We start from the raw sequence: 108,001 nt of genomic DNA, 5'->3' as shown, positions 1-108,001 counted from the left end.
GACTCGATAATTTAATTGCGATCTATTAGTTTCTAAATGAAAGATGATCTTAAACCATTTGCAAATGCAACATAGATAGAAATTCGTATAACTTACTGAATGCAAAGTGATTTACAAAATTAATAATCAAATTGTCTTTAGTGTTTCTTCTTTTAAAACAGTGGCTTATGTATGGTTAACTTTTTTATAACATTTCATTCCGAATGAGATCTAAATCAATCTTATGCAAATGAATGAGTTTTTTATTTGAAATGTCATATTTCTAGGTTAACTTAAAATAAAAGGCAGCAGAGGAATTGTTGCCAAAAGAATAAATTAACACGTCAGTTGGCGAAACATTTCGCCAGTGTCTTAATTCGCTTTTTTAATGCCGTTAAGAATGGAGTCTTCAATGAAGAAAGTCGCTTTGATCACTGGATCAAAAGGCGGAATTGGTTCTGCTATTTCCTCTCAATTAGTAAATGATGGTTATCGAGTAATTGCTACTTATTTTACAGGTAATTATGAGTGTGCTTTGGAATGGTTTAATGAAAAAGGGTTTACCAAAGATCAGGTACGCTTATTTGAATTAGATGTGACAAACACCACGCAGTGTGCTGAAAAACTGGCACTTTTGCTTGAGGAAGAAGGGACTATAGATGTTGTCATCAACAATGCAGGTATCACACGTGATGGCGTGTTTAAAAAGATGACTGCACAAGCTTGGAATGAAGTCATTAACACCAATCTAAATAGCTTGTTCAATGTGACTCAACCTTTGTTCGCGACTATGTGTGAAAAAGGTGGTGGTCGCATCATTAACATCTCTTCCGTTAATGGTTTGAAAGGACAGTTTGGACAAGCAAACTACTCAGCGGCTAAGGCTGGCATGATTGGTTTTTCAAAAGCTCTGGCATATGAAGGTGCTCGTTCTGGTGTGACTGTGAATGTTATCGCTCCGGGATACACCGGCACCCCAATGGTAGAGCAGATGAAACCGGAAGTGCTTGAATCTATCACCAACCAAATCCCAATGAAGCGTTTAGCAACGCCAGAAGAAATTGCAGCATCAGTAAGCTTCCTAGTGAGTGATGCCGGCGCATACATCACCGGTGAAACATTGTCGGTGAACGGCGGCCTATACATGAGCTAAGGAGTAGAGTGATGGAAAAAGTATTTATCGTTGCAGCAAAGCGTACGCCAATTGGTGCGTTTGGTGGAAGCTTAAAAAACACCTCAGCAGGAAATCTAGCTGCAGTAGCAATAAAAGGTGCGCTTGAGGCAGCTTCTTTGGCAGCAGATAAGGTCGATGAAGTTATTGTTGGTAACGTTGTTGCAGCCGGTCAAGGTATGGGTGTTGGACGCCAAGCTGCACTGTTTGCAGGTATCCCAGAGTCAGTCCCTGCATACGGCGTAAACATGGTATGCGGCAGTGGTATGAAAACCGTCATGGATGGCGTTTCGCATATTCGCAGCGGTGATGCAGAAGTCGTGGTGGCTGCCGGCGTTGAGGTCATGTCACAAATCCCATTCATCGTGCCTAGCAGTGTGCGAGATGGCAACAAAATGGGTCACATGGAGCTGAAAGATCTCCTTATCTCAGATGGCTTAACGGATGTTTACAACCAGTACCACATGGGAGTGACGGCTGAAAACGTTGCAAAAGAGGTAGGGTTGTCTCGCCAACAGCAAGACGAATACGCACTTTCGAGTCAGCAAAAAGCTGTCGCGGCTATCGAGGCAGGTAAATTCAAAGATGAAATTGTTCCTGTTGAAGTTAAGCAGCGTCGAGAAACGGTCGTGTTTGACACCGATGAATACCCGAAAGCCAATGCCACACTTGAAGGTTTGAGCAAGCTGCGCCCTGCGTTCGACCGAGAAGGTACAGTGACAGCAGGTAATGCATCGGGCATTAATGACGGTGCAAGTGCCATCATTTTGGCCTCAGAAACTGCAGTTCAAGCGCATGGTTTAACACCAATTGCCGAGGTAGTGAGCTACGCACAATCTGGTTTAGACCCTCAAATTATGGGGCTTGGTCCTGTTGAGTCAGTGAACAAGGCACTACAAAAAGCCGAGCTGAAAACCAGCGATATCGATGTTTATGAATTAAACGAAGCCTTTGCTGCTCAGGCATTAGGCGTGATTCATAAACTGGCTGAAACCAACCAAGTACCAGTAAGCTCGATTCAAGATAAAGCCAATTTTAATGGTGGTGCTATCGCATTGGGTCACCCACTTGGTGCATCAGGTAACCGAATTTTGGTTACGTTGGTTCATGAACTTCACAAACAAGACGGTCAGTACGGGGTTGCTTCACTTTGTGTGGGCGGCGGTATGGGCACGGCTGTGATTGTAAAAGCAGTTAAGTAGTTATTTAAACGGACATTTTTAATTCTTTCTCTAGGAGATAAACCATGTACACTGATTTCTTCAAAACTTTTAGCGATCAAACTGAAAAGAATCTAGAACCATACTTGAAGTTCAACAAGCTAGTAACAAAGAACGTAGAAGTGCTTACTGAGCTTCAACTGAACGCGATCCGTACTTACAGCGAAGTGGGTCTAAACCAAATGAAAGCAGCGTCAGAAATCAAAGACGTGACTTCTCTAACGGCTTTCAACAGCCAACAACTTACCGTTCTTACTAAACTTTCTCAGCAAATGATGGACGACAGCAACAAGCTGCAATCTATCGCAAAAGAGTTCAAAGAAGACGTTGAGAAAATGACTTCGGAAAACCTAAAGACTGTTACTCCAGCGTAATACGTCCGCTTGCGCCGCCCGCTTTTTGGGCGGCGTTGTTTTTTCCGAATATAGGAGTAAGACTATGTTTCAACACTTCTTTTCGGACTATCTTGTAAAGCTTCAGGAAACCAATCAACAGTGGTGGCATGATTTCGAAGTGAACAAGGCAGTCGTGAATTCTCCTTTGAACAAGGCCATGCAAGAAGTGAACTTTGAAGATACTGCTAAACTGTTCGAACAAGCGGCAAACCAACCCGCTGCAATTTTGAAGTTGCAAGCAGAGTGGTGGGAGCAGCAGCTTCAAATTTGGCAGAATGTGGCTCTCGCAGGTAATCAAACGCAACTTATCGAAGCAGAGAAGGGCGACAAGCGTTTCTCAAATGATGCTTGGCAGCAAGAGGCCATGTACAGCTTCATCAAGCAATCATATTTGTTGTTTAGTAAAACCTATCTAGACACGCTCGATTCCATCGAAGGTCTTGATGAGAAGACGAAAGAGCGTATTACCTTCTTCTCTCGTCAGGCTATCAACGCACTTTCTCCATCTAATTTCATCGCGACCAACCCAGAACTGCTTAAACTCACTCTTGAGCAAAATGGTGAAAACCTACTGACGGGTTTAGAGAAGTTAAAAGAAGATGTTGAGTCGAGTGCCGACATTCTCAAAGTACGCATGACCAACAACAATGCGTTTCGCGTTGGGGATGATGTTGCGACGACTGCGGGCGATGTTGTGTTCCAAAACGAATTGTTTGAGCTGATTCAGTACCGTCCCTTGACGGAAAAAGTGAATGCGACACCGCTATTAATCGTTCCACCGTTCATCAATAAGTACTACATCCTTGACCTAACGGCGAAAAACTCAATGGTTCGTTGGTTGTTAGAGCAAGGTCATAGCGTATTTATGATGTCTTGGCGCAATCCGGGTAAAGAACAAGCGCAGGTTGAGTTTGGGGACTACGTAACCGAAGGCGTAGCGAAAGCGGTTACTGCGATTGAAGATATTACTGGTCAAGAGCAAATCAACGCAGCTGGCTACTGTATCGGTGGTACGGTTCTCGCCAGTACCGTAGCTTACTATGCAGCGAAACGTATGAAGAAGCGTATTAAGTCTGCGACCTTCTTTACGACCTTGTTGGACTTCTCTCAGCCGGGGGAGGTTGGGGCATACATCAATGACACAATCATCAGTGCTATAGAAACGCAAAACAACGCCAAGGGTTACATGGATGGTCGCTCGTTAAGCGTGACATTCAGTCTGCTGCGTGAAAACAGTTTGTACTGGAACTATTACGTCGATAATTACCTCAAAGGTAATAGCCCTGTTGATTTTGACCTACTGTATTGGAACAGTGACAGCACTAATGTGAGCGCCGCTTGCCATAATTTCTTACTGCGAGAACTCTATTTGGAGAATAAACTGGTACAAGACAAGGGTGTAAAAATTGGCGGTGTTTGGATTGATCTCAACAAGATTAAGATCCCAAGTTATTTTGTATCGACCAAAGAAGACCATATTGCACTGTGGCAAGGAACGTATCGTGGTGCTCTGAATACAGGTGGTAATAAGACCTTTGTTTTAGGTGAGTCAGGGCATATTGCTGGTATCGTGAATCACCCAGCGAAAAACAAATATGGATATTGGTTGAACGACAATCTTGATGACTCGGCGGACGAATGGTTCAACAACGCGAATCATCAAGAAGGTTCTTGGTGGACGCATTGGCACCAATGGTTGATGCAGTTTAACCCGAAAGAGCAAGTTGAGCCTTTCCCAGTTGGTTCTGAGCAAAATCCGGTTATTGAAGATGCTCCTGGTCAGTATGTTCGACAAGTTCTGCCTATCAACGAGTCCTAGACTGCTCCTCGCAAGCAGTATTATTTGGCGATCTGAATGGTCGCCTTTTTTCTGTCTGAAGCTTTGCTTCGCAAGGAGCAAAGAATCATCACAACAAGCAAGTGTGAGAACCACCATAAGCCGTCAGAGAGTATTGGGTTTGGTGCTTTGGTTGGAAACGTAGAAAGAAAAAACGCCAAGCAAATGCTCGGCGTTTTCCGTCAACAAAATAGGCAAAAAAGTTGACTGGTTCGAGGTGAATTACACCTCTTTATCCTTACCTAGTGAGAGTAGCCATAGAGAGATTGCTGCTACTCCGACAAAGCCGGAAAGAATAATGACTGGCATTGCGCTGTATCCAAGGAAGTGCCAGATAAAGGATTCAAGATTACTCATTGTCTATGTTTCTCCTTATTGCCAGCCTTCAACACCGTGCATGTCAGGCAGTTTGTGTGCGATACCTTTATGACAGTCTACACAAGTTTTATCGCCTGAAGCCAGAGCGGTAGAGTGTTGAGCTGCCGCTCGTTTACCCTGCTGCGAGTAGTCCATGTAATCAAACTGGTGACAGTTACGACATTCAAGAGAATCATTCTTCTTCATACGCGCCCACTCACGTTCCGCTAAGTGTTCACGACGAGCTTGGAATTTCTCCGGCGTATCGATCGTCTTCGTTACGAAGTGAGCAAACAACTCTTTAGACGCTTGAACTTTACGAACGATCTTATCGGTCCATTCGTGTGGTACGTGACAATCAGAACAGATTGCACGAACACCAGAACGGTTCGAGTAGTGAATCGTTTCTTGAATTTCAGCGACGATAGGAGCGTGACAGCCAGAACAGAATTCTTCTGTGTTGGTCGCTTCCATACCTGTGTTGAATGCGCCCCAAAACAGAAGACCACCAGCGAAGCCAAGGAATAAAACCACACCAGCGGCAGCTTTACTCGGGCTCGACAGTCTCTTCCAAAACGCTTTAAGTATTTTCATAAGTAACCTCTTAGTACTCGCGTTTCAATTACTGAAGCGAATCGACTGCCTTAAACTCGTTTTCCACTAATGGTTTAGCATCCGTTTGTGGAACGTGACATTGCAAACAGAAGTAACGACGTGGTGACATGTCTGCTAGTACCGCGTCTTCACGGTTAACGTAGTGCGTTACACTGATCTTGGTAGCGCCTGCGTCTTTAGCATTTTTCCAGCTGTGACATGCTAGACATTTGTTTGCGTTCAAAGACACTTCGTAGTTACGGATGCTATGAGGGATCAGTGGCGGCTGATATACAAAGCTGTCTGCAACGATCTGGTCTTTGGGAAAGTCTTTAAAATCATCTGCAGGGCGAGTGTCTTCAAGTTGCGCAGTGCCGCGTAGCGAGTCTAGACCGCCTGTGCCACCTGGATTGTCCAGTTCCGCTTGTGCAACGCCTGTCAATAAAGCACCTACAGATAAAAGTGCGATAAGGTATTTTTTCATCATTTCATCTCCGCCTTATGGCTTAAATTCTTTTTAGGCCGCCGAGTCGACGGCCTTTGCATTCGTTATTTGACGGTTAAGCAATTTTCGTGATTTTGACTGGACACTTCTTAAAGTCTGTCTGTTTTGACAGAGGGTCAGTCGCATCAAGAATCAGCTTGTTAATCAAAATACGGGCATCAAAGAACGGTACGAATACCAAGCCTTCAGGTGGACGGTTACGACCACGGGTTTCAACACGAACGCGTACTTCGCCACGTTTGTTTGCAATCAGAACTTCTTCACCGCGACGTACATTACGTTTTTTCGCATCCGCAGGGTGCATGTAAACCACAGCGTCTGGTACAGCTTTGTAAAGCTCTGGTACACGACGAGTCATAGTACCTGTGTGCCAGTGCTCAAGAACACGACCTGTACATAGCCATAGGTCGAACTCTTCATTTGGTACTTCTGGTGGCGCTTCGTAAGGTGCAGAAATGATCTTCGCTTTACCATCAGCATTACCGTAGAAGTCCCAACCTGAACCTGCTTTAGCGTATGGGTCAGAACCTTCTTTAAAGCGCCATTGTGTTTCTTTGCCATCAACAACCGGCCAACGTAGACCACGTACAGTGTGGTAGACATCGTAAGGTGCTAAGTCGTGACCGTGACCGCGACCAAATGTTGCGTACTCTTCGAACAGACCTTTCTGAACGTAGTAGCCGAAGTGGTGCGAATCATCGTTTAGTTCACGAGCTTCTTCGATAGGGAACTGGTCAACTTGACCGTTCTTGAACAGCATGTCGTACATGGTTTTACCACGGTACTCTGGTGCTTTTGCAAGAAGCTCTTCTGGCCACACTTCTTCCATCTTGAAGCGTTTAGAGAATTCCATTACCTGCCAAAGGTCAGATTTTGCATCACCGATGGTCTCTACTTGTTGGTACCAAGCTTGTGTACGACGCTCTGCGTTACCGTAAGCGCCTTCTTTCTCGATCCACATTGCAGTAGGAAGGATAAGGTCAGCGGCTTGCGCTGTTGCTGTTGGGTATGGGTCAGACACAACAATGAAGTTTTCTGGATTACGGTAACCTGGAAGACGCTCTGTGTTGATGTTTGGACCAGCTTGCATGTTGTTGTTACATTGAACCCAATAACAGTTCAGAACGCCATCATGCAACATGCGGTCTTGCAGTACCGCGTGGAAACCTGGTTTCGGTGGGATGGTGCCTTCTGGCAGTTTCCAGATCTCTTCCGCGATTTTACGGTGTTTAGGGTTAGCAACCACCATGTCCGCAGGTAGACGGTGAGCAAACGTACCAACTTCACGAGCGGTACCACATGCTGATGGTTGACCCGTTAGTGAGAATGGACTGTTGCCCGGAGTAGCAATCTTACCAGTTAGTAGGTGGATGTTGTAAACCAAGTTGTTCATCCATACGCCACGAGTATGTTGGTTCATACCCATCGTCCATAGCGACATCACTTTCGTGTTTGGATCCGCGTACTGCTTAGCAAGCTCGATTAGTTTCTCTTTTTCTACGCCTGAGATTTCAGATGCTTTCTCTACGGTGTAAGGCGCGACAGTCTTCTTGTACTCTTCGAAAGAGATAGACGTCAGCTTGCCAGAGTTCGGATTCTTAGCGGCTTTTTGTAGCGGGTCATCGTCACGCAGACCGTAACCGATGTCAGTGTCTGTTTTGGTAAAGTTCGTGTGCTTGTTCACGAAGTCCCAGTTCACTGCATCGTTTTGAATGATGTAGTTTGCGATAAAGTTAGCAATCGCAAGGTCAGACTGAGGATTAAAAATGTAGCCGTGGTCTGCCAACTCAAATGAACGGTGGTAGTAAGTAGAAAGCACGTTCACTTTTACATGAGGATGGCTTAGGCGACGGTCAGTAATACGTGTCCACAGAACTGGGTGCATTTCTGCCATGTTTGAACCCCAAAGAACGAATGAGTCGGCGTTCTCGAAGTCGTCGTAACAACCCATTGGTTCATCGATACCAAATGCACGCATGAAGCCTACTACTGCAGATGCCATACAGTGACGCGCGTTCGGATCGATATTGTTTGAACGGAAGCCTGCTTTCATCATTTTGGCTGCGGCATAACCTTCCATTACTGTCCATTGACCAGAACCGAACATACCGATGCTTGTTGGACCTTTCTTCTCTAGAGAAGCTTTCCATTTCTCAGCCATGATATCGAAAGCGGTGTCCCAAGATACAGGAGCGAAGTCACCGTCTTTGCTGTATTTGCCATCTTTCATACGTAGAAGAGGCTGAGTCAGACGGTCTTGACCGTACATGATCTTAGAAAGGAAGTAGCCTTTGATACAGTTCAGACCTTTGTTTACCGGCGCTTCAGGGTCACCTTGAGTCGCCACGACTTTGCCGTTTTGAGTACCAACAAGAACAGAACAGCCTGTACCACAGAAACGACAAGGTGCTTTGTCCCATGTGATTTTAGTTTGGTCAGAGCTTGCAATCAGATTGGTTGCAGAAGCTGGTAGTGTAATACCTGCGACAGCAGCAGCTGATGCAGCCGCGTTTGCTTTCACAAACGCACGTCTTGTCATTTTCATACTTCACCCTCGATTTGGGAATGTTGTGTTCCAGTGTCTTCTTCTTCCGTTTCTTCAAGCCCAGTTTCGATTTGGTGATAAACCAATACTGTGCTCAAGACATTCGGTAAATTATTAATCGCATCGATAGTGTCGGTGATGAAACCTTGATTCTCAGTTTCTAGCACCACCACGATTTTGCCTTCTGGGCTGTCACCGTAGATTTCTGCGTTTTCGTACGCTTCAATCTGGGTTTTAACTTCAGCCAGATGTTCAGGCAGAACATGGACTACCAGACTCGAAATGTGCACTTCGTTTAGTGACATACATCTCTCTCGTTTTATCGCCTATCGCGCCGACCACTAACGGCTAGGCTGTTATATTGCTCACATTGATGGATGAAGTAGGGCACACTGAAACACAGGCGCCGCAGCCGTTACACTCATCAAGGTCTAAATTTGGTTGTGCTACTTTGCCAAGTTCTAACTTGAACTTAATCGCCATCGGGTCGCACATGTCCCCACAGCTTCGGCATTCGACATTTTGTTTTGCTAAACAGCTATCGGTGATGCTCGCTTTTGCCTGCCAAGGTTGCTCCGCTTCTGCTAAAAATAGTGGCTCTGGGCAAGCCTCGGCGCATTGGTAACAAAATGTGCATTCATCAATAGAAAAATCGACTGCAGGAAAACCGCCGTCGCTTTTGGTTATAATTTTGGTTTCACATGCCTCGATGCATTTGCCACAGCGAGTGCAGTCATCCGTGAATTGAGTTGGCTTTGCTAACCAAGGAAGACGTACCGAATTATCCGGTTGCGCTTTGCGTGCAAAAAGTCTTCGTCTAGAAAGGTCTACCACTTAGTCACCTCAAAAATTGAAACCCAAACTAAGCATAGCCCACAATTTCATTAATAAACTGTCATTTAAGTACACGAAATTGTAGTTTTTGACATATATGTATAAATACCTCTTAGGAGGTAATTAGGATGCAATATTGTTTTGGATCAATAAATTCCGGCGCAGGTGATCACATATTGATAAAGTTGAAAGATAATGCGCGTTGTATAAAGACAAACGTGGTTATCAAACGAGCGGAGTTCAGAGTTGTTTAAAAATGTGAAAAAGTCAGTAACACGCACTATTGCGTCTGCCATGATGTTGATTTTACTCCTATCGGTGGCGACGACTGGCTTTGCTATATTCACTCTTGCATCAAGCCTTAATGATGCGGAGGCGGTCAACGTAGCGGGTTCGATGCGAATGCAGAGTTATCGTTTAGCCCATGATATTCAAAGTGAATCTGTTGACTATTCTTCACATATTGACTTATTTGAGCAGTCAATTTACTCCCATTCAATGCTGGCACTACAGCATTGGTCAGTACCAGAAGATATTACAAAAGACTACTATCGGTTGATTCTGCGCTGGCACGAGCTGAAATCGGTACTAAAGAGCCAAGATAGAGACAAATATCTGATCTTAGTGGCTGGTTTTGTTCAACAAATTGATGCTTTTGTATTTAAACTGCAGAACTACTCAGAACAAAAACTGATCAACTTAGCGTGGATTGGTGGCTTGGGGCTTGGCGGCATACTGTGTGTCAGTATGTTTGTCGTGCACTTTGTGAGACTAGAAGTTGTCAGACCTTTACGCGCTCTTGTGTTTGCAAGTGAACAAATTCAGAATCGTTCGTTTAATGTGTCACTCAATGTATCGAGTGACAACGAAATGGGCATTTTGACCCGAACTTTCAATAGGATGGCGAACGATCTTGGTAAGCTATATCGAGGGTTGGAGCAAGCTGTCGACGAGAAAACACGTAAGCTACAACATGCTAACCAATCGCTGAGAGTGTTGTATGATTCGTCGAAAGAGCTGACGGCGTCACGTATCCATCAGGAGAATTTCCAAGCGATTTTACAACATATTGCAAGTTTGGAAGGAATTCGTGCAGTTAAGCTCGAAATTGATCAAATTGGGGAACCAAATTGGATACTCTCTGAGGGGGAAGAGTGCCGTCACGAATGTGATAGGGAATGCCACACGAAGATATTAACGCTGGACGGTGTTCACCTTGGGTATTTGCATTGGAAAGCGGGTTTGCCGTGTCCTAATGAGTCTCTTATTGATAACTTTGTTCAAATTTTATCTCGTGCGGTATATTACAACCGAGCGCAGAGACAAGCCGAGCAGCTGCTTTTGATGGAAGAACGTGCCACCATCGCTCGTGAGTTACACGATTCACTAGCCCAAGCATTGTCTTATTTGAAGATCCAAGTATCGCTACTCAAACGAAGTGTGAAGAATATTCCTAATGACAAAGCGATAGAGCAGACAAATCAAGTCATTGCTGAACTCGATACTGGGCTGTCAGCAGCGTATACCCAACTTCGTGAGCTTTTGACTACATTCCGCCTAACAATAAAAGAGGGTAGCTTTGGTCAAGCGCTTCAAGAAATGGTTTCGACGCTTGATGATCAAACTGCAGCGAAAATCTCGCTTGATAATGAGCTTTCTTCAACTGAATTAGATGCACACCAGCAGGTCCATCTACTACAGTTGATCAGAGAAGCGACAATAAATGCGATCAAACATGCTCAAGCGAACAATATTAAGATTCAATGTCTTGATTCTGATGGGAAAGTCACAGTGACTGTTACCGATGATGGTATAGGCTTTGAGCAGCAAGACGAAAAATTAAATCATTACGGTATGAGTATCATGCAAGAGCGAGCAGCCAGATTGCACGCTGAGTTGCAAATTGAAGCCGCAGCTAATAGCGGCTGTATCGTAAGACTAGAATTCCAACATAGTAAGGAAGTAAACATTGACAGTGTGTAAAGTAATGCTGGTGGATGATCACCCACTCATGAGACGTGGTATTCATCAGTTACTCAGTTTTGAGCCAGAATTTGAAGTCGTCGCAGAGGCAAGTAGCGGTGCGGATGCGGTTGCGAAAGCTCATGAACTTGAGCTGGATTTGGTACTTCTTGATCTGAATATGAAAGGCATGTCTGGTCTAGATACGCTAAAAGCTTTGCGTGCTGACGGTTGTGAAGCTCGCATTGTTATTCTCACCGTATCGGACAGTCCGGCAGACATCGAAGCTATCGTGCGTAGCGGCGCAGATGGTTACTTGTTAAAAGACACAGAGCCAGATGAATTGGTTGAACTGCTAAAACAAGCACACGAAGGGGACAAAGCCTACAGCCAAGCGGTAGCGAAATACCTAAATGAGCGTGAAGGTCAAGAAGACGTATTTGACTCATTGACTGACCGTGAAACGCAAATCCTCCAAGAGGTGGCGCGCGGTTTTCGCAACAAGCAGATTGCCGATCGCCTGTTTATCTCTGAATCGACCGTTAAAGTGCACATGAAGAGTTTGCTGAAAAAGTTGAAAGTACCTTCACGTACTGCAGCAACAGTGCTTTATCTAGAGCGATTCGGCGAAATTAAGTAACACTTTAGACGCCCATTCTAGAAACGCCAAATAGAAAAAACCGCCCAAACAAGGGCGGTTTATTATTGGTCTGGGCGAATGGAGTACAAATCACTATTGTGTTTGCCACACTCCAAATAGTAACGATGCGCCGCTTTCTTATCTTCCGCGACGACTCTCATACTGTGCATTTTCCCCTGTTCAAAGTAGCGAATTTCGTATTCTACACTCGTATCAAGTTGCTCAGCAGCAGCCATGCTACGCCTCCATAAACTATCCTGATGTTATTGAAGCAATTTATATGCCACTTTAAGGAACGCTATATCGTTCGAGTTTTGGCTAATAATTGCGCACTAACTCACTTTTTTGCGGATAGTTGTGATAAAAAAGTTAATTTCAAACTCTATATACTACTAGGGTGGCAATGTCACTTTGCCAGACTGACGTAAGTTTGCCGCAATAATAAGTGATTTAGATTGAGTATAGAACTTAATCAATGGAAAAGGGAATATGGATCGGTGATGAAATTAAAAAGTTTATCTAATAAAGCGGTTCGATATGGATGTATCTTGTTATCTATTTTGGCGCTTGCTGGTTGTGCAAAGAAGTTTTTATACAGCAATATTGATTGGGTAGTGATCGAATATTTAGATGACTATGTGTCTTTAGATGGTGAACAAGAAGCTCTGGTAGAGGAGCGAATCTTATTATTAGCCGATTGGCACAAGAAAGAAGAATTACCTTTATATATCGATCACTTAAAACAATTGGAGGCACTGAATAAAGACAGCATTACGTTGGAAGCATTGCAAGCGAATCGAGACCAAATGCGTGAACATTATCAACGTCTTGTTTCGAAAGCCGCTCCAGATTTGTTCTCGTTAAGTATGCAGCTCGATAATCAACAAGAAGTAGAGTTTATTGATAGTGTAAGAGAACGTTATAAGGAGAGAGATGAAAAATATGTAGGAAAAACGGAACAAGAACTGAGAGAAGTTGTCTTAGAGAATACAGAGGAGTGGATGGAAGAATGGTTGGGGAAATTATCTAGCCAACAAAAAGCGCGAGCCAAACAGCTTTCTCAACAAGTGATTATAAATAGTCCCTTATGGCGTGATTATCGATCTTCCATTATTCAAGAATTAGAATATCTTTTCGAAAATAAAACCAACAGCGTGGTTTACCAGCAGGTATTCATGCAGCTCTTATTTGAACCAGAAAGTTATTATAGTGATCAATTGACTAAGAATATTGATCAAAATATCGCACTAACGGATCAATTCACTCTAGATATAGCTCAATCCATGAGTGATAAACAATGGAAACACTTCCATGGCAAAATCCGAGAGTGGCGAGAACTTGCCGAAGACCTATTGAATTAAAACTCGATAAATCAAATTCTTAATGTGAGTGCTGTAGGAGTGCGCCAGCACTTTTTAATGAAAAACTGATTCAAAGCAAATTCTTATCGCCTCATGAGCGTAACATGGTTTGTCGAACCATGTTGGATAGGATCCTCGCATACCAAGCATCCCTGTGCGCGGCATCCTTCGCCCAAAACAATGAGAATAATTATGAAACATTTAGTTGAAAGATTTCTTCGCTACGTCACGTTCGATACTCAATCTAATCCCCACGAATCAGCTTGCCCAAGCAGCAGCGGGCAACTGGTGTTCGCTCAGCAACTTAAAAAAGAGATGATTGAGCTTGGCTTAAGCAATGTGACGTTAAGTGACAACGGCTACTTGATGGCAAAACTGCCATCTAACGTTGATTACGATGTACCTGCTATTGGCTTTATCGCGCATATGGACACTGCACCAGATGCCTCTGGTAAAAATGTAAATCCTCAGTTTATTGAGGACTATCAAGGTGGCGATATTGCACTTGGTTTGGGCGATGAAGTGTTATCACCAGTCCAATACCCAGATTTGCACGATCTTCATGGCCACAACCTGATCACGACTGATGGTACGACACTACTTGGTGCTGACAACAAAGCCGGTATTGCAGAAATTCTTTCCGCGGTTGCGATGCTGATTGAAAACCCTCAAATCCCACACGGTGATATTTGCATTGGTTTTACACCAGATGAAGAAATTGGTCGTGGTGCGGACTTGTTTGATGTTGAAAAGTTTGGTGCGAAATGGGCGTACACTATCGATGGTGGCCCTCAAGGCGAGCTAGAATACGAAAACTTTAATGCAACCAGTGCAGATGTCATTTTCCATGGCGTGAGTGTTCACCCTGGTACAGCAAAAGGCAAATTGGTTAATGCGATGAACTTGGCGGCAAAATTCCAAGTGCAAATGCCAGAAGATCAGACGCCAGAAACCACAGAAGGCTACGAAGGCTTCTTCCATCTTAAATCAGGTGAACTTGGTGTGGCTCGCAGTGAGCTAGGTTACATCATCCGTGACTTCGATCGTGAAGGTCTAGAAAGCCGTAAAGCCTTCATGCAGAAACTTGTCGATGATATGAACGCTGGGTTGAAGCATGGCTCTGTTGAGTTGAAGCTCACTGACAGCTACTACAACATGCGTGAAATGGTTGAACCATACCCGCACATTATCGACTTGGCGAAACAAGCGATGGAAGATTGTGATGTGGAACCTCTGATCAAACCAATTCGTGGCGGAACAGATGGCGCTCGTTTGTCATTTATGGGTTTACCGTGTCCAAACATCTTCACTGGCGGTTATAACTTCCACGGTATCCACGAGTTTATTTCAGTTGAGATGATGGAGAAATCGGTTCAAGTGATCGTTAAGATTGCTGAGCTAACGGCGAAGAAGCACGGTTAACATCATTTGCTGAGTAATCTCACCATTCAAATAAACAAAAGCCCAGACACGTGTCTGGGCTTTTTAATTTTGCTCGAGCGAAATGAATTCTGTACGTTTATTAGCCATCCAAGAGGTGGTTTAACGAACGCTTTTTTCTTCGATTTCACTAATTGGTAGCCAGTTCACTTCGACTCCGGCTTGGTCGAACATATCTTGGCTTACTTGAATCTTATCACCCCAACGAGATAAGAAATCTTCAGACTGTTCCGGGCAACTCACGCGAGCGATACCTGTCTGAATGATCTTTGCCGCACAGTTTGGGCAAGGGAAGTGCGTTACCCAGATATCACATCCATCTAAGTCGCGCTTTGAAAACAAAATCGCGTTCTCTTCTGCGTGCAGTGTTTTTAAGTATTTCAGTTCACGTTCATCCGTATCCACACTGTCAGAAACACCATGTGGGTAGCCGTTGAAGCCAACAGAAACAATGCGGTTTTGTTTTGTGATAACCGCACCTACCTGTGTCGATGGATCTTTACTCCAAGATGCCACCAGCTCAGCCATTTGGTAAAAACGTTTCTCCCATTTAGAAATCATACTCATCCTCTCGGTCGAAAGCTTTGAATTATCTGCATGATAACGCATTCTGTTTAAAAAAATAGTCAAAACATGTCTAGCGATCATGAAGATTCTATTTTCCTATGTAGACTTTGATTTCCAAGTGATGATGACGCCATATTCTCATTGCTTACTTCACATCAATTTTCAGCGTGATTCGTGTACATGATCGCAACAAATTTACCTGTTGATTACGATGTTTGCGAGTCGTTTCATCGGCTTACACTTTGATACACTTTCCCCGGTTTCTCTTGAAGTTTTCGGACAAAGCACCCTGTAAGGTTAGGGTATTGTCAAACGAATCCTGTTCTATAAAGACGGTATATACATGCAAAAGAAACCACTCGTCGCACTAATGGCGGCAACAGCTATCCTCGCGGGATGCGGAGAAGCAAACAATGCCCAGAAGGGGGCGCAAGCTCCTCTTGTTGTGACTCAAGATGTCACAATTATCGACTACCAACCGAGTAAGTCTTACATCGGTCGCATTGAAGCAGTAGAAGATACGAATATTACGGCACAAGTCTCCGGCTACCTTGAAGCTCGCCATTTTGACGAAGGTCAGATGGTAGAGAAAGGGCAGTTGTTGTACTCCATCGAGCCTTCTTCTTTTGAAGCGCAAGTGGCGAGTGCAAAAGCAGCGCTAGCTCAGGCAAAAGCGGCGCTTAAGAAAGCAGAGCTCGACCACCAACGTGGTAAAAACTTGTTGCCACGTGGCAGTATTTCCCAATCAGAGTTCGATGCGTTGACGGCGACGTTACTTGGCGCGCGAGCAGAGCTTGAAGCAGCAAACGCTCAGCTTAAGCTTGCGGAAGTAAACCTTTCTTACACTCAAATTCGTGCTCCATTTAGCGGTCGCATCAGTGACAGTAAAGTAAGTACTGGTGATCTGCTTTCACCATCTTCTGGCATTTTGACGACATTAGTTAGCTTAGACCCAGTGCATACCTCATTCAGCGTGAGTGAACGTGAACGTTTAAACCTTGGTATGGACGGTATTAAAGGCGACGGTAGTGCAGAGTCGAGTGGCGTTGAGGTTCAGCTTGAACTGGAAAACGGAGAGTACTTCGAACATCTAGGTCAATTGGACTTTTTAGGTAATCGGATTAATACGCAAACCGGTACGATCGCGATGCGCGCAGTGGTACCAAACCCTGAGCAAAAGCTACTTCCTGGCCAGCACATTAAAGTGAACCTTCGCGATAAGAATGCAAAAGACGTCATCGTGATTCCTCGTCGTGCAGTGCAAACGGACCTAGAAGGTGACTTTGCCATGGTGATGGCAGAAGGCAATGTTGCGGAGCGCCGTAACGTTGAACTTGGTGCGCAAGTAGAGCAGGGTATCATCATCAAAGAAGGTTTGAACAAGGACGACACTGTGATTACACAAGGTCTACAACGTGTACGCAACGGTGTAGAAGTGCGTATTCAATCACCTGCTGAACAGAAACAGTAGGAGGCGTCATGTTAAGTCGTTTCTTTATTCAAAGACCGAAATTCGCACTGGTTATTTCGATCATCTTGACGTTGGCAGGTGCCATCTCATTAGCGATCTTGCCTGTTGCTGAATATCCTAAAATCAGTCCACCATCGGTGAGCGTGACAGCATTTTATACGGGTGCAAGTGCTGAGGTTGTGGAGCAGGCGATAGCCGACCCAATAGAAACCTCCGTGAACGGCGTTGAAAACATGATTTACATGTCTTCAAAGAGTGCTAACGATGGTTCTTACAGCCTAAACGTCACCTTCGATGTGGGTACTGATCCAGACATGGCGCAGGTTAACGTGCAAAACCGTGTATCGCAGATTGAGTCAAAACTGCCTCAAGAAGTACGCATGGTAGGCGTAACGGTGAAAAAGCGTTCTCCTGACTTGTTGATGGTTTTGAACTTCTACTCACCTGACGGTAAGTACGATGACAAGTTCCTTATCAACTACATCAATCTGAACGTAAAAGACCAACTGGCGCGTGTTAAGGGCATCAGTGAAGTTAACGTTATCGGTGGTGGTGAATACGCGATGCGTGTTTGGTTAGATCCAGAAAAAATGGCTAACCTGAACCTCACAACAACTGATGTGTACTCGGCGTTGGCAGAGCAGAACGTACAGGTAGCGGCCGGTCGTATTGGTGCTGCGCCATACAACAACCCTCAAGAAGTTCAGTTTAACTTGGTGACCAAAGGTCGTCTTGAGAGCGTGAGCGAGTTTGAGGATGTAGTACTTCGTGCAAACCCAGATGGTTCTACTGTATACCTAAAAGACGTCGCTCGCGTTGAGCTTGGTAAGAAGTTCTATGATGGTAACGGTAAGTTCCGTGGTCAAGATGCTTCTATCGTCGCGTTGTCACTACAATCAGACGCAAACGCATTGGAAAGTGGGCAAGCGGTCATGGACTTGCTTGAACGTTTGAGCACGAATTTCCCTGAAGGCATGGCTTACGAAACCAGTTATGACACAACCGTGTTCGTTGCTGAGTCGATCAAGGGCGTAGTGAAAACGCTGATTGAAGCGATCTTGTTGGTAATTGCAGTTACTTACCTGTTCCTTGGTAGTGCGCGCGCAACCTTAATTCCTGTTGTTGCGATTCCAGTATCCCTTATCGGCACATTCGCTATCATGCAGGCGACGGGTTTTACCATCAACACGGTAACCCTATTCGGTTTGATCCTCGCCATCGGTATCGTGGTAGATGACGCGATTCTAGTTATCGAAAACGTCGATACCACTATGGCGAAAGACCCAACCATTTCACCACGCAAAGCCACTTTGCTGGCGATGAAAGAAGTAACGGGGCCAATCATTACCTCGACCTTGGTTCTATTGGCGGTATTCCTACCAGTAGCCATGCTTCCGGGGATTACCGGCATCATGTACCGTCAGTTCGCATTGACGATCTGTATCTCGGTAGTTATCTCGTCTATTAACGCATTAACGCTGTCTCCAGCACTATGTTCGCTGGTATTGAAGCAGGGTGGTGGTAACACGGCAAACTGGTTCCAAGCGTTCAACCGTGGTCTAGAGCGTGTAACAGCGCGCTACGGTCAGATCGCTGGCTTCTTGGTCAAGAAGTCTATGTTGCTGATTGCTTTCTTCTTCGTCGCGGTTGCCGCAGTAACTTTCTTCGCGAAAACAACGTCTACGGCGTTTGTACCTCAAGAAGATAAAGGCATTTTGTTGGTGAACGTGCAACTTCCGGACTCTGCGTCACTTTCTCGTACCGAAGAAGTGACCAATGAACTGATGAAGATGGTTGAGCAAGAACCGGGTGTTGATGGCGTGACGGTTGCGAATGGTTACTCATTCATGACGGGTGCCGCAGCATCAAATGGTGCGTCTCTGTTTATCAAACTGCATGATTGGGATACGCGTAACTCACTTGACGGTGAACATGCTGCTAACGCAATTGCAAACCGCATCAACGGTCGTGCTGCGATGGAACTGCCGCAAGCGATAGTATTTGCGATGGGACCTCCTGCCGTTCCGGGTATGGGCGCAGCCTCAGGCTTTGAATTTGTACTTGAGGACACGTTAGGTCGTAGCCGTACTGATTTGTCGATGGTAATGGGTGAAATGATTCAGGCGGCTAACCAAGCTCCAGAAATCGCATATACCTTCAGTACCTTCCGTGCAAATGTACCGCATTACTATGTCGATATTGACCGTGAGAAAGCACAACAGTTAGGTATTCCACTGTCGTCAATCTTCCAAACATTGCAAGGTAACCTTGGTTCGCTATACGTGAACGACTTCACCATGTTCGGTAAGAACTTCCGTGTGACCATGCAAGCAGACAGTGAACACCGCAGCAGTATGGAAGATCTTGAGCGTTTCCACGTTCGTTCTTCGAGCGGCGATATGGTGCCACTGAGTACATTAGTGAGCTACGAACAGGTGTTTGAGCCGGATGTTGCATGGCGTTATAACATGTACCGCAGTGCCATCATCCAAGGTCAACCTGCTCCGGGTTATTCAAGTGGTGACGCGATTGCAGCAATGGAACGTGTTGCGGCTGAAGTTCTGCCACAAGGTTACACCTACGAGTGGACGGGTATGGCGTATCAAGAAGTCTTGGCTGGTAACCAAGCGATTTACGCGTTCGCATTGGCATTGATCTTTATCTACTTGTTCATGGTGGCGCAGTACGAGAGTTGGAGTATTCCTTTAGCGATCATCCTAGTGGTGCCAGTGGCAACGTTGGGTTCCTTCCTCGCATTGAACTTAACCGGAACGCCACTCAACTTGTACGCTCAGATAGGTCTCGTCCTGCTCATAGCGCTCGCGGCGAAGAACGCAATCCTAATTGTGGAATTCGCCAAGCAAGAGCGTGAAGAAAAAGATGTGGATATCGACAGTGCAGCAGTACAAGGGGGTAAGCTTCGTTTCCGTGCTGTTAACATGACGTCTTGGTCGTTCATCTTGGGTATTTTCCCATTGATCTTCGCCGCTGGTGCGGGTCATGTGAGTCAGAACTCATTGGGTATTTCCCTAATTGGTGGTCTGCTGTGTGTGCTCCTAGCAGGTACTTTCCTGATTCCGGGCTTCTACGCTCTGGTACAGAGAAAACGTGAGAAGATCCACGGTGGTAATACCAAACTGGTTCCTTTAGATGATGAATAAGCACTAAGTAACTTTAAATAGAAAAGCCCGAAGCATGAGAGTGCTTCGGGCTTTTTGTTGGTACTCATTTAAACCGAGTAAGTGAACTTGGGCTACGCGCTGCGAGTTTTAAATTCCGCAACCGCTTCGTCCATGTCATGGGCTTGAGCAGAGACAGAGTCGACTTCATGCAGACACTCTTGTGCGGATTGCATGTTGTTTTCTGAAATCACGTTCAATTCAGTAATCGAGTCGCTCACCTGATTCATCACGATGCCTTGCTCTTCAATTGCTGATGCGATGCGTTCAGAGTTGCCTTGAATTGCATGCATGTCTGCAATGATTTGCTGAAGGCTTGAATCCAGCTTCTCCGATGCTTGTAGGGTTTGCTGACCCTGATCGTTACATTGGTCGATATCAGATACGACCATCGACATTTGTGACTGAATGTCTGATACCACGCGAGTGATCTCTTCTGTCGATTGATGAGTACGACTTGCGAGTGCGCGTACTTCATCCGCCACGACGGCAAAGCCACGACCTTGCTCGCCGGCACGTGCTGCTTCAATTGCTGCGTTTAGCGCGAGTAGGTTAGTTTGCTCTGCAATATCTTGGATGATGTTTACTGCACCGCCAATTTTCGCTACATGTTCGTTTAAAGAGCCAATTGATTGCTGGCTGTTCGAGAGAATACCAGTTAATTGACCGACATTTGTTACTGTGGTTTCAACAACGGTACGACCTTGCTCCGCATTGTTTGCAGCTTGGTGAACGCCTTCTACTGCCACAGAAGTACTTTCAGAGATTTCACCAATCGTGGCGACCATTTGCTGAACTGCTGTTGCCATTGATGAGGTATGGTCTGCCTGAGTGTGGAACTGTTCCATCACACCTTCTAGTTCGCGATGCATGTTGTCAGTACTTGCTGATAGCTGTGCTGACTTCTCTTGTGTGCCGTGAATCAGGTGCTCAAGCTTATCCAACAGATCGTTTAAGTGGTGGCTGATGTCCGCCAGTTCATCTTTACCTGCCAACTCTGAACGTAAACCCATGTTATTACTTTCACTGATGTTCTTTATGGTCGCAAGCAGGCTACTAACGCGTGCATTGATTGAGCGTGAGATTTGCGAAATCAGAGCTAAGATAATAATAAATACTACCGCAGTGATAACTTGTTTCACCATGGTGTTTTGACTATCACGTTCGGTCGCTGCATTACTCAACGCAGATGAGAAGGTCTTAAATTGTTCTTCAACTGTGTGTGATAGGGCACGAGTGTCACCCAGTAGACCTTTGTTGTACGCGACTCCAATCGTCTGTCTCTGCGTCGCAAGTTGGCGCGCATTTTCGATTAATGAAGGAACATACAAACCTTGCAACAGACCTTCGTCCATTTGTCCGGCTTTAACTCGTTGCGCGAACTTAGTCAGTGCCATTACTTGTTGGTGGTTTGCATTTTGCTCGGCTTCAGATAAAGCCTGTTCAAAGCTCGCTAATAGACCACTATTTGCATCGAGACCATAGCGTTCGTAAGCAGCAACTAATTTTTGAAATCCTTTTTGGTAAGCCAGTAAATCTTGCTTGAATTGATGACTAGAAGGAAGTTCATAAAGGTTGAGAATGCCAGCCAATTCTTGTTCGATACCCAAAAATTTGTCGACGTTAGCATTGAATTTATCGAGGTATTTGATGTTGCTGCGTAACAAGAAGTCTTTTTCATTACGGCGCAGGTTAAGGAGACGAATTTCGAGATCGCCAACCAATTTGATTGCATGGTTGAGCTCTTGGCTTTGGTTAGCGAAGTGTGACGAGGTACCCAATAGGGTCACAATGCCAAGAATGGCAATTACTCCTAGGGAGTAGAGCTTGTGCCTAATAGTCATATAGTTTGTCCTGAAGAATTGACTAAGTTAAGAAACCCAAAGAGGCTTCCAATGGCTAGCTCTGACGTTTGTTAGTACAGCACTTTCTGGCGTTGCTGTTTTTTTGTCGCTTGCTTGGTTTTGCTATCAAGTCTGCGACGTTGTGAAGCGCGAGTTGGTTTCGTTTTAATACGCTTCTTTTCCTGTCGGCTGGCAGATTGTATCAACGCTTGTAATCTATTTAGTGCGTCTTCTTTGTTCTGCTCTTGCGTCCGAAACTGCTGAGCTTTAATGATGATCACCCCTTCTTTTGAAATCCTACTATCCGAAAGGGCGAGGAGTCGCTCTTTATAGAATTCCGGCAGTGTGGAATGACGTACATCAAAGCGCAGATGTATTGCGGACGATACCTTATTAACGTTCTGCCCACCATTTCCTTGAGCCCGGATAGGCAATAATTGGACTTCCCAATCTTGAATTGTGACGGAGTTCGAAATTTTGAGCATGATTACTAAATGCCAATAAGGAATGTGACGATGGCTGATAAATTACCATCAGAGATGTACAAATAGAAGAATTGACATGAACACAATAGATTTAAGCCCCTATAAAGGGTTAATTTTCGATATGGACGGCACCTTGATTGATACGATGCCAGCGCACTTAGCTGCATGGCAAGCGACAGCAGACCGTTTCGAGTTCCCTTTTAATCAAGAGTGGTTGCATAGTTTAGGGGGCATGCCAAGCTTCAAAATTGTTGGCGAAGTGAATCGTCAACACGGTTTATCTCTCGACCCAAAAGTTGTTTCTCGTTTCAAAATGGACACGTTTGCAGAAATGGAACAACACGGTGAAATTATTTCATGCACGAATACGGTTTTGGACCAACATCTTGGTAATAAGAAGATTGCTGTTGGAACAGGCAGTCAACGTGATAGCGCACTGCGTCTGTTAGCAAAAGCGGGCATTCTGAAGAAGTTAAATGCTGTTGTTACGGCAACGGATGTAGAAAATCACAAACCTTTCCCAGATACGTTTCTTATGGCAGCCGAACAGCTTGGTTTGTCTGCACAAGAGTGTGTGGTGTTTGAAGATACCGAGTTAGGAAAAAAAGCCGCTCATGCCGCAGGAATGGATTGTGTGATGGTCGAGGGTAATGAGCTAGTATTTTATCCAAAATCTTAACTTAATAAGTTAATTGTCATTTAAAAGACCACGATATTATCGTGGTCTTTTTGTATAACCTCAGTGAATTTATATAATTCTCATAATGAGAATGTGAATATTTATTGTGAAATTAATCAAATTATCAATCTAATTATAAAGTATTAATAATCTACACTCGCTATAGTTATTTATTCCTTTTACTAAATTATTTTTACAGGAAAGGATCATGACACGCTCTCAAAATGTTTATGTAATTTCTTCTGACTCAGATTGGTCAGGGTTAGTTATTGCTGGTTTATCTCATTCTTTTAAAAACTACACTTTTTACACTGAGAAAACTGTCAATAATATATGGAATTTAAAAAATACTGATATTGTTATTTATGATCGCCTTACTTTAGGTAATCCATCATTGCACTTAATCTCACCACTTTCGCGTGGCGGCGCTTGGTTGCTTGCCAATGCGAGTAAGCAAGACTTAGAGGGAGTTCAAGGGCTTATATCTCTGGGTTGGGGTGGGTTACTAGAGAATGACTTTACCTTAGAACTGCTTCACAAATCCGTCCGAATGGTGGCTTCTGGTCAGTTATGGTTTAGTCGAGAAGCCATGTCTTCTTCATTAAAGAATATTGTGAGGGGACAAGTTCATAGTTCTTCATCTGCGGAAGTTCTAGGTGCTAAATACGAACTTTCTACTAAAGAACAGAAAGTATTTATGTATTTAGTTCAAGGTTATTCAAATAAAGAAATAGCAGGTCAACTGAGTGTAAGTTTAAGCACGGTAAAAACACATGTCTCCCATATATTATCTAAAACAGGAAAGCAAAGCCGTTCTCAGTTAGGATCTTTAATGGTTGAGTGATTTTTGATCTAGTTCAAATTAATTATTTGGTTGTCCTTTACTCATCCTTTTATGTGGTTCTTTTGGTCAGATGACCGATAGGAAAAAAGTTAATAAGGCGTACATTTAACTCGTCTACTTAATTCAACTTTTGGTCTATACCGCAGGAAAAAATGTAAAGGAGAACAATCATGAAACGTTTAGCAGGTTTTGCAGCAATGGCGTTGCTTGTATCGGCTGGTGCAGTTGCGAATCCATGGGTCGTTGGGTCTGACGAAGGTCGCGCAGACTTTTACGTTAAATTCAAAGGTGAAGTGCCTAAGCGTTGTGAAATGATGACTTACGGCAACTTGGATGTCATCAATTTCGACTTAACTAAGTCATCTGATACAAAAGAATTTGGCTTTAAGACGTGGTGCAACTCATACGGTACGAAAGGTATCGTCCAAGTTGACCCATTTGGTTTTACCAACAGCAATGAAGATGAAATTCCAATGGAGTACAGCTTCAATGGTGAAACTAAGCTAAAAGACAAAGGGATTGACACTACCGTTGCTCGTATCCATCAAGTGGTTGAAATTAGTAACAACCTAGATAAAACGATGACTGATGAGCACAAACTTTCAATTACCTCTAAACCTCAAGCTGGTGCGCGTTGGGGTGAATACAGCGGCGCGATGTATGTGACTCTATTCCACATGTAGGAAGGAATGCGCTGAGGGAGGTCCCGTCCATCCCTCAGCCATTATGTTGTATGAAAACACTTCGAATATTATTTCTCATCTTGATTTACATGCCAGCACAAGTGTTGGCTTTTGAGCTTTTCCCAATGGTGCAATTTCTTTCCGATTCAGGGAAAGAGACAACGGTATTTTTCAAGGTAACCAATACCTCTCTTGCACCTTTGCCTATCGAGGTGACTGGCGTTAAGCGATTAGTTGAATTCAACAACGAAGAGTCGCTTCTTGAAACCGATGACTTGATGATCTTTCCACCGCAAGTACTTATTCAGCCGGGGAAATCTCAGACCATTAAGGTGCAATACATTGGCGCACCCAAGGGTGTAGCAGAATCCTATCGTTTGATCGTGAGCCAATTGCCACTCAAAGCGGATGAAGTTGAGAAAGATGCCATACAAATGTTGTTCCGAATCGGAGCGCTTGTGTTTGTCTCTCCACAAGATGCGCAAGACCAATATTCCAGCGAAATCACTGTATCCAATGACAACAAGCCAAATCTGAAAATTAGCAATACAGGTTCAAGTGTTATTGAGTTAAACAAACACACTTACTCGGTTGATTGGCAAGGTCAAACGAAGCGTTGGGATTGGGATCAACTAGAGCCGGTTCTACCGATGCAATATCTCGTGCCAAACCAGAAAGTTCAGGTGAACGTCGAGTCACTTCTTGTGAACTAACGACACCCAGTTTTCATAACGTCGCTGACATACACGGAAGGTTACAATGTGGCGCGCATTCGTCGTATCGATCGCTGTCCTTATTTCTGGGGCTGTATGGGGAAGCTCTTACAGCCTCTCCTTACCCCTTGTGTATGAACAAAATCAGCTTGGCGAACTCCCTGTTGAAATAAACGGCATGGCTCTTGAGCGAGTGTCTGTCGATGCCCTCCAAGATTTGCTCGGAACGCGCGTGAGTCCGGAATGGTGGTCGCAGTTTTTTGGTTCAGAGCCGTCAACATTCGTTGATATCGAAACACTCGCTGAGCGAGGTATCGAGGTGACACTTAATACTGAATCCTTGTTTATTGACGTTCGGCTCTCGGCACAAATTCTTAGCGAACAAGACATTACTTTGTCGTCTGGCTATCCCGATTTTATTCCCTCTGAAAGTGGCTCGATAAACTGGTTAAACAGTTTTAGCTTCGCCTATAACAATTATTGGCAAGAGGATGTTGAGACTTGGGACACGTCGCTGGATTGGTTGTCACAAGGCAATATCGGTGGTGCCAGTGGTGTGAATTTTCTTTTAGCCAATTATCTTGAAGCGGATAACGAAACCACAAAGTTTTCTCGAGGTGAGTGGATTGCTTTCTATGATGATCCAAACTTACCGATGCGTGCTTCCACAGGGGATGTTATCAGCGGTGAATCCGGACATATTTATGGTATGTCCTTGGGTGGTTTTTCTATTGAAAGTCGATACGCTGACTTACAACCGGATCGTGAGACAAGCCCTGAGAGTAGCCAACAACTTGTTCTGCTCGAATCCGCTGAAGTGGAAGTTTATGTCAACGGTGAACGAATTTCTGGTGGGCGATTGGAGCCGGGACGTTACAACCTCAAGAATCTGATCTTAGATAACGGTGCTAACGATATTACGGTTGTCGTCAACTATGTTTCTGGTAAGCAAGACGTATTGCGCTTTACTCAATTTTACAACGCTAAGCTGTTGAAAAAAGGTCTGATTGATTACTCGTTTTCCGTTGGGCAGCCAATCATCTATGACAACCGTCAAGTAGAATACGAAGAGGAGTGGGTAGCGACAGGTTACTTAGAATATGGTGTCACTGACTGGTTAACCGCAGGTGCAAACGGCTTATATGCTCAAGATGGTTCGATATTTGGGGCTCTGACTACTTTCAAAAGCGGTGTAGGGAATGTGACTGCCCGTTATTCGCTAAGCTCTGCAAGTTCGGGAGAAGACGGTTGGATAGCTTCCCTTGATTATGAAAACAGCATTTTTGGAAGTGGGGAAAGCCAATCTCCCAACCTACGTTTTGCGATTGAAAAATCGGATGATTTTCAAAACAAACCTTGGAAAGAATCCCAAGAAGGCAACTCATATACACAATATCTCGCAAATTACTTTTGGCAGATAAACAGTAAATTTGATCTGACATTAACAGGACGCCTGACTCAGCTCCCTCCTGATGACGATGAGTTACGTGGTTCGGTCTTGCTAAATTGGCGACATGGTGGTTTTACGGTAGGGGTTGGCAGCGAATACGAAGAATCCGAGCGTTATAACGAACCGGATATGCGTTTCTTGTTTACCTTTGAATACAATTGGTATTCGGATGAGCATGGAAATCGTATAGGCCTCTCTTACAACAGTGAGAATGAACGGAGCCGAGCGTATTTTAGTAATGAAGGTTTGAACTACGTTGGTGACTATGGCGTAAGAATCGAAGCTGAGCAGGACGAATTTCGTGATACCCAACGAGCTCAATTGAGTTACACCGCAAATCGTTTTAGAGCAGAGTCCGAAGTAAGCCGTGATGTAGTGAGAAAAGAAGATACCGAGCAATACCAAGCTTCACTGCGCCTAGCGACTGCAGTTGGTATGGTTGACGGTGATTGGGGGTGGGGACGTGCGACCAGTGGTCCTTTTGTTGTGGCAGAAATGCACCCGACGTTGGGTGAAGCGACTGCGAACCTAGATGTAGACTCCCAAGGAAGACCAACCGCAATAGCGACAAAGCATCTTAATGGTCTTGTTTCGATCTCCCAGCCTTATGCTCGCTATGCGATGGATTATAACGTGATGGATTCTCCCGTTGGTTATGACTGGGGAGGTGGCAAACTTGAGCTAATGCCGGCGGCGGCCACCGGATATTTGTTGACGATAGGTTCCGATGCGTCATATACGGCGAGTGGTTATTTGAAGCGTCTTAGCGGTGAACCTATCGAGTACCGACAAGGGCGTGTGTTGGTTGATGATGAACAAATTGAGTTTTTTACCAACAAGCAAGGACGATTCTTCATTCAAGGTCTACGTCCTGGCATATATACACTTGAGCTTTATGGACTACAGACTAGCCCTGTCGTTATCTCGATTCCTGAGTCTGATACGAGCTTAATCGATTTAGGTGAAATCACAGTAATGCCGAACAATGACAAATAATTTAGCGCATTGTACTGGTAAAGGAAAAGGAGAATAGGATGAAAACAGTTAATCGCAGTGATGTCTTAACATTCGCAACCGTGCTATTTCTTACTGCTTTTGCTTCACCGTTGTTGGCGAATGATGCCAGCGAAGCGCTGTGTGAGGGGACATTTAGGGTAAGCATCAATGATACACCTTATAAACCTCATGTGACGCAACCTGATACCTTGTGGTTTCAAGGCAAAATAGAGTTAGATAGCCAACTAGTTAACTGTATGAGCGGCATTGTCATCAAGCCTTCAAATGGTTGGCAGCAGGTTGTTTCTGGCCCTCAAGGTAAGATCAATTCGACCGTCCTTAACACGCAAAGAAAAAGCCTAAATAGAACCCCTCAAGGAGACTTTTTACTACCAAGTCGTGGTAGTAAGCAGGTCGATTTTTGGGTGCAAGTGCCCGAAGGAAAAACCATGCAACCGGGCAATTATCGGGCAGATTTTGAATTTTCGTTACTTGGCAAGCAAGTTGAAGTTGGTGTGAGGAATGCAGGGCTCGACTACACGATAAAGCCATTCGTACGAGCACGCATAGAGGCAAATTCAAGTTCCAATGTGTCTGTTTCTGGGGCAAGAGTAACGGTGGATATGGGGAATTTAACCAAGCAAAACCGAAGGGATTTGGACATTGTCGTGGTGAGCAACGCTTCCGTAAAACTTGAGCTCGACTCGTTGAATCATGGGCACCTTGTCAATACTAGGAAACCGAGTCATAAAGTTCCGTACACCACATTTTTGCAAGGTCAGACTCTTGGGTTGGATAGTCCGGTGTTTTTAAATACTCACCGTGGGAACCAAACTCGCTTCAATATGGCTTTTGAAAATAAGGCAGTGCCAGGTGCTGCTGCAGGGTTATATGAAGATGAGATGACCATTAGTTTGATTGCCTACTGACTAACGTAAGTTGAGACGAATAAAAACGCCGCAATTGATGCGGCGTTTTTTTGTTCTTGCTGAGGATTATTGGATGTCCAATAGCTCCACATCAAAGATCAGTACACTTGCTGGTGGGATAGGGCCAGTACCGTTTTTACCGTAACCAAGTGTGCTTGGCACGAACAGGCGGATTTTCTCGCCCACAACCATGTATTGCAGACCTTCTTGCCAGCCTTTAATCACCTGATTTAGACCGAATGTGATCGGCTCACCACGTTCTACTGAACTATCGAAAACCGTACCATCGATAAGCGTGCCATGGTAGTGAACTTTCACTTTGCTAGTTGCAGTTGGATGAACGTCGCCCGTTCCTTTCTCAAGAACAAGGTATTGCAGACCACTCTCTGTGGTAATCACACCTTCTTTCTTGCTGTTTTCTAGCAGGAACTCTTGCCCTTTTGCAAAGTTTTCGTCTGCCGCTTTGTGGTTTGTCCAAGTACGGTAGATAAAGAATGCCGCTAGGACGAAAATAATAAGAGGAAACAGAAATTTAGACACAGTAGCTCCTTGTCTTATTTTGGTTGTTTTAGCAGGTAGTTGATAGTGTCAGCCATTGCTTCAACGGTCTCGTGGCCACCAGTGATTACTTGGTATTTACCATTTACGATGAAGGCAGGAACTGAGTTGATTTGACCACGAGTCGTGATCTCTTCTGCTTTAGTAATATATTCAAACAGTTTCGCTTGTTGTGCGTCGTCTAGCTGGTAAGGGCTTACTAGGTTACGAGACTCAAAAGCTTTCTCTACCGCAGCTTGGCGCTCATCGGCAGTTGCATCTGCACCCATTTGAACGGCAGCAAACAGTTCTTCCATAAACGCTTTGTCCGGAGTGCCGTTAACTTGCATTGCCGCTGTATAGAAAATGATCGCGCTGATTTGCGCACTTTCGTTAAAGGTAACGTGCATCTTCTCAACTTTCTGTTCTGTCAACGATTCAATTTGAGGAACGAACTGCTCCATCGTACGACAATGACCACAGGTGAGAGAAAACGCTTCAGTTACTGGTGCTAAGTTGTATTCAGCAAGAGAAACTGGCAGAACTTCGTATTGCTTGCCTTGTTGTGGCTGACTATTGCCGTTGTCACAAGCTGTTAGGGCAAAAACTGCGGCAAAAAGTGCAGCGCCTTTAGAAATGGTTTTGAACATGGGTAAGGCTCTAAATAGTAAAATTGGTGCTAGTTTATCGGTTAACGGTATCGACGAAAACCATTAATACGGCTTGTTACACTAAAGTGAGACAATCGAAGAAAGTTTAGACAAAACATGGCAATGACGTTGTGTTTAGTGCGCTCAGCTATTGAAAATTCGTGAAGTGAAACGCCATTAAGCGACAGTTTAGTTAACGAGATTTTCTTTGCTCTCTTATCTACCAAATAATGTTTGATAAAAATGAATGCCCAACTTAAATCGTTGGCATGAACTGTGCTTGTGTATTGAAGAAAATATGGTAATAGGCACTAAAGTTTGGGCGATTTAAGCCGACACAGTGAACAGGAATTCATTCTACGTTGGTAACGGTATGAAGCATTGGTTTTTAGTGGCATGCGGTCTATTAGCCGGGTGCACGAGTATTAATTCAGATATGGTTCCGGGCGGTAATATTCTCGATACTGCCCCGAGAACTAACTCAGAGCTAAGACATCCAGAGTGGGGTTACGCGAAATCTTACGTGTCAACTCCACGTTATGTTGCTCAGACTCCGAGTACAGCTGGAAAAAAGTCACAGGGCGTGACGTCACTGGAGATGTTTTTAAATAGACATCATATCGCCCATGAAACCATCAGTGGCGACCACCTTATGGTGCGTTTGAAAGAACAAGTGCATTTCCAAACGGGCTCTGCGAGATTATCATCGCAATCTCAAGACTGGATCCGCAATCTTGGACATTATCTTGCCGGGCGTACTGATGTTGATGTGGTGATAGACGGTCATACAGACAGTACAGGCGCAGAGAGTTTTAATGATTCGTTATCGGAAAAGCGTGCTCGTGAGGTAGAAAAGCAGCTACTTGCAACCAGCTTGCCTCGTCAAAGAGTGTTCTCTCGTGGCTTTGGCGAATATGTGCCGCAGTGCAGTAATACCACAGCAAGCGGTAAGGCATGTAATCGTCGAGTGGAACTGATGCTGATTGTCGATCAGTAAGCGCCCATATCATTGAATTGAGATAAAAGAAAAGAGGCACCGTATGGTGCCTCTTTTGCATCCGCCAATGTTCTTAGGGGGAACTAGGCAAATTCTTTTTCAATGTAAGCGACGATGTCTGAAGACTCGTAAAGCCATTGCGTCTCGCCATCTTTTTCAATACGCAGACAAGGTACTTTTACACGACCGCCACCTTGTTCAAGTGCTTCGCGATGTACTGGGTCGTTTTTCGCATCACGTAATTCAATGTTCACGGATTGACGTTTCATAGCACGTCGAACTTTTACGCAGAAAGGACAAGCTTCAAATTGGTACAGTGCGTAGTTTTTGGCTTTATCATCAACGCTTTTCTGTGCTTCTGCCGAACGTTTAACGCCACGGGGAGAGAATACTGCATTGAGAAGTAGAATGATTTTTCCCAAAATCCAACGGATAAACTTCATAATGATCCCTTGATGTTCAGTGGATGAGTGTCCTTGTATGTCATGCAACGAACTTACGTAACGAAGTCGTTGAGCGTAGAAAGCCGTTGCATGAAAGGGCGTAGTCTATCAGGTGTTTGGTTTTGACAAAACCATGTATTTTATGAGGAAAAAAGACGTTTTACCCAACCAAATAGCCCGCTTGCTTTTACTGGGTTAGCTTCTTTACCAAGATAGAAACTCTGCACTAAGTAGACACGTTCGAGTCAGTTATAATTTCACCAGATTTTGGCAAGTGGCGACAAACTGGCGGCAGACGTTAGAAAATATGACGAAGTAAACTATACGTTGTTGAGTGGGTTGAGCGTGATGGCATCAGTTAAGTGATCTGGCGCGAAATGCGCATAACGCATGGTCATTTTTATATCTGCATGCCCTAGTACATCTCGAAGTATTAGTATATTACCTCCGTTCATCATGAAATGACTGGCGAATGTATGGCGGAGTATGCGTGATGCTTGACCTTTAGGAATGCTAACTCCTAATTTGTTTTTTAGAATATAACAAAAAGGTGTATAGCACTCTTCAAATAATGGTCCAGAAGTGGGTTTGTTGGTCTCCTTATAGAGCTCTTCTGATATTGGAACTGTGCGGTTTTTCTTTGTTTTTGTTTTGGTGAACGTTACTTTGAACTGGGAAACCTGTGATCCTCTTAGTTGAGCAGCTTCATTCCAACGAGCTCCAGTAGAGAGGCAGAGTTTGATGATCTTAATCATGTCTGCGCGTTTGTGGTGTTCAGTATAAGTCAGTAACTTCACAATTTGCTCATGTGTGAGAAATGCCATCTCATGTTCTGATTCTTTAAATGGTTTCACATTTTCTATTGGGTTGGGTAATTTCCATTCTCCTAGTTCAATAAGTTTATTGAATACCGCTTTAAAACGACCGAGTTCGTAATTTACCGTATCTTTGGCTGAAAGAGGATAAATCTGTTTGGCTATTAGTACCGGCTGCTTTCTGTCTTGCTCTATTTGCATGGTTATTGTCTTTACATCCCACTGCAGCAGGTAGGGTCTACGCAGCATATGGTGGTGTTTACATTTTCGTGGCTATCTTATGGTCGTGGGTCGTAGATGGTATTCGTCCTAGCTTATGGGACATAGTCGGTATTTGTGTAGTGATGCTAGAAATGGCAATCATCATGTTTGCGCCAAGAGCTACATAACGAAGCGTTTAAACAGATTCGCAACGCTCGGCATTTTTGGTTTGATTCGACTTTAGTATTTACGGCACAATGGTTTAGGTAGATGGCATCGTTATTCACTACTTAACACGGTGTTATGTGAATAGGGAAAGGAGAACGAAGAATGATGGAATCCAATGTTTTTGAACGCACTAACAACGGAGAGCAGGAAATAAGCTCTCGGCTGTATAATTTTACGATTGGAGCGGTACTGTGTTGGGGCTTTTGGATTAATTGGTTAATGGTTGGGAATATCCCGGTAGAGTCAATTGCCGCTATTAATCCTTGGGTCTTTTTCATCGGCTATTTTGCGAGCTGCTTCTTTGGGGTTTACTTGTTCAGTAAATCTTCGAATCCATTGGTTAGTTTTGTTGGCTATAACTTTGTAGTTGTACCTTTTGGATTAATCATCAACTTGGTGGTATCACGCTATGACCCATCCTTGGTCTTAAGTGCGATTAAGGTTACAGGTCTAGTGACTGGCATGATGATGCTACTAGGAACAATTTTCCCTGCTTTTTTCCAAAGAATCGCTGGTGTATTAACTATTGCATTAGTTGTTGTACTTGTGGTTGAGCTCTTTCAAATATTTATCCTTGGGATCCACCAAGAATGGATAGACTGGGCTGTCGTTATCCTTTTTTGTGGTTATATCGGCTATGATTGGGGGCGAGCAAATCAAATTCCCAAAACAATGGACAATGCAGTAGATAGCGCAGCCGCTCTATACATGGATATCATTAATCTATTCTTGAGAATACTAAGAATTATGGGGCGCAAATAGAGTCCGCATAACAAATGGTTTAAGAGTGATTCGGCACTCGTGGCATTTTTACTATACGTTGGGTTTAGTGGGTAAGGTATATGCTGTGGCTTATGGATTGCGCTGCTCACATCTTCGAATGACGTTATGTGCTTTGCGGCATATATCACAAACTATGAAACAGATGAGAGTAAAATTCCTCGGAAAATACCTTACAAAATAGTTTTTTCATGAAGTTCAATAGGTTACTTTTCATCGCTTGTTGTTTTGTCTCCAGCTCAGCCATTGCTTCCACCAGTACCTTAGAGTGCATATATAAAAAGTATGCAGACCCAGAGGGCGTTAGACCAAAATCTGCAAAGGATTAGTGATGAAAAGTTTTAAATTAATTTGTGGGTTGCTTTTGTTTATTAGCATTGCAGCATGTTCGCCTTTTGAAGTATTTCAAGATATGGACAATAAAGAAGAGCAGTTTAATGAGTTAAGCCTCCAGAAGCTTGGTGCTAAGGCTGAGACTAGTTGGAATATCCAAAATGGACAATTAACTAGTATTACAGTTATTTACCGTGCTAACTCGTTAAATGATGTGACAGTAAGTAATCTAGGAAATGAAGTAGAATCAATGGTTAAGAGCATTTATGGCGACGGATCGTATGCGATAAGTATTGCAATTAACTTAGGTGATGAATAAATTTTTAACAACGTTGTTTATCATTAACAGAGGAAATGAAATGGATTGGTATTTGGCGGTCTTAAAGAAGTATGCAGTTTTTAATGGAAGGGCTAGACGAAAGGAATACTGGATGTTTTTTTTGTTTAATCTCATTTTTTCTTTTGTTTTAGGGTTTATTGATGGGATCTTAGGTACAGTATTTATCGGTACTATTTACGGGCTAGTTGTTTTAATTCCAGGTATAGCTGTGACGGTTCGTAGGTTGCACGATATCGGGCGAACAGGCTGGTGGGTGTTAATTGGATTAATCCCGTTAATTGGATTAATCGTGCTTATCGTATTTGCAGTAACTGACGGAAATAAAGGAAGTAATGAGTACGGGTCCAACCCGAAGGATCTGGCTGATACATTTGCCTAATAATTGGCTTAAGAGTGGTTCGCAACGCACGGCATTTTTGCTATGCGTTGCTCACACCCTAACAAGATGTATGTGCCTTCAGGTTAGAGCACATACTCGAAGTCATTCCAGTTGAAGTCGGCTTATTTGATACACTTGACGACATACAAAATCTAGTTCGACTCAAAGGAAGCTATGAAAGTCATTTCAAAGAATGACATCGATCAGTATATCGGTGTGGATATCGAGCCAACAGATTGGTTTGTTGTAAATCAAGACCAAATTAATCAATTTGCAGATTGTACCTTAGACCATCAATTTATCCATACGGATCCGGTTAAAGCACAAGGTACAGTGTTCAAGTCTACAATTGCGCACGGTTTATTATCTCTGTCTATGCTCCCATATTTTGCAGAGAGTTTTGGGTACCATTTGGAGGGGGCTAGACTCGCTCTCAATTATGGCTTTGATAAGGTGCGTTTTATCCACCCGGTAAAAGTAAATAGCCGCATTCGAGCTCATGCCAAATTGGTTGCTGTAGAAGAAAGGAACCCAGGACAGTATGTATTTAGTACAGAAGTGGTTATTGAAATTGAAGGTGAAACAAAACCTGCGTTGAGCGCTGTATGGTTAGCTATGCAGATCGTTCCTTAGTGGCAAGGTATTAAGAGTATAACAAACTGCTTGAGGGTAATTCGCAACGCGTGGCGTTACTGTGTGTTAGTTCTAATGGTATGCGGCGACTTCGGTATTGCGTTGCTCAGCCCTTCACAGGGAGTTAGGGCTATCCAGAGATTGGAGTAAAAGATTGAAGACAAATTATATCCTTATTGATTTTGAAAATGTGCAGCCTAAAAACTTATCCTTACTTGAAGGGCATCCTTTTAAGGTGATAGTTTTTGTTGGTGCAAATCAAACAAAGGTTCCTTTTGATGTTGCGACGGCTATGCAAAATTTAGGTTCTAGTGCCCAATACATCAAAATCGATGGAAATGGACCAAATGCTCTTGATTTCCACATTGCTTATTATATTGGCAGTATATCTGCCGTAGATAAGGATTGTTTCTTTCACATTGTTTCTAAAGATTCGGGTTTTGACCCATTAATCAAACACCTTAAGTCTAAAAAGGTGCTCGCTAATCGCGTCAAAGATGTTTCAGAGATACAAGTGTTGAAAATTTCAAATACTAAATCCGATTCAGAGAGAATAAGTGCAGTTACGGAGTACCTGATAAGCCGAGGTGTTTCTAAGCCGAGAGCAGTTAAAACTCTATCAAATTCAATTCGCCAGTTGTTTATGAAGCAGCTAGAAGAAAAAGAAGTAGACCATTTGGTAGAACTTTTAGTTGAGGCAAAAGTAGTTTCAGTCAATGGGACTAAAGTTAGTTACAATCTACCGAAATAGCCCTAACAATCTGTTTAAGAGTGATTCGCAACGCTTGGCATTTTTGCTATGCGTTGCGTTTAGTGCTTTAGGTGGTATGCGGCGACTTTTGTATTGCGTTGCCCACACCTTAACAGGGCGCTATGTGCAAGTTCAATGATAAGAGGTCGCGCACTTGAATTATGAATTCCCAGAGGAATTGGATTTTTTTGAAAGAGGCTTCGGTTGGTCTGAAGAGTACAGTCATGATGAAGGACAATTCTCATTTATAATGCAGTACGATAATGGAGATAGCTTAATCTTTACTCATTCACCATTTTGTAACTGTTCAGTGAGTGTGAAATTGGTTCAAGATGAAGTGGTTGTTTTTGACGTATTTAAAGAAAATGTTTCTTCGATTGCTTTCCAAGCATGGGGAGCAGAACAGGTTATAAGAGTTTATTTCTCCAAAGACACTGAAAATAATGACTTTCTTGTGTATTTTAACCCTAAACCAAGACTACGGTACTCCGAGCTTTGAGTTTGCACAAAACAATCTGTTCAAGAGGGATTCACAACGCGTGGCATTATTGCTACGCGTTGCGTTTTGTGTTTAAGGTTGCATGCGGGAGCTTCTGTATAGCGTGCTCATTCCTTAACGGGGTGTTATGTGGTGTATGAAAATGCATGAATATTGCAAATTAAAAAGCAGAATAAAAGACATCCTAATTGAGCGAGGATACAAAGAAGTAAAACCTGATACCTACATAGACTACTGTGGTTCAATGCACAGTATTTAGGCCTCAGGCAATTATAGGTTTATGATCCAGTGGGATGGTGAAGAAGGTTTCGGCTCGGTTGAATACTGGGAACATGATAGTTGGAAATTGTTAGAACCGATAGTTCCCGAAGGTTTCAAAGAAGCCTTTGACAGCAATCTTGAAGCTCTGTGTATTAGTGTTCAACGCCACCTTTGAGTCACCACATTACAAGGTGTTTAAGACGGATTCCCAACACTTTGCGTTTTCGGTTTGATTCATCTTTAGTGTCTACGGCACAATGCTTTAGGTCAGGTGTTAGCGTTGCTCACACCTTAACAGGGCGCTATGTACTTGAGGGGATATGAAAGTTTCTGAATTACAGGAAGTATTTCTGGCTGAGCTGGGCTCTCTTCTTCCTGAGTGGAAGTATGTTAATTCACAGCGCACTTTTAAGTTAAAGTCTGGTAACTTCAATTGGCATTTGCATATCAGTTGTATTAATCGTGCGTCAGGTTTTGATGCGACAGCTGATGTTGCGGTCGAATTTCTGGATAAAAAGAAGAAGTTGATAATTGTTGGGGCTGAGCTTGGAAACATAGAGGGTGCTGGGCAACGACGCTTTCCAGTGATTTCGTATGACGATGCTGTTGGTTCTGCTCGTAGATTGAAGCTCTGCTTCGATGCCGTTGGTTTACCTTTCCTTAATTTATATAGTGATCCAAAAGTAGTTCTATTGTCACTTAAAAAAGGTGGTAAAGATGCTATGTTAATCAGTCCTTTGCCAAATTTACACGACCAGCAAATTGAAATATTAAGTCAATATATTGAAGAGTGTACACAGCAAAGCGTTTAAGACATATTCGCAACGCTCGGCGACTTTGGTTTCAAGTGGCTTTTGTGTTTATGGCGCAATAATTCAGCTTAGGTGGTAAGCATTGCTCACTACTTAACGCAGCATTATATATCTCTATTACATGGAGTAATTAATTTGAGTTGGAATCTTACTATCTGGCGGTGGAGGTCAGATTTAGACACGATGGCTAAGCGGCGGAAGTTCAAAATGAGAACAATCGCAGCGGCGTTGCTAAATACTGGCTGCCACAATGCAGTAGATGAATGTGACTTCAGTGAGTTTCTAGAAGAAATAAATGACCTTTTCGGACTAGATGAGTTGGGTCGCCCATTTGTTCTTGAAAATTATAGAGACTACATCGTGTTTAATTATAGTTCAGATGTAAGGTTTACTCTTGTGCCTCAATTAGGGGCTATTGCGCAAAAACACGGTTTCAATGCTGTCGAGGGATAATACATAATAAAGCGTTTAAGATGGATTCCCAACGCTCGGCATTTTCGGTTTGATTCGGATTTAGTGTATGACGTACCATGGCTTAAGTGTGGTGGTCTGCGTTGTTCTCCACGTAACACGGCTAGCTTTCTCAAGGAGATTTTGTGGAACAGTTCGGTATTACTTATTTCGACTTAGCACTATTAATTCTATGTCCGATCGGCGGAGTAATGGGAAGTTTTGCATTTGCAATAATGGATTCTATTGATCCGTTGAATTCACCTAAAGATGAAGTAAGCTTGATCTTCGCATCTGCTCAATTGCAGGAAAAGCGAGGTGTTTGGCTTGGCTTACGCTGTACACTGGGTTTTATTTTAGGTGTAGTTGTATCACTATATTTTCTTGGTTCAATTCAACCTAACATTGCAACTGTAGCTAAGATTATGGCGTTATCAATTGTTGCCGGCTATGCGGCTCCTAAAGTATGGGCAGCACACGAAATTATAGTTGAAGCCAAGATTAAACAGTTAATGACCGAAAACGAGAAAAGCTAACAAATTGTTTATGAGCGATTCGCAACGCGTGGCATTTTGACTATGCGTTGGTTTAGGTGATTAAGGTGTTATGCGGCGGCATCGGTATAGCGTTGTTCACACCTTAATAGGGCGCTATGCGCTTAAGGTTATATGAAAGAACTATTAGAAAGAATTCAAACAGAGTTTGATGAATCAGAAGGTAATATTCGCATCGTTGATGCTGATTGGTATGCGGACGGTCTTAGGATTAGCCTTTCAGTCTTGATGCATAATGAGGCTGAACCTGAACTTTGGGAAGTGCAGTGTATTGGTGTCGTTGAAGAGTCTATATGCTCTGCTGAAGAAGAGTTACTCTCTATATCTAAGAACTCTCCTCTTTTAATTCCATACCAAGAAGTAGAAATTGACCTGTTTTTTTCGGGAAACTCATGCAGCCCAGAGTCACTTCTTGGTGTTCTTTTTAGCGCCTGTGTGGAGATAATGGGAAAAGCGGAATACTTAGTCCGGTTCTTGAATCAAAAGCCAACTGTAAATGGGATCGTGAAAACTAAATTTGGTACTTTAGGTCGCTTCCCCAAATCATTGGCTGACAAAATTACTCAAGAGCTAAGTGCACTGCCAATAAATATCAAGCCCATTGAGGCAGTTCCTCCAAAACATTGGACAGGATCAGAACTCATAAGTTACCCAAGCTTGTCTGTTTTTGAGTTAGGTAATTCTTACGTTATAGCAGAAAGCTTTGCCGCAGTACGTGCATAACAAAGCATTTAAGAGTGATTCCCAACGCTTGGTATTTTCACTTCATCGCTGGGTCTTTTGTTTAAGATGGGGGTTTGCTGCTGCATCGGTACTGCGTTGCTCTCACCTTAAAAAGGTGTTATACACCCAATCTTAAAGTGCACTGCAATTGTTGTCTTGCCAAACTTGCTCACGAGCTTTCATGCTTTCTATCATGTAGTTATTTTCTTCAAGTTTCTGGTTTGTTTGAGAAAAAAATTGTGTAACGGCTGTCTCTTGAACTTGGTGAAATAACTCTTCTCCTGCATCAAGGTTTTCTAAATCAGCAATAATAAGGCGCCAGTAATAAGATGTTTTCCTATTTGTTAGGTCGGCAGCTACCCAACAAAATGTGTCTTGCTTCAGCTCTCTAAGGTGTTCACGAGTTCCTGCAAGCGTGCTACAACTAAACAATAAAAAACATACAAGCATTAAGTTCTTCATTCGTGAACTTCCTGTTCTACCGAGGTTTTGTGGAAAACGGTGATGATAGCAGTGGGAATAATTGGGCACAAATAGTACTCGAATGATTATGTAGTATTAAATGAAAAATAAAATTTTGGATTTAGGTGTATAACAAACTGTTTAAGGTTGTATGTGGGAACTTCGGTATTACTTTGCTCACCCTTTAACAGGGGTGTATGTTTTTTATCGAAAAAGAACATGGAGGTTAATCGCTATGGGTAAGCAATTTTCAGAGTTATCCGATAAACATATTGAATTTATCGAACAGCAAAAAATCTATTTTGTAGCTACTGCTGCCGAGAGTGGCAGTGTGAATTTGTCCCCTAAAGGTGGAGATTCCTTACGGGTTATCAACCCAAAGCAAATAGTTTGGTTGAATCTTACCGGAAGTGGCAATGAGTCTGCATCACATGTCATTCAACATCCAAGAATGACTATCATGTTTTGTGCTTTTCAAGGCTCTCCTCTAATCCTTCGAGCCTATGGTAAGGCGACTGTTTTGCACTCTCAAGACGATAGTTGGGGTAAGTACGCATCGCTGTTCCCGGAGAGTGTTGCTGCTAGACAAATCTTTGTCTTGGATATCGATTTAGTACAGTCTTCCTGTGGAATGTCAGTTCCTTACTTTAGCTATGAGGGAGATCGCGAAGACTTGGCTAATTGGTCAGAAAAGCAAGGTAGAGAGGGTATAGAAAAATACTGGCTCAAAAAGAACCAAAAGAGTATAGATGGTTTTGAAACTGAAATTGTGAAAAGGACTGGCTTGGATACATAGTGATCTAACTACACCGTTTGATGCCACGCAGACATAATAAACAATTTAAGAGATATTCAGCGCGCTTGGCATTTCGGGCTTGAATGGAGTTTAGTGATTAGAGTGTTCAATTTGAGTGGCGTGGTAGCGCGCTTCACGCCTTATATACAAATAGAGGAAAACTATGTACAAGGCTGCTGATTTTGACTTGGATTCAAAAGAGTTTAGGTTTAAGAAAGACTCATATCCTTTGTCTAAGATAAATAATGCTAGGGTTAAAAAGTTAAGTCTTCTTGATAATCTAGGTCAAATGTTATTCTGGGTGTTTATTTTTTCTGGGGCACTTTGGTTAGGCATTCCAAGCTTTGAAGAGGCACCACAATGGCTAAAAGTTTTAGCTCTTAGTTTGACGGCTGTCGGTTTCATTTTTGCTCTTTTTCGTTGTTCAAGATATGCACTGCAAGTCGAGTTTCGCCACATAGATGAAACGGGCGTTCAATGGGTTAATGTCGCTAAATCATACTCAAAGTTAGATTGTGAGTTGTTTGAGCAACAAGTGCTGGCACTGAAGGAAAAGTTCGTATAAAAATCGTTCAACAATGCGTTGGCTCGTGTGGCATTTCTACTATGCGCTGGTTTTCCTCAAACCTTAAACAAGGCGTTATATGCCAGTAATCAAAAAATCGATAGCAGCGATGATTTCGTTTCTAAACGTGCTGAGCTCGTTGACTGGGGTCGTAAGGATTTTAGTAGGTACACTAGCCATTTGTTGAGTGAGAAGCACAAAGTCACCTTCATCAATATGGATTGTAGGACACAGATGGTTAGGGGCTTTTTTCTCTAGTAGCTCGATTGGAGTTAAAGGAATGACTAAGCGAGTATTCAGTGAATCTAGCAACTCGCTTTGGACATCAACAAAATATGGATAAGTGCTAGCGGTGCGCTTATCGTTGTTTTTATAAAGCGTAAATTGTGACATTAGAATACTCGGTATGAATCGGAAAATAGTCCGTGTTTTGCAGTTAAGTCGTTACAAGCTTCAATAGCTTCAGCATTTTGCTCTAACCATTCGGCTTTCAATTGCTGTTTTACTTCTTTTTCCAAAGCCTTTTCCATTGTGGCTGATAGGTTGATATTTAGGCGTTTAGCTTCGGCGAGTAACTCACTGTTTAGACTAAGGTTTGTCGCCTTTTTAGGTGCGTGTGTGTTATATGTGTTTCTCATGAATCAATCCTATGCGTATTAATGGTGCGCATTGAGTATAGGTGAAAGTTAGAGGTATAACAAATTGTTCAAGATTGATTCGCAATGCGTGGAACTTTCCAATATGTTGGGTTTAGTGTTTAAGGTGGTATGCAGTGGCTTCGGTATTGTTTTGCTCATACCTTAATTGGGAGTTGGGCGGCTATCGGCTATTCAGCCCATATTAAAATAAATAGGAAAGGTTATGGAACTTAGTAATCAGTTTGAGTATGCAGGCTTTTGGGTAAGATTTGGAGCGGCTTTAATCGATACAATTTTATTTCTTATGTTGACCATGCCACTACTATATTGGATATATGGTAATTACTACTTCGAGTCTGAGGGTTTTATCCTTGGTGGTTGGGACCTTTTACTTAATTGGGTGTTTCCATTCATAGCGACAGTGCTATTTTGGGTATATCGCTCAGCAACACCTGGTAAAATTGCGTTAAAGTTGAAAGTTGTGGATGCCAAAACGGGTGAAGCACTTTCAACGAGTAAGTCAATTATTAGGTATTTAGCATATTACGTTAGTACCATACCTTTGTGTTTAGGTTTTATCTGGGTAGCTTTCAACGGTAAAAAACAAGGTTGGCACGACCTGATAGCCAATACGGTTGTTATTCGACCTAAAGATCGTAGTGTCGAGGCTGTAGAGTTCGAAAAACGCACCTAACAAACTGTTTAAGAGTGATTCGCAACGCGTGGCACTCTAACAGTTAGTTTATTGCTTATAGCACAATGGGTTAGGTATGGTGTTAGCGTTGTTCACTCCTTAATTTAGCGGTTTGTACTTAGAGGAAAATCCGTCGTGATAAGAGAAATGGATATCTCAGATTACTCACAAGTGATCGGCTTATGGTCAACAACAGAAGCGATGTTGTTACGAGATGCAGATTCAAGGGAAAACATAGGTAAGTACCTAAAACGCAATCCTAACCTGAGCTTCGTTGCATTGGATGGTGACAATATTATTGGTGCTATTTTAGTTGGGACTGATGGTCGTCGAGGTTATGTTCAGCATCTGGCTGTTGATTCAACTTTCCGAGGCAAAGGCGTTGGTGCCAAGCTCATATCATCAGCAGTGGAAGCTCTATCAAAAGTAGGCATAGCCAAAACGCATCTATTCGTTGCAAATGAAAACATCAATGCGCAGTCTTTTTACGAAAGACTAGGCTGGATTTCTCGCGACGAAGTTCGGATGTTTTCTTTCAATTCTTCAAGCTGTGACAACATTTAGTGCGCATCTAACAAACTGTTTAATGGCGATTCGCAACACGTGGCATTTTCACTACTTTATGTGCAAAAATAAGAACTCATTAATATAACCAACAGTTAAGTAAGTGTGTGAAGTTATATGTAAAGCAAATGTTTAGTTGATCGTAACGTAACAAGCGGACAACAAAAGGGAACGCGGATATGAAGGTTGTCACGATGGTAGCTATGTTGTTGAGTATGGAGTTAAAACGCACACTGCCACCCGTTTCGACTTGTCAGCAGTCCCTGACAGCGTAGGAGACTAAATGGATAGAGCTGACAAGATCGCGGTAGGTTGTGTCGTAGGGACTGTCGTCGCGGCAATAATACTAAGCAGAGGCTATATTGTGGCTTTTTTACTTATAATCGCAGCGATATGCCTAGCCCTTATTTTTGTTTACAACGGTTACTATTTTGTACAAATAGCTACAGATTTAGTTGAAAGCCGCAAGCCCCCGAAAGATTGGAATGTGATACTCGGTTATTTTTTTGCATCAATCGTTTTTGGGGCATCAGCAATGATAGCAACGTTTGTTGCCATATCATTCATCGTCAATAGAACGTAATTAAAAGCCAGCTTAGACGCATTCTGTAGAATGCAGCGACAAGGACGCCAATGTGGTATAGGCGTGCAGTCCGAGTCGCGAATTTCGAAACTGACGCTGACTGCTTACAGCTCTAGTAAGGTAATCACTCCTACCTTGGTACTGAATACCATGTATGCACGCTGGCGACCAGTTTACTGAGCGTATGCTCGTCCATGGTGATTATTCAGGTCGGTGTGGTCGCCAGGCGCACAAAGAGCGAAGCGATATTGACAAAAAGATGTTGTTTAAATCTAAGTTAGATGACGCCTCGAACTTGTTTTGTAATCAGAAGTTCGTAGAGGTTTTTCTTGAGCATGGTTTGAGTGGCATCACTTTTACGGATGAACTCGCTGGGTCGCTTTAACAAGGATTGACCAAGACCGATAGGAGCATTTGAGTCTGATTTAGACCCGGTTATTGAAGGATTTGGGAATGCTTATGTGTGTCTGGGCTTTGGTTATCAAATAGAGGTTTCATTTACTATTTTGATGTTTAGTTACTGTGTTTATTGTTGTTTAACTTGTTGATTTTATTTGTGTTTGTTGTTTTTTATGAAGTTCGGCGGATAAACTTCATAATGATCCCTTGATGTTCAGTGGATGAGTGTCCTTGTATGTCATGCAACGAACTTACGTAACGAAGTCGTTGAGCGTAGAAAGCCGTTGCATGAAAGGGCGTAGTCTATCAGGTGTTTGGTTTTGACAAAACCATGTATTTTATGAGGAAAATAGACGTTTTACCCAACCCAATAGCCCGCTTGCTTTTACTGGGTTAGCTTCTTTACCAAGATAGAAACTCTGCATTAAATCGGTACGAAAAGCATCCAAATCCATGCGCTTAATCACTAACTCATGTTGTAGGATATTTTGCGTTTGCTCTGCATGGTCATGAGCAAGGCTAAAATCCATATTTAGATAGCCTTGGGTGTACAGCCATAAATGCGTCACCAGTACTAAGTCTTCGGCCGACTGATTGGTGAACTTTTCCGCGTGCTCTTCACCAAGCGTGTCGTTCAACACTTGCTGCATGTGGTGAGTGGAGGTGGCATGTTGTTCATACAGGGCGCTGGCTTCGATGTGAGATTTAGTCAAAAGCCCAAGCATATGCAGCGCAGGGGCTGTGTCAGGCTTGTTTTCACAGACTCTAATGAACAATGGGGCTTGTTCTTTTGTCCAACGTCGCCTTGCAGCCTTATGCTCATTAACGAAGGGAATGTTTTTGAACCCCATTTCTTGGATCAGTTCATTAAGAGGCGTCATTACTTTGTAATTCCTTCACCGTCACTTCGACGTGTTGTTCGTTAATATCAACGAAAATAGAGGTGCCGGTAATCATAACAGATAGGCTAGTGCCACGGTCAAGGTGTTGTGAAATCAAGTCGATAGCATCGTAGTCAAGGCTTGCAACATCCACTGGAAGCATGCCAAATTTGCCCGCCATCTTATCCCACCAAACGGAGGCTTTGGTGTTGTAGGTATAGACTTTTACTTTCTTAGCCAAACGGGTCGCTTTCTTGATGCGATCTGGTTCTGGTTCGCCAATCTCAATCCAGTGAGTGATAGATTGGTCGTCCTCTACACGCCACAAATCTGGTTCTTCTGTTGTAGATAGACCCTTAGTGAACTCAAGATCATCTTGTGCATTCAAGCAGTAGGCGAAAATACGAGCCAACATGCGCTGTGGCTTTTCAGAAGGGTGAAGGGCGATAGTAAGATTTTTTGAATCGTAGTAATCGTTGTTCATATCAGAGATTGCGATACGAAACTTGTAAATTGTTGGTTTTAGAGCCATAGGAAGTATCGATAAATGAAGGGCAAAAAAATAGCCAGCTAAAAGCTGGCTACCATATCAAAATCTTAAAGGATTAAACTAGAGTGATTTTCTCAGCTTGTGGACCTTTTTGACCTTGAGTGATTTCGAATTCTACTTTCTGACCTTCAACAAGCGTACGGAAGCCGTCACCTTGGATTGCAGAGAAGTGAGCGAAAACGTCAGGACCGTTTTCTTGTTGGATGAAACCGAAGCCTTTAGTTTCGTTGAACCACTTAACTGTACCAGTAGCTTTGTTAGACATGTCTATTTCCTAAATATCTAATTTTATGTAAATCTTCGCCTAATCGGCGCTTATAGCGTGGAAAAATAAATTGCTATTGCGTACCACAGGACGGGGGAGTTACGAGTAATCCAACGAAATGTGAAAACAAAGAACTTTCTTTCTAGCCGTGTTCGAGTCTAGGTTAATTACGGGTATAGTCAACATATATCGACCCATCAAGGGCAAATATTTGTATCTAGTCACTTTTTATACGGTGTATTTTTGATGAATTTTCAAATAAATGACGTTGTTGTGAAGTTTTTGGAGAATAAAATGAATTTTATTATACAAATTTGACTATTTTCCCTAATTATTGTCCAATCTGGTTCGACCATTAAGGAGGAAGTATGGTAAAGAACAAATCTAATCCTCAGCCAAATGAATTGAATCAAGATACCGAGTTTGGCAGAGGGGAAATCAAAGACAACGCACTTAAAGCTGTCGTCACTAGTCAACTGTTTAGAACGCGGGTTGTGAAAGCCAAAAAAGGCAAAGGCAGCTTCAATCGGAAAGCAAAACATAGAGGCAAAGAGCCCTATTCAAAGTTCTCACTAAAGTGGATTTTGAATAGGGCTTTTTTCTTATCTGAAGGTGATGGCGAGAGGGGGTTTTAGCGTTCTATTTTTGGAGAGTAAATTGAGTAAGCCGTGATTTGCCCCGCAACGATAGCAGAGAACATAAACAGCGCAGACAGACCAATACTTGGAATGGGTAAAATAGATTGTTCAAACACGGATTGGCTTGCGCTTACTAAGACGCGGCTACCCGGAACCAAAATGATGATGCCTTGAACAATGTAGATAGAGCCAGTCAGTTCCATCTTTTTCGCAATCCAAGTTCCGTATAATGTAATCAGAACTGTAGTTACCCAAGTCCCCACAACCCAGCCACTTTCGAAACCAAGATAAAAAGGTCCCCACATGCCCAGCATTGCAACGGGTAAGCCAAGCAGAATGTCGATAGGGCGAGCGTTAAAGATCACCCCAAGGCTGGCGGAAATTAAGAATAGTCCGCTAATGTGCATCCAAATCGGGATTTCATTGGTGTAGGCGATGGATTGCGCTTGTCCCCAAATGGCTTCACCGATATTGAGCCCCATGGTAATGCCAACAAACAACTTGATCAGCGTGAGAGCGCATTGCCCCAATAAACTGGTCCCTGATACCAAATCATTAAACGCGAGACATTCAAGGGAGTTAGCGATGGAGAGTCCGGGTACAAATAAGACAATCGTTGCGATACATAGCGCCCAAACAGGGATCGGCAGTCCAGTGCTGGACAGGTACGCAACAATAATACCTGTGAACAAAGCTGCAATGAACTCAACTGCAATTGCACGTCTCGCTCGGCAAACTTGCTGGCATCCCCAGACCATAAAACCAAGAATAAAAGCAAAGCCGACCGCTTCTAAAGTACTGCCGACCAGCATCAAGTACGCGGGTGGAATGCCCATATTCGCCAATGCAATAACCCATGAAGGATATCCAGCAGGCTCTGGGACGGGTTCGCTACTCGGTTGGTTGATTCGAATGATGGTGTTAGCTAGCAAACTTAAGTTGATTGAAGCTGGTTTCAAGCGCTTGAGTACCACTGCATTGTTATCATCTGGAAATTGATAATTGATCGCGGTTGGCGTGGCTTGAATCATCACATCCACGCCATGTTTTTGCGCGTAGTGCTGAGTGTATTTCTCTACTTTGTAAGGCGCACAGCCACTACGATGCAGCGTATCGCCAATTTCGACGATTTTGTTAATTCTATATTGAGAAGGCATGGCGAAAGCGAAAATTTCGGGTCACAAAAAAATTGCGCGTAAGTTAACAAAGTGATTCTTGTCGAGCGAATAATCATTAACTTTTTTGTGTGATTTTGTGGACTGTGTCAGGTGTTACTCATGTCGCTAAAAGGCTCAACCCAGAGAAACCCGGAGTTTCGAACTTTTATTCATATTAAATTCATAACAATTCGTGATGATTCTATAAAATAATCTAATGTAAAAGTGCCATTTTTCAGTGTAAAGGTACTAATTTAGATTCATATCAATAAGAGTTGCTACCTAAAGAAAGAACCTCTGCTATACCTTTAGTTCTATTTAAGTCTTAGATAGCCCTTTAGGGTAGGTTAGTGAGAAGTAGGTATGACCTTCATGCGTTATAGTACTAATGATTGGAAAAACACAATATTTGGCATGTTTCTGCTGCTTATTGTTGCGTTCCATTCCAGCGCAGTCTATGGGCACGAAACTAAGCAAGGTACCTTGGTTGTTGCTAATTCAAAAGCATGGAAACCCTTCTCATACCTTACGCCAGATGGTGAGCCTCAAGGCATCTTAATTGACTTCTGGCGCGAGTACTCCGTTCGAAATGATGTTCATGTGAAATTTCTTTTGCTTGACTGGGAAGAATCTTTACTAGCAGTAAAAGAGGGACGAGCAGATATTCATGCTGGATTGATATTTTCTGCAGAGCGCAGCCAGTATCTGAACTTTGGCACAGTGATTATGCCTATCGATACTCAACTTTATGTAAACAGTGACCTGCTAGGAATTGACGTGGAATCGGTGCTGAAAGGTGAATCGGCAATGGAAGTTGGTTTGGTGAAAGGAGGATACGAAGAGACTTTCGTTCGTAAACACTATCCGAACGCGGCAATACGGTTGTTTTCGAATAATGATGCGTTGCTAAAAGCGGTTACGAGTAAGCAAATTTTTCTGTTTGTAGCTGATACCCAGGTATCCAATTTCTACATGGCAACAACACCTGACTCGGTGACTTTCTTACCCGCATTGCATCTTTACAGCAAAGATTTAAGAATCGCGACGGGTGACGGCAGTGCAAAGTCGATTGAAGAGGTATCGAGGAATTTTGAGATAGTCATGGAGGCAAATAAGGACCGGATCCTCAGTCGTTGGATTCATGTTAAAACTGTCTATCCAGCGTATCTTGCTCCACTCGCTGTTTTTGCGCTGATTATTGCTGCCATGTTCCATATTTTTTCACTTAAGCGTACGGTTGCTTTGCGTACTCGGCAGCTTACTTTGGTGAACCAACAACTTTTTGAACTCACACTTACAGATCCTCTCACTAAACTTTATAACCGACGTCACTTGATAGAAAGGTTAGCGACGTTAAGTACAGTAAAAAGAAACCTGACCGTGATGGTGTTTGATATTGATGACTTTAAATCCATCAATGATCAATTTGGACATTTGGTTGGGGATCAAGCTATTGTTGCTGTCGCGAATACAGCAAGATCTGTCATCGATGAAAGAATGACTTTAGCGCGCATTGGTGGTGAAGAGTTTGCCTTAGTAACGGCTTCGCTCTCTGCTGAGGAAGCAGAAGCTCTTGCTCGTACAATTTGCACCCAAGTAAATTGCGCACCAGTGACCTTAGATGGACAAACGATTAGCGTGAGTATCAGTTTAGGGTGCGCGTATTATCCAAAATTTGATGAACAACCAAGCCTGCAAGATGCTGATCAACTTATGTACCATGGCAAGGCAAATGGGAAGAATTGCGCTGTATTCCAAATCATCAACAGAAATAAAGTGGAACCATTACTTCGTAAAGCCCAATAAAATTTTGAGCGAGCTCTCGCTGACCTTCATCCTCTCCTTGCTATACTGATTTGAACTCCCTGTTTTTATTGTCATTTATGACGCGAATAGTGTTGGATTTCAGTGTCGAGGACGGTTATGCGTACTGGTTTGTTATCTCTATTGTGTTGGTCCATTTCATTTACTGCTGTGGCTGAAAGTGCTTTTGATATCGTGCAAAAGTCAGATCAAGCAATGCGCGGCGATTCCAGTTATACCGAATCTACCATGGAGATCATCCGTCCTGATTGGACTCGGTCGATGACCATGAAGAGTTGGACCAAAGGGACGGATTTGTCTTTGGTGTTGGTCACGGCGCCAGCCAAAGATAAGGGCAGCGCTTCTCTAAAGCGACAAAGAGAAATGTGGAATTGGGTGCCGAGTATTGAACGCGTCATCAAAATTGCGCCATCTATGTTGAGCCAATCGTGGATGGGCTCAGACTTCACCAACGATGATTTGATCAACCAGTCTTCTATCGTGGTCGATTATCAACATGAATTAAAAGGCGAGGATACGTTTGATGGCGACAAGGTTTGGGTGATAGACGCCGTTGCAAAGCCAGATGCTCCTGTGGTTTGGAGCAAAGTAACGTTGTGGATTTCCAAATCGACCTACCTACAGCGAAAAGTAGAATTCTACGATGAGTTTGATGAACGAGTGAACGTTATGACGACTTATGATGTGAAAGAGCTCGGCGGGAGAAAATTAGCAACCAGAATGGAAATGCAGCCGCTTGATAAGCCAGAGAACAAAACCGTACTCATCACCCACCAAGCACAGTTTGATTTCGATATCGATGACAGTTTTTTCTCTCAGCAACAGATGAAATTGCTGCGCGACTAAGTTTGGATAAATGAACGGCTAAAAGAAGAAACGGATAATCAAACATCAACGGAAGGAAGCGAATCAATGCTTGTGAAACTGGCTTGGCGAAACCTCTGGCGACAAAAGCGCAGGACACTACTGACGGCGTCTGCGTTGGCATTGGTGTTGTTTCTTTCGCTTATTACGCGAGCGTTTCAAGAAGGCAGTTACACGTCCAATATCAAAAATGCCGCCAAGTTTTATACCGGGTTGATTCAACTGCAAAACCCCGAGTTTGGTGATTCTTCCAGCATTGATGATGTCTTGCCACAAACCGCTTCTTTCATTTCCGCGGCGAAAAACAATCCCAATATTGATGTGGTATTACCTCGGGTAGAATCTTTTGCTTTAGCCGCAAAAGATGAACGCTCGAAAGGCGTGATGGTACTAGGCGTTGAGCCTGAAGCTGAAGATCAGTACTCCAATATCAGTGACAAATTGATTGAGGGAAGCTACATCCAATCAGGGCAAAAATCAGTGCTAGTCGGTGGTGGTTTAGCCAATTATTTGCAACTCAAGGTTGGCGATGAATTGGTGCTTTACGGTGTCGGTTATAGGGGACAGACCGCGGCAGGTTTGTATCAAATCTCGGGCATTCTTCATTTTCCTTTGCAGCAGCTTGATTCTCAGTTGGTGTACATGCCGCTCGATACAGCGCAAAGCCTGTATTCATTGGATGACCAAGTCACCGCGTGGGTTTTAAATACGGAGAGTTTAAGAGCCTTACCCAATACCGTCGCACAGCTTAAAGCCGAGTATGGCAAAAATGTCGCCGTGAAAGATTGGAAAGAGTTGTCGCCAGAAATGGCACAGCAAATCGCCTTAGATAAAGCGGGTGGCATTTTCTTGATTTACATTCTCTACGGCATTGTTGGTTTTGGCTTGTTTGCGACTATCTTGATGACAACATTGGAACGCCAACGTGAGTTCGCTGTCATGTTGGCAACCGGAATGCTGCGCTCCAAACTCGTCCTTCTGCTCACGATAGAGTCTCTGTTTATGTCCGTCATTGGCATCATTATTGGGCTTATCGTGAGTGCTCCTGTGTTGGGGTATTTCTACTTTAATCCAATCGAAATTACCGGCGATGCTGCCAAGCTCATGCGCGAAAGTGGTTTTGAACCTATTGTGCCCGTCTCGCTCGACCCACATTTACTACTCAATCAAATCGTAGTCGTGCTGTTGATTCTTTTGTTGTGTTTGCTTTATCCAATGGTTCGCATGTTTCGAATGCCTATTGCAGCAGGGTTAAAAGGAGGTGCTCATGCTGGTTAAGTTGGCTTGGCGTAACTTGTGGCGCAACAAGTTGAGAACCTCAATTATGCTCGGAGCTATGGTATTTGGCTTGATGGGCGTGGTTGCCATGATGGGATTCATGAATGGCTTGGTCGATAGCATGATTAAGAACGCCATCTCTTGGCAAACCAGTCATTTGCAGATCCAGCAAAAGTCCTACTTGGTCAATCCTGAGCTAAAAGATGTGATTCCCGATGCGGAAAAGATAAGCAAAGTGTTGGCGAGTAACCGAGAAGTGAAAGCCATTTCTGAGCGATTTCTAGCAGATGGCATGATAGCGTCGGCGCGCAGCACGCGTGGTATTCGCATCAATGGCGTGAATATCGATCAAGAGCAAAACATCACGCCACTCTCACAACACATTGTCGACGGAGAATGGCTGAGCGAAGAGGGCAGAAACCCGATTTTGGTATCGAGCAAAATAGCCGAACGATTGAAGCTACGAGTCGGCTCCAAAGTCGTACTTACTCTATCTGATGTGAATGGGGAGGTTGCAGGTGCGGCATTTCGTGTTCGAGGTATATTCAAAACACCATCAACAGGGTTTGATGACGGGAATGTTTACGTCCGAAAAGCGGATCTTGAAAAGGTAGCGGGGCTGAGTGGCACGCACGAAATTGCGATACTCCTTACTTCTAATAACGATGCTGAGCTCAAGCAGTTACTGGCTTTCACTCACTCTATTTTGCCGCCGGAAAGTAAAGGCTTGCTCAGTGTGAGACCTTGGCAGGAGATCCAGCCTTTGCTCTCCACCATGATGAGCACGATGGATGTTTCCAACCAAGTGATGCTCGTGGTGTTTGTGCTGGCGATGACCCTTGGCATCATCAATATCATGCTGATGTCGGTGTTTGAACGCACACGAGAGTTCGGTGTGTTAATGGCTGTCGGCATGCAAAAACACAAGATACGCTTGTTGATTGTTTTTGAAACCTTGTTCCTCGGATTAAGCGGTTGTGCGCTTGGGTTGCTCGGGAGTGCAATTATGCTCAAGGTGCTGAGTATTACCGGATTGTCGCTGGCTGGTATGGCGGAAGGGCTAGGGGCTTATGGCGTGGATACCTTGCTTTATCCACGGGTATCAATAGCGGAATATCAAATGATCATTGTCGCAATTTTTGTTGCCAGCCTTATCGCCGCCCTGTATCCCGCACGACAAATTTTGAAGCATCGACCTGTGGATGCCATGGCGGAGAAAAGCTAATGACCATCAAACTACAAAACCTAACTAAGATTTACAACGCCGATGGTGACTACCCTGTGCACGCAGTGCAGTCGGTAGACTTGGAGATTAAGCAGGGTGAATTTGTTGCGATCATGGGACCATCTGGTTCGGGTAAAACGACGTTGCTGAACATGATTGGCGGTATTGATGCCCCAAGCTCTGGCAAAGTGGAAATCGACGGTTGCATGATTTCATCGATGTCAGAAAAAGAACTGATTGCCTATCGTCGCGATAATATAGGCTTCATCTTCCAAGACTACAGTTTGTTACCTGTGTTAACCGCGCTTGAGAATGTGGAATTCGTCATGCAGCTGCAAGGTAAAACCGAGCGAGAGTGCCGTGAACGTGCGACGTCCTTACTTGAGCAAGTGGGATTGGCGGAACAGATGAATAAGGTGCCAGGTAAGATGTCCGGCGGGCAGCAACAGCGTGTTGCGGTTGCTCGTGCCCTAGCGCCGAAGCCTCGTTTTGTCATGGCGGACGAACCCACTGCCAATCTAGACGCCAAAAGCACCGCGGAGCTGCTCGACATTATGGAGCAACTTAGCGAACAAGAGGGAACGACGTTTATCTTCTCGACCCATGATCCGCGGGTGATAAAACGTGCACACCGAATTATCGTATTTGAAGACGGTCGTTTGGCGCGTGATTTCAGCAATATCGATAATCGCGCAGAGAGGTCGCATGCATAGAGCTGTTTCTTATTTGTCTGCGACTTGCACTAAAGCTATCCGATTGGATACTTGCTTGCCCAGAACAAAAGTAAATGCAGTGTTTATTAAGGCGTTAAGTCTTTCATTGCTTAGTCTTCAGGCTGGTTATGCCTTGTCTGCTGTCCCCGGATTAGAGCCTCAAAAGTCATGGGATTTGGATGGCTACATCAAATACATGGCAACCTACAGTGTTCCTGATGGCACTGATAATACGTTCGATAACCTGATACACAATCGACTTAACTTTGAATACCGTTTTTCCTCTAGCTGGCGTGTGAATGTTGGGCTTAGAAATCGAGCTCTTTGGGGCGATTCTACCGACTTTCCTGGCTATGCCGATTTGGTCGCGTTGGACTCTGGTTACATGGATTTAAGCAAAAACTGGCATGAAGATGATGTGGTCATTAACAGTCAGCTTGATCGTCTATATCTCACTTGGCAGCAAGATGACTGGGGAGCGCAACTAGGGCGCTTTCGTATCAATTGGTCGATGAATACGATATGGAATCCAAACGATATCTACAATGCGTATTCGATTTACGATTTTGACTATGAAGAGCGAGCAGGCACGGATGCGGTCATGCTGAGCAGAAAATTAGGTTTTGCCGATGGGGTAGATTTGGTGTTTTCACCAGCTCGTCAGTCAGGACAAGACAGTGCCTCACTGCGTTACTTCGCCAATCAATCGGGATGGGATTATCAGTTTATTGCTGGGCGAGCTCGGATGGATTACGTACTCGGCGCTGGTTTTGCAACGGATGTGTTTGATGCGGGTTTTCGTGGAGAGCTCACGTGGTTTGATCCCATTGATCCAGAATTTGAGGGTGAACCGACCAAAAAGACCACGGTTGCCAGTTTTGAATCGGATTACAGCTTTGGCGGCAAACGCAGCTGGATGGGGCGTGCAGCGTGGTTATTTATCTCTGAACCTCAAGATGCATCAAACGCATTGGCGTATTTGAATCTTCCTCTTGATGCAAAAACGTTGAGCTTTACACGAAATACATGGTATGCCGATGTGAGCTTTGACTTAACGCCTTTAAACCGCGTCACGCTCTCAACCAGTTACTACGATGATCATTCCTATTTCCTTGGGATATCGAGTAACTACTCCCTCGCTAATGACTGGCAATTGCTCACGGTAATCCAAAGCTTTAACGGTAGCAATGGCAGCTTGTTTGGCGAAGTACCTGCGACTTTGTTGTTTGCTAATGTAAAGTACAGTTTTTAAATATATGTTTTAACAATGAATTTATCTAATGGTTAGTAAGTGAAACTCTTCTATCAACTCTGATGTAAATACGATACTGAATGTTGCTCCATAAATCCCAACCCGCTCACGCTTTGACAGTTGAGTGCAGGGTTGATATGAAATTAAATGCAATTTCTTGGTAAAGCTAAAAAGCCTTGTCTACACTCAACGTAAAACGAATGTTATTCGTTGGGTGGCATATTAATTGAGCCACGGAGAAAAGTAGCCAAAGAGCTACACCAGTAAAGTTGGCTGATAAGGACGGGGAAATGAACAACGAGTGTTTTGCTAGGTCCCGAGGTGTCACGGATGAGATGCCAATGAAAGAAACGTTTTCTGCAGGTAAAGATCCTTATGCACATTACCTAAAAGACATCGTGGGGATTGATTTACTCTCTCGAGAAGATGAACTGTATTATGCCAAACTCAATCGAGCGGGGGATAAAGAAGCGCGCGAGGTGATGATCGAATCTAATTTACGTTTAGTGGTGAAGATTGCCAAAAGCTACTTAAAACGTACTGGCAACAATTTCACGCTGCTTGATTTGATTGAAGAAGGCAACATTGGCTTGATCAAAGCCATCGACAAGTATGATCCTGAGCCGGGTTATCGTTTTTCAACTTACGCAGTGTGGTGGATTCGCGAAAACATTGAAGCGGCATTAATGAACAACGGTCGCACGGTGCGTTTACCTGCTCACGTATGTAAAGAGATAAATAGCCTTGCGTCGAAAAAGCACGATGCGAGCAAAACCATGAGCAAAGACATCTCCATTTCAGAGTTGTCCCATTGTTCAGGCGTAAAAGTAGAGCGTGTTGATGAGTTAGTCGCGTTGAGCGGCTTTATCGATGTTTCAACGACTGTTGACCTTAATCATGCACCATTTGTGCTCGAACAGTGTGAAAGCGAATACACAACAGATCCACAGCAAGATTGCGAAGACCATTGCTTTACTCAAGCACTGGAACACGTCGTTAACACATTGCCTGTGAAGTTGCAGCAAGTGCTGATTCATCGCTTCGGCTTATTTGAACATAACGTGAAAACATTAGCTGAAGTTGGGGACTTACTGAATGTCTCTAACGAACGCGTGAGACAAATGCAGAAAGAGGCAGTAGAGCGAATACAGAAACGTCTTCAGTTTGATGGATGGGTGTAATACCAGTTCAATAGCTTCTAAAAAGCCAGCGTCATTGCTGGCTTTTTTCTATCTGCGTGTTGCTCAGTTGGTCTTTGCTTGTTCTTCGGCAAAAAGCAGTAACTCAAGTTGTGCTTTTGCGGAGGGTTCCAGTGTCCAGATGCTCAACATGCGGTTAAGGGCTGCTCGATACACTCTGCTCTTGAGTAAGAAAGCTAGAGTACTCGTGTAGTTGTTCACCACTTGAGTTTGTGTTGCCACTAGCTCCGCTTTGTTTGCGATGTCGATTTGCTCGAGATTGAAATCAGGCAAAAATGCACACTCGTACCACACCTCGACAATCTCGCGGATTTCGAGTTCTTCTTCAGGCACATCAAAGTCCTGCAATGCGTGGTTTTCCGGTATCGCTGATAAATAAACCACATCCAATTTGTCAGCAACAAATGTATACATCTGAATCCTAAATACCTCTAAATCTCGGTCGAATCATCTCTCTGGTTTATATCTTTGTCAATTGTATCTGTCTGATTAAAGAGTTAATTGTGAATAAGCGCCACAGTATTAACTTAAGCTGTTTAAGTATTTGTCTGTTAAGCCAAAATATTTCAAGTTGCCGTCTGGCTCTAATACCAAGCTCATGTTAGAAGTGGCGATCAAGCCCGGATCATTGGTAGAGAACACCACGGTTTTGTTTAGCAATTTATCGGTGAACAAGCGGTTGAAGTACTGGGCATTTTCTTGCTCAGCGCCATTAAATGGCTCATCAATGATGATCAGTGATTGTTCACAGCTTCCAAGCCCCAGCGCGAGGCGCAATTTCTGTTGAATACCGTTAGGTAAATTCTTGCATTTATCTACGCTTAGCTGAGTGTTCAATCCTTCTGGTAACCATGCGTCGAGTTCGAAAAAGCTCACCATCTCTTGCATCTTTTCTGTAGGGATGAGTCCATTATGCAAGATGAAGTTAGTTTCCAAAGAGCCTTCAAAAATATGCAAATTAAATGGGATGTAGTTAATTGACGTTCGGTAGCGATAGCTGTTGAACTGTTTGATGTTGTAACCGTCTACCGACACTGCGCCTTGGTATCTATCCTCTAAACCCGCAAGAATGGAGATTAGCGTGGTTTTGCCGCAACCTGTTGGTCCACAAATCACCACTTTCGCCCCTGGGGCAATTTTAAACCCGAGATTGGTCAAGCCTGTTGCTGCGCCAGTGTAGCGATGGCTCACACCGCTGCCGACAATACTGCCTTGGAAGAGGCGAATAGGTGGGCTTTTCTCTAACGTTAGCTTGTCGTCATTCATTGCCATAAGGTTGTTGATTTGCGCAGAGGACGCCTTAATGGATTGGAATTTGGATATGGAGTTGTAGATACCCATTATCGGACCTAACGCCTTCCAGACTAAAATTACGGTTGCAAGCATGGCACCAGCGTCAGACGTGCCATCCATTACACCAATAACCGCGGTCACGATACTTGCGGTACCTATCACCTGAATCAAACTACCACCTGCGGCTTGAACCTTGCTGTTGGTCACCGAAACGTTTTCTGCATCGTTGGTGCTTTGCATGTGTGAAGCGCTGAAGCGAGATTGAATAACGCGTAGCAAAGGCAAGCCTTGGATGGTTTTGATGCCGCGAAGAATCTCATTCCATTGGTAAGAAACCATGGCGTTGGCGCGAGAGCTCTTCGACGTGGCTTGTGAGTAGATGTAACGAGAATAAACACAGAACACCAACATCAGAATCAAACCCGCCATGACGACCAATGCAGCGGTTCCTGACATGATGGCAATCGCGACAATGAACACGATAACAAACGGCATGTCGAAGTAGCTCAAGGTTGATTCTGCCGTTACTAATCGGCGGAATGTGTCGATGTCTTTTAAACGTGCCAACTGAGAAGACACGCCGGCGGTGGATGTCATCGCATACGGGAGCCATAGCAGCTTGGATATAACCGCTTGAGAAATGTGTACCGCCAAATCCTTACCTGACGTGGCAATGATGTTGACCCGCATCTTCTTGAAAAAGTATTCCGAGAACCCAACAATCACCGCAAACAAGGTGAGCCAATAGAGCGTGGCTTGCGAGCTAGACGTCAATGCGAAGTTGTACACACTCATGATAAAGAAGGGTTGGAGTGCGCCCAAGATACTGATCACGAAGCTGAGGATAATCAAGCTTTTGAGTTCATTGTTGTAGCGATAAAACGCGTATTTAATCCAGTTACTGCGGTCTTGAGATTCTGGTGGCGGCTCTCGGAACAAGCGCGAGTATTCGCTGATCGAGACCAACAAACATGGCTTTTTGCAGAGCGGGTATTCAATGGTGTTGTTATTGGTGTAATCAAACAGGATCAGTTTGCCGTCTTTGGTACCCAAGAAAATCGCAGTGAGGTTTTCTATCTCGATAAAACAAGGATGAGGGTGCCCCTCGATGTGCTCCAACGTTTTTAATTTGGTGACGTCACAACGGTAACCAAGGCGTTCAATGGTGGCGATAAAACTGTCGCTGTCTTTTGGTTTAGGGATAAAAGCGTCGCTGAGGATAGAAGGTGTGCCTTCCCATTCAAGCGCTATGAGGGTGTAAGCCAAACCACGAATCAAAGGTGACTGATTGTATCGCTCGTCATAACTGCGAGCCTCAAAGTCCAACAAGCGCTGAGGGACATTATTAAAATCAACCAAAATACTCATTGGTCACCTCCGGTAAGTTTGACGCGTTTGAGGCGATGATTGAGTTTGTCCATCTTGTTGCTGACGATGATGAGGATTTTGTCGTTGGCGCGATACGCAGTACTGGTCAAAACCAATCGAGCAAAGTCGTCGTCATAAACACAGTCGATGTCGTCGAAGATCAACACTCGTTTGTTTGCAAGCAAGGCACGCACTAACAACAAGGCATAAGCAACTTGGCGCGAGAATGGGTTGCGTAAATGTCCTTTAAGCTCGGTATAAAAACCAGCGGGAAGGGCATCGATTTGTGCTTTGATGTTCATAGTCTCGCAAAGCGCAAATGCGGTGTTGTTTAAGCTCGGGCGGAAACAAGTCAAGTTGTCGATGATGGTGCCTTCAACGAACGAACTGGTTTTGTCGACCATGAGCACGCTATTGCGCCAGACGTTGTAATTGACGTCATCAAGCGGTGTCTCGTTGATTTGGATATCGAGCTTGCTGTCGGTGTTTTGCCGCGTAATGCAATTGGCGAGGTGGGTTTTGCCTGCGCCGCTTTTCCCCGTCAGCAAGTAAGCCTGACCGCGTTCAAACTCGATGCGTTGCTTTTCCGAATACTTCACCGATATACGCTCGACTTCTGTCGTGTCATTTTGTTGTTCTACAGATGCAGCAAGTTCAAGCAGTTCGGCGATACGTTGAATATGAAGCTTGTTCAACTCCCAGCGGCTCACCGTGCGCATCACTTGTTGGTATGGGGCGAAGTAGCGGTTGGTAAGCATGATGATAGCTGCCATGATGCCTTGGCTAGATTGCATGTTGATAACTGCCGTTGCTAAAACTACCACCACACAAGCAATGGAGAGCTGTTGTATGAGCGACAAGATAAGGCTGAAGTTCGATTCGATCTGCTCGTATTTGATGTTCTCGACTTCACGCTCTTCCACCATTTGTGTCATCAAGCTCTCAACGCGATATTCCATATTGCGCGCTTTGATATCAAGGGGGCTAGAGATGATCTCGATGATTTTCGACGTGGTTAAGCCTTCGATGTCGGATTTGTTTTCTAGGCTGTTGATTTTTTGCTTAGACAGGCTCAGCGCGAACACCGCCAAAACGATGGAGGCAAGTAAGATGGTCACCCCAGCCCAGATGTTGATCAGACCGATAATCAGAATGGTCAGTATGCTGACTGCAAGGTTGATCAATGCCCGTACAGATTCTCCGCCAAAGAAGGATTTAATCTCTGGAATGGTGGCAATACGCTCTAGGTATTCACCGGGTTCTAGGCGACGAAACTTTGATATCTCAGCCAAACAGATGGATTGAAACACTTTGTTAGTTAAGTTGGTTTCAAACTGCTTCATGATCACCGACGAAATCTTCTCTTCCTGATTCTTTAGGTGATAGTCGAGGAAGATGGTGATCAAGATAATGGCAAACAGAAGAAACAGCGTGTCTTTGGCTTGGTTAGGTAAAACACGGTCAAAAATAATCAGTATCGAAAAGGGCAACACTAAACCAAACAGTGTTGAGATGACCGTTGAGAAAGTCAGATAACACTTGTCAGCAAAGTTAATCTTCTGGGAAAAATGCTCAGTTTGCATTGCGACCTCCTTTCTTAATCGATGGTTTGGAGAGAAGGTGTTTTGGAACTAAGTCTTGATTGCTTCTGCCTTCGATATCGCTCATCAACTGCATGATGCTTTCGATGGATTGCACCGACAGCATGCCTTTGATTTGCTCAAGATTGATCGATTCAATGATGTAGTCATAACGCGCGCTCTCGTAATCACGTAGTGCGCTAAACAGTTTACTTTCCGCTGCCAGTAAGTCGGTAATGGTTCGCGTACCAAGCTGGTAAGCGCGCTGAATGCCTTTGTAGGAAGCGTAGTTGGCTCGGATGATGTTCTCGTAACTGCTGATGGCACGGGAGAAGTCATTGATGTTGAGTACCGAGGTGTTAACGCTATTGCGCGTCGTGAACAAAGAATCTTGGTACAGTAGCTCGGTTCGCTCGATGGCAGTCGACGATTTTTGATAACCGTAGTAATCTGAACCGCCGGAGAAAATCGGCACATTCAAGTTCAAACCGACGCTGGTGGAGTTACTGTCCCCTGTTGCGGTGGGGTCGGTTCGGTCATAGTTGTTCGCATCGTCATAACGGTAACTGGCAGAGAGCGACACGGTCGGCACAAAGTTTGAACCGCTTTCTTTCAAGCCTCTTCGGCTGCGTTCTACGGTTTTCTTCGCAACCAGTAAGTCGTTATTGAGCTTCAAAGCTTGTTCAAGAATTGCGCGTTGCTCGGATTCGCTGATTTCCGCCAAGGGCACGCTTTCGTAGATGTCCTGCGATGGGGTGACTGGGTATTGAACTTGAATCTCTAAACCGTTCAAAATCACACGTCGATCTTTCTCTAAGGTTCTCAAGCGATTGGCAATGCCTTCTTTCTGAGCAATCACTTCATATAACTCGCTCGCCGCAGTGTTGCCAAGTTCCACGTTACGACGCATTTGGCGCTCACGTGTTTCAGACGATTTAAGCTCTACTTTGGTGGCTTTGATTTGCGCGTTGTTTTTCAGGTACTCGAAATATTGCGTCGCGATTTCAGAAATGGTGCTCTGGATTTTGTTCTCGTGCTTGATTTCTTCAATGTTGAAATCCAGCTTCGCGGTGCCGTATTTGAAGATGTCGCCAAGGTTAAACACCGATTGGGATAAAGACACGCTGTAGCTGTTTGAGTTGTAGCTAGAGCGCGTATCTGGTGTTCCCGTTAATATGGTCTCGTTTTCATTCCATGTAGTATCAGCGGCACCGTTTAAAGAAGGCAGGAACTTAGAACGGCTAATGTCGATGTTGTATTCGTTTTCTTCCACGCCTTTGTCACTAGCGCGCAGAGATAAATTGTTTTCCAAGCCGAGTTTGACCGCCTCAAGCAAGGTGGTCGCCATTGCCGAAGGAGCATTGCTCAATGTAAGCGCTGCCAATACGCAGCTAGTTAAGTTTCTGTACCGCCACATACTTGTTGATCACCTTGATGATTTCGTCGTTTTTATAAGGTTTGCTGATCACGTAATCCATTCCAGCTTCGATACAAGCTTGGTGTTCATTACTGCTGGTCAATGCTGTCGCGCCTATGATGGTGCAAGGGTTTTGTCCGCTCTCTTGTTCGTATTGTCGAATGCGTTTGGTTGCTTCAATACCGCCCATACCAGGCATGATGCAGTCCATAAAAATGATGTCCGAGCGCTGATTCATGAAGTGCTGAACAGCGTCTGCGCCATCGCCAACGGTGTCGGCTTCGTATTCTTGCTTGCTCAAAATACGTTTGAGTAGAATCTGTTGAACACGGTCATCCTCAACAATCAGGAATGAGCTGTTCTCCATCTGATCTTCTGAGGCTTCCGCTTCCATGATTGCTAAAAGATTGGGGATAAACTCATACGGAATCGCAGGAGAGTTCAGAATCTTGTCGACAAAGGTATGGCTCTCTTGCGCTTGCTGAGTGCTAGTGACCGAAAGCAGCAACTTGGTGTTCGGGTGATTGCGCAGTTGCGATTTCACCGTTTTGCTCAGTGAGGGCAGTTTGTTTGGCTCGAACGTGTCGGTCAGCATGATGGCATCGTATTCGCCAAAGGTTTTTGCAGCAGAGAAGAGCTCGTTCGGGGTTCGAATTGGTGTGATCTCTAATCCTAAGTTGACCAACATTTTGTTCATCACATCAATACGCAACTGAGAGTTGGCACACAGCAACAAACGTTTATTGTCGAAGCGAGTTTTTTCGGTGTGGAAGCTTTTGGCTTTCAAATCGAGCTGAATTTGAAAACGTTCCTGATTGCCCGATTGATACCAATGGCTCTCGTAATAACCATAATCTTTCAGTACGCTTTTCGCCAAATCGTCTTTGGTTGCAGTGTGCTGTTTATGGTCGCTCCAGTGTAGGGTATTGAGCTTGGCAAACGGCACATCCAGTGTGGTTAAGAAGTTTAGATTGATGGTCAGGCGAGTGTTTTCAATGTCTGACGCCGCGCCCGATTCAATAGTGACAAACAGTTTCTTATCGGCTTTGAGTTGGATGGCATTCGATAGCTGAAGGAACAACACCCAGAATAAGCTGGTGGACTGTCCTTCAACACGGTTTGGTAAGTTATCCGAGATAAAGCAGTCTAGCTCACCTTCATTTCGCTGCACTTTGGAGCTGATGTGAATCATCAATTCAGACAGCACATTCAGCAGTGAAAACTCTTTCGATTTGCTCTCGGTCCCTTGTGAAATGAGTCGGTTGTAGTTCTCTGCCAATTCAGACAGGGTATTGGCAGCCGAAGTTATATCTTGCGCCATCAAAACGCCGCTCTCATCGGTCTCTTGCACGAGATATTGCACGCCGCCGTTAATGGTGTTGGTGATGCCACGAATCTCGTAACCAATCAGAGCATAGAGCTGTTTGTAGAGATCGTTATTGCGTTTTTGCTCTTCGAGTTTGCTGAAAATCAGTTTTAAGTGAGAGTAGATCTGACGCTGCTTCGGATTGATGCTCACTTCATTCAGCAACTCTTCCAACCTTTGTAAATCCAGTTGTTTGAGCTCTTGATAAAGCCCATCGAATTCTTGGTCAATGTCGCGCTCATTCGAATTGGATTTTTTCAGTTTAAGGATTGCCACCAAGTTTGACAGGACGGCGATACCAACCAGCACGACAACGACCATAAACAACCAAATGAAGAACTCGTTTTTCTCTATCATTAGGTCGCTCGCATGGTTGTTAAACATGGTGCGATAGTTGTCGTCCATTTGTAGGTAGTTGTTGGTGAGCGAGAGATACAGTGCCAACACATCGTCACGTGTTTTTGAGCTGTCCGAGAAGCGATTAATCGCCAGTTCAAGCTGCGTATATTCGGTCGCGCCCACCAAGCTAAACTCGGTTTTGTTGAGTGATGCGAGAGACTTAAACTGATCAATTTCATTTTTCAGAACCTTAAAATCAAGCTCTGTTGTACTGCAATAACGTGCGGCTAAACAGCGTTGAAGCGTTTGGATATCCAGTTCGATGGTTTGGTTGAGTTGTTGAGCTTGAACCAATAGAGGCGCGTTTTGCACTTGCTCCACTGAATCCACTTTTTCCCAAGACAAATACAAATAGAAGGCGAGGGCAGCCAGCACCAAGCTGAAAGCAATGCTTAGGCGCATAACAGGAACGGAAATATTGTAGGAAGGCTTGTTACTCATCCATTACCTCTCATCGAACGCGTCTTCGATAGCCGACATAACTGGCTTCGCTGCGTATTCGATAACCCGACGTGACCCTGTTTTCACATCGGCGGTGAATTCCATGTAAGGGGACAGCTTGAATTGTGTGCCTCCGCGCTCTAGATAGTTTTGGCTGATCTGTATTTCAGCGAGGTAGAATTCAGCGTCCTCTTCTTCATAGGACGAACGGCTGATCGACGCGATTCGACCTTCCAAAAATCCGTACTTGGCAAAGTTGTAGGTGTCCATCTTCACTTTGACTGCCTGTCCGATTTCAACAAAGCCCATGTCTTTACGTGGAATCTTCGCTTCACCATGAAGGGAGTTATTGATCGGCGCAATGTCCGCGATACTTTCACCCGGTGGTATCACCGCAGAGCGAAAGTTGAAGTGCACTTTATCCACCACGCCATCAATAGGTGCGTAGACAACGAGGCGATCCACTTTGTCTGAGTGCTGAGGACGAAGAATGCGTTTCAGCTTAAGATCTTTCTTCGCTTGAATGATTTGTGCTTGGTATTCGGAGTTGCGGTTTTCCACCAAGTCTCGGTATTGCTTCTCTAGTTTGTCGAGTTGGAAACGTTCATTCATGACCGACTCATCGAGGTTTTCAATCTCACGCACCATGTTTGACTCTTGAACCTGCATATTCAGAACATCGACATAAGATGCCATTTCTTCTTTGTACAAGGTGTTCTTGATATTGAGCTGCTTGCGAATCAAAGAAAGCTGGCTCTCGGAGCTTTTGCGGCGCTTAAGCATAGAATCAATCAACGAGTTCTTGTGGTTGATGTCGTGAGTGATCAACTCTTCATTAGATCGGTTTTTGGAAAACTCTTGCTGCCAGGTATTCATATTTACCTGAACCAGTTCTGGATATTTTTCGATGTAGGCAGAGAAATCGGGCTCTACCATATCGCGCAGGCTTTCATAACGGAGTTTATCTAACTCGAGCTGAATGATTTCTGTGTTCACCGTATCGAGTTGAGTGTTTCTATCCAAAGAGCGAATGCGCGCAATAGGTTGACCTTCGTAAACCACTTCGCCTTTGCGCACTAACATTTCTTCGAGAATACCGCCTTCAAGGTGTTGCACTTTTTCTACGTCAGATTCCAGCAATAGCTCACCGCGCACCGACACCACAATGTCGATACGAGCTTGAGACGCCACGGCGATCGCCACCATTGAAAGCAAAAAGATAACCAGCAATGTTTTGTGTACGCTGGTCATCGCACTGGCTAGCACGATCGTATCGTCTGCGGTCACCTTCGAAGACTCGTTATTGGAAACGAGTGCTTTTCTGAGGTGGTGCTCGATCTGCTTGTTACTCATGATCCACCCCGGTTATTCATCATCTGCGCTGTCATCGATAGAGTTCTCGATATCTAACAGCTGGCTTATTTGTTTGTTCACGTTGTTGAGCTCAGTTTTGATGTCCTCAATCAATTCATTAGGTGCGGGAAAGTGGTGCTTACTTAAATGTTCTAGCTTTGCCATCTTGGGTGGTAAATCATCATCACAAAGCAGGACCAGAATGGTTTTCAGCTTTTTTGAGTAGCCGCTCAGCTCTTCAAAACGGTTTTGTTTATGCAGCATTTCGATGTTGATCGCCGCGCTGCTGAAATCCTTATAAAAATCTCCCAATAGCAATTGCAGCCCTTTGTGGCTGTTGTCGACTGAGCGCAACAGATTCGTCATGTTTATCATTGTTCCACCGCCCTAATTGCTTTAATGACAATAACTAAGGATCTTTAAATTGCGTTTTCAAATTTTTTTTACCTCTTTCTGGTTAAACAGCATGAGTATGAAAAAAGTTGGATAAAAAAGTTGGTTTTCCAGAATGGTGTCCTTTACTGCCTCTAAACACGATCAGTTAGCTAATGGCAACGGAGGCTGTAATGGCAGGTGACAACAACCAAAATAACCAAAACAAAGACCTAAATGACGCGGTAGAACAAACGGAAACCAATGACGCGGGTACGCCCTCCCAGCAGCAGAATCAGCAAAATCAACAGAATACGATTGCTTCGACCGTAGCGACGGGTGCTGAAAATACCGATGCAGCAGACGAAGCCAATCAGGCGATGGAAGACAACCCAAGTGGTGCCGGTACTGAGGAAGAAGCCTCGGCGTCCGGTGGTGCGGTACAAGAAGACACGCCAGAGAGTAGTGGTGGTTCGGATGCCGCTCAATCGAACGTGGTAGACAGCGTGGCATCAGACGGTGGGTCTGGTGAAGAAGCGGCTGGCAGCGGCGGTGCGGCTTCAGGTGCGGGTGCACAAGCTGTTGGTGGCGGCGATGCCTCTGGCTCTGAAGGTGGTACGGACGCAGAAGGCAATGAAGCACAAGGACAAGCTGTACAAACTTCGGCTGCGCCAAGTGCTTCTTCATCCGATTCTGAAGGTTCACAAGGTGGTGATAACCTAGATTCAGAAACCACAGAAGAAACTTTTGCGGTGGACGTTCAAGACACCAGTGAAGAGACCACGACGCAAGTAGAAGATGATTTCGACTCTGAAACCACGAGCGAAACGTTCCAAATTAAAGTCGAAGGTGAAAACGATGCGCCAGAGGTAGAACAAGATCTGGCTTACATCATGGATGAAGACGGCACCATTACCTTCACTCAAGAACAATTACTCGAATACGCAAGTGATGTTGATGGCGACGACCTTGTTGCGTCTAACGTCCAAGTAGGTGCGAATGCATCGGTTCAAGACAATGGTGACGGTACGTTCACCGTGGTTCCGGACGCTGATTTCAATGGTGAACTCGACTTAACGTTTGATATCAGTGATGGTCAAGAAACCGTTTCAAGTTCTATCGATTTAACCGTTCGTCCAATCAATGACGCACCAGTGCCTGAAGATAAAACTTTTGAGGTGGAAGAGGACGGAACTCTGATCTTCACCGATGCAGACCTGCTTACTGGCGCAACGGATATTGAAGGCGATAACCTCACCGTTGAAGGTGTGAGCTACGACGGTGGCGATGGCATCCTGACCGACAACGGTAATGGGACTTACACTTTTGCGCCAAATGAAAACTTCAATGGTGATGTAAACTTCAGCTTTGATGTGTCCGATGGCACAGATACGGTTTCTGCCAACATTGATGTAAGCGTCACACCAGTCGATGATGCGCCAGTATCAGGCAATCTTGCTTACTCGGTGGACGAAGATGGCTCGATTCGTTTGAGCCAAGAGCAGTTGCTGTCGCAAGCTTCTGATGTGGAAGGCGATGCACTGACGGCATCTAATCTTTCGGTAGATGGCAATGCGACGGTGACTCAAAATGACGATGGTAGCTTCACTATCACGCCGGACGCAGATTTCAATGGTGATATCGACATCAGCTTCGATATCTCAGATGGCACGAATACCGTTCAAGCAACCGCTGACCTAACGGTTAATCCAATCAACGATCTGCCTGTTCCTCAAGACCAACAATTCGGTGTGGAAGAGGACGGCACACTGCAATTTACCGATGCGGATCTGCTTGCAGGTGCTACCGACATTGAAGGCGATGACCTTTCTGTAACGGGAATCAGCTATGAAGGCACCGACGGCGTTCTAACTGACAATGGCGATGGCACGTATAGCTTTGCGCCAAATGAGAACTTCAACGGTGATGTAAACTTCAGCTTCGACGTATCTGATGGCACAGATACAGTTTCAGCGAATGTGGATGTGAGCGTTACGCCGGTGAATGATCCTCCGGTGGCTGGTTCAACGTCTTACACGGTTCACGAAGACAACTCTATTACCATTTCTGACGCGCAACTGTTGGCAAACTCTTCGGATTTAGAAGGGGATGTCTCGATAGATAGCGTGAGCTACTCTGGCAGCGATGGTGTGTTGCAAATCAATGGAGACGGTACGTACACCTTCTCTCCAAATGAAAACTTTAATGGTGAAGTTACGCTTGATGTCGTCGTCGCTGATGAAGAAGGCGCAACGGATGTCACCACTGCTGGCATTACAGTACTGGAAGTGAACGATCCACCAGTCGCTGGACCAACTTCTTACACCATTGATGAAGATTCAGTTCTGACGTTTAGTGAGTCGCAAGTGCTGTTGAATGCCTCTGATGTGGAAGGCGACGTAGAGCTTGTTGGCATTAGCTACGATGGTCCGGATGGCATTTTCACCGTTAACGATGATGGCACGTGCAGCTTCGCGCCAAACGAGAACTTTAACGGACAAGTTCAACTTGATGTGACCATTCGAGATGAAGATGGAGCAGAAGTTGATACCGTCATCAATGTGAATGTATTGCCAATCAATGATGCGCCAGTATCGGGTGATTTGGCTTATAGCGTTGATGAAGACGGTGCGATTACACTCAGCCAAGAGCAGCTTCTTTCTCAAGCGTCTGATATTGAGGGCGATGACCTGACTGCTAGCGATTTGACGGTGGATGGAAACGCAACCGTCACAGCGAACGATGATGGCAGCTTCACGATTACGCCAGATGCGGACTTTAATGGTGACATTGATATCCAATTCAACATTACAGATGGCACAGACACTATCCAAGCAACGGCGGATCTAACGGTTAATCCGGTTAATGATCTTCCTATTCCTCAAGACCAGCAGTTTAGTGTTGAAGAAGATGGCACGCTTCAGTTTACTGACGCAGACTTGCTTGCTGGCGCGACCGATATCGATGGCGATAACTTAACGGTTGATGGCATTAGCTACACAGGCAGCGATGGTGTGCTGACTGACCACGGTGATGGTACTTACACCTTTGCACCAAACGAAAACTTCAACGGTGATGTCAGCTTTAGCTTTGGTGTTTCTGACGGCACTGAGACCGTACCTGCCAATGTGGATGTGAGCGTCACTCCAGTGAACGATCCTCCGGTTGCGGGTTCAACGTCTTACACGGTTGATGAAGACAACGCGATTACCATTTCCGACGAGCAGCTTCTGGCTAACTCTTCGGATGTGGAAGGCGCAGTGTCCATCGATAGCGTGACCTATTCAGGCACTGATGGCGTATTCCAAGACAACGGTGACGGCACTTATACCTTCATGCCGAATGAGAACTTCAGCGGTGATATCAGCCTTGATGTGATTGTGGCGGATGAGCAAGGTGCGATTGACGAAACGACCGCAGGCATTACGGTCATTGAAGTGAATGACCCTCCAGTTGCCGGTCCAACGTCTTACACGGTTGATGAAGATTCAGTACTGACATTCAGTGAGTCACAAATTCTTGCCAACGCATCTGATATCGAGGGTGATGTAGAGCTTGTTGGCATCAGTTATGAAGGCTCGGATGGTATCTTTACCGTCAATGGCGATGGTACTTGCAGCTTTGCACCAAACGAGAACTTCAATGGTCAAGTTCAGTTGGATGTGACCATTCAAGATGAGAATGGAGCAACCGTTGATACGCACATCAATGTCGACGTATTGCCAATCAACGATCCACCAGTATCGGGCGATTTGGCTTACACCATCAACGAAGACAGCTCAATCACGCTAAGCCAAGAGCAGTTGCTTGCCAAAGCGGGCGATATTGATAGCGAGAACCTTGAAGCCATCAATCTATCGACAGATGACAACGCGACAATTCAATACAACGATGATGGCAGTTACACCATCACACCGGATGAAAACTACAACGGCGACCTAGATCTGACCTTCGATATCATTGATAACGATGGTGGCTCGGTACAAGTTGGTCTGGATATTACGGTTAATCCTGTGAATGACTTGCCACAAGCGCAAGATCAACAGTTCACGGTAGAAGAAGATGGCACCTTGCTGTTCACGGATGCAGACCTATTGGAAGGCGCATCGGATATTGATGGCGATGATCTGTCTATCGAAAACGTACTCTACACAGGTGCGGATGGTGTGCTTACCGACAATGGCGATGGCACTTACAGCTTCGCGCCGAATGAAAACTTCAACGGTGATGTTCAGTTCACATTCGATGTGTCTGACGGCACAGGTTCAACACCAGCATTCATTGATGTCAGCGTGACACCAGTGAACGATCCACCGGTTGCAGGTTCTACGTCCTACACGGTTCAAGAAGACGGTCAAATCACCATTAGTGACGAGCAGTTGTTAGCCAACTCTTCTGATGTGGAAGGCGATGTAGCCTTGGCGAATGTTAGCTACTCCGGTAACGACGGTAGCTTCGTGGATAATGGCGACGGCACATATACCTTCACGCCAAATGAGAACTTTGACGGTAACATTTCTCTCGACGTTACGGTTATTGACCAAGATGGTGCAACGGATACGACAACCGCAGGCATTGATGTTATCGCGGTAAACGACGCACCAGAAACGTCAGGCATTCAAGCTGAGGTGGATGAAGATAACGCCATTACCATCACGCAAGAACAGTTGCTTGCGAATGCGACAGACATTGAAGGTGATGACCTTGTTGCCAGCAATCTACAAACCAATGACCCAGATGCGACGATCGTAGCCAATGACGATGGTTCATTCACGATTACGCATACGGAAAACTTTAACGGTGAGTTGGACTTCACTTACAACATCAGCGATGGCGAAAATGATGTTCTGACCACGTTGGATCTGACCGTTAATCCTGTCAACGATGCGCCAGAAGCGGGTGACGAGATCTTTATTCAAGCAGAAGAAGACCAAACAGTGGGTGTTTCTCTGCGTGAAGAGCCTGCGTTACGTCTCGACCAAGCCCCTGAAAACGGCATCATTGAAGCAAATCTAAATGACGAATGGGTACAGCTAGAAGTCGGGCAGGAGGTTCCTGCAGACACGGAAGTGCGCTTCATTCCAAATGATGATGCATTGGCAAACGGTACGCATACAAGTCAAATTGGTACCTTTGACGACAACGCCAGCCTTGATGATTGGGGTACTGCTGTTGACCCTTACACACGTGAGTTTGTTGATGGTGATTTGAAAGTTACCGTTCAAAGTAATGATGACCCACTCGGTGCGTGGAATGGTAAAACACACATCGGTCACGGTATTGGCGATACTGACCGCCAAGGCTTGAGCGGTGATGAAAAACTGACTGTGACTGTTGAAGGTCAAGACATCAACGAAATCAGCTTCCACCTAGATGGTCTAGGCGGCTGGTTTATGGAAGAGTCTCGCCACTTTACCGAAGTCGAAATTCGCGCGTTTAACTCTGATGGTGACTTGATCGACTCGATGACTTACCACAAAGAAGATCGTGGTAGCTATGAGACGGATTACACCCTAACGGTGAACGAGCCAGTATCTTACTTTGAGCTAGGTACGATTCAAGGTAACGGTACTTACGTGGTTCAAAACATGACGGTTTCCCAAACTTGTCATGATGAAGCGGTGTTCACATCTATTGGCGTGGACGGCACGGAAATCACGGAAACGGTAGAACTGAATATCCGTGAAGGTGATAGTGAAATCGAACTGACTGCTGATCTGCCAAATGTGACCATTGATACCGAAGGTTCTACGCAGTTTGCCTCTGTGGTTATCACAGAAGAACAGCTTTTAGCACAAGCGAGTGATATCGATAGTGACGTTCTTGATATTCAAAACCTTGAGCTGGTGGGGGATAACGCGGAGCACGCTACGTTAACCGACAACGGCGATGGTACATGGACAGTCACACCAGATGAGAACTTCTACGGTGAGATTGAGCTTGGTTACCAAGTTACAGATGGTGAACTCACTGACGACAACATCATCAACATCAACTTCGAAGCAGTAAACGATGCGCCAATTGTTTCTGGTCCGATTGTGTTGTCGACTGATGAGGATGTGGGCATTACGTTTAGCGCGGACGATCTGCTTGCCAATGCAAGTGACGTGGAAGGCGATGCGCTGTCTATCTCTGATATCTCTTACAGCGGTGATAATGGTGAGCTTGTCGACAATGGCGACGGCACTTACACCTTTATGCCGAATGAAAACTTCAATGGTGAAGTCGACATCGATTACAAAGTCTTCGATGGCACCGATGAAGTCGATACCCATCTAGATCTGACCGTTATTCCGGTCAACGATGTGCCAGTTCCTGGTGCACCGCTGCATACTCAAATGCTAGAAAACGGCACCATCATCATCGAAGCAAAAGACCTGTTATCAGGTGCGACCGATGTGGATGGCGACATTCTGCATATCGAGAACCTGCTGCTTGTTGACCAGTCACAAGGTACGTTGACAGACAACGGCGACAACACCTTTACCTTCGAGCCAACTTCGAACTTCTACGGTGAAGTGAACCTGACCTTCGACATCAGCGATGGTCAAGCAAGCGCACCAAGCACTGCGAAGATCGATGTTGAGATCGTCAACGAAGGTCCAGAGGTCAGCGGTCCGGTTGATGCGGTCGTTGATGAAGATGGCTCAATTACCATCACTCAAGAAGACTTGTTGGCGAACGCGACGGACGTGGATGGTGACAACCTTGAAGCGGTGAACCTGTCGACCAACGATCCTAATGCAACCATCGTTGAGAACGCTGATGGTAGCTTCACGATTACACCGAGCGAAAACTTCTTTGGTGAAATCGAATTTACTTATGACGTAACTGACGCGATTGAAACTGTTGCTGCGGATCTGAACCTCACCGTTAACCCAGTGAACGACCTGCCAGATGTGCCTGATTTGTCCTTCACCACAGAAGATGGCGAAGCTATTACGATTACTGAAGCAGAGCTGCTGGCTCAAGCGACGGACATCGAAGGCGATGACTTATCTGTCGTGAACGTAACGAGTTTAAGCGACACGGTCCAAGTAACAGACAATGGCGATGGCACTTACACGTTAACGCCAGAGCAGGGCTTCTTTGGTAATGTTGACCTCACGTTTGATGTGAGCGATGGTACCGATGTGGTGGCGGCAAATATCGACTTGAAAGTTGAGTTCGTCAACGATGCACCAGAAGCAGCGCCAATCGTGGCAGACGTGGACGAGGATGGTTCTATTCTCGTGACACAAGAAATGCTGCTTGAAAATGCCAGCGATCAAGATGGTGATGACCTATACGCAACGGCACTAGAAACCAATGATCCTAACGCAACGATTGTAGACAACGGTGACGGTACCTACACCGTGACGCCATCTGAGAACTTTAATGGTGAAATTGCGTTTACCTATGAAGTGAACGACGGCGAACTAAGCACTTCAACTGATATGACACTGACGGTTAATCCCGTCAACGATATCCCAATTGTCGCACCAGCCATGTATAGCATCGAAGAAGATGGCAGTATCTTGTTTACAGAGGCGGACTTACTGAGTGGCGCAGTTGATGTTGAAGGCGATGACTTATCTGTTACTAGCATCAACTACTCGGGTGATGAAGGTACTGTAACAGACAACGGTGACGGTACGTTTAGCTTCGTACCAGAAGAGCACTTCAGTGGTGACTTGCAGTTCAGCTTTACGGTTTCTGACGGTACTGATGAAGTCGAGCAAGACATTAATGTTCACATTGAAGCCGTTGCAGATGCGCCTGATTTGGTCATTCGAGATGGTGATGGTGCCATCGTGGATGACGAAGCGATCATCGTTGATCCGGGTGGTGTTGTCGAGTTGAATATTGCTGCCGCCTTGGTTGACCAAGACTTGTCAGAAACGCTGACCGTGACCGTTGATGGTGTTCCAGAAGGATCCGTTGTTACTTACGACAACGAAGGTGTACTGAACGACCAAGATAACGGTATCACCAGTTACAGCGATACTGAAATCACGGTCACGTTTGAAGGTGAAACCGCGGGTTACCAAAACACAGCGGGTTACTACAAAGTCGATGAAGATGGCAACATCACGGGCGTTGAAGTGGTGTACGAAAATGCCTCTCAAGTTGGCGGAGGCGGTGATCTCATTCCGGGACAAGATCAGTTCAGCTTCCAAATCTCGGAAGGGGAAAGTTTCAACCTATTCTTGATTCCTAACGGTCACAACTTCAATGACTTTGCATCTATGCAAGATGGTCAGTACGAGTTCCGTGCAGCAGATGGCTCTCCCGCGAACATGGATACCGTTGACCCACAACTCGTGTTTGTTGGCGCTGATGGTTCTGAAACCGTGATTCAAAGCCAATTCGGTGATGCAGTCTTCCATGGTGGTTCAAGCTCAGAGCTCAACCAAGATGGTATTGAACATACCCGAACTACCGTGAACGAAGACGGTGAACTGGTTTACGGCTTTGAAGATCTCTACGGTGGCGGCGATGCCGATTACACCGACTTTAACTTCACTATTGATGTCGGTGAAGTAAACAGTCAAATCTACAGTGGTGAAGTGACCGTTGGTCCTGATGGTTCAGTTGCAATACCAACCACGGCGATTGATAAAGAAATTGAAATTCAACTGCCTGAAGACTTCTCAGAACAGCTTGAGATTCACGTGACAGCGACCGCAACAGAATTATCGAATGACGATTCTGAAACCGTGTCCCAAACCATCTACATTAACGCAACTGGGGCAACGATTGAGCATGCTCCAGAAGCGCTGCCGGTATCTGCTCAGGTCGAAGAAGATGGTTCTATTCTGATCACTCAAGACGACTTATTAGCGAATGCGAGTGACTTAGATGGAGACCAACTGACAGCACTGAATCTGGCAACTGATGATGAAAACATCACTATCACAGACAATGGCGACGGTACTTACACCTTAACGCCAGATGCGGACTTTAATGGGGATATCACCTTTACGTTCGATGTGTCGGACGGCGATGATGTTGTCTCGACCAACCTTGAGTTATTGGTATCACCAGTCAATGACGCACCAGAACCACAAGATCAAGCGTTCACCGTTGGTGAAGATGGTGTGCTGACCTTTACTGATGCGGATCTGCTAACAGGCGCTACCGACATTGAAGGGGATGACCTATCTGTTGAGGGCGTCACTTACACAGGCGCGGACGGTGTTCTTACTGACAATGGTGATGGCACCTACAGCTTCGCACCAAACGAGAACTTCAATGGCGACGTGAACTTCACTTTCGATGTTTCCGATGGCACGGATACCGTGACGGCAAATATCGATGTAACAGTGACGCCAGAGAACGATCCACCGGTTGCAGGCAGCACGGCTTACACCGTTCATGAAGACAATTCGATTACCATCAGTGACGAACAGCTATTAGCAAATTCATCGGATATTGAAGGCGATGTGTTGATTGATAGCGTGAGCTACAGCGGTAACGATGGTGTGTTAGAAATCAACGGTGATGGTACTTATACCTTCTCACCAAACGAGAACTTCAGTGGCGAGGTGAGCCTAGATGTTGTCGTTGTCGATGAAGAAGGTGCAACGGACTCTACCACTGCTGGCATTACTGTGATTGAGGTAAATGACCCACCAATCGCAGGTCCTACCGCATACACTATCGATGAAGACCAAGTTCTAACGTTTAGTGAATCGCAAGTGCTACTGAATGCTTCGGATGTTGAAGGGGATGTTGAGCTAGTAGGCATCAGCTACGACGGTCCAGATGGTATATTCTCAGTAAACGGTGATGGTACTTGTAGCTTTGCACCGAATGAAAACTTCAACGGTCAAGTGCAGTTGGATGTAACCATTCGCGATGAAGACGGCGCAGAGGTCGATACTTACATCACAGTCGATGTCTTACCAATCAATGATGCACCAGTTTCGGGTAATTTGGCGTACAGCGTCGACGAAGACAACTCAATCACGCTAAGCCAAGAGCAGCTTCTTGCTCAAGCATCGGATGTAGAAGGTGATGCGCTGAGTGCGTCTAACCTAGTGGTCGACGGTGATGCAACAGTTACGGCAAACGACGATGGTAGCTTCACTATCACGCCAGATGCGAACTTTAATGGCGACATTGATATCACGTTCGATATCAACGACGGCAGCGACACTATTGTTGCAACGGCGGACCTAACGGTTAACCCAGTTAATGACTTGCCGCAGCCGGAAGATCAAGCGTTCACCATTGGTGAAGATGGCGTGTTGACTTTCACTGACCAAGATCTGCTTGATGGTGCAACGGACATCGATGGTGATGACCTATCGGTAGAAGGTGTGAGCTACACTGGCGCAGATGGTGTCCTAACTGACAATGGTGATGGCACTTACAGCTTCGCTCCAAACGAAAACTTCAATGGCGACGTGAACTTTACCTTCGATGTTTCTGATGGCACGGATACCGTGACCGCGAATATCGATGTAAGCGTGATGCCAGAGAACGATCCACCGATAGCAGGCAGCACGTCTTACACGGTGCATGAAGACAATTCGATCACCATCAGTAACGAGCAGTTATTGGCTAACTCATCTGACGTCGAAGGCGAAGTCGCGATTGATAGTGTCAGCTACAGCGGCGCAGATGGCGTGTTCCAAGACAATGGTGACGGCACTTACACCTTCTCGCCAAACGAGAACTTCAATGGTGAAGTGAGCCTAGATGTTGTCGTGGTCGATGAAGACGGTGCGACGGATTCAACCACCGCAGGTATTACGGTACTTGAGGTGAACGATCCACCAATTGCCGGCGCAACTAGTTACTCAGTCAACGAAGACGAAGTCATCACCATTAGCTCTGAGCAGTTATTGGCGAATGCTTCTGATGTTGAAGGTGACGTCGAGATTGATAGCGTAAGCTACAGCGGCTCCGATGGTATCTTTACTGACAACGGCGACGGTACATTCAGCTTCGCACCAAACGAAAACTTTGATGGCGATGTTAGCCTAGATGTTGTGGTTGTTGATGAAGACGGTGCAACTGCGGCAACTAACGCAAACATCGATGTATTGCCAATCAACGATGCGCCAGTATCGGGCAGCTTGGCTTACAGTGTCGATGAAGACAATTCAATTACACTTAGCCAAGAGCAGCTTCTTGCTCAAGCATCGGATGTAGAAGGCGACGCGCTAACCGCGACTAACCTAGTGGTTGACGGTGATGCAACTGTCACGGCAAACGATGATGGCAGCTTCACCATTACGCCTGATGCGAACTTCAATGGTGACATTGATATCACGTTCGACATCAACGACGGCACCGACACTATTGTTGCAACGGCTGACCTAACGGTTAATCCAGTTAACGACCTACCACAACCAGAAGATCAAGCGTTCACCATTGGTGAAGATGGCGTCTTGCTCTTCACTGATGAGGACCTACTTGATGGCGCAACGGATATCGATGGCGATGACCTATCGGTTGAAGGCGTGTCTTACACAGGTGCTGACGGTGTCCTAGCTGACAATGGTGATGGCACTTACAGCTTCGCGCCAAACGAAAACTTCAATGGCGACGTGAACTTTACCTTCGATGTTTCTGATGGTACGGATACCGTGACCGCAAATATCGACGTAAGCGTGACGCCAGAGAACGATCCACCAGTGGCAGGCAGCACGTCTTACACGGTGCATGAAGATAATTCGATCACCATCAGTAACGAACAACTATTGGCTAACTCATCTGACGTAGAAGGCGAAGTAGCAATCGACAGCGTGAGCTACAGCGGCGCAGATGGCGTGTTCCAAGACAATGGTGATGGTACTTACACCTTCTCGCCAAACGAGAACTTCAATGGCGAAGTGAGCCTAGATGTTGTTGTGGTAGACGAAGACGGTGCTACGGATTCAACCACCGCAGGTATTACAGTACTTGAGGTAAACGATCCACCAATTGCCGGTGCAACTAGCTACTCAGTCAACGAAGACGAAGTCATCACCATCAGCTCTGAGCAGCTATTGGCGAACGCTTCTGATGTTGAAGGAGACGTCGCGATTGATAGCGTCAGCTACAGCGGCTCCGACGGTATCTTTACTGACAACGGCGACGGTACATTCAGCTTCGCACCAAACGAAAACTTCAACGGTGATGTTAGCCTAGATGTTGTGGTTGTTGATGAAGACGGTGCAACTGCGACAACCAATGCAAGCATCGATGTATTGCCAATCAATGATGCTCCGGTATCAGGTGATTTAGCTTACAGCGTGGATGAAGACGGCTCTATCACCCTCAGCCAAGAGCAGCTTCTTGCTCAAGCTGGCGACGTGGATGGTGATGACCTAACCGCATCCAACCTGACTGTTGACGGTAATGCGACCGTTGTTGCGAACGATGACGGCAGCTTCACTATCACACCGGATGCGGACTTCAATGGCGACATTGATCTGAGCTTCGACATTACGGACGGTGATGCAACCATTCAAGCGACTGCCGATCTGACTGTGAATCCAGTAAACGACCTACCAACGGTTGGTCAGCCACAGTTCGTCACGCAAGAAGACACCAGCTTCACCTTTACCGAAGAGCAACTGCTGCAAAATGCAGGTGATATCGATGGTGATAATCTAACGGTTGAAAACGTTGCTTCTGACAGTGGTACGTTAGTCGATAACGGTGACGGCACGTACACCTTCGCACCAAACGAAAACTTCGATGGCAACGTCAACGTGACGTTTGATGTCAACGATGGCACCGCAACGGTTCCAGCAGAAGCGAACATTGATGTTCAATCTGTGGTTGATATGCCAGAGTTGTCGATTGCTTCGGACTTGGTAATTGCCTCTGATAACTTCGAGTCTGGCTCGAACGGTTGGAACGCGAATACTGAAAGTTCACAAGGTTTCGAAACAGGCGACATGCTGGGTCGTATTGGTGGCACTGGCGGTGATGAAGCGGTCAGCAAAACTTACGATATCCCAAGCGATGTCAATGAAGTGAATATCTCGTTTAGCTTCTACGAAATCGATTCTTGGGATGGCGAGTCGTTCCAAATCTTTGTCGGCGGCGAACAGCTAACGACGTTAGAGAACTCAGCGTTCCGTACTCAAGATGGTACGACAACGCTTTACGACTCAGATGGTAATGAAGTGGGTGAAGTGATTCATGGAGCCTCTCAACGTGAAGGCTTCAGTGGTTGGAACGACCAAGCACACCAAGTGAACTTAACCGTTCCGGTGGAAGACGGTCAGCTTCAGTTAGGCTTTGGTTCTACGCTAAACCAAAGTATTCCTGACGAGTCATTCGGCATCGACAACATCGAAATCACGGTAGCGGACGCGGATTACCAAATCATTGGTACCGAAGATACACCAGTACCACTTGATATCGATGCAGCGTTAACCGATACCGATGGTTCAGAAAACCTCTCTATCTTGATTGAAGATGTGCCAGAAGGCAGCTCGCTATCAGCAGGTGTTGATAACGGGGACGGCACTTGGTCACTACAACCAGGCGAGCTAGAAGGGCTAGAGTTTATTCCTTCTGCAGACTTCAATGGCGATGTGACGCTAACCGTGAATGCAACCTCTACGGATGTGGATACAGGTACAACGGCGACCGCGACGCAAGATGTGACGATTCATATCTCGCCAACCAATGATGCACCAGAAGTGACGGGTGATATCAGCGCAGTCATTGCCGAAGACAACAGCATTACGCTAACTCAAGAGCAGTTACTTGAGCATGCCGTTGATATTGATGGTGACGACCTAAGCGCAATCAACCTGAGCACTAATGATGAAAATGCAACGGTTGAAATGAACGAGGATGGCAGCTTCACCATTACTCCGAGCGAGAACTTCTATGGTGACATTGAGTTTAGTTACGATGTCACGGATGGCGAAGAGGTGGTTGCGGCTGGTCTTGACCTAACCGTTACACCAGTCAATGACGCTCCAGAGCCACAAGATCAAGCGTTCACCGTGGGTGAGGACGGTATTCTTACCTTCACTGATGCGGACTTGTTAACAGGCGCGACGGATGTAGAAGGTGACAACCTAACAGTTGAAGGCGTGACTTACACAGGTGCAGACGGTGTCCTAACCGACAATGGTGATGGCTCATACAGCTTCGCACCGAATGAGAACTTCAATGGTGATGTGAACTTCACTTTCGATGTGTCAGACGGTACGGATACGACCTCTGCCAACATTGATGTGAGTGTGACGCCAGAGAACGATCCACCGGTGGCAGGCAGCACGTCTTACACAGTACATGAAGACAACTCGATCACCATCAGTGACGAGCAACTACTGGCTAATTCGTCGGATATTGAAGGCGACGTAGACATCAGTAGTGTGACTTACAGTGGCAACGATGGCGTCTTCCAAGACAATGGCGATGGTACGTACACCTTCTCTCCAAACGAGAACTTCAATGGCGAGGTCAGCCTAGACGTTGTAGTTGTCGATGAAGAGGGTGCGACAGACTCAACCACTGCGGGTATTACCGTTCTTGAGGTGAACGATCCACCAATCGCAGGTGCGACAAGTTACTCTGTCAATGAAGACGAAGTCATTATATTCACGGAAGAGCAACTGCTAGCGCAATCAAGTGACGTGGAAGGCGACGTGAGCCTAGAAAGCGTCTCTTACAGTGGTAGCGACGGCATTCTGACGGCGAATGACGATGGTACTTATAGCTTCGCGCCAAATGAAAACTTCAACGGTGGCGTAAGTCTAGACGTAGTAGTGGCTGATGAAGACGGTGCAACTGCGACAACCAACGCGAACATTGATGTATTGCCAGTCAACGATGCTCCTGTATCTGGCGACTTGGCTTACAGCGTCGATGAAGACGGTTCAATCACATTGAGTCAAGAGCAGTTACTGGCTCAAGCGGGTGACGTCGACAGCGATAATCTAGAAGCAGTGAACTTAACCGCGGTAGCCAATGCAACCGTTGTTGAGAACCAAGATGGTAGCTTTACGATTACGCCTGATGCGAACTTCAATGGCGATATCGACCTAAGCTTCGACTTGATTGATAACGATGGTGCGAGCGTGGAAGTGGGCGTTGACCTAACGGTGAACCCAATTAACGATGCGTCGCAATCAACGCCAGTGAACTTAGCTGGCACCGAAGATACCACCATTCTTATTACGCAGGACATGTTGCTTGCTAACGCGACAGACATCGACAACACCTACGACGAACTGTCTGCTGTCGACCTAGTGATTGATGAGCAATACGGTGACTTGCTAGACAACGGTGATGGCACTTGGTCATTCACTCCAGCTGAGAACTTTAACGGCGATGTGCCAATGTCGTTCGGCGTCAGCGATGGTGATTTAGTTACGCCGGTTGAAGGCAATCTAAACATCGAAGCGGTTAACGATGCACCGGAAGCGCCAACCATCCAGATGCAAGGCGAAGAAGATGTGGTCATGGTGATTGACCCTGCTTACATCGCTGATCAAGTTACGGATCTTGATGGTGACGAAATCAGCGTAGAAAGCATCACGGTTCGTGCGCCTGCAAACGCGACATTAACCCAGCAACCAGATGGTATGTACCACTTGGTAACCACTCAAGACTTCAATGGTTTGGTGGAACTGGGCTACACCGCGACGGATGGTGAAGAAGTGGTTGAAGGCTCGTTGAATGTGGATGTCATTCCAGTCAACGATGCTCCATTCAATGTGGGTAATGCCTTTATGGCAACCGACGAGGATGGCGCATTCACCTTCGACGCTGGCGACCTGATGAACTTGTTCGGCGACATTGACACTGAAAACCTAGTCGTATCACGCATTATCACCGCAGAAGGTGAAGATGGTGGTGAGGTAACAGACAACGGTGACGGTACTTGGACGTTCACACCGACTGGCGATTTTGCAGGGGTTTCTGACTTGCAAGTTGTGGTAAGTGACGGTGAGTTTGAAACAGTACTTGATGTACCAGTGTTTGTTCGCCCTGTTGCGGATGGCGCGGTCATCACAACCGACCATGATGGTCCGTTAGTCTTCGGTGAGGACGAAACGGGTCACCTAGGCTTGAATGTCGGTCTAATCGACGATTCAGAAACGCTAAGTAACCTAGTAATGACTGGTTTCCCTGTTGGCTTCGAAGTTACGGATGGTGTGAACACCATTACCATTACGGAACCGGGTCAATACATCGACTTGAACGAGTGGGATATCTCAGACCTGCAAATGACGCCTCCGGCTGACTTTAATGGCGAGTTCTTCGTAACCGTGACCGCAACAACGGTGGATTACGGTGACGAGCCAGAAGAGTTTGAAGATGGCATCGATTCAGGTGACTTCGAAACCCTAGCGGGTGAGCCAGTTATCCTAACCGCAGATGACCTAATCGGATTGGCAGAGAATGTGGACGCTGACGCGGGTGATGAAGTGAAATTCGTTCACCTAGCTGATCGCAGCCAAGGTGAGATTGTCGATAACGGTGATGGCACATGGACATTCAATCCAGCACCAGGCTTTACTGGTGAAGCGGATATCGCATACGTGATTGATAAAGACGGTGTGCTTCATGATGAGCAAACGGGTGTGGTCGTGAAAGAAGATGCGCCACAAGAGAATGCTTCTCCAGAAATCGACAGCATTTCTACCACAGAAATGGCAGCGGATGGCACTTTGTCGTTCACCAATGATGACATGCTATCGACCTTGAGCGATGCAGAAGGCGACAGCTTGAGCATTGAGTCAGTGAGCCTAATGGAAGGTCAAGGTGTGATAGAGACCGATAACCAAGGTAACTACCAATTCACACCAGCAGAAGGCTACACCGGAGATGTTCAAGTTGGCTTTATTGCAACTGACGGTGAAAACCGCATTGAGAGCTTCTTTAATGTCGACATCCAAGGCGAAGGTGAAACCACAACCAGCGAAGGCTATGCACTGGCTGATGATGGTTCACTAACACTAACGGAAGCACAGTTGATTGATGAGCTTGGCATTAGCCCTTCTGCAGAAGTGTTGGATGTCGCCGATGCAAACGATGCTGGTTTCTTCGCGAAATCAGGTGATGAAGAGTGGACGTACTGGCCGAACGATGACTTCGATGGCAATTTGGCTATGGATGTTCAGGTCAACGACAACGGTGAAGTATCGACTCAGAATCTGAGCATCCAAGTTGCGGACGATTCAGCGCAAAGCGACGAGCCACAAATCCAAACTGCTCAAGCATCATCAGAGCAGCAAGTCGGCGAAGCGCAACAGCCTGAAGAGCAAGCAGCAAACGGTGCAGACAGTGAAGAGGAGAGCACAGCTGATGTGACTGCAGCACCAGGCGATACCATTTCTATCTCGGTTCCAGATGAGGTCAGTGGTAACGAATCGGTGGATTATGCAGAAATGTCCGGTCTACCTGATGGCGCATCGGTAAGCAACGCGCTGGATAATGGCGATGGTAGCTTCACATTAAGTGGCAACCTGAACCAACCAGTATCGGTTGACCTACCAGAAGGTTACGAAGGTACGAGCGAAATCCAATTCCAAGGTTACGACGAATTGGGCAGCGCGGTAGAAGGTGCGAGTGGCACAGTTGAAGTTGAAGTCGATGATCAATACACCATGCAAGGTTCTGCTCAAGATCAGCAACCAGACATGGCGGGTATGGAATCTGGCGGCAGCGACTGGACAAGTGCGGGAGGTCAAGATCAAGGTGTTGACTTCACGGATGACTCTGGCAGCTTCGACTCGGATACTCAAACGGGTACTGACCAAGGCAACGATTTCGATCAAAGCTCAATGTAACTAGTCATAGACGAGGGCAGTGTCATTGCTGCCCAAACCAAAGCCATGCAGAGCCTACTTTGCATGGCTTTTTTGTTGGGCTTCTTTCTATGAGCTGTAGAAAAAAACTTGGAAATTGAAAAAAGTATTCTTAGTTAGTTTATACCCAAGTAACCTCGAGATGTTAGGTTCAGCGAGAATGGCTTGGTTTGTAGACGCGGCGGCGATTTAAAGGTCTAGTGGGTCTAAATCAAGAATCGACAACAAAGTATACAAACCAAGACAGCTCGCCCTTCGGGAGCGTGTCATTGACTCGGTTTCTGTGTCAAACAACTTGGAAAGAGCTGACTATTACGCTGCGTTGTTTTCCTTGACCCCGAATCAATGACAACGCTCTGAATCCTGCATCTTGAAGTCACTTGGGTATAAGAGTCATTTACAAGGAGGAGCGACATGTACCGTTATGTCAGTTCGCCAAAAGCATCGAAGTACATAGTGCCACCACCACAGCATCGTGAGTTGTCGAGTATCGATGTGCCGGAGTCGGAACTAGAGATGCGTGAAATTCTGAACAATTGGTTTGCCGATGGATTGGCGCCCATCATTCAGAATGAAGACAATTACATCTCTGCTAATGAGCAACAGCGCTTTGAGCAGCTCAGCCGTACGGTGGGCGTGCTACTGCGTAATAAAGATTACTACTTTGCCACCAAGCGGATTCTCTCGTTGTGGGAGCAAGACTGCTTAGAAACCACTTACGTTAATTATCTGATTTTACGTAGTGAGCGCATACCATACTTCGAATAAGTCCCATTTCTTGGCTTGAAATAGTGGTTTACATGGTTTTCTTAGTAACTTTTGATACCTGTATTTAACATTTTTGTAAACATCGTTATATTTAAGGCTCATCGTTGTCAGGAGTTTATGGATGAACCTTACGATATCAGGGAAGTTGCAGCTCAGTTTTGTGCTGCTAGCCGTACTTTTTATGGCATCAGCGGTATTCACGTATCGCAACGTCACCACCGTAGAGCAATACGCCTCTTCGTTACTTAAATCTGATCTGCCGACCGTCGACACCAGTCGCGGTATCCAACAGTCCGTTCAAGCGTCGCTGTCTTCTATTCGAGCCTACATGTTGCTAGGTGGCGATGAAGAGGCGAGCGCACGTCTGAGTGAGGACGTACGCAATATCATGGCATCTACAGACGAGTCGCTTCCAACGTTGCAGGCTTTGATTTCTGAACAGGATTTTCAAGCGATTCAAAGTCAGTGGGATGCAGTCAAAGTCTCTTTGAACAAGCTGATTGAACTTAGCCACAGTGATGAGAACTTACCCGCGCACAACCTCTTTATTAACGAAGCGGCACCCATTGCAGAAGTGGCACTTGATCAGCTTCAAAGCTTAATCAATGAAGAGTCAGGAAACCCATTTGGTGGAGACAGAAAACGTCTGTTTAAAGTCTACGCCGACAGCTATACCTCGCTCGCTAATGCTCTGTCCGCCTTGCGAGATTTCCTGTTGTACGGGCAGCAAGATCATCTGGACAAATACCACGACTTGATTAAGTACCACAATCAGTCTGTGGCGGAAATCGATAGCAAACTCGACAGGCTTACTGATAACGACCAATCATTGTGGTCACTGTTTAAAGAAATGCAGCAACTGTACTTTCCTTTAGCAGAGCAGGTGATTGCATTACGTCAGTCACCAGAATGGAACGAATCAAACTTGTTAATGGCGAACGAACTGTTGCCAGCAGCGGATGCACTAGACCAAAGTTTAGAAACGATCGTATTGGCTCAGCAAAGTCGTGCTGATCAAAGCGGACAGGGTATCAATCAGTCGATCAAGAACGTACTCACCACCATGCTGATTGCAGCGGCATTGGTTTTGTTTGCCGCAGTAGCGATTTCAAAATACATGGGCAATACCATTGGTCGCCGAGTGAAAAACTTATCGGAGCGAGCAAAGACGACCGCTTCAGGGGACGTTTCTCAGCCTCCGCTCACCGTTGTTGGGAAAGATGAATTGGCAGACCTTACCGATTCGATTAACCGCATGAACCAATCGTTAGCGAGCATCGTGGCAGGGGTGAGTGAAAAAGCGCACCAGGTGGATACCAGCATGGGGGCTTTGTTGGAATCGGCGCAAGTTACCTCATCGAATGTAGAACAGCAACAAACCAGCATTGTTGAAATGGGAAGCCAATTGGATGAAATCGCTTTAGCCGCGCGTAACACTCTAGATCAAGCCAATCAATCGGTGCAGAAGCTTTCTGATTCAAAAGGCGAGATTGAACAAGGTCGCGATGCTTTAGAGCAAAACAAAGTCACCATGGAAAGCTTGCATGGCAGCATTGAAACCGCGAGTACGCAAGTGACGCAGTTAAGCAAAGAGAGCGAAGCTATTGGTCGGGTTACTGAAGTGATTGAAGGCTTGGCAGAGCAAACCAACTTACTGGCATTGAATGCTGCGATAGAAGCAGCACGTGCAGGTGATCAAGGACGAGGCTTTGCAGTCGTGGCGGACGAAGTACGCATGTTAGCGACGCGCACTACTCAATCGACGACAGAAATCAACGGCATCATTAATGCGATTCAACGCTCGACCAATTCGGTGGTTGAGGAGATTGAACACAGTCAATCACTGGCGGAGCAGGGCGCTGAGCACATTGAAAAAGCGGTAACTCGTTTGCTCGTCACTACTGAAAAAATTGGTTCTTTGAATGAACAAATGGCAGAACTTGCGGCAGCGGCAGAGCAGCAATCGCATGCGACCAACTCGATCACTGGATTGATGTCCGGTATTACTCAATCAGTGGATGAGGTTTCGAATAACAGCCAACGGGCATCAGAGACATCATTGCAAGTAAAAGAGCAAGTTACCGAGCTGAATCAACAGATGGCAACTTTCAAAACGGCGTAGATAAGGTTTAGGTCTGTTCATCTACTTTTGCTCGTTAACCAAGTAGTAAAAAAGCCCCAATCCTTTTTACACAAAAAGGGTTGGGGCTTTTTGTTGGATGATACGCCGATATTCGTCTGCTTGCTCATTGGATTTGGCTATTTAAATCATAGCTAAAACCAAATTTTCTTCGCCGAGCCTGAGTCGTAATATGACTCCATCGGCAGCAAATACTGCAAAAGAATTTTTAAACTTTATACCAATCCCGGTAAGAGAATCGTTCGTTACTACGATTGGTATCATCCTTCTAGGAGCAAGATTATGAACAAACAAGTAAGCCTAATTGGTCTAGACAGCGAACAATCAGCACAACTAGCTCAACAACTAAATCAACTGCTAGCGCATTACCAAGTGTTGTACATGAACTCTCGCGGTTACCACTGGAACATTAAAGGTGCGCAATTCTTCGAACTGCACGTAAAATTTGAAGAGATCTACACTGATCTACAAACAAAAATCGATGAGCTTGCAGAGCGTATTCTAACTTTGGGTCATACGCCAGCGCACGCATTCAGCAACTACTTGGAAGCCAGTGAAATTAAAGAACATCAAAACGCGACTTCTGGTGAGGAGTGTGTACAAGGTCTGGTCCAAGGCTTTAGCGTTCTACTTCTAAAACAGCGTGAGATTCTACAAAACGCGGGTGAAGCAGATGACGAAGGTACAGCGGCATTGATGGGTGACTACATCCGTGAGCAAGAAAAATTAATGTGGATGCTTAACGCTTACCTACAAGGCTAAGCAGCGCATCACTCAAGCAATCCTTGGGAACGCATGAAACAATCGGGAATAAGTCATAAGGGGCACGTTGGTGCCCCTTTTTTTGTTTGCGTATTTTATATGTGTGCTTTATTTGCGTGGTAAGGATTCGAAACGGCTCAATAAATCACTGAGTTCATTAAGCGCCAACGAGGCTGAACCATTGAAGGTTTCTTGATTGCCGTGATGAACAAGGCAAGAGGGCATCTGCGCGTTATACGCTGCCTGCAAGTCGTAAAGGTAATCGCCGACATAAAGCACTTCATCAGGCATCAAACGCCACTCTTTCGCCAATACCTGCAGAGACACAGGGTCTGGCTTGGGCGGGAAACATTCACGAGTGATGACTCGTTCCACTGAGATTTGGTTGTGTTCTAGTTTGCGCTGCGTGGCGATTTGGCAGTTGCGCGTCACGATAGCGGTTTTGATTTCATTTTGATGCAAGTGGGCGAGCAATTCATGGCAGCCAATCATTGGAGCAGACTGCTCAGCATCAGAAATCTCGTAATCAAATATCACGTTGTGAGCGTGCTCTCGATGATGAGGATGCTCAAGTGCGTCGACAAAATCCAATAGATCTTCACTCTGCGGACAACCTAGCTGTTGTCGCAATTCGCCGAAGTTCATATCAGAACTCACCAAGGTGTTGTCTAAATCAAACACCACGGCTTTAATTTTATCGAGCTGTAAAGGGAATGGAATCATAATGACCTCGTACAACTTAACCGAACTATCGTTTTAAAAAACAAAAGGTTATTGTTAAGTTTAGATTCTTCTGCTTAGATTGTACGAAAATAATTCAACCATGTATCACAAAACAAGGACGCGCATGATCATTCCTAAACCATTACAAAAAGGCGACACCATCGGCTTTTTCTCGCCATCCTCCCCAGCCACGGTATTTGCACCAACGCGTTTTGAGCGTGCCAAAGCGTACGTGGAATCTCATGGTTACCAGCTAAAAGCAGGTAGCTTAACGGGCAAAACTGACCAATATCGCTCGGGTTCGATTCAAGAGCGAGTAGAAGAATTGAATGCGCTGATTCGCGATCCTGAAGTGCGCTGTATTATGTCGACCATTGGCGGTTACAACAGTAACTCATTGCTGCCTTACATCGACTACGAAGCGCTGAAGAAAGATCCCAAGATCATTGTTGGCTATTCGGATGTGACAGCTTTACTCATGGGCATTTACGCACAAACCGGCATCGTCACTTTCTATGGTCCTGCTTTGGTGGCGTCACTGGGTGAATTCCCGCCATTGGTGGACGAGACCTTCGCTTCGTTTGAATCGATAGTGAATACATTAGTCGGCTTGGAGCATCAATACACAATACCTCAAGGGTGGACAGATGAATGGATAGAGTGGGGCGAACAAGACCGCGCAAAACAGACCTTGCAAAACCAGTGGCACTTTAAAGGCGAAGGCAAAATTACCGGACGTTTGATTGGCGGCAACCTCAATACCATGACGGGCATCTGGGCAAGTGAGTTTATGCCGAGTATCGAACAAGGCGATATTTTGCTAGTGGAAGATTGTTTGCAGGGCATTGAAACGGTCGAACGCTCTTTTGCGCTGCTCAAGCTTTCTGGCGTGTTTGATAAAGTTGGTGCGGTTGTGCTCGGCAAGCACGAAAAGTTCAACGATAAAGGCACAGGACGAGCACCTATAGACGTGTTACTAGAAGTGCTTAACGGTCAACCACTGCCAATTTTGTATGACTTTGATAGCTGTCATACCCACCCAATGCTCACCGTTCCATTGGGCTCGACCATGACGCTCGATTTTGACAATGAAACGGTAGCAGTGAGTTTAAAGAGCTAGCTTTTTGAATAGTTCGTTAGAGAAAACTATTTCTCCTCAAGACGAAAGATTTTGCCGCTGTCGGTAGAAAAATAGATATAGCCATCGGGGCTGATGGTTATATCTCTTACTCGCTCACCAAGATTCTCCATCAATCTTTTTGATTCGGTAAGCTTGCCATTCTCAATAGAAACCACGTTGATGTGCGCCAGTTTCAATGCACCGGCGAGGATTTTTCCGTCCAACTCTGGGTATTTATCGCCACGGTACAAAATCATATTGCTAGGTGCGATAGAAGGGATGTATACCAACTTTGGATCTTCCATTCCCGGTAACGACTTAGCTTCCCCGACGTCCAACGGTCCCCAATATTCTTTACCATGAGAGACTTTAGCCCAGCCGTAGTTCGCGCCTTTCTTGATTAGGTTAATTTCATCGCCGCCGCGTGGTCCATGTTCAATCGACCACAGCTGTTTTGTTGCTTCGTCGTAAAACATACCTTGTGGGTTGCGGTGCCCGTAACTCCATATCTCAGGACGAGCTTCGGAAGATTTGAATGGGTTGTCTTGTGGAACCGAACCATCAAGGTTAAGGCGCAGAATACTGCCAGCATGGGTTTGAGTGTCTTGCCCATTATCACGTTCGCCACGGTCACCGATTGAGAAGTAAACTTTGTCGTCAATAAATGAAATTCGACTGCCGTAGTGACGCCCTGTGTCAGTGATGGCATCAGCAACAAAGAGATCTTTCCAGCCCACAAGCTGATTGTTTTGCAATTGCGCCGTCGCTAACGCCACCGTATTGCCTTTGCTCGTGCGCTTGCTGTAGGTAAAGAAGAGTTGCGGATTTTGCGTATCGGCATTCGGTGCGAGCGCGACATCCAATAAGCCAGCTTGCCCACTGGTATTCACATCGGGAACGTTAAACAGCTTTTGAGGTTTGCCTGTGGTGATATCCAGCAACGAAACCGTACCGTTCTTTTCATTGACGATTACGCGTTGGCTATCTAAGAACTCGATCCCCCAAGGGATCTGAAATCCATTCGCCACTTCGTTAGCGCGGTATTCGGCAGCGTTGGCAGAAAAGGATAAACAAGCGAGTAGGGCAGCAGCAATCGTTCTCATGGTTCCTTCCAATATGAATCGTATTAATGCTTAAAAGCTAACACTAAAAGAGAACGTTTTGCAGAGCATGGATTGTATAAGAATGTAAAAAATCCCCGATACGAGATCGGGGATTGAATTAAGGCTAGAGAATTGTTTATGTAGCGAGATTACATCGCTTCTTCGAAGATCTTAGAGATTTCTTCGTGAGTTGCTTGTTTAGGGTTAGTGAAACCACAAGCGTCTTTCAGTGCGTTGTCTGCTAGTGTTGGGATGTCTTCTAGTTTCGCACCAAGCTCTTTAATACCTGCTGGGATACCCACATCTTTCGCTAGAGTAACGATAGCGTCGATTGCTGCCGCTGCACCTGCTTCAGCAGACATGCCTTCTACGTTTACGCCCATTGCTTTCGCTACATCACGTAGACGCTCAGGACATACTTGCGCGTTGTAGCGCTGTACGTGAGGTAGAAGAATCGCGTTACAAACACCGTGTGGAAGGTCGTAGAAACCACCAAGTTGGTGTGCCATTGCGTGTACGTAACCTAGAGAAGCGTTGTTGAACGCCATACCCGCCATGAACTGTGCATATGCCATTTGTTCACGAGCTTCTAGATCTTCACCATTTTTCACTGCTGTGCGTAGGTACGCTTGGATAAGTTCAATCGCTTTGATTGCTACCGCATCAGTGATTGGTGTTGCAGCGATAGATACGTAAGCTTCAATCGCGTGAGTTAGCGCATCCATACCTGTTGCTGCAGTTAGCGAAGCAGGTTTAGCTAGCATTAGCTCTGGATCGTTTACAGAGATAAGCGGTGTTGTGTGCTTATCAACGATAGCCATCTTGATGTGACGCTCTTCGTCAGTGATGATGCAGAAACGCGTCATTTCAGATGCAGTACCCGCAGTCGTGTTGATTGCGATAAGTGGCATCATTGGTTTTGCAGATTGGTCTACGCCTTCGTAATCTGCGATTTTGCCGCCGTTAGAAGCAACAAGCGCGATACCTTTCGCACAGTCGTGTGGTGAACCGCCACCTAGAGAGATAACGAAGTCACATTCGTTATCTGTAAGAAGTGCCAAGCCGTCGTTAACGTTGCTGATAGTAGGGTTTGGTTGAGTGCCATCGAACACAACAGTTGCTACGTCGCGTTCTGTTAGTAGATCTTGAACCTGCTTTACTACACCGATTTGGTTAAGAATCTTATCCGTAACAATCAAACCTTTTTTAAAGCCTTGAGATTGGATGCTGTCTGCTGCGTCTTTCAGACAACCAGCGCCCATTAGGTTTACAGTAGGGATAAAAAATGCACTTGTCATATAACATTGCTCCGTCGTTATTTTTAATAATCTTTCTTAATCTGTCATTTACTCTTGCATACCCCGTTCTTGATTTAGATTGATCTAGGACAAGTTTAACCCCTTAGGGGTATCTTGAGGGCTGAAAGTGTGATGACAGTCTTGTTGCACAGTGAGATGGTGCAACACCTACTTAACGTAGCTGAAATATCTCATTTATCACGCAAACGATTGGCAAAAATAACAAGATTCGTACGGTTTATCTCTCAATTCGACTAAAGTATAAAAAATCCCCATTAATATGTAGTCTATCAATGGGGATTCGTATGGTGTGTTTTAAGCAAACGTTTTCGATTTAGGCGATTTTAACTAACTTATCTACTAGTTTTTCAATGCCTGATGCGGCTTGTGAGATATTCTCCGCTAACATATAAGCTGGTGTTGAAAGCACGTTGTGTTTTTCATCGAAATGGATTTCATCCACCTGACAATTGACATGCTCGCCCCCCATATGACCGAATGCTGCAGCAGTGGCTTCATCGTTACCAATGGTGCCTTTTACACCTTGATCGTAAATCATCGGGATAATAGTTGGTGCGATGCATAAATACCCTGCAGGTTTGCCCGCTTGAGCGAATGCACGACACGCTTGGGCAACGTGAGTATTAATCGAACACTCTGCGCCTGAAACGGCGAAGTCGGTTAAGTTTTTCGCAGCACCAAATCCACCAGGAAGCAGTAGGGCATCGTATTCATCAACGTTAAGTTTGGCGACATCGTCAATGTTACCGCGAGCGATACGAGCTGATTCGATCAATACGTTGCGTGTTTCATCCATTTCGTCACCAGTTAGGTGATTGATGACGTGGAGTTGGTCAATGTTAGGTGCAAAGCAGTGCCAAGTTGCACCTGCTTTCTCGATGGCGTAGAGCGCCAATACGGCTTCGTGGATCTCAGAGCCGTCGTAAACGCCTGAACCACTTAAAATGACTGCGACTTTTTTCATGATTGGATTCCTTTACTCTGAACGTTCCTTAGATTGTTCTTCACTATCTAGACCATGCGTTTCCGAATGTGTTTCAACGTTTTCACTTTCGTCCTCTTCCTCATAGTAGCGCACAACAAACGGTGTCAGCATGACACTCGAAGGCAGAAAATGTTTCATATCGACTCCAACCGCTTAATAGAGTGGTTTTTATACCGATTTTGGAAAAAGAGTACGTTGAAGCGGATCATTTTTGAGTTAAGCTGCAGTTTCCTTTGGCATTCATGAGCAGTAGGTCACATAGATAACATGCAATCCTATCAGTTTCGTTTCACCCTTTATGGTTGTATCGCCATTCTCTCTTGGAGCTGTTTGCTAGGCATCGCTAGATTGGTGACAGAAAGTTTAGGGCCCGTGGGCGGATCAGCCATGCTGTATTCTCTAAGCTCCATTTTTCTGTTGATTGTGGTTGGCATTCCAAAACTGTCGTATTTCTCACCCAAGTATTTAGTTCTGGGTGGAGCGATGTTTGTTTGCTACGAGATCTTCCTTGCGCTGGCATTGGGCTACTCCAATTCTCGTTCTCAGGCGATTGAAGTCTCGATCGTCAATTATCTATGGCCGGCACTAACCGTTTTGTTTGCGGTATTGGGCAGTAACAAAAAGCCGAACTGGTTACTGTACCCGGCAGTTATGTTGGCATTCATTGGTGTCGCGTGGACGGTCAGTGGTGATAGCGGTTTATCACCGACGCAGTTAGTGGCGAACATCAGTAGCAATCCGATTGTTTACTTCATGGCATTTGCAGGCGCAGTCATCTGGGCTGTGTATTGCAATCTGACTCAAAGACAACAATCGAAGCACAACGCGATTACTTTGTTTTTTATCGCGACAGCCATCTCTTTGTGGATCAAATACGCCTTTACTGATGAGCCGCCAATGGCATTCAGTTGGGAAGCGATGGGGTATTTAGTGGCGTCTGCGGCTTTAATGGCGGGTGGCTACGGATTGTGGAACATCGCGATTGTGGGCGGCAATATGGTGTTTCTCGCAACCTTGTCTTACTTTACGCCGATTTTTTCTGCTCTGTTTTCCTCTCTTATTCTAGGCGTCACTCTAAGCCACAGCTTCTGGCAAGGAGTCGTAATGGTAACGGTTGGTTCGCTGATGTGTTGGCTGGTCACCAAAGAGAAGCGCGAAGCGGCGGGATGAACGCTGGTATAGAAATATGTAGAGCACGCTTGAGTGTCTTTCAGGTTCAAATCAAAGCAAGAAAAAAGCTCCCGAGATTGGGAGCTTTTCTTTTGAGTTCTAATGATTCTTGGTGGCGCTCTAATATGCGACGTTCAATTGTAATTGAAGCTTGAATCTGTGCTTCGATAGTCGCTTAGTAAGCTGCTTACGAGTGTGTTCTAGCGTATCAAGCTCTAGCGTGTCGTCATCCACATGCACGTCCACATTTACTCGCAGTTCTTGACCAACTTTAGTTACGCCAGCCAGTTTCAATTGGTGTTCAGTCACTTTTTCAATCTCAAGAACGTCTTTACCAACGCTCTGACACAACTCTTTGCTTGGTGTCATCATTAACAGTTCGCGTAGGGCACCAACTAGCATATCAAATGGTACTTTAAGGAAGTAGAAGCCCATCAAGACCATCATCATAGGGTCTGCATAGACCGCATAGTGTGCGTATGGTGTTAGCGATACCAACCATGCAGCGATAAAACCAACCGTTACTGCCACGCTTAACAACGTATCCATTTGCCATTGTTTTTTCTCGGCTTCGATCAAACCTGATGAGAAACGACGACTTTTCTTCGCCATAAACCACCAAGCGTAACCACAACCAATCACGTTAACGACACCGAAGATGGTTGCGATGGAAGCGTCTACCTCACGACCGCCTGTCATCAACGCGGTTACCGCTGAAAATAATGAGAAAGAAACCACCACTAAAATAACAGCGGCTTTAATAGCGATAACGATAGGTTCAAGTACAGCTTTGCCGAAAGGAAAAATAGATTTTGATGGCTTGCTGATGTAGTAAGAAGCTGCCAGTGACAATAAAGTTAACAGCAGACTGACTAGAGAATAAACACCGTCAAAAACGATGACGATCGACCCAACAAGCAAGCCAAGTACCATCCCTCCAATTGCAAACCCAGATGCTAAAAGGGCTGAGAAGGTTAGGATACGGTTTTCGTTTTTGCTTGTCCTGTCACACATAAAAGATGCCTTAAATTATTACACCCTTACATTCTTCTCCTTAGGGCAAATTTAAGCAAATGAAAACTGTGTGACATTTAAACGATAAAATGTTGGTTTTGAATTATGCTTTTATTTTTCAATGACTTAGCATTAAATTCTGCTGTCAATATAATTGACGCTCACTGCAATATGTTTAGAAGTCGAATAAATACTCGCTTAACTTATCGGCCAACCAACTCATTGCAGGGTGTTCTGTTTGTCCATTTGGTACGAACATACAGTAGTCTTCTTGCGTCAAACCATAGGTGTGTTTGATCACCGCAAGTTTCTGATGTCTCAAGTAATGTCGGATCAATGGCTCTGGTAATACGCCCCATGCATCTTCTTCTAAAATAGTGTTCAGCATGTAGTCAAAACTGGAGAAGCCAATGTATCGAGTAGAAAAGGGTTGTAGCTCGGGGTTGTCTTTCTCATTCAAATACACCATCAAAGCTTGCATCTGGTTACGCAAATCTTCATCGGTGACGCGACGCATTTTGCTGAGTTGGTGATCGAAGCTACAGACCGACATCATACGAATTTTACCAAGTGGATTGTAAACGATGTGTGGGTCATCCACGCGCTCGTAATCAACACCAAATGCAAAATCGACCTGTTGAGTACTGACCAAATTAGCTAAGTCACCACTGGAAGCGAGAATCAGGTTGAATGTGGTGGATGGGAAGCGATTGTTTAGAGTATGAGATAGCTCTTGCCACAGTTCGTCTGGCAGCGAGTCGTCACGTGCCACCCAGACCTCAGCGTTGAAGCCGTCAGAAACTTGAGCGCAGGTCTTTTTGATTCGTTGTGCGGTTACGAGCAGGTTTTCGCAGTCTTTGAAGATGGCTTTCCCCGCTTCCGAGAGCGTTAGTTGATTGCCTGTGCGAGTGAATAGCTCGACGTCTAAGTCTTTCTCAAGCGCTTTAATTGCCATACTCAGCTTAGTACGATTGCAATCGAGTTGACGCGCAGCCTCCGATACGGAGCCATATTCGGCGATGGTACAAAAAGCTTCGACTTGAGTTAAGTTCATGATTAAAAAAGACCTAAACTAAAAAGATGAGAATCGATAACGTAGATGAATGAGCGTACTGACGCTTAGAAAGATTATCGAAAAAAACACGGATTCGCCAGATAAGTCTATGGTGTTTTGGCGTTTTTGCGGTAATCTATGGGGGTTACAAGAAGTGAACATGGAGGCCACGATGGCACAAGATTGGGACGGCTTAGCAAAGAATTGGGAATCTAACCCAGCAACAGATCAATTTGCTCAGTCGGTGTTTGCACAGTTACAACAGCTTACTCAGCTTGATGGCATTAAAGTATTGGATTTTGGATGTGGGACAGGGCAGTTAAGCCAACTATTGTCGCCATCCGCAAAAGAGATTGTGGCGCTGGATGCATCTGAAGCCATGATTGAAGAGCTTGATAAGAAAGAGTTAGAGAATGTAGAACCAGTTGTTGACGCATTGACGCGTGGTCTAGTCGCTCAGCACCCAGCATTCCGTGGTCAGTTTGACCTTGTCGTTGCTTCTTCAGTGTTGGCGTTCATCGAAGACTACGAAACGTCTCTAGAGATTGCTCACTCGTTACTCAACGCTGGCGGCCACTTCGTTCATTTTGATTGGATCGCAGATTCAGCAAAAGAAGGCTTCACGCTAGCGAAATCAGAAAACGCACTTATCAAAGCAGGCTTTACTGAGGTAGAAACGAAGAAGGTCTTCGAAATCACATCAGACGGTCACACAATGTCAGTATTAATGGGTGTAGGTCGCCGTTAATCCCCGACAAAGAACATAAGAAAAGCGAGCTATTTAGCTCGCTTTTTTGTTTCCTTCGATTCACTAGACAAAGGTGAGTTGTCGAATTTCTTCTAAAACGTCTGGATTCGCAATCGCACCTAAGTTCTCAACTTCCTTACCATTTATGACTTGTTTGACTGCAAGTTCTACCAACTTTCCTGAGCGTGTTTTAGGAATGTCGCTGATGGCGAAAATTTGGCTTGGAACGTGCCTTGGCGAGCAGGACGTCTTGAGGCGCAACTTAATCTCTGCTATTAACCTTTCATCTAAAGTGACACCAGAAGCGGTCTGCACAAACAGCCAAATTTGTTCGTTTCGCTCGATCTCTTTACCAACGGCAATGGAATCGACGATACCTTCTATGGCGTTTACCTGCTGATAAATCTCCGCTGTGCCGATGCGCACACCGCCAGGATTCAACAATGCATCGCTACGACCGTAGAAAACAAATCCACCTTTGGCGCTGCGTTCGACATCATCACCGTGATGCCAGATATCATCGAACTTGTCCCAGTAAGCGTTGTGGTAGCGTTCCCCGGTATCGTTCCAAAAGCCGACAGGGAAGTTAGGCATAGAGTTGGTGCAGACGAGCTCACCGCGCTGTCCATTCACGCTTTGACCTTGCGAGTCGAACACTTGAACATCAATACCCAAGCCAGCGTACTGGCATTCACCACGATAAACAGGCGAGATAGGGTTGCCTAATACAAAGCAGCCACAGATGTCTGTTCCGCCTGAAATAGAAGCCAAGTGCAAATCTTGCTTGACGTGTTGATAAACGTAATCAAACTGCTCTGGATAAAGCACTGAGCCCGTAGAGCACAAGGTTCTCAAAGCTGGGAGTGAGTAATCTTTGATAGGTGACAATCCGGCTTTTTCTATCGCTTCTAGATACTTGGCGGCAGTACCAAAGAGACTTACTTCTGCTCGCTGGGCTAAATCCCATAATACGTGAGGTGCTGGGTAAACCGGGCTACCATCGAAAATCACCAAGCACGCGCCACTTGCTAGAGCAGATACGTGCCAGTTCCACATCATCCAACCACAAGTTGTGTAATAAAAGACGCGATCTTGAGGCTGAATATCTGAATGAAGTTGATGCTCTTTAAGATGATTAAGAATCGTACCGCCAACAGAATGCACGATACACTTAGGCTTGCCAGTTGTGCCGGAGGAATAAAGCACAAACAGCGGGCTATTGAATTCCACGCGAGTGTAATGCAACGGAGCTGGGGAATACTGATTAATGATGTTTTGCCAATCGTGAGTACAAACATCGCATTCGAACACATGTGGTTTGAGGTAACCGATCTGACATATTTGTTTCAGTCCATCAAGAAGATCCGCGATGTGATGGTTCTTCTCCAACATATCGAAAGTTTTGCCGTTGAAGGTATAACCATCGCAGGTGAAGAGAACCTTTGGCTTCACTTGCCCGAAGCGCTCAATAACGCTTTCTACGCCAAAATCAGGGGAGGTGGACGTCCAAGTCGCGCCTAAGCTGGTGGTGGCTAGCATTGCAATAACGGTTTGTGGCATATGTGGTAAATAGCCTGCAACCACATCACCTTGCTTGATGCCACATTCGACTAACCATTGCTGAACGCTCGAGACCTCATCACAAAGCTGTTTCCATGTGTAAATCTGTTTGTCACCGCGCTCGTTTTCAAACCAAATTGCCAGCTCATCCGCTTGTTGCTCTGCCAAACTGAGCAGGTTCTCTGTGTAGTTAACTTGAGCTTGAGGGAACCACACGGCATCTCGATTTTGCATTGGTGATTGCCAACGGCTTTCACCTTGTGCTTTAACGGTATCGCCTTGCGTGCCAATTAGGTCGCAAAATTGCCAAACCTCTTTCCAGAAATGCTCATTATGCTCCAAAGACCATTGGTGCAAATCAGAGTAGTTTTTGAGCTCGAAACCCTGCCGATTAATGTGCTCGATAAACTGCGTGATATTGGCTTGCTCGATTCGATCTTCCGTCGGCTGCCAGACTTTGTTGCTCTCGCGCATAGCTCCCTCTATAACAAAGTTTTAACGTTTTCAGTGTGAGGTGAACCAGAAATAAAGTCAAACTCGTTGGAGAAACTAGCTCCTTATGTATATCAATGTGTTAGGTGTTAATGTAAAGAAAATGTTACACCCGAATTTTGAGTGGAAAATGGTCAGGGGATTGGAAGGACAAAAGAGTGTAGATAGGCTTAATGTAAATGATTTGTTAACGGAGATGTGCAATGACTCAGTATCATTCAAAACCCGTCGATCAGGATGGAAGGGTAGAATGGAGCCATGAAGAGGATGCCATTTGGCGCGACTTGGTCACAAGACAAATGAGCGTGATTCAAGACCGTGCATGTAGCGCTTATCTGCATGGACTCAAGCTACTCGATTTGCCTCATGACCGCGTGCCACAACTGCCCGAAATCAATCGTGTTTTGATGGAAACAACGGGCTGGCAAGTGGAGCCAGTACCTACGTTGATCGACTTTGATCGTTTCTTCAACTTGCTTGGCAATAAACGCTTCCCAGTCGCTACGTTTTTGAGAACGCGAGAAGAGTTTGATTACTTACAAGAGCCAGATTTCTTCCATGAGATTTTTGGTCATTGCGCCATGCTCACCAACCCGGATTTTGCCGCCTTTACTGAGCATTACGGACAGCTTGGACAAGCAGCGACACCAAAGCAGCGAGGGTACCTTGCGCGTCTATATTGGTTTACAGTCGAGTTCGGCTTGGTTCAAGAGGGTAACAAAACCAAGATCTACGGTGGCGGCATCCTTTCATCTCCGGGAGAAACCATCTATTCATTGGAAAGCGACATCGCGATTAGAGACGAGTTTGACCTGCAAACTGTGTTAAGAACCCCTTATCGCATCGATATCATGCAGCCGAAATACTACGTGATTGAAGATTTGTCCCAGCTTTTCCAAATTAGCCAACTGAATTTATTGAAACAAGCCGATCTAGCGATTGAAGCCGGATTGCTTCCACCACTTTTCGAACCAAAGGAACCTGCTCATGTTGAATGAACAAAAATGCGAAGCTTGTAGTATCGATGCCATTGCACTTAGTAAAGAGGAACAACAGTCTTTGCTGCTGCAATTATCTGATTGGCAGATCATTGAGAGAGATGAGATTCCTCAACTTGAGAAGGTCTACAAGTTTAAGAACTTCAAACAAGCGTGGGCGTTTAGCAACAAGATTGCCGAGCTTGCAGAAGATGAATTCCACCACCCATCTATCTTGCTGGAGTGGGGCAAAGTGACCATCACGTGGTGGAGCCACTCTATTAAAGGTCTGCATAAGAACGACTTTATCTGTGCTTCGAAGTGCGACGCATTGGCTATTGAAGAGTAAAGCCGAGTGATTAAAGAGAGATTCCGGACATCTCGTTCCTCGATTCCGGAATGACGTTGGTGATGGGGGTTACTCAGAACTGCAAAATGACGCATTCTAGGTTAGATTCCGTCATTCTCGAGAGCGACGAAGGAGCAAGTCGGGAATCTCACTCTCAAACAATGCTCACTGATTATAAACAAAGCGCCCGGACTTAAGTTCGGGCGCTTTGCTTTTAATTTTGTCGTCTTTAAGTGCGAGAATTAAAGCTCAATTCGAAACACAGACGTCGTGCCTGAAATTTCATTACCAACCGCGATAAAGTGTTGTCCGTTACGAGCAAAGTAATTGATTGACTCTGGCGCCAAATCACCTGCTTTTGGATTGTAAGTGTCGTTCGCGCATTCGCCATCTTCCACTTCTGTACAAACTGGTTGGCTGTAATCACGACGGTTTACGTAATGTAGGAACTGCGCTTGTTTCGGGTCTGTGATGTCATAAATCATGATGCCGCCTTGACGCTCCAAGCCGATGAACGCGTAATGACGACCATTGATTTGTGCTACTTCAATTGCCTCTGGCTCAATGCCTTTGTCGTCACTGCGGTCATCGCCACTGTCATTGCTATCGTTGGTGCTGTTGAAGTTCTTACCTTCATTCATTAATGCGATGGTTGCGAAATCGTCACCACTATCGAAAACCAACTCACCGTTTTCATCCCAAATAGAGAACGAACGTGCGCCAAAGGCTTGTACATTGTCTTGCGCAGAAAGCGTTTGTTCAGGCTTAATCACTTTTAGACGCGCGAGTTGCTTGTTATCTTTTAGCGCCTCTGCCAGCGGGTGATCTGCTGCGACTTTCAGCTTCTTACCGCGCACCTCATCAACATGGCTTAAACAGGTGCCTTGCTCAGAAGTATATTCATCTGTACCGAGGTAATCGTCTTCATCCCACTTGAAGCCGGCTTGGTCACATAGAGCTTGTGTTGTTTTGAAGCCATACTCACGACCGTCACCTTCGTTTGCAGAGAGGATGTAAGTTTTGCCATCTACCGAGTAGCTGTCGAGGGTATCTGGCATGTACAGACCAACCAGTTGAGGGTAGCTCTTAAAGTTGCCAATGATTTTGTCTTTGTTCGAAGCATCCAGTTTTGAATCAGACCAAGATTTCTCGCCCAGACCCACAATCTTCTCTACCGATTTGTTTTCTGGGTTTACGATTGCCATCGCGTTGTTTTCTTGCAGTGCAACGTAGATTTTTCCATTGTCAGCAAAGGTGAGGTATTCCGGTTCTAGATCTTGCGCCACCGTTGCATTTGGACCTGAGATTCGAACATCAGCAGGTAACTCAGACTTACGTGCACCATCAAACTCATTGAAACCAATCTGCGTGACTTCTGCTTGTTTTACGCCTTGGCTCAAGTTGATTAATGTGATGCTGCCTTCTGGATCGACACTGTAGTCACCATTTGGCTCACCTTCGTTTGCTGTCGCAATGTATCTGCCGTCTTTTGAGAAGCCGACCATGTCTGGCAGTGCGCCAGTAGGGAAGGTGGTGATCAGCGACAAATCATCCGAGCGGTACAAGCCAACAATGCCATTCGCCTGCTTATTGCTGTTTTCAATCGCTACAGCGACTAAACCATTAAAGACAGCAACGCTGTTTGCCGCACCAATTTCAACGCCTGTCGCTTCGCCCGCGCTGTTGAGGTCGATGAATGCGGTTTGCGTTGGTGCGCCGTTGTCATCCATAGAAAGTACATCGACACGCTTTGCTTGAGCGTTGACCACGTAAAGCTTGTCAGTACACGCATCATATTGAACGATTTCTGCTGCCGATGTATCGAATGGTGCGTCAGCGATAGACGTTCCCATAAAGGTCAAACCTTGGATGGATGTCTCTCCAGCAACAGGTGCTACTGGTGCTTTACATTGGGCCGCAAACGAAGAGAGAGAATCGTCAGGTTGAGATGAACATGCGATGGCAAGTGAAGATAATGCCAATACGCCTATTGCCTTAAATGGGGTGGTCATGATATTTCCTTATTAAGCAGATACAATGTTGCTCAATGCACCTAAGTTAGATATCTATTCATTCACTACAACAGTGGGGAATAGCGCATTGATTGAAGTGTTATGAGGGGCTGTTGATCTTTCGCGGTTAAATTTTGTTCGAGATAAAATCGTTTTAGGCGAGGCAAGGAGTGTGTCGCCTAGTCGTTCTAAGCAAATACTCCTTAACAAAGCATGAAACGATTTTAGCCGAACCCTCCGGGCAGCGTTTGTTGGTCATTTCTACCGCGTTATCGACTTCTCATGTAGGCTAGCTACATAGCAAAGTCTCTGCCTTGTATAAATGTCCAACAATTCGCTGCAAAAATCAGCTCGAAAGGTCAACAGCCCCTAAATAAGGCTCTGAATATATTTATGATTTATGACTCTTATATTGGCTTTTGATGAAACAAATGTGTCAGTTTTAATCTGAACGTATGTCGAACACTTAAGATGAAAAGACACTAGGAACTAGAAATAATGGAACTTAAAGAATTTTTGGATGCGCTAGCGGCATCACCTGAGACAGTAGAATTTGAAACGACAATGGCAGCCATTGAGGCAAACTACGCGTTTACGCCAGCGGCTTTTGTGAATGGTGAAACGCAGAATAATGCAGGTGAGAATAACGGCTCGTGCAAGATCTTCGCGTTTGGTCAATTGAATAACCTAAGCAAAGAAGCAACGTTGGCGTGTTTTGGTCGCTTCTACCGAGAAGACGTATTGGCACATCCAGAGAACAACGACCATCAAAACATTCGTAACTTTATGGTGACAGGCTGGGATGGCGTGAAGTTCGAATCCCAAGCGTTAGCGCAGAAATAGCGCGCTAAAAGTCTCGATTTCAATGACAAGCCAGTCAGCAAAGGACGACTAACTAGGCGACTGGCTTTTTCTCTAAACACTTACGACACAAACAAAGCTGTCCCGCTTCTGGCTTTGGTAAATCTCTGGTCTCAATATCAAAGCACCAACACGTCTCTTTCCCCGCAGCAATATCGCAGTGCGCGTTCGTGCCACACTCAGGACAAGAGTGGGTTGAATCATTTCCAACCAATTGCTCGATGATCGCGTCTCGTTGAGCATCAGACTTATCTTTCCACTGCACGATTTCTTCTATGGTTCGGTGGCAGCCAGAACAGATTCCGCCGTTATTTTTACAGGCTGCGCGGCAAGGTGACTTCATTATTTTTCTCGTTATGCTTTCCAGTAAGCGGCGTACTTTAACATGAAATTGTGCAGCGGGAAGCTCAATACTTGATTCAACAAAATAGCTATTGAGTGAATAAATACTGGTCAAATTTATATGGAATGATAAACTGTATATTCAAAGTTTGAGGAGTTGGTATGTTTAAGTCATTGGTTGAGCGCTTGTTTAAGGCGACGGTAGTTGTATCTCTGGGTTTCATCTTGAGTGGATGTGCTGGTGGCCCCGTCGTCAGTGCGACGAAATTCACCAGTTATAAAGATTTTCGTCCTGGTCCAGAGGGTGGGGTCGATCTCGTTTGGGCGAGAGCAGGCTTGCGCGATGCTGCTCGTTTGAAACAGAAAGTGGACGAATACGACAGCGTGGTAATTGATCGAGTGATGGTTGTGGTTCAAGAATCTGAGCTCGATGATGAAGAAATCAATGAATTGACGACATACATGGTCGATCAGCTAAAAGCGCGCATCTCACCCGTCAAAAAGATTGTCGACCAACCCGGTGAAACAACACTTCGCTTGAGCATTGCGGTAAGTAATGTGGAAACGCCGAATCCCGTTCTTGCTGTCACCTCAAGCATTCTGCCGGTTGGCTTGGGGATTTCTACCATCTCAAAAATAACGACAGGTGAGCACACCAATGTAGGCTCAGCGACGGTGGAGTTACTGGTGAGCGATTCTGAGAGTGATGCGCCTTTGTTCGCGGCGATTGATCGTCAAGCAGGAAACAAAGACTTCTCAACCATGATTGACTCTTTAGACGATGCTAAAGACGCAATTAACTGGTGGGTCGATCGCTTGGGTGTTACTCTTAGCCAAGATTTATCCCAACAGACTCCGTAGTATATGTTAGAAAAAGAAAACCTTATTAAACTCGCTCGAATGCAAATGCCGTTTGGCAAATACGCTGGGCGTGTTCTTATTGATCTTCCAGAAGAATACCTACTCTGGTTTGATAAAAAAGGTTTTCCGGAAGGGGAGTTAGGCGAACTGCTAAAGCTCTGCCTCGCACTTAAAATTGAAGGCTTGGACAGTGTTGTTAAGCCTTTAAAGCGCATGTAGCCTGCCAGAGAAACTCCCTATTTTTGATTTAAAGAATTACCATGAATTTTGATATTAATGCACTAAAACACCACCAACTGGTCGAAGATGGTCAACTAGAAGGGTGCTACCTTCATCAACCTGCAAAGGGCAGTCAGCAAGATGACAAAGCGGTTTTGGCAGAACGCCAAGCGTTGGAAAAGATGGGGTATAAGGTGATTCAGGTCCAAGCTAAAGGCGGAACCACAACGTTTGCTGAGGCAATGCAAGAGTTTGCGCAGAAGACGGGGCTCCAGTCCAAGTAATAAGCGAATGGAGCAGGGCTTTTTATGTCTGGCTTAATGGCTTAGTGGTTTTGATACTTTTTCGCGATCTAGAACGCACAAAAAAGCCCGTAGCATCACGCTTACGGGCTTTCTTAATTCGTTTTAACTAGGCTTTTTCAGGCGCTAGGCTTTTTTTTTCCTGTTGCATTTTCGCAAGGAAGTACACGTTAACACATGCAATAAAGCCGTTTGTTAGTACTACTGGCCATGAATCAATCATCAAACCGTAAGCTGTGAAAAGCGCACAACCGATAAAGTTAAGGATACGAAGCTTAACGATATCTTTCATAGTTAGTGAGATTGCAACCATGATTGAAGCCGCGTAGCCTAGAATCTCAACCATATTCATTTCCATTATTTGACCCTCTTAAATCTGCCGAATTCTGTCGGTACCACTTCTTCTCATCTTGAGATTAACGAGGAAGCTCCATGCCTCGAATGGTCTTGTTCGTTTTGATGGGTGAACTATAGCAATGGAAAAACCGTGATGAAAGCCTCAAATCAAGGTTAAGAGAAGGTTAGCGATTACGCAAACGTTTAGGAAAAAAATCATTGATAATTTTACTTATTATGTTGATTGATAATAACGATGTCACCAATAGATAAAACAAAGTTGAAGAAATAAGAATTATCGCATACTATTGCAAATGAGAATTATTTACAACTAAGTCGATATTATGCCAGTAGCCATCAGTTTCTTGTTTTCGTTTGCTCTAATGATGCGTACTAAACCTCATACATGGGGCGTGATTCTTCACGTTTTAACACATGTGTTGATGCTACTTCTTATCCCTTCTGACTATGTTGTCCAATACCTTATGGTGATGTTTTTCTCTTCTCCATTCCTTATTCGACTTGCAAAACGCTCCTCTTCTTATGACATCTTATTTGCCTTTTTACCGCTTCTTATCGGTACTGGTGGGATGATGTTTACCGCTTAAAATCTACTGGTTTCTACTTTTTACAATTAAGGTCTAAGCTTTAATTAATAGGCTTATGTTTTCATATGGTTATGTAATGTATTGCCATGGTGACAAATGCCATTGTTGTGATGAAACACAGATAACATGTCTAAAGCGTATTGAATGTTCAAAATTTGATTGTTTATTGAGTTGATTGTTAGTTAAATCAGCATTGTGAGCTAATGCGCATCACATTTCGATAAACTAAAATAATTTATAAAGGTCTTTCGTAAAGACGTTAGACAATGAGCGGGGGTCAGATGAGTACACAAACTGTGCCGCAGGAAGTAGTTGTTGATGCTGTCAAAGGTAGTGTTTACGCTTTAACCCCAGAAGGGAATGTTAGAGAAGTAAAAGTTGGGGATATTTTATTTCCTGATGAGGTGGTCATCACGGAAAATGGTGCTGCTCTGGAGGTTATTGCTGAGGGGGCACTTTATCTCGTTGATGAGAATTGTGTTGCTTGCATACCAACCTCAAGTCCTGAACAAGACTCTAGTGATGCGCTTGTCGTAGCGCCTGTTGATGGCAAGGTTAACGTTGACCCAACCGCAACTGGTGATGCTGAATTCGGTGAAGAAGATGTCGCTGCGATTCAACAAGCTATTTTAGAAGGCGCCGACCCAACGGCTATTCTTGAAGCTACTGCTGCTGGTCCTGGTGGTGGCGGTGCGGGATCGGCAAATGCGGGTTTTGTCACCATTGAATACAATAACCCTGAAATTCTTGCTTCGACCTTTTTTGAAACCTCCGCTCCAACAACCGACACTGAAACTGATGAAGATTTGGATGGCATTAATGTCACCATCTTTGCTGATGGCGGTCAAACGCTGTCTTCTCAAGTAACAGAAGGCTCTATTTCTCTCTCTACTTACCCTCAAACTATTTCTTCAACTGTGGTGGTTGGCGCCGCTGATCTCGCACTTGATACAGACTCCTTTGTACCTGAAGCCGCATCTCTTGCATCTTTACTGGCAGAGTTAAACGCGGATATCACCTCCGGTGGTGTTGCTGTTTCATTTGTCTATGATGAAAACCAAAATGCGATCATCGGTACTCAAGGTAGTAACGAAGTTCTTCGTATTGAAATTGATGCAACGTCGTTAGGTTTAGATGCAGAACTTGAAGTCACCACGACAATTAGCCAAGGTATTGATCATTTACCTTCGATAGCGGATGGACAAGTCTCCATCGCTGGCGACCAAATTAGCATTGCATTTGATATTACGGGTGCAGATGTAGGTGGTAACAGTATTCTAGCTCCAGTGGATTTTACAACCACTGTGATTGATGGTGATAACCCAAGTTCGCAAGACATCGCGTTTGAAAATGTTGAGTCTTCTTCAACACTTATTACAGGGAGCTTTGTCGATATTGGCAGTGATCAACTATCTTCTGTCTCTTTTAACCAAGAAGGCTTGAGCCAGTTTAATGGTTTGCTTAGTGACAACCAAGCAACAGAAGCAACACTATCCGATGACGGCAGCACCATTATTTTATCTATCGCCGGTTCTAACGAAACGGTTTTATCGATAAGCCTCAACACAGATGGTACGTATCAATTCGAGCAGTTCAAACCGCTAGAGCAGAGTAATGCCGACGATACCATTGTGCTTTCCCTGCCTACCACTATTGTTGATTTTGACCAGGACATCACTGCTAATACGTTCAGCCTGACCATTTCTGATGGCAACAATCCAGTTATCGAAAACGTGACAGGGCTATCTTTAGACGAAGCGGGCGTAGATCAAGGCTCTCAAGAAGGGGCTGTGATTACCAGTGGTGCTGGATCTATTACGACTTCTGTTGGCAGTGACATTGTCGACCATTATGAATTAGAACCGAGCGAATTTAATAACTCTGGAGAGCTGCAATCTCAAGGGCAAGTTGTTCAACTGGAACAAACCTCCGAGAGCAATGGCGTTCGTACTTATGAAGGGTATATCGAACTGGGTGGTAATCGCATCACGGTCTTTGATGTGACGGTTGACTCTCCGAATCTTGGTGAATACCAGTTTAATCTATATGAGCAGTTGGATCACACTGGCAGTAATAATGATTCTCTAACGTTTTCTTTGCCAGTCTATGCAGTGGACGCCGACGGAGACCGCTCATCTATTACCGCTGGCTCGAATACACCTGAAGCTGCTCAGATTGTCATTCAAGTCCAAGATGACACACCTACGATTGATGATGTAGTTGCCTTGTCAGTTGATGAAGATGATTTAGCGTCAATTGGTTCAGATGGCTCCGAACCAATTTCAGTTGGTGGTAACTTCACGACGACACAAGGCTCCGACCGAGTGGTGAGCTACCAGCTTGATGGATTTGCGACGCCAGTTGATGGTTTGAAATCACAAGGTGTCGACGTCGTTCTGAACGAGACTGCCAACCCTGATGGCAGCTTCACGTATGAAGCGACCGCTGGGACCAATGCGGTCTTTACGTTAACGGTCAACACCGATGGCAGTTATAACTTCACGCTACAAGGTCCAATTGACCACGCGCCAAACAGTGATGAATTGCTCCTCAGTTTCCCAGTTATAGCGACAGATTTTGATGGCGATACCTCGACGGCAACGATTCCTGTCACGATTGTAGACGACAAGCCAACGATTACTGATGTCGATGCCGTCTCTGTCGATGAAGATGATTTAGCAAGTATTGGCTCAGACCAAAGTAATCCGGTTTCTATCGATGGCAACTTCACTACAACACAAGGTTCTGATCGAGTGGTGAGTTACCAGCTCGATAATTCTGCAACGCCAGTCGATGGTTTGAAATCACAAGGCGTTGATGTGACGTTAGCGGAAACAGCGAACTCAGATGGTAGTTTCACTTATGAAGCGACAGCGGGTGCAAATGCGGTCTTTACGCTGACGGTAAACACCGATGGTAGCTACAACTTCACGCTGCAAGGTCCAATCGACCATGCTTCGAGCAGTGATGAGCTGATCCTCAATTTCCCAATCATTGCGACAGACTTCGATGGCGATGCCTCTACAGCAACAATTCCGGTTACCATCGTAGATGATCAGCCGACCATTGCCGACGTCGTTGCGCTTTCTGTCGATGAAGATGACCTAGCGAGTATCGGCTCAGACCAAAGCAATCCAATTTCCATTGATGGCAATTTCACGACGACACAAGGTTCTGACCGAGTAGTAAGTTATCAATTAGATAGCGCTGCAACG

Annotated in this window: 94 protein-coding genes and 2 pseudogenes; 57 read left to right on the top strand and 39 right to left on the bottom strand. The window is 45.0% G+C overall.

All coding sequences use genetic code 11. The annotated features are described in order from the left end of the window. Positions 1–391 precede the first annotated feature (391 nt). The 4 genes from OH463_RS22680 (at position 392) to phaC (ending at position 4,584) form a co-directional block, all read left to right on the top strand. Positions 392–1,132: an SDR family oxidoreductase gene (locus OH463_RS22680; protein WP_269992743.1), complete on the top strand. Its 741-nt coding sequence runs from the start codon at positions 392–394 to the stop codon at positions 1,130–1,132. A gap of 11 nt (positions 1,133–1,143) precedes the next feature. Further along, positions 1,144–2,352: an acetyl-CoA C-acetyltransferase gene (locus OH463_RS22675; protein WP_017188734.1), complete on the top strand. Its 1,209-nt coding sequence runs from the start codon at positions 1,144–1,146 to the stop codon at positions 2,350–2,352. 44 nt (positions 2,353–2,396) lie between these two features. Next, complete coding sequence (locus tag OH463_RS22670) at positions 2,397–2,744, top strand: phasin family protein (RefSeq protein WP_005453608.1); 348 nt, start codon at positions 2,397–2,399, stop codon at positions 2,742–2,744. A gap of 64 nt (positions 2,745–2,808) precedes the next feature. Beyond that, entirely contained in the window at positions 2,809–4,584 is a 1,776-nt protein-coding gene (gene phaC / locus OH463_RS22665; protein WP_017819305.1) for a class I poly(R)-hydroxyalkanoic acid synthase, read from the top strand. Positions 4,585–4,824: 240 nt separating this feature from the next. Here phaC and OH463_RS22660 read toward each other — a convergent pair whose 3' ends face one another. The 6 genes from OH463_RS22660 to napF all read right to left on the bottom strand — a co-directional run bounded on the left by OH463_RS22660 (position 4,825) and on the right by napF (position 9,437). Continuing rightward, positions 4,825–4,959 (bottom strand): TIGR02808 family protein, encoded by a 135-nt coding sequence (locus tag OH463_RS22660; RefSeq protein WP_005433365.1) that lies wholly within the window; start codon positions 4,957–4,959, stop codon positions 4,825–4,827. A 15-nt stretch (positions 4,960–4,974) separates the two neighbouring features. Then, positions 4,975–5,553 carry a NapC/NirT family cytochrome c gene (locus OH463_RS22655; protein WP_005453621.1) on the bottom strand — a complete coding sequence of 193 codons (579 nt, stop codon included), beginning with the start codon at positions 5,551–5,553 and terminating at the stop codon, positions 4,975–4,977. A 28-nt stretch (positions 5,554–5,581) separates the two neighbouring features. Continuing rightward, entirely contained in the window at positions 5,582–6,037 is a 456-nt protein-coding gene (locus OH463_RS22650; RefSeq protein WP_005453623.1) for a nitrate reductase cytochrome c-type subunit, read from the bottom strand. Positions 6,038–6,113: 76 nt separating this feature from the next. Next, positions 6,114–8,603 (bottom strand): periplasmic nitrate reductase subunit alpha, encoded by a 2,490-nt coding sequence (gene napA / locus OH463_RS22645; protein WP_005453626.1) that lies wholly within the window; start codon positions 8,601–8,603, stop codon positions 6,114–6,116. After that, positions 8,600–8,908: a chaperone NapD gene (locus OH463_RS22640; protein WP_005453631.1), complete on the bottom strand. Its 309-nt coding sequence runs from the start codon at positions 8,906–8,908 to the stop codon at positions 8,600–8,602. Before OH463_RS22640 ends, napA begins: the two co-directional genes overlap by 4 nt. A gap of 43 nt (positions 8,909–8,951) precedes the next feature. After that, the gene (gene napF, locus OH463_RS22635; protein ID WP_009701993.1) at positions 8,952–9,437 is read right to left on the bottom strand and encodes a ferredoxin-type protein NapF; all 486 of its coding nucleotides are present in this window, start codon (positions 9,435–9,437) and stop codon (positions 8,952–8,954) included. Between the two features lie 246 nt (positions 9,438–9,683). Between napF and narQ the strand changes: the two genes are divergently transcribed. Both narQ and OH463_RS22625 read left to right on the top strand, forming a co-directional pair. After that, a complete protein-coding gene (gene narQ, locus OH463_RS22630; protein WP_269992742.1) occupies positions 9,684–11,420 on the top strand; it encodes a nitrate/nitrite two-component system sensor histidine kinase NarQ in 1,737 nt (578 codons plus the stop codon). Next, positions 11,407–12,039: a response regulator gene (locus OH463_RS22625; protein ID WP_005453637.1), complete on the top strand. Its 633-nt coding sequence runs from the start codon at positions 11,407–11,409 to the stop codon at positions 12,037–12,039. The genes narQ and OH463_RS22625 overlap by 14 nt, the downstream gene beginning before the upstream one ends. A gap of 62 nt (positions 12,040–12,101) precedes the next feature. On the opposite strand, the gene OH463_RS22620 is transcribed toward OH463_RS22625, so the two are convergent. Next, on the bottom strand, positions 12,102–12,275 hold the full coding sequence (locus OH463_RS22620) for a hypothetical protein (protein WP_005453640.1): 174 nt from the start codon (positions 12,273–12,275) through the stop codon (positions 12,102–12,104). A gap of 264 nt (positions 12,276–12,539) precedes the next feature. Here OH463_RS22620 and OH463_RS22615 point away from each other — a divergent pair, with 264 nt between their 5' ends. Further along, complete coding sequence (locus tag OH463_RS22615) at positions 12,540–13,400, top strand: DUF6279 family lipoprotein (protein ID WP_029790038.1); 861 nt, start codon at positions 12,540–12,542, stop codon at positions 13,398–13,400. A gap of 192 nt (positions 13,401–13,592) precedes the next feature. Continuing rightward, the gene (gene pepT, locus OH463_RS22610; protein WP_005453643.1) at positions 13,593–14,822 is read left to right on the top strand and encodes a peptidase T; all 1,230 of its coding nucleotides are present in this window, start codon (positions 13,593–13,595) and stop codon (positions 14,820–14,822) included. A 120-nt stretch (positions 14,823–14,942) separates the two neighbouring features. On the opposite strand, the gene OH463_RS22605 is transcribed toward pepT, so the two are convergent. Continuing rightward, complete coding sequence (locus tag OH463_RS22605; protein ID WP_005453645.1) at positions 14,943–15,401, bottom strand: dCMP deaminase family protein; 459 nt, start codon at positions 15,399–15,401, stop codon at positions 14,943–14,945. A 349-nt stretch (positions 15,402–15,750) separates the two neighbouring features. Here OH463_RS22605 and vmeY point away from each other — a divergent pair, with 349 nt between their 5' ends. Together vmeY and vmeZ are read left to right on the top strand one after the other, a co-directional pair. Beyond that, positions 15,751–16,878 (top strand): multidrug efflux RND transporter periplasmic adaptor subunit VmeY, encoded by a 1,128-nt coding sequence (vmeY, locus tag OH463_RS22600; RefSeq protein WP_005453651.1) that lies wholly within the window; start codon positions 15,751–15,753, stop codon positions 16,876–16,878. Between the two features lie 8 nt (positions 16,879–16,886). Next, entirely contained in the window at positions 16,887–20,039 is a 3,153-nt protein-coding gene (vmeZ, locus tag OH463_RS22595) for a multidrug efflux RND transporter permease subunit VmeZ (RefSeq protein WP_005453652.1), read from the top strand. Positions 20,040–20,131: 92 nt separating this feature from the next. On the opposite strand, the gene OH463_RS22590 is transcribed toward vmeZ, so the two are convergent. Further along, positions 20,132–21,901 carry a methyl-accepting chemotaxis protein gene (locus OH463_RS22590; RefSeq protein WP_017819301.1) on the bottom strand — a complete coding sequence of 590 codons (1,770 nt, stop codon included), beginning with the start codon at positions 21,899–21,901 and terminating at the stop codon, positions 20,132–20,134. A 71-nt stretch (positions 21,902–21,972) separates the two neighbouring features. Continuing rightward, the gene (gene arfB / locus OH463_RS22585; protein ID WP_005453654.1) at positions 21,973–22,386 is read right to left on the bottom strand and encodes an alternative ribosome rescue aminoacyl-tRNA hydrolase ArfB; all 414 of its coding nucleotides are present in this window, start codon (positions 22,384–22,386) and stop codon (positions 21,973–21,975) included. A gap of 76 nt (positions 22,387–22,462) precedes the next feature. Between arfB and OH463_RS22580 the strand changes: the two genes are divergently transcribed. From OH463_RS22580 to OH463_RS22555, 6 genes are all read left to right on the top strand, one after another. Beyond that, positions 22,463–23,065: a beta-phosphoglucomutase family hydrolase gene (locus OH463_RS22580; protein ID WP_005453655.1), complete on the top strand. Its 603-nt coding sequence runs from the start codon at positions 22,463–22,465 to the stop codon at positions 23,063–23,065. A 208-nt stretch (positions 23,066–23,273) separates the two neighbouring features. Next, positions 23,274–23,909, top strand: a complete 636-nt coding sequence (locus OH463_RS22575; RefSeq protein ID WP_005453657.1) for a helix-turn-helix transcriptional regulator — start codon at positions 23,274–23,276, stop codon at positions 23,907–23,909. Between the two features lie 170 nt (positions 23,910–24,079). Then, the gene (locus OH463_RS22570; RefSeq protein WP_005453662.1) at positions 24,080–24,592 is read left to right on the top strand and encodes a hypothetical protein; all 513 of its coding nucleotides are present in this window, start codon (positions 24,080–24,082) and stop codon (positions 24,590–24,592) included. A gap of 50 nt (positions 24,593–24,642) precedes the next feature. Beyond that, positions 24,643–25,305 carry a fimbrial biogenesis chaperone gene (locus OH463_RS22565; RefSeq protein ID WP_050935871.1) on the top strand — a complete coding sequence of 221 codons (663 nt, stop codon included), beginning with the start codon at positions 24,643–24,645 and terminating at the stop codon, positions 25,303–25,305. Positions 25,306–25,351: 46 nt separating this feature from the next. Beyond that, positions 25,352–27,751: a fimbria/pilus outer membrane usher protein gene (locus OH463_RS22560; protein WP_269992737.1), complete on the top strand. Its 2,400-nt coding sequence runs from the start codon at positions 25,352–25,354 to the stop codon at positions 27,749–27,751. 38 nt (positions 27,752–27,789) lie between these two features. After that, the gene (locus OH463_RS22555) at positions 27,790–28,680 is read left to right on the top strand and encodes a hypothetical protein (RefSeq protein WP_269992735.1); all 891 of its coding nucleotides are present in this window, start codon (positions 27,790–27,792) and stop codon (positions 28,678–28,680) included. 66 nt (positions 28,681–28,746) lie between these two features. On the opposite strand, the gene OH463_RS22550 is transcribed toward OH463_RS22555, so the two are convergent. Both OH463_RS22550 and OH463_RS22545 read right to left on the bottom strand, forming a co-directional pair. After that, on the bottom strand, positions 28,747–29,220 hold the full coding sequence (locus tag OH463_RS22550) for an FKBP-type peptidyl-prolyl cis-trans isomerase (protein WP_005453668.1): 474 nt from the start codon (positions 29,218–29,220) through the stop codon (positions 28,747–28,749). A gap of 14 nt (positions 29,221–29,234) precedes the next feature. After that, positions 29,235–29,867: a thiol:disulfide interchange protein DsbA/DsbL gene (locus tag OH463_RS22545; protein ID WP_005453670.1), complete on the bottom strand. Its 633-nt coding sequence runs from the start codon at positions 29,865–29,867 to the stop codon at positions 29,235–29,237. A gap of 373 nt (positions 29,868–30,240) precedes the next feature. Here OH463_RS22545 and OH463_RS22540 point away from each other — a divergent pair, with 373 nt between their 5' ends. Next, positions 30,241–30,864 (top strand): OmpA family protein, encoded by a 624-nt coding sequence (locus tag OH463_RS22540; protein ID WP_017188748.1) that lies wholly within the window; start codon positions 30,241–30,243, stop codon positions 30,862–30,864. Positions 30,865–30,947: 83 nt separating this feature from the next. On the opposite strand, the gene OH463_RS22535 is transcribed toward OH463_RS22540, so the two are convergent. Both OH463_RS22535 and OH463_RS22530 read right to left on the bottom strand, forming a co-directional pair. Further along, complete coding sequence (locus OH463_RS22535) at positions 30,948–31,307, bottom strand: glutaredoxin family protein (RefSeq protein WP_017819296.1); 360 nt, start codon at positions 31,305–31,307, stop codon at positions 30,948–30,950. A 320-nt stretch (positions 31,308–31,627) separates the two neighbouring features. Next, a pseudogene (locus OH463_RS22530) lies at positions 31,628–32,251 on the bottom strand (phage integrase); the annotation flags it as partial. Here OH463_RS22530 and OH463_RS22525 point away from each other — a divergent pair. The 11 genes and pseudogenes from OH463_RS22525 to OH463_RS22455 all read left to right on the top strand — a co-directional run. Then, positions 32,245–32,511 (top strand): annotated as a pseudogene (locus OH463_RS22525) (YnfA family protein); the annotation flags it as partial. The pseudogenes OH463_RS22530 and OH463_RS22525 sit on opposite strands and share 7 nt — an antisense overlap. Positions 32,512–32,653: 142 nt before the next feature. After that, on the top strand, positions 32,654–33,313 hold the full coding sequence (locus tag OH463_RS22520; protein ID WP_050933277.1) for a Bax inhibitor-1 family protein: 660 nt from the start codon (positions 32,654–32,656) through the stop codon (positions 33,311–33,313). Positions 33,314–33,662: 349 nt separating this feature from the next. Continuing rightward, a complete protein-coding gene (locus OH463_RS22510; protein WP_269992733.1) occupies positions 33,663–33,983 on the top strand; it encodes a hypothetical protein in 321 nt (106 codons plus the stop codon). A gap of 40 nt (positions 33,984–34,023) precedes the next feature. Further along, positions 34,024–34,383, top strand: a complete 360-nt coding sequence (locus tag OH463_RS22505; protein ID WP_050934903.1) for a DUF805 domain-containing protein — start codon at positions 34,024–34,026, stop codon at positions 34,381–34,383. A 174-nt stretch (positions 34,384–34,557) separates the two neighbouring features. After that, positions 34,558–35,016 carry a MaoC family dehydratase gene (locus tag OH463_RS22500; RefSeq protein ID WP_050934902.1) on the top strand — a complete coding sequence of 153 codons (459 nt, stop codon included), beginning with the start codon at positions 34,558–34,560 and terminating at the stop codon, positions 35,014–35,016. A 154-nt stretch (positions 35,017–35,170) separates the two neighbouring features. Further along, a complete protein-coding gene (locus tag OH463_RS22490) occupies positions 35,171–35,767 on the top strand; it encodes a PIN domain-containing protein (RefSeq protein WP_050933640.1) in 597 nt (198 codons plus the stop codon). A 154-nt stretch (positions 35,768–35,921) separates the two neighbouring features. Continuing rightward, positions 35,922–36,266 carry a hypothetical protein gene (locus OH463_RS22480; RefSeq protein WP_050933641.1) on the top strand — a complete coding sequence of 115 codons (345 nt, stop codon included), beginning with the start codon at positions 35,922–35,924 and terminating at the stop codon, positions 36,264–36,266. 581 nt (positions 36,267–36,847) lie between these two features. Next, the gene (locus OH463_RS22470) at positions 36,848–37,339 is read left to right on the top strand and encodes a hypothetical protein (RefSeq protein ID WP_172581414.1); all 492 of its coding nucleotides are present in this window, start codon (positions 36,848–36,850) and stop codon (positions 37,337–37,339) included. A 207-nt stretch (positions 37,340–37,546) separates the two neighbouring features. Next, a complete protein-coding gene (locus tag OH463_RS22465) occupies positions 37,547–37,792 on the top strand; it encodes a hypothetical protein (RefSeq protein ID WP_139817842.1) in 246 nt (81 codons plus the stop codon). A gap of 143 nt (positions 37,793–37,935) precedes the next feature. Next, entirely contained in the window at positions 37,936–38,325 is a 390-nt protein-coding gene (locus OH463_RS22460; protein WP_101960213.1) for a hypothetical protein, read from the top strand. 132 nt (positions 38,326–38,457) lie between these two features. After that, on the top strand, positions 38,458–39,066 hold the full coding sequence (locus OH463_RS22455; RefSeq protein WP_269992720.1) for a hypothetical protein: 609 nt from the start codon (positions 38,458–38,460) through the stop codon (positions 39,064–39,066). Positions 39,067–39,198: 132 nt separating this feature from the next. On the opposite strand, the gene OH463_RS22450 is transcribed toward OH463_RS22455, so the two are convergent. Further along, a complete protein-coding gene (locus OH463_RS22450; RefSeq protein ID WP_050936908.1) occupies positions 39,199–39,528 on the bottom strand; it encodes a hypothetical protein in 330 nt (109 codons plus the stop codon). A gap of 235 nt (positions 39,529–39,763) precedes the next feature. On the opposite strand from OH463_RS22450, the gene OH463_RS22445 reads away from it, so the two are divergent. Together OH463_RS22445 and OH463_RS22440 are read left to right on the top strand one after the other, a co-directional pair. After that, positions 39,764–40,324 (top strand): pyridoxamine 5'-phosphate oxidase family protein, encoded by a 561-nt coding sequence (locus OH463_RS22445; RefSeq protein WP_050937192.1) that lies wholly within the window; start codon positions 39,764–39,766, stop codon positions 40,322–40,324. A gap of 163 nt (positions 40,325–40,487) precedes the next feature. Beyond that, positions 40,488–40,889, top strand: coding sequence for a hypothetical protein (locus OH463_RS22440; protein ID WP_050936518.1), 402 nt, complete (start codon positions 40,488–40,490; stop codon positions 40,887–40,889). Between the two features lie 75 nt (positions 40,890–40,964). On the opposite strand, the gene OH463_RS22435 is transcribed toward OH463_RS22440, so the two are convergent. Then, on the bottom strand, positions 40,965–41,282 hold the full coding sequence (locus OH463_RS22435) for a CcdB family protein (protein ID WP_050936517.1): 318 nt from the start codon (positions 41,280–41,282) through the stop codon (positions 40,965–40,967). Continuing rightward, a complete protein-coding gene (locus tag OH463_RS22430) occupies positions 41,282–41,527 on the bottom strand; it encodes a type II toxin-antitoxin system CcdA family antitoxin (protein WP_050933375.1) in 246 nt (81 codons plus the stop codon). Before OH463_RS22430 ends, OH463_RS22435 begins: the two co-directional genes overlap by 1 nt. 223 nt (positions 41,528–41,750) lie before the next feature. Here OH463_RS22430 and OH463_RS22420 point away from each other — a divergent pair, with 223 nt between their 5' ends. From OH463_RS22420 to OH463_RS22405, 4 genes are all read left to right on the top strand, one after another. Beyond that, positions 41,751–42,221, top strand: coding sequence for an RDD family protein (locus OH463_RS22420; protein WP_050935675.1), 471 nt, complete (start codon positions 41,751–41,753; stop codon positions 42,219–42,221). A gap of 147 nt (positions 42,222–42,368) precedes the next feature. Beyond that, positions 42,369–42,785: a GNAT family N-acetyltransferase gene (locus OH463_RS22415; RefSeq protein WP_050935299.1), complete on the top strand. Its 417-nt coding sequence runs from the start codon at positions 42,369–42,371 to the stop codon at positions 42,783–42,785. A gap of 283 nt (positions 42,786–43,068) precedes the next feature. After that, a complete protein-coding gene (locus OH463_RS22410; protein WP_050935923.1) occupies positions 43,069–43,368 on the top strand; it encodes a hypothetical protein in 300 nt (99 codons plus the stop codon). A 154-nt stretch (positions 43,369–43,522) separates the two neighbouring features. Next, positions 43,523–43,753, top strand: coding sequence for a hypothetical protein (locus OH463_RS22405; protein WP_172581415.1), 231 nt, complete (start codon positions 43,523–43,525; stop codon positions 43,751–43,753). A 352-nt stretch (positions 43,754–44,105) separates the two neighbouring features. Here OH463_RS22405 and OH463_RS22400 read toward each other — a convergent pair whose 3' ends face one another. The 3 genes from OH463_RS22400 to OH463_RS22390 form a co-directional block, all read right to left on the bottom strand. Continuing rightward, a complete protein-coding gene (locus OH463_RS22400) occupies positions 44,106–44,648 on the bottom strand; it encodes a hypothetical protein (RefSeq protein WP_050907326.1) in 543 nt (180 codons plus the stop codon). After that, positions 44,635–45,180 (bottom strand): YaeQ family protein, encoded by a 546-nt coding sequence (locus OH463_RS22395; protein WP_005453677.1) that lies wholly within the window; start codon positions 45,178–45,180, stop codon positions 44,635–44,637. The genes OH463_RS22400 and OH463_RS22395 overlap by 14 nt, the downstream gene beginning before the upstream one ends. A 73-nt stretch (positions 45,181–45,253) precedes the next feature. Further along, positions 45,254–45,463, bottom strand: coding sequence for a cold-shock protein (locus OH463_RS22390; protein ID WP_005433440.1), 210 nt, complete (start codon positions 45,461–45,463; stop codon positions 45,254–45,256). A 368-nt stretch (positions 45,464–45,831) separates the two neighbouring features. Between OH463_RS22390 and OH463_RS22385 the strand changes: the two genes are divergently transcribed. Next, positions 45,832–46,098: an alternative ribosome-rescue factor A gene (locus OH463_RS22385; protein ID WP_005453679.1), complete on the top strand. Its 267-nt coding sequence runs from the start codon at positions 45,832–45,834 to the stop codon at positions 46,096–46,098. Here OH463_RS22385 and OH463_RS22380 read toward each other — a convergent pair. Beyond that, positions 46,095–47,258 carry a threonine/serine exporter family protein gene (locus OH463_RS22380; protein ID WP_005453681.1) on the bottom strand — a complete coding sequence of 388 codons (1,164 nt, stop codon included), beginning with the start codon at positions 47,256–47,258 and terminating at the stop codon, positions 46,095–46,097. The genes OH463_RS22385 and OH463_RS22380 overlap by 4 nt on opposite strands. A gap of 363 nt (positions 47,259–47,621) precedes the next feature. Between OH463_RS22380 and OH463_RS22375 the strand changes: the two genes are divergently transcribed. The 7 genes from OH463_RS22375 (at position 47,622) to OH463_RS22345 (ending at position 55,595) form a co-directional block, all read left to right on the top strand. Beyond that, complete coding sequence (locus tag OH463_RS22375; protein WP_269992712.1) at positions 47,622–49,064, top strand: transporter substrate-binding domain-containing diguanylate cyclase; 1,443 nt, start codon at positions 47,622–47,624, stop codon at positions 49,062–49,064. A gap of 117 nt (positions 49,065–49,181) precedes the next feature. Further along, on the top strand, positions 49,182–49,928 hold the full coding sequence (locus OH463_RS22370; protein WP_269992710.1) for an outer membrane lipoprotein-sorting protein: 747 nt from the start codon (positions 49,182–49,184) through the stop codon (positions 49,926–49,928). A gap of 66 nt (positions 49,929–49,994) precedes the next feature. After that, complete coding sequence (locus tag OH463_RS22365; RefSeq protein ID WP_269992708.1) at positions 49,995–51,224, top strand: ABC transporter permease; 1,230 nt, start codon at positions 49,995–49,997, stop codon at positions 51,222–51,224. Beyond that, positions 51,214–52,449: an ABC transporter permease gene (locus OH463_RS22360; protein WP_269992706.1), complete on the top strand. Its 1,236-nt coding sequence runs from the start codon at positions 51,214–51,216 to the stop codon at positions 52,447–52,449. Before OH463_RS22365 ends, OH463_RS22360 begins: the two co-directional genes overlap by 11 nt. Beyond that, positions 52,449–53,162, top strand: a complete 714-nt coding sequence (locus OH463_RS22355) for an ABC transporter ATP-binding protein (protein ID WP_009699547.1) — start codon at positions 52,449–52,451, stop codon at positions 53,160–53,162. The genes OH463_RS22360 and OH463_RS22355 overlap by 1 nt, the downstream gene beginning before the upstream one ends. Further along, complete coding sequence (locus OH463_RS22350) at positions 53,155–54,414, top strand: hypothetical protein (protein ID WP_269992703.1); 1,260 nt, start codon at positions 53,155–53,157, stop codon at positions 54,412–54,414. Before OH463_RS22355 ends, OH463_RS22350 begins: the two co-directional genes overlap by 8 nt. Positions 54,415–54,704: 290 nt before the next feature. Next, positions 54,705–55,595: a sigma-70 family RNA polymerase sigma factor gene (locus OH463_RS22345; protein ID WP_104026728.1), complete on the top strand. Its 891-nt coding sequence runs from the start codon at positions 54,705–54,707 to the stop codon at positions 55,593–55,595. A gap of 63 nt (positions 55,596–55,658) precedes the next feature. On the opposite strand, the gene OH463_RS22340 is transcribed toward OH463_RS22345, so the two are convergent. The 7 genes from OH463_RS22340 to OH463_RS22310 form a co-directional block, all read right to left on the bottom strand. Then, positions 55,659–56,027 (bottom strand): hypothetical protein, encoded by a 369-nt coding sequence (locus tag OH463_RS22340; RefSeq protein ID WP_005453700.1) that lies wholly within the window; start codon positions 56,025–56,027, stop codon positions 55,659–55,661. Between the two features lie 108 nt (positions 56,028–56,135). After that, the gene (locus OH463_RS22335; RefSeq protein WP_269992700.1) at positions 56,136–58,274 is read right to left on the bottom strand and encodes an ATP-binding cassette domain-containing protein; all 2,139 of its coding nucleotides are present in this window, start codon (positions 58,272–58,274) and stop codon (positions 56,136–56,138) included. Next, complete coding sequence (locus tag OH463_RS22330; RefSeq protein ID WP_041053448.1) at positions 58,271–59,857, bottom strand: ATP-binding cassette domain-containing protein; 1,587 nt, start codon at positions 59,855–59,857, stop codon at positions 58,271–58,273. Before OH463_RS22330 ends, OH463_RS22335 begins: the two co-directional genes overlap by 4 nt. Next, positions 59,847–61,271, bottom strand: coding sequence for a TolC family protein (locus OH463_RS22325; RefSeq protein WP_017821589.1), 1,425 nt, complete (start codon positions 61,269–61,271; stop codon positions 59,847–59,849). Before OH463_RS22325 ends, OH463_RS22330 begins: the two co-directional genes overlap by 11 nt. Next, the gene (locus tag OH463_RS22320) at positions 61,246–63,477 is read right to left on the bottom strand and encodes an ATP-binding response regulator (protein WP_269992695.1); all 2,232 of its coding nucleotides are present in this window, start codon (positions 63,475–63,477) and stop codon (positions 61,246–61,248) included. Before OH463_RS22320 ends, OH463_RS22325 begins: the two co-directional genes overlap by 26 nt. Before the next feature lie 3 nt (positions 63,478–63,480). Further along, positions 63,481–64,830, bottom strand: coding sequence for an HlyD family type I secretion periplasmic adaptor subunit (locus OH463_RS22315; protein ID WP_039977085.1), 1,350 nt, complete (start codon positions 64,828–64,830; stop codon positions 63,481–63,483). Positions 64,831–64,842: 12 nt separating this feature from the next. Then, positions 64,843–65,196 carry a hypothetical protein gene (locus OH463_RS22310; RefSeq protein ID WP_029790234.1) on the bottom strand — a complete coding sequence of 118 codons (354 nt, stop codon included), beginning with the start codon at positions 65,194–65,196 and terminating at the stop codon, positions 64,843–64,845. A 200-nt stretch (positions 65,197–65,396) separates the two neighbouring features. Here OH463_RS22310 and OH463_RS22305 point away from each other — a divergent pair, with 200 nt between their 5' ends. From OH463_RS22305 to OH463_RS22290, 4 genes are all read left to right on the top strand, one after another. Continuing rightward, the gene (locus OH463_RS22305; protein WP_269992690.1) at positions 65,397–82,943 is read left to right on the top strand and encodes a tandem-95 repeat protein; all 17,547 of its coding nucleotides are present in this window, start codon (positions 65,397–65,399) and stop codon (positions 82,941–82,943) included. A gap of 432 nt (positions 82,944–83,375) precedes the next feature. After that, positions 83,376–83,729 (top strand): hypothetical protein, encoded by a 354-nt coding sequence (locus tag OH463_RS22300; RefSeq protein ID WP_005375589.1) that lies wholly within the window; start codon positions 83,376–83,378, stop codon positions 83,727–83,729. A 121-nt stretch (positions 83,730–83,850) separates the two neighbouring features. Continuing rightward, complete coding sequence (locus tag OH463_RS22295; RefSeq protein WP_269992687.1) at positions 83,851–85,851, top strand: HAMP domain-containing methyl-accepting chemotaxis protein; 2,001 nt, start codon at positions 83,851–83,853, stop codon at positions 85,849–85,851. Positions 85,852–86,151: 300 nt separating this feature from the next. Beyond that, on the top strand, positions 86,152–86,631 hold the full coding sequence (locus OH463_RS22290) for a Dps family protein (RefSeq protein ID WP_005388254.1): 480 nt from the start codon (positions 86,152–86,154) through the stop codon (positions 86,629–86,631). A gap of 108 nt (positions 86,632–86,739) precedes the next feature. On the opposite strand, the gene OH463_RS22285 is transcribed toward OH463_RS22290, so the two are convergent. Continuing rightward, positions 86,740–87,354, bottom strand: a complete 615-nt coding sequence (locus OH463_RS22285) for an HAD family hydrolase (protein WP_269992686.1) — start codon at positions 87,352–87,354, stop codon at positions 86,740–86,742. Between the two features lie 124 nt (positions 87,355–87,478). On the opposite strand from OH463_RS22285, the gene OH463_RS22280 reads away from it, so the two are divergent. Beyond that, positions 87,479–88,474: a S66 family peptidase gene (locus OH463_RS22280; RefSeq protein ID WP_269992685.1), complete on the top strand. Its 996-nt coding sequence runs from the start codon at positions 87,479–87,481 to the stop codon at positions 88,472–88,474. A 26-nt stretch (positions 88,475–88,500) separates the two neighbouring features. Here OH463_RS22280 and OH463_RS22275 read toward each other — a convergent pair whose 3' ends face one another. The 4 genes from OH463_RS22275 to OH463_RS22260 form a co-directional block, all read right to left on the bottom strand. Beyond that, positions 88,501–89,577: a PQQ-dependent sugar dehydrogenase gene (locus OH463_RS22275; RefSeq protein ID WP_269992684.1), complete on the bottom strand. Its 1,077-nt coding sequence runs from the start codon at positions 89,575–89,577 to the stop codon at positions 88,501–88,503. A 149-nt stretch (positions 89,578–89,726) separates the two neighbouring features. Continuing rightward, on the bottom strand, positions 89,727–90,875 hold the full coding sequence (gene yiaY / locus OH463_RS22270; RefSeq protein WP_005442614.1) for an L-threonine dehydrogenase: 1,149 nt from the start codon (positions 90,873–90,875) through the stop codon (positions 89,727–89,729). 334 nt (positions 90,876–91,209) lie between these two features. Beyond that, a complete protein-coding gene (elbB, locus tag OH463_RS22265; protein ID WP_005442612.1) occupies positions 91,210–91,860 on the bottom strand; it encodes an isoprenoid biosynthesis glyoxalase ElbB in 651 nt (216 codons plus the stop codon). Between the two features lie 12 nt (positions 91,861–91,872). Then, on the bottom strand, positions 91,873–92,019 hold the full coding sequence (locus OH463_RS22260; RefSeq protein ID WP_269992681.1) for a hypothetical protein: 147 nt from the start codon (positions 92,017–92,019) through the stop codon (positions 91,873–91,875). A 129-nt stretch (positions 92,020–92,148) separates the two neighbouring features. Between OH463_RS22260 and yddG the strand changes: the two genes are divergently transcribed. Continuing rightward, complete coding sequence (gene yddG / locus OH463_RS22255) at positions 92,149–93,051, top strand: aromatic amino acid DMT transporter YddG (RefSeq protein WP_017188875.1); 903 nt, start codon at positions 92,149–92,151, stop codon at positions 93,049–93,051. Between the two features lie 120 nt (positions 93,052–93,171). Here yddG and OH463_RS22250 read toward each other — a convergent pair whose 3' ends face one another. Further along, the gene (locus OH463_RS22250; protein WP_005453725.1) at positions 93,172–94,065 is read right to left on the bottom strand and encodes a cation diffusion facilitator family transporter; all 894 of its coding nucleotides are present in this window, start codon (positions 94,063–94,065) and stop codon (positions 93,172–93,174) included. Positions 94,066–94,240: 175 nt separating this feature from the next. Next, entirely contained in the window at positions 94,241–95,119 is an 879-nt protein-coding gene (locus OH463_RS22245; RefSeq protein WP_005453726.1) for a LysR family transcriptional regulator, read from the bottom strand. 49 nt (positions 95,120–95,168) lie between these two features. Between OH463_RS22245 and OH463_RS22240 the strand changes: the two genes are divergently transcribed. Then, the gene (locus OH463_RS22240) at positions 95,169–95,867 is read left to right on the top strand and encodes a class I SAM-dependent DNA methyltransferase (RefSeq protein ID WP_005453728.1); all 699 of its coding nucleotides are present in this window, start codon (positions 95,169–95,171) and stop codon (positions 95,865–95,867) included. Between the two features lie 63 nt (positions 95,868–95,930). Here the strand turns inward: OH463_RS22240 and OH463_RS22235 are convergent, their stop codons facing one another. Further along, entirely contained in the window at positions 95,931–97,901 is a 1,971-nt protein-coding gene (locus OH463_RS22235) for an acetoacetate--CoA ligase (protein ID WP_269992678.1), read from the bottom strand. A gap of 221 nt (positions 97,902–98,122) precedes the next feature. On the opposite strand from OH463_RS22235, the gene phhA reads away from it, so the two are divergent. After that, entirely contained in the window at positions 98,123–98,917 is a 795-nt protein-coding gene (gene phhA / locus OH463_RS22230; protein ID WP_269992676.1) for a phenylalanine 4-monooxygenase, read from the top strand. Continuing rightward, positions 98,907–99,245 (top strand): 4a-hydroxytetrahydrobiopterin dehydratase, encoded by a 339-nt coding sequence (locus tag OH463_RS22225; protein WP_005433587.1) that lies wholly within the window; start codon positions 98,907–98,909, stop codon positions 99,243–99,245. The genes phhA and OH463_RS22225 overlap by 11 nt, the downstream gene beginning before the upstream one ends. A gap of 242 nt (positions 99,246–99,487) precedes the next feature. Here OH463_RS22225 and OH463_RS22220 read toward each other — a convergent pair whose 3' ends face one another. Then, a complete protein-coding gene (locus OH463_RS22220) occupies positions 99,488–101,257 on the bottom strand; it encodes a choice-of-anchor I family protein (protein WP_269992673.1) in 1,770 nt (589 codons plus the stop codon). Between the two features lie 498 nt (positions 101,258–101,755). Here OH463_RS22220 and OH463_RS22215 point away from each other — a divergent pair, with 498 nt between their 5' ends. Then, entirely contained in the window at positions 101,756–102,100 is a 345-nt protein-coding gene (locus OH463_RS22215; protein ID WP_005442588.1) for a HopJ type III effector protein, read from the top strand. A 52-nt stretch (positions 102,101–102,152) separates the two neighbouring features. Here the strand turns inward: OH463_RS22215 and OH463_RS22210 are convergent, their stop codons facing one another. Beyond that, the gene (locus OH463_RS22210; protein ID WP_269992671.1) at positions 102,153–102,461 is read right to left on the bottom strand and encodes a cysteine-rich CWC family protein; all 309 of its coding nucleotides are present in this window, start codon (positions 102,459–102,461) and stop codon (positions 102,153–102,155) included. Positions 102,462–102,622: 161 nt separating this feature from the next. Here OH463_RS22210 and OH463_RS22205 point away from each other — a divergent pair, with 161 nt between their 5' ends. From OH463_RS22205 to OH463_RS22195, 3 genes are read left to right on the top strand one after another with little or no spacing between them, the layout of a single operon-like run. Next, positions 102,623–103,321, top strand: a complete 699-nt coding sequence (locus OH463_RS22205) for a DUF3313 domain-containing protein (RefSeq protein WP_269992669.1) — start codon at positions 102,623–102,625, stop codon at positions 103,319–103,321. 3 nt (positions 103,322–103,324) lie between these two features. Next, a complete protein-coding gene (locus tag OH463_RS22200; protein WP_005433583.1) occupies positions 103,325–103,540 on the top strand; it encodes a DUF3820 family protein in 216 nt (71 codons plus the stop codon). 41 nt (positions 103,541–103,581) lie between these two features. Beyond that, complete coding sequence (locus OH463_RS22195) at positions 103,582–103,824, top strand: hypothetical protein (protein ID WP_009696087.1); 243 nt, start codon at positions 103,582–103,584, stop codon at positions 103,822–103,824. Between the two features lie 127 nt (positions 103,825–103,951). Here the strand turns inward: OH463_RS22195 and OH463_RS22190 are convergent, their stop codons facing one another. Beyond that, a complete protein-coding gene (locus tag OH463_RS22190) occupies positions 103,952–104,200 on the bottom strand; it encodes a YgjV family protein (protein ID WP_009696088.1) in 249 nt (82 codons plus the stop codon). A 322-nt stretch (positions 104,201–104,522) separates the two neighbouring features. On the opposite strand from OH463_RS22190, the gene OH463_RS22185 reads away from it, so the two are divergent. Both OH463_RS22185 and OH463_RS22180 read left to right on the top strand, forming a co-directional pair. Then, complete coding sequence (locus OH463_RS22185) at positions 104,523–104,786, top strand: hypothetical protein (protein ID WP_005453751.1); 264 nt, start codon at positions 104,523–104,525, stop codon at positions 104,784–104,786. Between the two features lie 281 nt (positions 104,787–105,067). Next, on the top strand, positions 105,068–108,001 hold a 2,934-nt coding region (locus OH463_RS22180), incomplete at its 3' end, for a retention module-containing protein (RefSeq protein ID WP_269992666.1).

The sequence above is a fragment of the Vibrio sp. NFR genome, from assembly GCF_027587095.1.
Classification (GTDB): Bacteria; Pseudomonadota; Gammaproteobacteria; order Enterobacterales; family Vibrionaceae; genus Vibrio; species Vibrio harveyi.
Note: the sequence above shows the minus strand (reverse complement) of the source record. Positions and strands in the feature narration are given on the sequence as shown.

What these genes read in the sequence shown, in the direction of transcription:
- OH463_RS22680 (WP_269992743.1), top strand. Translation starts at nt 392, where the DNA reads ATGAAGAAAGTCGCTTTGATCACTGGATCAAAAGGCGGAATTGGTTCT.
- OH463_RS22675 (WP_017188734.1), top strand. Translation starts at nt 1,144, where the DNA reads ATGGAAAAAGTATTTATCGTTGCAGCAAAGCGTACGCCAATTGGTGCG.
- OH463_RS22670 (WP_005453608.1), top strand. Translation starts at nt 2,397, where the DNA reads ATGTACACTGATTTCTTCAAAACTTTTAGCGATCAAACTGAAAAGAAT.
- phaC (WP_017819305.1), top strand. Translation starts at nt 2,809, where the DNA reads ATGTTTCAACACTTCTTTTCGGACTATCTTGTAAAGCTTCAGGAAACC.
- OH463_RS22660 (WP_005433365.1), bottom strand. Translation starts at nt 4,959, where the DNA reads ATGAGTAATCTTGAATCCTTTATCTGGCACTTCCTTGGATACAGCGCA.
- OH463_RS22655 (WP_005453621.1), bottom strand. Translation starts at nt 5,553, where the DNA reads ATGAAAATACTTAAAGCGTTTTGGAAGAGACTGTCGAGCCCGAGTAAA.
- OH463_RS22650 (WP_005453623.1), bottom strand. Translation starts at nt 6,037, where the DNA reads ATGAAAAAATACCTTATCGCACTTTTATCTGTAGGTGCTTTATTGACA.
- napA (WP_005453626.1), bottom strand. Translation starts at nt 8,603, where the DNA reads ATGAAAATGACAAGACGTGCGTTTGTGAAAGCAAACGCGGCTGCATCA.
- OH463_RS22640 (WP_005453631.1), bottom strand. Translation starts at nt 8,908, where the DNA reads ATGTCACTAAACGAAGTGCACATTTCGAGTCTGGTAGTCCATGTTCTG.
- OH463_RS22620 (WP_005453640.1), bottom strand. Translation starts at nt 12,275, where the DNA reads ATGGCTGCTGCTGAGCAACTTGATACGAGTGTAGAATACGAAATTCGC.
- OH463_RS22615 (WP_029790038.1), top strand. Translation starts at nt 12,540, where the DNA reads ATGAAATTAAAAAGTTTATCTAATAAAGCGGTTCGATATGGATGTATC.
- pepT (WP_005453643.1), top strand. Translation starts at nt 13,593, where the DNA reads ATGAAACATTTAGTTGAAAGATTTCTTCGCTACGTCACGTTCGATACT.
- OH463_RS22605 (WP_005453645.1), bottom strand. Translation starts at nt 15,401, where the DNA reads ATGATTTCTAAATGGGAGAAACGTTTTTACCAAATGGCTGAGCTGGTG.
- vmeY (WP_005453651.1), top strand. Translation starts at nt 15,751, where the DNA reads ATGCAAAAGAAACCACTCGTCGCACTAATGGCGGCAACAGCTATCCTC.
- vmeZ (WP_005453652.1), top strand. Translation starts at nt 16,887, where the DNA reads ATGTTAAGTCGTTTCTTTATTCAAAGACCGAAATTCGCACTGGTTATT.
- OH463_RS22590 (WP_017819301.1), bottom strand. Translation starts at nt 21,901, where the DNA reads ATGACTATTAGGCACAAGCTCTACTCCCTAGGAGTAATTGCCATTCTT.
- arfB (WP_005453654.1), bottom strand. Translation starts at nt 22,386, where the DNA reads ATGCTCAAAATTTCGAACTCCGTCACAATTCAAGATTGGGAAGTCCAA.
- OH463_RS22580 (WP_005453655.1), top strand. Translation starts at nt 22,463, where the DNA reads ATGAACACAATAGATTTAAGCCCCTATAAAGGGTTAATTTTCGATATG.
- OH463_RS22575 (WP_005453657.1), top strand. Translation starts at nt 23,274, where the DNA reads ATGACACGCTCTCAAAATGTTTATGTAATTTCTTCTGACTCAGATTGG.
- OH463_RS22570 (WP_005453662.1), top strand. Translation starts at nt 24,080, where the DNA reads ATGAAACGTTTAGCAGGTTTTGCAGCAATGGCGTTGCTTGTATCGGCT.
- OH463_RS22565 (WP_050935871.1), top strand. Translation starts at nt 24,643, where the DNA reads ATGAAAACACTTCGAATATTATTTCTCATCTTGATTTACATGCCAGCA.
- OH463_RS22560 (WP_269992737.1), top strand. Translation starts at nt 25,352, where the DNA reads ATGTGGCGCGCATTCGTCGTATCGATCGCTGTCCTTATTTCTGGGGCT.
- OH463_RS22555 (WP_269992735.1), top strand. Translation starts at nt 27,790, where the DNA reads ATGAAAACAGTTAATCGCAGTGATGTCTTAACATTCGCAACCGTGCTA.
- OH463_RS22545 (WP_005453670.1), bottom strand. Translation starts at nt 29,867, where the DNA reads ATGTTCAAAACCATTTCTAAAGGCGCTGCACTTTTTGCCGCAGTTTTT.
- OH463_RS22540 (WP_017188748.1), top strand. Translation starts at nt 30,241, where the DNA reads ATGAAGCATTGGTTTTTAGTGGCATGCGGTCTATTAGCCGGGTGCACG.
- OH463_RS22535 (WP_017819296.1), bottom strand. Translation starts at nt 31,307, where the DNA reads ATGAAGTTTATCCGTTGGATTTTGGGAAAAATCATTCTACTTCTCAAT.
- OH463_RS22520 (WP_050933277.1), top strand. Translation starts at nt 32,654, where the DNA reads ATGATGGAATCCAATGTTTTTGAACGCACTAACAACGGAGAGCAGGAA.
- OH463_RS22510 (WP_269992733.1), top strand. Translation starts at nt 33,663, where the DNA reads ATGAAAAGTTTTAAATTAATTTGTGGGTTGCTTTTGTTTATTAGCATT.
- OH463_RS22505 (WP_050934903.1), top strand. Translation starts at nt 34,024, where the DNA reads ATGGATTGGTATTTGGCGGTCTTAAAGAAGTATGCAGTTTTTAATGGA.
- OH463_RS22500 (WP_050934902.1), top strand. Translation starts at nt 34,558, where the DNA reads ATGAAAGTCATTTCAAAGAATGACATCGATCAGTATATCGGTGTGGAT.
- OH463_RS22470 (WP_172581414.1), top strand. Translation starts at nt 36,848, where the DNA reads ATGAAAGTTTCTGAATTACAGGAAGTATTTCTGGCTGAGCTGGGCTCT.
- OH463_RS22465 (WP_139817842.1), top strand. Translation starts at nt 37,547, where the DNA reads ATGAGAACAATCGCAGCGGCGTTGCTAAATACTGGCTGCCACAATGCA.
- OH463_RS22455 (WP_269992720.1), top strand. Translation starts at nt 38,458, where the DNA reads ATGAAAGAACTATTAGAAAGAATTCAAACAGAGTTTGATGAATCAGAA.
- OH463_RS22450 (WP_050936908.1), bottom strand. Translation starts at nt 39,528, where the DNA reads ATGAAGAACTTAATGCTTGTATGTTTTTTATTGTTTAGTTGTAGCACG.
- OH463_RS22445 (WP_050937192.1), top strand. Translation starts at nt 39,764, where the DNA reads ATGGGTAAGCAATTTTCAGAGTTATCCGATAAACATATTGAATTTATC.
- OH463_RS22440 (WP_050936518.1), top strand. Translation starts at nt 40,488, where the DNA reads ATGTACAAGGCTGCTGATTTTGACTTGGATTCAAAAGAGTTTAGGTTT.
- OH463_RS22435 (WP_050936517.1), bottom strand. Translation starts at nt 41,282, where the DNA reads ATGTCACAATTTACGCTTTATAAAAACAACGATAAGCGCACCGCTAGC.
- OH463_RS22430 (WP_050933375.1), bottom strand. Translation starts at nt 41,527, where the DNA reads ATGAGAAACACATATAACACACACGCACCTAAAAAGGCGACAAACCTT.
- OH463_RS22420 (WP_050935675.1), top strand. Translation starts at nt 41,751, where the DNA reads ATGGAACTTAGTAATCAGTTTGAGTATGCAGGCTTTTGGGTAAGATTT.
- OH463_RS22415 (WP_050935299.1), top strand. Translation starts at nt 42,369, where the DNA reads ATGGATATCTCAGATTACTCACAAGTGATCGGCTTATGGTCAACAACA.
- OH463_RS22410 (WP_050935923.1), top strand. Translation starts at nt 43,069, where the DNA reads ATGGATAGAGCTGACAAGATCGCGGTAGGTTGTGTCGTAGGGACTGTC.
- OH463_RS22405 (WP_172581415.1), top strand. Translation starts at nt 43,523, where the DNA reads ATGCACGCTGGCGACCAGTTTACTGAGCGTATGCTCGTCCATGGTGAT.
- OH463_RS22400 (WP_050907326.1), bottom strand. Translation starts at nt 44,648, where the DNA reads ATGACGCCTCTTAATGAACTGATCCAAGAAATGGGGTTCAAAAACATT.
- OH463_RS22395 (WP_005453677.1), bottom strand. Translation starts at nt 45,180, where the DNA reads ATGGCTCTAAAACCAACAATTTACAAGTTTCGTATCGCAATCTCTGAT.
- OH463_RS22390 (WP_005433440.1), bottom strand. Translation starts at nt 45,463, where the DNA reads ATGTCTAACAAAGCTACTGGTACAGTTAAGTGGTTCAACGAAACTAAA.
- OH463_RS22385 (WP_005453679.1), top strand. Translation starts at nt 45,832, where the DNA reads ATGGTAAAGAACAAATCTAATCCTCAGCCAAATGAATTGAATCAAGAT.
- OH463_RS22380 (WP_005453681.1), bottom strand. Translation starts at nt 47,258, where the DNA reads ATGCCTTCTCAATATAGAATTAACAAAATCGTCGAAATTGGCGATACG.
- OH463_RS22375 (WP_269992712.1), top strand. Translation starts at nt 47,622, where the DNA reads ATGACCTTCATGCGTTATAGTACTAATGATTGGAAAAACACAATATTT.
- OH463_RS22370 (WP_269992710.1), top strand. Translation starts at nt 49,182, where the DNA reads ATGCGTACTGGTTTGTTATCTCTATTGTGTTGGTCCATTTCATTTACT.
- OH463_RS22365 (WP_269992708.1), top strand. Translation starts at nt 49,995, where the DNA reads ATGCTTGTGAAACTGGCTTGGCGAAACCTCTGGCGACAAAAGCGCAGG.
- OH463_RS22360 (WP_269992706.1), top strand. Translation starts at nt 51,214, where the DNA reads ATGCTGGTTAAGTTGGCTTGGCGTAACTTGTGGCGCAACAAGTTGAGA.
- OH463_RS22355 (WP_009699547.1), top strand. Translation starts at nt 52,449, where the DNA reads ATGACCATCAAACTACAAAACCTAACTAAGATTTACAACGCCGATGGT.
- OH463_RS22350 (WP_269992703.1), top strand. Translation starts at nt 53,155, where the DNA reads ATGCATAGAGCTGTTTCTTATTTGTCTGCGACTTGCACTAAAGCTATC.
- OH463_RS22345 (WP_104026728.1), top strand. Translation starts at nt 54,705, where the DNA reads ATGAACAACGAGTGTTTTGCTAGGTCCCGAGGTGTCACGGATGAGATG.
- OH463_RS22340 (WP_005453700.1), bottom strand. Translation starts at nt 56,027, where the DNA reads ATGTATACATTTGTTGCTGACAAATTGGATGTGGTTTATTTATCAGCG.
- OH463_RS22335 (WP_269992700.1), bottom strand. Translation starts at nt 58,274, where the DNA reads ATGAGTATTTTGGTTGATTTTAATAATGTCCCTCAGCGCTTGTTGGAC.
- OH463_RS22330 (WP_041053448.1), bottom strand. Translation starts at nt 59,857, where the DNA reads ATGCAAACTGAGCATTTTTCCCAGAAGATTAACTTTGCTGACAAGTGT.
- OH463_RS22325 (WP_017821589.1), bottom strand. Translation starts at nt 61,271, where the DNA reads ATGTGGCGGTACAGAAACTTAACTAGCTGCGTATTGGCAGCGCTTACA.
- OH463_RS22320 (WP_269992695.1), bottom strand. Translation starts at nt 63,477, where the DNA reads ATGAGTAACAAGCCTTCCTACAATATTTCCGTTCCTGTTATGCGCCTA.
- OH463_RS22315 (WP_039977085.1), bottom strand. Translation starts at nt 64,830, where the DNA reads ATGAGTAACAAGCAGATCGAGCACCACCTCAGAAAAGCACTCGTTTCC.
- OH463_RS22310 (WP_029790234.1), bottom strand. Translation starts at nt 65,196, where the DNA reads ATGACGAATCTGTTGCGCTCAGTCGACAACAGCCACAAAGGGCTGCAA.
- OH463_RS22305 (WP_269992690.1), top strand. Translation starts at nt 65,397, where the DNA reads ATGGCAGGTGACAACAACCAAAATAACCAAAACAAAGACCTAAATGAC.
- OH463_RS22300 (WP_005375589.1), top strand. Translation starts at nt 83,376, where the DNA reads ATGTACCGTTATGTCAGTTCGCCAAAAGCATCGAAGTACATAGTGCCA.
- OH463_RS22295 (WP_269992687.1), top strand. Translation starts at nt 83,851, where the DNA reads ATGAACCTTACGATATCAGGGAAGTTGCAGCTCAGTTTTGTGCTGCTA.
- OH463_RS22290 (WP_005388254.1), top strand. Translation starts at nt 86,152, where the DNA reads ATGAACAAACAAGTAAGCCTAATTGGTCTAGACAGCGAACAATCAGCA.
- OH463_RS22285 (WP_269992686.1), bottom strand. Translation starts at nt 87,354, where the DNA reads ATGATTCCATTCCCTTTACAGCTCGATAAAATTAAAGCCGTGGTGTTT.
- OH463_RS22280 (WP_269992685.1), top strand. Translation starts at nt 87,479, where the DNA reads ATGATCATTCCTAAACCATTACAAAAAGGCGACACCATCGGCTTTTTC.
- OH463_RS22275 (WP_269992684.1), bottom strand. Translation starts at nt 89,577, where the DNA reads ATGAGAACGATTGCTGCTGCCCTACTCGCTTGTTTATCCTTTTCTGCC.
- yiaY (WP_005442614.1), bottom strand. Translation starts at nt 90,875, where the DNA reads ATGACAAGTGCATTTTTTATCCCTACTGTAAACCTAATGGGCGCTGGT.
- elbB (WP_005442612.1), bottom strand. Translation starts at nt 91,860, where the DNA reads ATGAAAAAAGTCGCAGTCATTTTAAGTGGTTCAGGCGTTTACGACGGC.
- OH463_RS22260 (WP_269992681.1), bottom strand. Translation starts at nt 92,019, where the DNA reads ATGAAACATTTTCTGCCTTCGAGTGTCATGCTGACACCGTTTGTTGTG.
- yddG (WP_017188875.1), top strand. Translation starts at nt 92,149, where the DNA reads ATGCAATCCTATCAGTTTCGTTTCACCCTTTATGGTTGTATCGCCATT.
- OH463_RS22250 (WP_005453725.1), bottom strand. Translation starts at nt 94,065, where the DNA reads ATGTGTGACAGGACAAGCAAAAACGAAAACCGTATCCTAACCTTCTCA.
- OH463_RS22245 (WP_005453726.1), bottom strand. Translation starts at nt 95,119, where the DNA reads ATGAACTTAACTCAAGTCGAAGCTTTTTGTACCATCGCCGAATATGGC.
- OH463_RS22240 (WP_005453728.1), top strand. Translation starts at nt 95,169, where the DNA reads ATGAGCGTACTGACGCTTAGAAAGATTATCGAAAAAAACACGGATTCG.
- OH463_RS22235 (WP_269992678.1), bottom strand. Translation starts at nt 97,901, where the DNA reads ATGCGCGAGAGCAACAAAGTCTGGCAGCCGACGGAAGATCGAATCGAG.
- phhA (WP_269992676.1), top strand. Translation starts at nt 98,123, where the DNA reads ATGACTCAGTATCATTCAAAACCCGTCGATCAGGATGGAAGGGTAGAA.
- OH463_RS22225 (WP_005433587.1), top strand. Translation starts at nt 98,907, where the DNA reads ATGTTGAATGAACAAAAATGCGAAGCTTGTAGTATCGATGCCATTGCA.
- OH463_RS22220 (WP_269992673.1), bottom strand. Translation starts at nt 101,257, where the DNA reads ATGACCACCCCATTTAAGGCAATAGGCGTATTGGCATTATCTTCACTT.
- OH463_RS22215 (WP_005442588.1), top strand. Translation starts at nt 101,756, where the DNA reads ATGGAACTTAAAGAATTTTTGGATGCGCTAGCGGCATCACCTGAGACA.
- OH463_RS22210 (WP_269992671.1), bottom strand. Translation starts at nt 102,461, where the DNA reads ATGAAGTCACCTTGCCGCGCAGCCTGTAAAAATAACGGCGGAATCTGT.
- OH463_RS22205 (WP_269992669.1), top strand. Translation starts at nt 102,623, where the DNA reads ATGTTTAAGTCATTGGTTGAGCGCTTGTTTAAGGCGACGGTAGTTGTA.
- OH463_RS22200 (WP_005433583.1), top strand. Translation starts at nt 103,325, where the DNA reads ATGTTAGAAAAAGAAAACCTTATTAAACTCGCTCGAATGCAAATGCCG.
- OH463_RS22195 (WP_009696087.1), top strand. Translation starts at nt 103,582, where the DNA reads ATGAATTTTGATATTAATGCACTAAAACACCACCAACTGGTCGAAGAT.
- OH463_RS22190 (WP_009696088.1), bottom strand. Translation starts at nt 104,200, where the DNA reads ATGGAAATGAATATGGTTGAGATTCTAGGCTACGCGGCTTCAATCATG.
- OH463_RS22185 (WP_005453751.1), top strand. Translation starts at nt 104,523, where the DNA reads ATGCCAGTAGCCATCAGTTTCTTGTTTTCGTTTGCTCTAATGATGCGT.